This window comes from Amycolatopsis sp. NPDC054798 (genome assembly GCF_053611505.1).
In genome coordinates this window covers 1-113,712 of record NZ_JBSHAM010000002.1, presented here as the reverse complement: position 1 = coordinate 113,712, position 113,712 = coordinate 1, and the positions used below count along the sequence as shown (strand labels likewise).

Sequence of the window (113,712 nt, the reverse complement as noted above, 5' to 3'; positions counted from 1 at the left end):
GAAACGGCCGAGTTCCGGGCAGGCGCCGCCGAGGTCGCTCAGCGTGGTCCTTCGCCGTGCCGGTCGCCGAGTTCCCGCCACGCCGCCAGCGCTCCCTGGCTGAGGTCGAAGGCATCCTGATAGCGGCCGATTTCCCAGTATCCGAAGCTGAGGGTGACGAGCATCCAGCTTTCACCGGCTGGGGTCGCCGGCGCGGCGCGCGGCGGCGAGGCCGGATCCGCTGGTGTGGATCCAGTCCGACCGGTACTTGCGGAGGTAGCACAGGTCGAACAACGCCAGCGGAAGTTTCCAGGCCCTCTCCCGCCTGCCGGAGCCGAACGCATGGTGGCAGGCCTCGGCCAGGTTCGCGCGTTCGGTTTCGAGCCGGCCCAATGCTTCCCCGCGCGAGGTGAAGATTTTCCCCGGCGGGGTGTCCGCCATGCGGAGGTATCGCGGGACGAGCAGGGCGCCGGCGGCGTTGTCCGTGTGCAGGTACCAGTTGCATCCGGGTGATGGCGGACGGTGTTGAGGAGATGGACTGCATCGGCCCGTACGAGGTCTTCTCCGCCGCAGCCATGCACAAGCCCCGCACGACGCCGAGCTTTTTGCCAGTCCAGCAAGAGGATTCGTCGCCTGCGGATACGTGTGCGTAAGCTGCGTCCAGATGGTTCCGGCCCCCAGCTGAAAGCCGGAATCTCGATGACTCGGTCGTGTTCCCTCATTCATGGGGAATTGCTCCGGATCGAGCGGCATGCCGATAGTTGGAATACTTGAGGAAGCAGAAGATGGAAAATCGCCACGTCGTGATCATTCCGATTGAGATCGATGAGGAGAAGGAAGACTCTTATCTCGCCGCATGGCAAGACGCCGCGGAGGTGATGGCGGCGCAGCCCGGTTTCATCCGTACGTACATGTTCCGCACGATCGTTCCGGGGAGCAAATTCTCTCTCGTCAACGTGGCGGAATGGGAGTCCGCCCGGCACTGGGAAGAGGCAATGAATGTCTGCCCGATGATGGGACAGCGGATAGCGGTCGTCCATGCCTCGAACTACGAGGCGATCCGGACGGTCCTGCCCGCGCGGAGCCTGAGTTCCGGCGACGGCCGCATGCCCGCTGACCTGTCTCCTGTTGAGGCGCGTCGCCGCGCCGAGGATGGGCAGCTCACACTGGTCGATGTCCGTGAAGACGATGAATGGGCAGCGCGCCGCCCGGCCGGTGCCGTTCATGCCGCGCTCAGCACATTGCCAGCTTCGCTGTCGGATCTGCCTGACGGCCCGCTGGCCTTCGTCTGCCGCACAGGCGCCCGCAGCGCGCAAGGCGGCGTGCAGGCGATCCGCGCGGGCCGGTCTTCCGTCTACAGCGTGGCGGGCGGCCTTGAGGCGTGGGAAGAAGCGGGGCTTCCGGTCGTCCTTCCCGGGAGTGAAAGCGCTGAGAATGACGGTGATCGCGTCGCAGATGCGGTGCGCGAGGGCTGACGGAAGCAAAACCGGCAGATAACCGCAGTCTTCGGAAAATTCGTTACCGACATTCCAGGCGGTGACCGTTTACGCAATGGTCCAGGAAACGAGGACCGCGGATATCGCGAGCGGTTCGGAGTGGCGCAACGGTTCCGGAGTTCGGCGACGGATTCCCGAAACGGAATTAACCGGGTACGTGCAGGACGGCACGGTGTGGGTGCACTGCGCCGGTGGGATGCGCGCGGCGATCGCCGCTTCTCTCCGGGACTCGGCCGGACGACAGGTCGTCGCCATCGATGACAGTTTCGAGGCGGCCGCCGACGCGGGCCTGAGCCTCACCCGGTCAGTACCGGCCCACCCCCGCTCGCGCGGGGAGAACTGGATCTATCCGGAGGAATTCGAGCACTTCGCCGGACCGCCCTCGCGCGCGGGAGAAAGGATTGACCGCTACGAAGATCGACACCATGGCTGGGCCATTCCTGCCGAATTCTTGTTTGCCGCGTTGAATCTCGCTCAGAGAGTTCCGCCGGGTGCGGGTGCGCCAGATCCGCCACCGCCGGGAGACTGTGGCGGATCCCCGCTTGTCCGTGGGCGGCGGGGATTGTCACGGGTCGTCCCCGGCGGCCGCGCGGGTGGCGAACACCGGCACCGATTCGTGCGTCCCCGGCAGGGTGATCGCCCGCCGGGCCATGCCGTCCTCGGCGGCGACCCGCACCGGCCCCTCCGGCACCAGCCCGCAACGGGGCTTCCGCTGGACCGGCATGACCGGGGGCGACCAGGTGATCGCGGACATCAAGACCGACGTCGCGGAGCTCAACCGGCTGTGCGGCCCACCTGCTGATCCGCGCCGCCGCAGCACCCCGTCAGGTCGCGTTGACGACCTCCTCCACCGCGCTGCTTCCGCTCCCCGGGCGGGACTCCCACTCCCATGACTCGTCCAGCCGCAGACGTCCGTCGGCCAGCACCGTGATGCGGGAGACGCAGTGACCGCTGGAGGTCTCGCCCTCCATGTTGAGCTGGACGTAGCGGAAGTCGAGGCGGTCGCCGTCGACGCTGCCGACGAGGAAGCCGCGACGGACGGAGCCTCCCGCGTAGTCGCCCCAGATCTCGTTGCCGTCCTGGTGATAGGTGAAGGTCGTCTCGGTGCCGACCTCGCCGCCCGCTACCTCCGCGACCGCGCGGAACGGGCGGCTCTCCAGGGAGGGAATCGTCATGAAAGCAGTCCTGTCCTGCCGAGGACTCGGTCGCCTGGGCGCAGTGCCCAGGAAGCGAGAACGCACAGCGCGAAAACCGATGTGTAGGCAACGTGGTACCACACCGAACCGGACACCAGGTGAGAGGCGACGGCACCGGACAAGTTGAAGAACGCGCCTGCGTAGGCCCATTCCTTAAGCCGGGTGAATCCCGGCAGAAGGATCGCCGCGGGCGCCAGCACCTTCCAGAAGCCGAGGATATACAGGAAATATCCGGGGTAGCCCAGGGCCACCATGCCTCCGACGGTTTCCGGGCGATGCATCAGGTCGGCCACCCCACCGCTCAGCAACGCTCCGGTGAAGGTCAGCGAGACCGCCCAGAAAGCGATCGTCGTCGCCTTGCTTCGCGGAACGCCCGGAGACGGATCGGCAGCGGAGTGCGGCACCGGGCAGCGGCGGCTCTCCGGCCGCAGCGCCCAGGAGATCATCGTGATGACGGCGAAGCCGAGCGGGCCGATGCCCGCGCCGACGTCGCCCACGAAGAAATGGGAGGCCGCGGCTCCCGTGTAGACGAAGATCGCGCCCGCGTAGACCCATTCTTTCAGGCGGGGGAAGCGCGGGGCCACCAGGACGAGCGCGCCGGGGATCTTCCACACGCCCAGGAGGACGGCCACGTACCACGGGTAGCCCAGCTGCCTCTCCAGCACGTCACGGACGTAGTCGGTCCGCAGCACGTCCCATACCCCGCCCACCGCCGACTCCAGCGCGACGATCGCCGTGGTCGCCCAGTAGAGGACGCTGCGAACGCGGGAGCCGGTACCGGATTCGAGGACGCGCATCGGCGTGATTGTGTTCGCGCCTTTGGACAAGGCGTACTCCTCTCGAGTCAGACCGGCGGCCGCCCGCCGGTCATGACCATGACTCCCGGGATCCGAAGAATGTGACCGGCTCCGGCTGTCACACATCCGCCGCGCGCCGGGTCATGGAGGCGAGGGAACGGGCTCGGCCGCCGCCCGGGGCCGCCTGCCTCGGCAACCCCCTTTCACCGAACCCGGAGGAATTTGTCCATGAAACTCACCGTCTTCGGCGCCAGCGGCGGCGTCGGCCGGCATCTGCTCGACCAGGCTCTGGCCAAGGGACACGACGTCACGGCCGTGGTACGGAATCCGGCCAAGCTGGACGGGAAACCTGTCCGCGTCGTGCGAGTCGCTGACCTGGCCGCGGCTGAGGTCACGACCCTGCTGCCCGCCGTGGAAGGAGCCGACGCCGTCCTGTCGGCGCTCGGCCCGCCGAACAACGCCGCGGCCGGGGTGGCCTCCAGGGGCGCCAAGGCGATCATCGAGGCGATGCGGGTCGCCAGGATCCGTCGGCTGGTCGTGGTGAGCGCCGCCCCGGTGGGCACCACTCCTTCGCCGGGGCGTCCCCACCCGCCCCGGCACGATCCCGGTGACACGCCGTTCCTGCGCTACCTGGTGTATCCGATCGTCAAAGCCGCGCTCCGTCCGCAGTACCTCGACCTGGCCGTCATGGAGGACGACGTGCGCGACAGCGGCCTGGACTGGACGGTGCTCAGGCCGGTGCAGCTGACCGACAAGCCGGTGACCGGCGCCTACCGGACTGCCGCGGGACAGAACGTGCCGGGCGGACGGTACGTCTCACGCGCCGACGTGGCCCACGCCATGCTCGCGGTGCTCGACCGGCCGGACACGGTCGGACAGGTCATCGGCATGGCCAACTGATCCTCTGCCCACCGACCACAAAGGAGCAACTGTGAACCAACTTCCGATCACCCGTACCGAAAAGCCGGTCGACGAGCCCGTCACCATGATCAACGCCTTCACCGTCGCGGCGGAGGAGTCGGAGACGTTCCTGACGCTGTGGACGGAGACCGCCGAGATCATGGCCCGGCAACCGGGATTCGTCCGGGCGCGGCTGCACCGATCGATGATCGACGACGCCGAGCTGAGGTACGTCAACGTCGCTCACTGGGAGAGCGGGAGGCAGCTCGAAGAGGCGCTGGGCAGGCCCGAATGGCAGGAGAGCGCCGAGCGGCTGCTCAATGACCCTGGCCTGCACATCACCGCGCGGCCCAGCATCTACGAGGTCATCGTCGACCTCCAGCCCGCCTCCTCGTAGTGCCGAGCCGCCTTGTTCCAGCTGTTGCCGGGGATCGGGTCGGCGAGCCGGGCGGCGGCCTCGGCAGACGACAGCGGGATTTTCTCCGCTCCATTGCCTGGGCTTCCGCCCTGATGACGCGCGGCGACGAGAGGTGGCGACAGCACGGTGCCGGTCACATTTCCGCGATCGGTTCTGTCATCTGTTGCAGACGGCACGAGAGGGGCGGCGTCATGGACGAGAAGGACCTGCTGGCCGGGTGGTTCCAGCAGCATCGCGACCATCTGCGGGCGGTGGCCTACCGGCTGCTCGGCTCGTCGAGCGAGGCCGACGACGCGCTGCAGGAGGCATGGCTGCGGCTCAGCCGCGCCGGCGCGGAGGACGTGCGCAACGTGGCCGGCTGGCTCACCACGATCGTCGCACGAGTGGCGCTGAGCATGCTGCGCGAGCGCCGGACGCGCCGCGAGGAGCCGCTGCGCGTCTCCGGTGCGGACCCGGTGGCCGGCGTTGGCGAGGCGGACGACCCCGAGCAGGAGGTGGTCGTCGCCGACTCGGTCGGCCTGGCCCTGCTGGTGGTGCTCGACACGCTCGCGCCCGCGGAACGGATCGCGTTCGTCCTGCACGACATGTTCGCGGTGCCGTTCGGCGAGATCGCGGTGATCGTGAACCGCTCGCCTGCCGCGGCCCGGCAGCTGGCCAGTCGCGCCCGTCGGCGCGTGCAGCACCCGGCGGCCCCGGAAGCCGGGACCGGCCCCGCCAGGCAGCGGGAGATCGTCGCCGCTTTCCGGGCCGCGTCACGGGAAGGCGACTTCGCGGCCCTGCTCGCGCTGCTCGACCCCGACGTGGAGATCAGCGCGGACCGCACAGCCGTGCTCTCCGGCGCGTCGAGGCTGGTGCGCGGGGCGGAAGGCGTGGCCGAGACCTTCGCCGGGCGGGCCCAAGCCGCCGAACTCGCGCTCATCGACGGGGTGCCGGGTCTGGTGTGGGCGCCGGGAGGACGGCCGCGGGTCGTCTTCGACTTCACCGTCGCGAACGACCGGATCACCCACGTCGATCTGCTCGCCGACCCCGAGTACCTGGAGGACGTCGACCTGGTGCTGCTCGGCCCGGCCCGCTGAACAGGCGGCTCCCGGCGCGGAGCCGGGGGCGCTCGACGGCCGGGAGCGAGACGGCCGGTTCGGCGTCGCCAGGAAGCTTCGGCCTGATGGCGGCCGAGCCCGCGCCCGGCGACCGCGTCCGCGGTGACTAGGCCGGTCCCTCGCGTGCGAGCCGCGAACGCCGCGACGGCCGCCCAGCCGCCGTCGACGTGGTCGGTTGCCGCCGCGGCAAAGCGGTCGAACGCCGCTTCACCCTGTTCGAACAATGGCGTGTTCCAGCAATGGCGTGGCCTGGCGACTCGTCACGACAAGCTCGCCAGGCCGCCGATCAGCGGTCGCCCCGCCTGCCGTGGTCGCCTGGACCACGGCATTGCCGGACTCGCCTAGTCCCAGCTGGTGCCGGCCGGGGCCTTGATGATGTTGTTGACCGTGTTGAAGAAATTGCTGGTGGCCATCCAGAGAATCAGCGTCGCGCGCTGCCGCTCGTCGTAGTGCTCGACGAGTTCGTCCCAGACCTCGTCGGGGACGGCGTCGGCGGTCCGGTCGTTCATCCGGGCAGCGGCTTCGGCCAACGCCAGGGCGGCACGTTCGGCGTCGGTGAAGAACGGCGACTGCCGCCAGGCCGCCACCGAGTCCAGCTGATCGTCGGTGACTCCAGACTTCCTGGCCTCGGCGACGTCCGCGTACAGGCAGGCGCTGCCTCCGTTGATCTGACTGCCGCGCATGGCGGCCAGCATCAGCGTGGCCGGCGCGACGACGCCGTCCTCGATGTCTTGCCGCATGGCCTGGAAGAGGGCTTGGATCGCTTGTCCCGCGTCCGGCACCAGGTAGGCGGGGTTGGTCATTCGTGCTTGCATGATTCGTTCCTTTTCGAGAAGTCGGTGATTCGGGAGCGCTCAGGGTGAGGCGCGGATGCCGTGGCCTCACCCCGAGCGAGTCCGTCGGCTACTGCCTCCACTGCTCCGTCGGCGACACGCCCGGCAGCGGTTTTCCGATGAGGGCCAGGGGGATGAAGAAGCAGACCTGGCCGATCGCCATGACGAGCGTGGCGAGCGCCTTCTCGTCGTAGTGTTCGCGCGCCCGCTCGTACAGTGCGTCGGAGACGCGCTCGCCGGTCGGGTTAGCGGTGAGGACGGCCTCCACCAAGGCGAGCGCGATGCGCTCGGCGTCGGTGAAATAGGGGGCGTCCTGCCAGGACGCCACGGCGGTGATGCGCTCCTCTGTTTCGCCGGCCTTGCGGAGGTTGCCGGTGTGGAGGACCGTCAGGTACGTGTTGCCGACGATCTGCCCGGCGCGCAGCTGGAGCAGGCTGACGGTGGCCGCCGGGACGGAGCCGTTGCCGGTCGCCTTGAACAGGGGGCCGGCGATGTCCTTCAGTTCGGGGACGAGCACGGCGGGGTTGGACAGGCGCGACTGGCGGTGCTGCTCGGTGCTGGTCATGGTGGCTGGATTCCTTTCTGAGCGGTATTTCGTTGCTATGACGCGTCCCGCGGGTCGAAGGTGACCGGCAACGGGCGTCATCCGGGGGTGCTGCCGACGGGCTCGGCGCTCCGGCTGACAGGGCGCGGACGCAAGAGCAGGACGGCGGCGAGGACGGCGGCCAGATAGAACGCGCCCGCGCCGAACAGGCCGGCGGTGTAGCCGCTGGTGAGCGCGTCGTGCGGGGGCGTGCCCGGCGGACGGCTCGCGGTAGCGGTGACGGCGATGCCCGCCAGGACGGCCAACCCGAGCGCGCCGCCGATCTGCTGGCTGGTGTTGACCAGGCCGGAGGCGATGCCGGAGTCGCGGGACGCCACGCCCTGGACACCGCCGATGGTCGCGCCGACGAAGCCGATGCCCAGTCCGATGCCTCCGGCGAGCTGGGCGGGCAGCAGCACGAACAGAGGGTTCTGGTCCGAGGTGAGGAGACCGAACCAGCCCATCGCCGCGGCCGCCACCGCCATGCCGGTCGCCAGGACGGTCCGCGTGGAGGCACGGGCCTGCAGCGCGGGCCCGACGACGCCGGAGCCGATGCCGATGCCGACGGCGAACGGCAGATAGGCGAGTCCGGTGACCATGGGGGAGTACTGCTTGACCGTCTGCATGTAGAGGGTGAGGAAGTAGAAGGTGGCCAACTGCCCGGCACCCATCAGCAGCATGACCAGGTTGGCGCCGAGCCGGCCGCGGTCGGCCAGCACGCCTGCCGGCAGCATCGGGCTGCGCGCACTGCGTTGGATGACCAGGAACGCGACGAGCAGCGCCACCGCCGACGCGCCGAAGGCCAGGGCGAGCCCGTCGCCCGCGCCGTGGGACCCGGCCCGGTTGATCGCGTAGACCAGCGAGCCGAGGGCCAAGGTCGCGGTGAGCGCGCCGGGCAGGTCGAGTCCGCCGCGCTCGCGGGTGCCGGGCGCCAGGGCGAACGTGCCGGCCAGGACCAGAAGCGCGATGGGGATGTTGACGAACATGATCCAGCGCCAGCCCAGGTACTCGGTGAGCGCACCGCCCAGGAGCAGTCCGGCGACCGAGCCCAGGCCGCCCATGGCGCCGTACACGCCGAGTGCCTTGTTGCGCCGGGGGCCGGCGGGGAACGTGTCGGCGAGCAGGGACAGCGCGGCCGGGGCGACGATCGCGGCGCCGAGGCCTTGCAGAACGCGGGCGGCGATCAGTGTGCTCGCGTCGCCCGCCAGGCCGCCCAGCAGAGAGGCAGCCAGGAAGACGGTCAGCCCGGCGCGGAACAGCCTGCGCCGGCCGAACAGATCACCGGCCCGGCCGCCCGCCAGCAGCAGGCCGCCGAAGGACAAGGCGTAAGCCGTGAGGACCCAGTCCAGGTCGGCCTCGTCGATGTGCAGGCCGGCCCCGATGACGGGCAGGCCCACGGTCACGATGGTGCCGTCCATCACCATCAGCAGTTGCGCGGCCGCGATCACCAGCAGGGCCAAGCCGGTGCCGCGGGTTTCGGAGTGCGAGGTCATGCGGGCTCCTCAAGAGGCGGTGGCGGCGCGGTGGACCGCGGCGGCCAGCCGGTCGTGTTCGGGGTAGGACCAGCCGAAGCCGAAGCGGCGCCGGGTGTAGCCGAAGGCGATGCCGCTGAGCGGATCGGCGAAGGACTCCGAGCCCGCCGAGCCGTCGTGGCCGAAAGCGTTCGCGGCGAGGAACGGGTAGCGCAGGCCCTTGGCCTGGAAGCCGAGCGCGTAGTTGCCCTGCTCGCCGCGGACCAGGTCGGCGCCGGTGGAGTGCAGCATGGAGAACTCGCCGACGGTGTCCGGCTTGAGCAGCGGCGGACGTCCGTCGATGCCCCATACGGCCGCCGCGTACAGGCCGGCCAGGCCGCGGGCGCTGCCGACCCCGCCGGCCGATGCCTGGCCGCCGGCGCGGACGGCGCGGGTGTTGGCGAAGGCCGTCTGGTCCAGGGGCGGCGTGCTGTTGAGCCCGTACCCGATGCCGAGGATGCTGTGCGGGCCGGGCACGTTCGACCAGAACGCGGCCTCCTGCTCCGCAGTGGCGGTCCACCACTGGATCGGCCGGTAGCGGTGCTCCTCGGCTTCGGGCAGCCCCAGGTAGAGGTCCAGCCCGTACGGGGTGCGGACGCGCTCGTCGTAAACCTGTTGCAGCGACTGGCCGGTCGCCCGCCGGATCACCTCGTTCACCATGGCGAACGAGACGAACCCGCCGTAGCCGTAAGCCGAGCCCGGCTTCCAGTACGGCCGCTGCCCGGCCAGGCGGCGGGCGATCACCGCGTCGTCGGCCAGTTCGGCGGCCGACAGCCCGCCGTCGACGCCGATGACGCCGGAACGGTGGGTCAGCACGTCCCGCAGCGTGATCCCGTCCTTGCCGGCGGCGGCGAACTCCGGCCAGCGCCGGGCCACCGGCTCGTCGAGATCGAGGACTCCCTCCTGCACCAGCAGCGCCGCCACCAGCGTCGAGGCGCCCTTGGTGGAGGAGTAGACGCCGGTCAGCGTTTCGCCGCTCACTTCGTCCCCGGTCCACAGGTCGACCACCCGCCGGCCGCGCACGTAGGCGGTCAGCTGCGCGCCCGCCTGGCTGTCCTGCTCGGCGGCCGCCTCGGCGAACGTTTCGCGCACCTGCTCGAAACCGCCCGCGACCGTTCCGTGGACATCCGTCCTGCTCATCGTCGGCAACCCTTCGTGAATGAGTGTTGGTCGCCGGCATGACGGACGGTCCGGGGGAAAGGTGACCGGTCACGTTTCGCTGGTTTGCCGGGTCAGCTTTCTGACCTGACCGAGACGAGAGGAATGCGCTCGTGACGCCCCATGAGTTCCTGGCCGAGCAGTTCCAGGGGCACCGCCCGCGCCTGCGGGCGGTCGCCTACCGCATGCTCGGCTCGCTGAGCGAGGCCGAGGACGCCGTGCAGGAGGCATGGCTGCGGCTGGCGCGCTGGGACGCGGGGGACATCGACAACCTCGGCGGCTGGCTGACCACCGTGGTCGGCCGGGTGTGCCTGGACATGCTCCGCGCACGCAAGTCCCGGCGCGAGGAGCCGCTGGAGGAGCACCTGCCCGACCCGGTGATCAGCCGTGCGGACGGCGCCGGCCCGGAGCAGGAAGCGCTGCTGGCCGACTCGGTGGGCCTGGCGCTGCTGGTCGTGCTGGAGTCGCTGACTCCCGCCGAACGACTGGCGTTCGTGCTCCACGACATGTTCGGCCTGCCGTTCGAGCAGATCGCGCCCATCGTGGACCGCACCCCCACAGCGGCCAAGAAGCTCGCCAGCCGGGCCCGCCTGCGGGTCCGCGGCGCGACCCCGAACCCCGACCCCGACCTGAGCGTCCAGCGCCGGGTGGTCGACGCCTTCCTCGCCGCGGCCCGAGGCGGCGACCTCGCCGCGCTGGTGTCCGTTCTCAACCCCGACGTGACGCTGCGCGCCGACGGCGGAACGCTCACCGGCGGCATGAAGGTCATCCGAGGCGCCGCGGCCGTGGCGGGACAGCTCGCCACCTTCCAGCGCATGGCCACGAGCGCCACTACCCGCCCGGCGCTCGTCAACGGCCTCGCCGGACTGGTCAACACCCTCGACGACCAGCTGATCTCCGTCATGAGCTTCACCATCTCCGACGGCAGGATCGCCACCATCGACATCCTGTCCGACCCCGATCGCCTCGCCCAGCTCGACCTCACGCGCCTGGAGCCGTGATGCCGCACAGCGGCTCCCTCGCAGCCAGGGGCACGTGAAGAGACAGGTGCCGGGCGAGCTTGACCCTCGCACCGTGTCAGGCAGCACGATGCCGAGCATGTCTGTCCCGTATGTCGGCTCCGGCCCGTACTGCTACGCCAACTCCCTCGCGATGGTCCTGGGCGGCGAGGCGCCGCCCCCGCCCGTGATCGAGGTTGTGACCGGCTCCCCGTACGGAATGCAGCTCATCGGCGGCAGCCTGCCGTTGTTCGACTCGTTCGGCTGGGACCCCGAGATCGGGCTGGACGCGGCGATCGGCCTGCTCGGCTGGGAGTGCGAACGCCTGGACGGCGGGACGACCGCCGCGGCACTCGACCGGCTGCGCCGCGCCTGCCAGGACGGCCCCGTGCTGGCGGGGCCGCTCGAGCTCGGTCTGCTGTCGTACCAACCCGGGGCGGGCAAAGCGGTCGGCGCCGACCACTACCTGGTGGTGCTGGAGGTGAGCGACAGCACCGTGCTCGTACACGACCCGCAGGGCTACCCGTACGCCACGCTCGCGGTCGACGCCTTCGCCGCGGCGTGGCACGGAGAGCTCATTCCTTACCTGGAGCAGCCGTATCGGATGCGCCACCGGTTCACCCAGCGGCAGCGGGTCGGCCCGGAGGAGGCGCTGAGGCGCTCCCTGCCCACCGGACTGGCCTGGCTGGCCGGCCGTACGGACGTGGAGGTCCCGCCCGGAACGGTGGGGCAGGCCGAAGCCGCCGAGCGCACGGCCGTCCTGGCGGAGAAAGGGCTGGATCCCGAGATCAGGACGTTGTGGCAGGCGTTCGCGGTGCGGGTCGGCGCTCGCCGCCTCAACGACCTGGCGGTTTGCCTGGCGTCCCTCGGCCTCGACACCGGCGCGGCCGTCGCCGCGGAACAGGCCCGCATCGTCGGTGGCCTGCAGGCTCCGCTCGTGGCGCGCGACGACCTGACGCTCGCGGCCGGCCTGCGCCGATTGGCTCCGACTTACGAACGGCTGCTTACTGCCCTGATCGCCGACGAGAGGGAGTTCCAGGCCGAGGGCACGCCTTCGGCTCACTAGAAGCCAATATCCGCTGGCGCCTCGCGCATCCGGCCCGGGGTCGGAGCCAGCCGGGCCCGTCAGCTCGTCAAGATCGTCCGGTCCGCGTCCGAGGAGCAGGAGGCAACCAGGAGGGGCGAATGAATCGACCGCGCGGCGCCTGGAACGGAGGGGTCGGCACGTCGGCGGCCTCTCGCCGATCCACTGTCGGCTTCCCGGTATACCCTGCCGTCAGGGTGTGCCCGGAAGTTCCTTTTCGAGGGCCGCGGTCAGCGTGGCGACCTCGGGGCCGGTGACGATGCCGAGGTGGCGGGCCGGGCGTGGCGGGTGGATCGGCACGGCGACGAGGTCCGGATCGAGATCCAGGGCGAGTTCGGGGACGAGCGAGACGTCGACCCGCGCCCGGACCATCGCCTGCGCGAAGCAGCAGTCGGTTGCGGTGCAAGAACTCCGCGGTCTTGGAACAGCCGAGCACCCGCGAGTGCCGTGGGCGGATTCGGCGGGCGCTCTCGCGGAACTGCTGGAAGCCGGGAAGATCCGCACCGCCGGTCTGTCCCATGTGGACAGCGAGCAGATCGTCGAGGCGCACGAGGTGCTGGGGGGAGCGGCTGGTGGCCGTGCAGAACCGCTACTCCCCGGCGGTGCGCGACGCCGAACCCGAGCTGCGGCTGTGCGCGTCGCTCGGGATCGCGTTCCTGCCGTGGAGTCCGTTGGGCGGGCTGGCACGGAGTTCTCTGGCCGGGCTGCAGGCCGCGCTGCCCGCCCCGGCGTTCGCGGCGTTCCACGACATCGCCCGCGAGCGTGGGGTGACCTCGCGGCAGGTCGGGCTGGCCTGGCTGATCAGGCGTTCGCCCGCGGAGCTTTCGCTCAGCGCTGCGGAGCTGGCGCGGCTCGGGTAGTGCGATCAGCACCGTCCACTTGCCCGCGATGCGGTCGAGGACCTCGCGGGCCGGGCACTCGGGAGAGCCGCCCGGATTCCCGGGCACCCGCGGGAAATCCCGTCGCCGCGCGGAAATCGTCCGATCCCCGCGCGGCGACGGGATGCCGAGCCGTGATCGCTCAGGCGCGAACGGTCTTCATCGCCCGGGACCAGGACTCGAGCTGGTCGAACAGGACGACGGCGGCCTCCTCGTGGAGTCCCGCCGGGGTGAACGAGGTGAAGTTTTCGAAATCGGTGTACAGCGAGAAAGACAGTTGCTGGCGGACGTGCGCGATCTGCAGTTCACTCGAAATCGCGCGCAGGTGCTCGATCGCACGGGACCCGCCGAGGGAGCCGTAGGACACGAAGGCGGCGGCCTTGTTGTTCCACTCGCCGTACAGGTAGTCGATCGCGTTCTTCAGCACGCCGGAGGTCGAGTGGTTGTACTCGGGGGTGACGAACACGAAGCCGTCGTAGGAGGCGATCTTCTCGGCCCACGCCTTCGTGTGGTCGTTGGCGTACAGGCCGCGGCTCGGCGGGATGGCCTCGTCGAGGTGCGGCAGCGGGTAGTCGGCGAGGTCGACCAGTTCGTATACGGCCTCGGTCCGGGTCTTGGACTGCTCCAGCACCCAGTCGGCGACCTGTTTGCCGTTGCGGCCGGGACGGGTGCTGCCGACGATGACGGCGATCCGGAGGTCACTCATCGAGCGGGTTCCTTTCGGTGGGGCGCCAGCCCGGGGTGTGGGCCGGCGGCGATCACGTGAAGCTTAGGGTGCGCGCCGCATCCAGTCCTCGTTTGCCTCTCCCCGGCATGGGGATCTCACGTTCTGAGTGCCGCGCGCGTCTGCTGGGCAGGAGAGAGGAAACGCAGATGAGCACACGGCACGTCGTCACCGAGACCAGTCTCGGACCGGTCACTCTGGTCGCCGAGGGCGAGGCGGTCACCGGGCTGTACTTCAGCCGCCACACTCGCCGGCCCTCGCCGGAGGCGTTCGGCCCCGAGGTCGTCGGCTCGGCGGACCCGCTGCTGGCCGAGGCGGACCGGCAGTTGCGCCAGTACCTGGCAGGCCGGCGCCGGGAGTTCGATCTTCCGCTCGCCGCCGAGGGCGACGCGTTCCAGCAGGCAGTGTGGGACATCGTGAAGACCGTCCGCCACGGCGAGACGACCACTTACGGCCGGATCGCGGAGCAACTGGGCGATCGACGTCTCGCGCGGCGGGTGGGGCGAGCGGTGGGCGCGAACCCGCTGTGCGTGTTCGTGCCGTGCCATCGCGTCGTCGGCTCGACCGGAGCCCTCACCGGGTACGCGGGCGGGCTGGAGCGCAAGCAGTCGCTGCTGGAACGCGAGAAACCGGTTCCGGCCAACGCGGGACACTTGTCCTGACCGGCGCTCGCATCCTGGCCACCGCGAACACGTCTTCAGTGGGATGAACATGCACCAGCCCTTCGAGCAAGTAGTCGCCCGGCACGGGGCGACCGTGCTGCGCGTCTGCCGGGTCGTCCTCGGCCCGCACGACGCGGACGACGCGTGGTCGGAGACCTTCCTCTCCGCCCTGCGGGCCTATCCGGACCTGCCGGAAACCGCGAATGTCGAGGCGTGGCTCGTGACGATCGCGCACCGCAAGGCGATCGACGTGCTGCGCGCCGCGAAGAGGAATCCGCTGCCGGTCGAGGAGATCCCCGAGAAGCCGGCGCAAGCGGAGCCCCTTCCCGGCGCGGAGGGCGACGACCTGTGGGCCGCGGTGCGCGGGCTTCCGGACAAGCAACGCCAAGCCATCGCCTACCGCTACGTCGCGGGGCTGTCCCACGCCGAGATCGCCGAGATCCTCGGCGGCACCGTCGAAGCGGCGCGCAGAGCCGCCGCCGACGGGCTCAAGAACCTGAGGAAAAACCGTCCGGGCGCGACCGTGAAAGGAGCATCCTCATGAACGGCATCCGCAACGACGACGACCTGGTCGCGCTGGCGTCGGCGCCCGGGGACGCGGATCTTCTCGACCGGCTCCATCGCCGCCTGGAGCGGGAGGCGGAGCGAGCGGACCTCGTCGACATCGCTTACACCACAGTCGATTCCCCAGTCGGCGGCCTGCTGCTGGCGGCCACGCCGAAGGGGCTGGTCCGCGTGGCGTACGCCAGCGAGGACCACGAGCGGGTGCTGGAGGCGCTCGGCCGGAAACTCAGCCCGCGCATCCTGCGCGCGCCGAAACGGCTGGACGGCGTCGCGCGCGAGATCGACGAGTACTTCGCCAAGGACCGCCGGGCCTTCGACGTCCCCCTCGACCTGTCCCTGTCGCGCGGATTCCGGCGGCTCGTGCAGACCCGGCTGCCCGAAATCGGGTACGGCGAGACGCGCAGCTACCGGGACATGGCCGAACTCGTCGGCAATCCCAAGGCCGTCCGCGCGGTCGGCACCGCCTGCGCGACCAATCCGCTGCCGATCGTCGTTCCGTGCCACCGCGTGCTGCGCTCCGACGGAACGCTCGGCGGGTACGTCGGCGGGGCGGCGGCCAAGACCGCATTGCTGAATCTGGAGGCGGCATGAGTGTTGCGCGGAAGAAGAACGAGGACCGCTGGCGCGACCGGGTCGAGTCCGGGGACTGGGCGGCGATCACCGCCGAGGTCAACGAATACGGCGGCGCGCTGCTGCCGCAACTGCTGGCCCCGAAGGAAACCGAAGAGATCCGGGAGTTGTACCAGCGGGAGGAGTTGTTCCGCAGCACTGTCGACATGGGACGGCACCGGTTCGGCGAAGGCCAGTACCGGTACTTCCACGCGCCCTACCCGGAGCCGATCGAACGGCTCAAACAGGCGCTGTACCCGCGCCTGCTGCCCATCGCCCGCGACTGGTGGGCGAAGCTCGGCCGGCCCGCCCCCTGGCCGGACACCCTCGACGAGTGGCTGCGGATGTGCCATGACGCCGGGCAGACAAAGTCCACCGCGATCCTGTTGCGCTACGCGGAAAAGGACTGGAACGCCCTGCACCGCGACCTGTACGGCGACCTTGTGTTCCCGCTGCAGGTCGTGATCAACCTCAACGAGCCGGGCGTGGACCACACCGGCGGCGAATTCCTGCTGCTGGAACAACGCCCGCGCGCCCAGTCGAGGGGCACGGCGACGCTGCTGCCGCACGGCCACGGCTACCTGTTCACCACCCGCGACCGGCCGGTCAAGTCCGCGCGCGGCTGGTCCGCCGCGCCCGTCCGGCACGGCGTGTCCGCGATCAGGTCGGGCGAACGGCACACCCTCGCGCTGGTATTCCACGACGCGGCGTGAGCTATACGCTGCTCGGCCCGGACGGCCGCCCCTACGAGTCCCCGGCGAAAGGGAAGTGGGGCGGCCACCGCGCTGCGCGGATCTACGGCCGGCTCGACTGCGCCAGCGCGCTGCGCGCGATCGACCGCGGCGGCTACGTCCGGCAGCGGGTGTTCTTCGCCGACGAGACCACGGCGGCCGCGGCCGGTTTCCGCCCGTGCGGGAACTGCTGCAAGGACCGTTACCACAGCTGGAAGACCGCCCGGGAGAACGGCGAACCATGGAATCCCTGACCAGCCCGTTGCTGACCGCGCCCGCCGCGTACGACGCGGACCTGGCCGTCACCGGCGCGGAAGTCGCGGCCATCGTCCGGCTCGCCCGCAGCCGCGGCGCCCGGGACCTCGCGATCGGGTCCGGTCGTACCGCCAACGCCGTCGAGGCCGCGCGCCTGATCGAGTCCGCCTGGGACCGGGCCGGCGGGCGGACCCTCGCGACGGTCGCCTGGCCCGAGACCGCGGCGTCCTGGCTGCGGCCCGCGTCGCGGTTCGCCGCGGCGGAGCCCGACCTGTGGGTGATGACCGGCCCGGCGACCGGCTGGGCGCAGATGACCCGGCGGCTGCTGTGGTCGACCCGCTGGACCCCGGAACGCACTCTGGCGACTGCCGGGATCGGCGATCCGCGCACCCTCGCGCTCGTTGGCCTCGTCCACCTGGACGGCCTGGCCGGGGCCACCGCGGCCGGTGATTCTTGGCTGGTGGCAAGGGAATCCCTCACGCGGGTCGAGAGGCGGGCGCGTGCCGCAGAACTGTCCTGACGAAGACCTCGGCGTCGTCGTGGGGGACGACGGGCTCGCCAGACCCGCATGGGCCGCGGCGAACCCGTTGCTGCGCGACTACTACGACACCGAATGGGGCATGCCCGTCACCGACGAACGAGGTGTCTTCGAACGTGTCAGCCTCGAAGGATTCCAGGCGGGCCTGTCCTGGGCGACGATCCTCCGCAAACGCCCCGCCTTCCGCGAGGCGTTCGACGACTTCGTCCCGGACAAAATCGCCGCCTACACCGAGTCCGATGTGGAGCGCTTGATGGCCGACGCCGGCATCGTGCGCAACCGGCGCAAGATAACGGCGACGATCGGCAACGCCCGGGCCACAATCGCACTGCGCGAGGAGACGGGACTCGCTGATCTGGTGTGGTCGTTCCGGCCCGAGGACACGCCCCGTCCCCGGCGGTTCGCGGACATTCCCGCGCAGTCCGCCGAGTCGGTCGCGCTGTCGAAAGAGCTGCGCCGTCGCGGTTTCGCTTTTGTGGGGCCGACGACGATGTATGCCCTCATGGAGGCGATCGGCATCGTCGACACGCATCTGCTCGGCTCGCACCGGCGGGGGAGTTCGGGAATCTGGCCCGCGTGAGATCTCACGTTTTCTTGCGGCGCGGTGCTTTCCGGACGCCGGGGAGACGGACGCCCGGCGTCGCCGGTCCCTGGCGGACCGGCAGGCCCGCGCCCGCCGGTCGCGGGTTCCGTGCGCCGGGCTGCGGCCGGGGCCGGCCGGTCCAAGCCCAGTTCGGCGGCTCGGCGGCAGAAGAGTGCGTTGACGAACTGTCTGACGCGGACGGACCACAAGGGCGCGAATGCGTCGGTCGGTCCGCGCTTTCTGCGGTGATCGACACGGTTGCGCGATCAGAACACGGCGATGGGGTTGACCGTGACGCCGGTCAGGCCGTGGATGCGCGGCGGGCCGACCGTGAGCAGGAAGCTGTAGCGCTTCAGCTCCGCGCACAGCGCCGCGAGGTCGTCGAGTTGTGAGCCGTCGATCAGCGGCATCGCCATTCTGCCTAGCGCGACGCCGTGCAGCGGGGACGGTCCATCAGGGTCGAGTGCCGGGTAGGCGTCGCCCCGGTCGCCCGTGTAGAGGGCGACGCCGCGACGGTGCATCCAGCGCACCGCGTCGAGGCTGATGCCTGGGGTCGGCCTGCCGGGAAGGAGCGGGTCGGCGGGCCAGCCGAACCGCACCGCCAGCGCGTCGCCCGACTGTACCTCGACGCCTTGCCTGCGCTCGGCGTCTTCGAGGTCGCGCGAGGTCACCGCGTGCCCGGACGGGAGCGGCTCTTCGGCCGCCAGGTCGAGCAGAACCCCTCGCGTGACGATTCCGGCGGCGAAGGCCGTCGTCGAGCCGAAGGTGACGCCCGCGGCCGTCACGACCTCATCCCTCGGCCGGCCGGGGTAGACCTCGTTGCCGGTCGACCAGTGCGCCAGCGCGTCGATGTGCGTCGACTTCGCGTGGTGGTTCGTGACCAGCATCAGATCGGCCGCCACGCCGACCCCGGTGTGGGACATCAGCTGCTGCACGGGAGAGACGTCCACCGTCGTGGGCGCGAACGGGCTGCTGATCATCGGGTTGGGCGTGATCGGCTGCGCCAGCGACGCCCATCGACCGGTCCGCACCGCCGCTGCGGCGTTCGCGCGCACGTCGTCGGTGATGAGGTTGAGCGTGCCGAGTTCGTCGTCGGATCCCCATCGGCCCCAGTTGTCCGGCAGGTCAAGGTCGGTCGGATCGGCCATGCGGGCGGGCCCCTCTCATCGCGATCCGCCGGGACGACGGTCGCCTCGCGCCACCCCGCAGGGGCAGGGCGGTTCCGCGGGTCAAGATCGACGGTACTCCGTCGAGCACGACCAGGATTGCGGCGGACGGTCCCGGAGAACATGGTGGGCATGCCCGGGGACTCTTGGCACGCTCATCGGCAGAAGCGGGCGTTCGCACCAGGAGGAGACTGACGCGCAGGCGCCGTTGTCGAGAACGTGTTCTTATCACGACACCGAGCCGCAACGACCCCGGCAACTGACGGATTCCCGTGCCGCCGCGCCGTTCAACGCGCCGTACTGGCGGTCGAGGCGCGATCAACCTCGCGGCATGACTAGCACGGCCCCGCGGCCTACGAACCTGCTGCGCTCACTGACCGTGCAACTGGCCGTCCACGGGGAATTCCGACTGGCCGCTGACAACGGATGCGGAGAATTCGGCGTCGTCGTCCGGTTTGAGGTGCTTGGCGCGGACGCGTTGGGCTGTGAGGCGCGCTCAACGCAGTTCCCGGGCGACTGGTTGACCTCTAGCTATATCGAGGTTTCAGAATGACGATCATGACATTGTGGATCTGTGCCCGATGCGGCATCGAACAGCCCGGTTCCCCGGAGCCCCCGCATTGCGTGATGGACCGTGGCGAGGTCGGCATCGAGGAGCGCGGCGACCTGGGCCCGCACTCCGGGAGCTGGCGCACCCACGAACAGCTCGCCGCCGAACCGCACACGGTGCGGCAGCGGGACCACGGCCGCGGGGTGCGCAGCCTGCGGCGGGAACCGGTGGTGGGCATCGGGCAGTGGTCGTTTGTCGTGCAGACCGAGCAGGGGAACGTGCTGTGGGATCCGCCGACCTCCATCGAGCCGGACACGCTCGCCGCCGTTCGGGCGCACGGCGAGGTGGTCCTGATCGCGACCAGCCACCCGCACATGTTCGCCGCCCAGGTCAGCTGGAGCCATGCGTTCGGGCGGATTCCGGTGCTGGTGAACGCCGCGGGCCGGGAATGGCTGGGCCGCGCCGACCCCGTGATCGAGTTCTGGACGGAGCACGCCGAGCCGGTGCCCGGCGTCGAGCTGATCCAGGTCGGCGGCCATATGCTGGGCAGCGCGGTCCTGCGCACCCCGGACGGCACGATCCTGTCTGGCGACACCGTCAGCGGCGGGCTGGCGCCGAACTGGGTGTCGTTCCAGCGCAACTTCCCGAAGCACATCCCGCTGTCCGCCGCGGTGGTCCGGCGGATCGTGGACCGGCTGGACGGCTGGTCCTACGACCGGTTGTACACACTCGGCGGGGACACCATCGACGCGGACGCCAAGGACGTCGTGCACCGTTCCGCCGAGGCGCACATCCGTTGGGTCAGCGGCGAATTCGACCACTTGACCTGACAGGATTCGGCTGGAGCGTCTTATTCCTGGAGTGCGGCGGGTGGCAGTCAGCTGCGCGCAGGCTCCGGCTCTCCAGGGAAGTGCCCGCCGCAAATTCACCTAGGAACTCGCGAGCCGGTGCCGACGCGTCGGGAACTTTCGCCGACGAAGCAACGTAAGCCGCTATCTGCCGTCTTATGACACGTGTGGACCCATGGTGGAGCGAAGCATCTCCGAACAGACCTTCCGGGTGCTGATCGCGGTGCGGACGGACCAGGAGCTGTCCGAGGCCCGGGGGCGACTGTGGGTCGGCACCCTCTGACCAGGGCGGACAGCGCGGCCCGGCAGCTGGCCGCAAACGCCGGCAGCATGGTGTCGCGTCCCCCTGCGGCGGAAGGGCGGGCATGATCGGCACCGAGGCTCAGTACCGCGCGCTGGTGCGGCTGCTCCCGGCCTGGTATCGCGCCGAACGCGGCGACGAGATGGTCGGCACCCTGCTCGACTTGCACGGCGAGCGGGCCCGCGGGGCGCTGTGGGGCGAACTGTGGGCGTTGCTCGCACTGGGCGTCCGCACCCGGTTTGCGGCCGGGGCGGCACCCGCGCGAGCGGTCGCGTTCGGAGATCTGGTGCGCCACGCCGCGCTTCTCGGTCTGCTCTGGGACGTGCTCAGATCCGCCAGCAACCTCGGCAGCACGCTCTGGCTCCTCCTCGCGTTCTCCGGCCCCTACCCCGGGAACTTCCGCGCGGCGCTGACGTCTGGTCTGATCACGGACCTCGTCCTGCTGGCGGCCGCGCTGATCCCGCTCGTACTGCTGGTGGACGGATGGCGCCGCACCGCACGGATCGCCGCCGGCGCGATACTGGCGGCGGGCGCGATCTGGTTCCTGGCCAAGCATTCCTTCGACCTCAGCCCCGAACTGGTCGGATACTTCGCTCCGCTGTGGCTTCCGCTGGTGTTGCTGCTGGCGGCTTTCCACGTCGACGCCCCGGCGCCCCCGGCGCGGCCGTGGTGGCTGGCCATCGGCGGAAGCCTGATCCTCGCCCCCGCTCTCGCGCTCAGGTTCGGCCTGCCGGGCGATCCGGAGCAGATCACCGGTTTGTCCCCGCTCGTCTGGCTGTGCGCGCTCGCCGGGGCCGGGTATCTGCTGCTCCGGCACCGCGCTGGCCCACGTCCGGCACGGATGCTGGCGCTGGCGCTGTGCATCGCGCTGGTGGTGGTTCAGAACGTGGTGTGGAAGAACGGGATCATCCCGTTCGGTGCGGCAGTGCTCGCGCAGGTCTGCTGCGCCGGAGCGGTTGTCGTGGTGCTGGCAGTGGTCGGGATCCGTGACTACCGCCGGGGCGTCGTGCAACGCTGATCCTGTTCGGCTTTTCTTCTCCGGAAAGAGATTTCCGGACGTCTCGAAACCCGCTGCCTACGGCAGAGAGCCCGGGAATCGGCCGGTTTCTGCCGGCCGCCGGCGCGCCGGGGGTACAGCAAGGCCGATGTCACCGTGCCCGGGTCCCTGCGGTTGGTCCCGGGGAACCGTGACTTACGGCCGTTCCGGCGGACGCGCCGGGGGAGTTGGCTGTATGCGAAGACGCCCGCCGCGGAGGGGACGGTACGGGACCGTTTCCGCCGTACTGCCCCCGCCGTGCGCGAGCAGGAAACCCCCAGGCGAATCGAGGCGTCCCAGATGTCACGACCATCGAGATCCGCGGCGGCGGTGCTGTCGGCGTTCGTTCTGTCCCTGGCCTTCCCCGCAGGGACCGCGTTCGCGGACCGCACCCCGCCGCCCGCTTCGGCCACTCCTCCGCCCGCCGCGGCCACTGCAGCCGCCCCGACGGCCACGACGACTGCCTCCGCCCCTACTGCCACAGCGCGTCCGACGTCCGAGCCGGACAAGGCGTCCCCGTCGTCCACGACGTCCCGGCCCGCCGCGAAGCCGCCCAAGCCCACCAGTTCTCAAGCTCCGTCGACGACGCCACGCCCGAGCGCCTCCGCTGCCGACTTCGTGGACGTCCGGCTGTCGGTGTGGTTCGACAAGCCCTCCTACACCGCGACGGAGCAGATCACCGTCCATGCCAAGGCGACCAACACCGGAACCGTGACCGCGCGGTCGGTTTCGCTGGTGTCCAGCGGGAATCTTTCGAGCACCTGGTGGTCGCACTTCTCTCCCCTCGGTGTGCCGATCGAGCCGGGACAGGCGGTGGAAGGCTCCGCCGACGGGTACGTGACCACTGCGGCGGGCGCGTTGACCATCACTGTCTCTGCTGTCGTGTCCAGCGATCAGAAGGACGCCGATCCGGCGGACAACACCGTCACTGTCTCCGTTCCGGTCGCGCACCCGGTCGGAAGCTACCGGGGGACCGTTTACGGCGACGCCAACGGCAACGGCGTGCTGGATCGGGGAGAGGCGCTGGCCGGGGCCAAAGTGGACGTCGCCGGCGGCGTGCCGGATCTCAGCTACAGCACGACGACCGACGACAGCGGCCGCTTCGTCTTCTCCGCCCTGCCGGCAGGCAGCTACTGGGCTAGGTTCACCAAGGCCGGGTGGTACGTGCCGGACCAGCGCGTCGAGATCGGCGGGGCTCACGATCCCGACGTGCTGGCCCGCGGAGTGCCCGCAGTCGGCGACCGGCTGGCCGCTTCGATGGCGTTCAACCGCCAGTCGTACCGCAAGAACGAGGTCCCGCACCTGCGGGTGACGCTGGCCAACAACGGCACGGCCCTCCTCACGAACCTGACCGCGTCGTGCTGGGTCAACGGTCAGGGGAAGGTCGCTGCCGGAGACCTGGCCGTGGGCGGGCCGGGAGCAGCCGTCCCCGCCGGAAAGAAGCGCGTTTTCGACCTGACGATCCGGATCACCGGCGAAATGGTTTCCGAGGGCTATCTCCGGGCGTATTGCACGATCGGTGCGCCACCGTATTCCAACGGGTCGGTCGGGGTCAGGGCGACAGCCGCGATTCCCGGCGGCATGGCCCCGGCGATCGCCGGCGGACTGTATGTCTTCCGCGGGAAGAATCCGACTGAACCGCCCTGGGGCGACCCTCTGCCCGGGGTGAAAATCTACCTGCGGAACCAGATCACCGGAGTGATCGCCGCCCGTGCGGTGAGCGGCCGCGGCGGCGGCTTCACCTTCTACCGTGTCCCGGCAGGCGTGTACTCGGTAGGGGTCGTGGGGCCCTGGCAAGTGGTCTATCCCGTCGATTTCGTGGTCCGGGACGGCGTGAACGGGATCGACCCCCTGGATTCCTACGCTCACCAGTGCTTCGTCGTGCCCGGCCCGTACCAGCCTGATCCGGACTCCGGGCCGCCCTCGTCCGGCGCCCGACCCGCACCTGCCCACCCCCGGCCCGCGGCTCCGGCCGCGGCAGCACCGGCAACCACGCCGTCGCACGGCCTGGCCGAGACCGGCGTAGAGGTCACGTGGCTCGCACTGGGTGCGTTCCTCACGACGGTGCTCGGCGCGGCACTCGTGCTTGGCGCGTACCGGCGCCGCTGGCGGTAGCGGCACTCCAGCACGGCGGGGCGCTCGGCGGGCGAAGATTCGACGTCGAGCGCCCTTCGGCCGCTGCTCGATTTCCGGCGGTGCGTATTGCAGCGGAAACCAATGGAGCAGCGGCGCGGTTTACTTCGACCGGGCCTTGCCGGACTGATCGAGAACAAAGTCCTGCGGAACGCCCCTTTCGCGGTCGGCTGGGCCAGGGCGCGCCAGCTTTGAAGCCTTCCGCGAGGCACGGAGGGGTCGGTGGACGCAGTGGTATTCAGGGGTCGTCGCCGATGTCCGGGGCGGCCTGGCCCCGACGCGGGACAGCGCAAACTTCGGGCTAACTTCCTGTCCTGTTTTCCCGTAGTCCGTGCTGAATGCCGCGCACGACGCCGCTAGGCCCATAGTGAGGTAAGGGAACAGAACGAACTCTCAAAATAATATCTTCAAAACTACGCTCACGGCCAACAAGGATGCCAAGGTCCCCACCGCTAGTGCCTGGCCGCTTGACGCATCTTTCAGGGAGCAGCTCCTTGTATGCTTTGCCGGGCGGGGACCGCGGTCCCCGCCCGGCAGCCGCTAGCTATTGTACGGCGATCCTAATTTCTTGGCGTATTTTCCGATTCCGCCGCCGGTCGCGCCGGTTATCGCATCTTTGCCGCAGTCTTTCAGCAGGTTCTCCCTGTCGATAGAGGCGCTGGCCAGTCCGCCGACGCAACCGCCGATAATGCCGCCTGCGAGCGGGCCGACAGGGCTGACTGACAGAATCGCGCCGACAGCAGTGCCGATCAAACCGCCGGGAATCGACCCTTTTCAGCTGTCTCCGGCGGGTCGCTGTTGTTGCCGGGGTCGTTCTGGGCGTAGGCGTAGTGGTTGGCTTCCTGTCCGGTGGGGTCGGGGGTGAGGAATCGGCCCCAGCCGGGGAAGTACCAGCGGTAGCCCAGCAGCATGTCGACACCGTACTGGTATTGGCCGAGGTAATGGAACGGGTTGTCGGCGGCGTTGGGTCCGGTGGCGGTGTTGCCGCCATAGGGCGCGGCGACAAACTGCGCGCAGCGGCGGCGGTGCTGACAATTCCGTGCACTGCCGCGCTGACGGTGGCGGCCTGGTATCTCTCCTCGTAGCTGTGAAATGTCTGCCGCAAGCGGGCCTGGCCACGCGCGGTTCGGGGACCGGTTTTGTGCGACGGTGAACGGAACTGGCGGGCGCGGGCTGGTCAGGTGTCGGCATGGGTTTCGCGAGACGGGCGGTCGGCGGCGAGGAGCGGGTGGCGGTGCGGGTGCGGCACCAGTTCACCCTGGACGAGGCAGTCGGGGTGGTGCTGGCTGCGCGCGCGGCCGGGTGCGATGGTCCGCCGCGCGGCGTAGGGGAGTTGTCGGTGCGGGGTGTGCGCGCGGAGCTAAAACGGGCCGGTTGCGACCGGCGGTTTGCCGGAGGGCGCGCGAGATCGGCGGCGGGAGGATCTGTTGCCGGGAGTCGCCAGGTCGAGCAGGTCCGGGGACAGCTGGTTCGGCTGGGGATGTTTCCCGAGCCAGGTGCGGACGGGGCGAGCGATTACGCGGCGCAGGAGGTCGTCGTCGAGCACCAGTTCACCTTCGCCGAAGCAGTCGCGGCGGTGATGGCGACGAAGCCGATGGTGCGTCCGGCACCCGGCCGGCGCCTTGTGCCGTTGACTGCGCGGGAGGTCCGGACGGCGTTGTGGTGGTCGGCTGAGCACGGTCCCGACGCCGAGCTGGCCGACAGGTGGCGGGCCGAGCCCGCGGACGGGCCGTTGAACCGGCTGGCCGGCTGGGTCGGGGGCGAACTGGTCCGTCTGGGGGTGTTCGCCGGACCGGTTGCCGAGCGTCGGTGATCATCCGCGCTTAGGCTGCTGCGCGGACGACGCGGGACGGGAGCAGGCGTGGAGCGCGGAGCAGGGGGCGGGCGGAAGCGGTCGTTTGTGGACCGGTTGCCGGCGCGGGACAGGGCGGCCCTGGCGGCGATGGGGAGCCCGCAGCGGCTGGGCAAGGGCGTGCCGGTCCTGAGGGTGGGCAAGCCCGGCGACGACGTGGTGCTGCTGGAACGTGGTCACGTGAAAGTGGTGTCGACCGACCACGAGGCGCGTCAGGTCATTCTCGACGTCGGCGGACCTGGCGACCTCTACGGCGAGGCCGCCGTGCTGACCGGCGAGCCCCGGATGGCCGACGTCGTCGCGCTGGACGAGGTGGAGCTGCGGCGGATCGACGCGGAGACATTCCGGCGGTTCCTCCTCGAAAACCCCGCCACCACCTACGAAATCGCGGTCCTGCAGTCCGAGCGGCTGTTCGGCGCGCAGCGCGAACGCACCAACACCCGAACCCCGGACATGGTCGTCCAGATCGCGCGGCGCTTGCTGTACCTGGTCGACGTCTGCGCGAGCAAGCGCGACGGCGGATGGTCGGTGGACGCGCCGCTCACCCAGGAGGAGCAGGCCGCGTTCATCCCGGTCTCCCGCGGCACTCTCGCGAAGGCGCTGAAGCGGCTCCGCCGGGAAAACGTCGTCGTGACCGGACGGCGGTCGCTCACCGTGATCGACATCCGGAAACTCGAAACCCTCGCCGATATGGCCTAGATCACATCAATCCGGACAAGTGATACGCGGTTCTGTGCACCGGTGAACAGAACCGCCGGTCCGGTAGTCGTGAGACTTCTGCCTGTCACCAAATGCAGACAGTGCAGGGGGGAGAACACCGATGACCGCGTCTACGTCCAGTCACTACGCCGCGCGCACCAAGGCGGTCGTCGTGGTCGACATCGTCGGCTCGTCGCGGGCCAGCGACGACCTGCTCGACCCGATGAAAAACGAGATGGAATCCCTGTTCGCCGAGGCGTTGCGCACGGCGGGCCTGTCCTGGGACGAGGCCGGGCACGTGCGGGAGACCGGCGACGGCGTGATGCTCGCCTATCCGGACCATCAGGCCGGGCGGCTCGTCGAGGTCGTGTTCCACCTCGACCACCTGCTGCGCTCGCGCAACCGCTACCACCGGTTCCCGATGCGGGCACGGGTCGCGGTGCACCTCGGGCCGATGGCGGATCATCAGCGCTACCACCGCACTTACATCACGCTGGCCCGGCTGCTCAACTCCGCCGCGTTCGGCGACGTCGTGCGCCACTGGTGCGACACCGACCCAGCGGGGGAACGATTCGGGGCCGCGCTGGTCATGTCCGAGGCGATCTGGCGGGCGGTGGTCGAGCCGTTCACTGTCGCCCTCGTCCCGCCGGCCCGCTGCGCTCCCGTCCGCGTGAGCACTGGCGACTTCGACGGCGACGCCTGGATCCACGTGCCCGGCCTCGACGTTTCCGACACTCTCGGCCGGCTGCGACCCTCGACGGGCATCGTCCTGACTCCTTTGACACCACGAGAATTCGACGGCCGGTTCTTCGAAGCCGACGACTGTCCAGGCCCGCCGGACACCAACGGCCACCGGAACGACGGGCTGGTCCGCGGTGCCTAGATTCCATCGCGGCGCGCGTCCCGTCCTCGGCTACAGCCGCAGCCGCACTGTCGCCCGCGCTCGCGCCCGGCTGCACGGCCGGCACGTCGCGGTTGTCGCGCATCAGGCGGCCACCGCCGGGCTGAGCGTGCACTCCGGCGAACGCTTCTACCTCATCGACCGGAGGCGGCAGACACTGCGCGCGGAGATCGCCCTGCCCGCCGCCAGAACAGAGCGCCGCTGGCTGACCGTGATCGTCGAATGGTGGATCCGCGACCCGTACCTGCTCCTGACGACCGCGCCCAGCGACGCGCCTCGGCAACTGCGCCACGACATCATCCGTGCGGTCATCGCGCTCGCGCGCGTCAGCCCGTCTCAGGAGTTGCTTGCCGTCCGCCGCTTTGTCGAAGACAGCCTCCGCGGCGCGACCGGCAGAACCTCCTCCGGATGCAGCTGGAAACTCGACGCGGTCCGTGCCAACGCAATCCCCGCCGGGCGGGGGTGGAGAACGGACGTCGACGCCTGGTTGCACTGCCACCTTCGCGACCCGTCGTCCGAAGACCCGTCCACCGTTGCTGACAAGGCCGATCGCGGTTCTTGATTTACGGTAATCTCAAGCGCGAGCAGCGTGGGGGCAGGGGGAGCGGGAATGCGAGGCAGCCTGGATGTGCATGGTCTGCTCAAGGACATCTTGCGCTCACCTGATTCTCAGGCCGCTTCGATGGCGGTGAAGCTCGTTCAGGCGGAAGAAGCAGGAATCGACGAAGCGATATTCACGTCGCTGAGGTGCGAAATCCGGTCTGCCAAAGTGCTCGCGCTGGCGTTGCGGGTTCTTGCGGAACGCGATCGCGATCGTGATCCGGCTCCTCTGCTCGACTTCGTCCCGGACGCGCATATCAGGGCTGTCGAAGACGGGCCGGGCGGCACGATCACAAGCGCGGTCTGGGCGCCGATAGCAACCCGATACCAATTCGGTTTCAGCCGACTTCGCCAGCTCGACCCAGTGGGCCAGTACGACATCTGCCTTAGGAAGTATCCCGCTACTGTGCGAATGAAAGCGACAGCAGGCCTGGGTGACTCGGGAGAGGCGAACGCTCTTGATCCCTTGATGAGGGCGTTGAAGGACACTGCCCCATCCGTGCGTTCTCTCGGTGTGGACGCTGTCCGCCGGCTGGGCAACGCGGGATTGCGCGCAACGGTGCGGGAGCATCCGGTCCGGGAGCTGCTGGTCGATCTCCTCCAGAATGACCCTCTTCGCGAAACGCGGATCGCCGCAGCGCGAGCGCTTGGTTCGCTGGGGGAGTTCGAGACACTGCGAGAGCACAGTCCGAAATCGTCCCGCGACCGACGCGAATGGGCGAGAATTCTGCGCGGCGAGATCCCTCCCCTGAAACGGATCTGGCCAGGAGATCTGACGGTCTGACCGGTCCGGCGCTTGCTTTCCCGGACACGCCAGAGCCGCGGCGGACAGGTTGTCCGCCGCGGCTCTGGAGCGGGACCGGTCAGCTGCCGGTCGCGGCGAGGTCTTCCGAAGGGCGGTCCGAAGCGGCGGAAGGGCGGTCCGGGCGGGGGCGGCTGCCCAGCAGACTGTAGGCGGCACCGACCAGCAGACCGCCGCCGACGAGGTTGCCCAGTCCCACGAACAGCAGGTTCCGGCCGAACGCGCCGATCGTCGCGCCCGGCACGCCTTCCATCATTCCGAGCGAGAACGTCGTCATGTTGGCGACCACGTGCTCGAACCCGGAGCTGATGAACGCGAGCAGGCACCAGAAGATCAGCGCCAGCTTGGCGCCGTCGGACTTCGTGCGGGCCGCCATCCACACCGCGAGGCAGACCAGGAAGTTGCACAGCACGCCGCGGAAGAACAGTGCGCTCGCGGACTCCGCGGTCTTCGTCTTGACCAGGCTCGCCAGCAGCGCCGCGCCCGGGCCGGGATGACCGGCGGCGCCGCCGATCGACAGGACCCCGCCCGCGTGCACGAGCCAGGCGAACACGATCGAACCGAGCAGGTTGCCGAGGAACGACACCACGATCACGCTCGCCGCCGCGCCCGCTCCCCGGCGCCGGACCAGCACGCCTTGCACCATGGTCATCATGTTGCCGGTGGACAGTTCCGCGCCGGCGAACACGACCGCGGTCAGCGCGATCCCGAACACCAGGCCCTGCACCGCTTTCGTCCACGGGGACCCCGCGGCGTTGAGCGGTCCGGTCGCCTCCAGCAGAAGCACCACCGCGACGCCGATGAACGCTCCGGCGAGCATCGAGCTCACCAGGTACCTCCCGGGACGGCGCAGTTCGTCGATCTTCCCGTCGGCGACGTCTGCTTGCAGATCGAGGGCGGCGGGCACGGAAATCGGCATGGGAGAAGCCTTCCGGACGAGGTCGGGTACGCGGGGCATTCGATCCTCCGGACTCTGCGTTCCGGTAGCGCGGTGATCAGGATCCGGTATCCGGATGCGCACAGCGGGCGGCGGTCGCGGTGAATTCGCCCATCAGTGCGGCGAGCGGTCCATTTCGGACAGGGCTCAGTCCGGTGCGGAACTGCGCGAGAGCCGGGCCGCGACGGTTCCTCCGGCGATCAGGAGCACTGCCGCGGCGGCGATCCACACCCACGCGGGCAAGTTGTCGTCCGCGGTCGCTTGCGCGGCGGGGGTGGCAGGCGGCGCGGGAGAGGGCGGTGCGGCGCCTGCGCCAGCTTTGGTGAGGGTGAAGGAATAGGAGCCGGAAACCGGATGCCCGTCGGCGGAGACGATCCGGTATTTCACGGTGTACTTTCCGGCCGGGCCGAGCGGTTTCACCGGTGCGGACACCACCGCTCCGGAAGTCGTGGGGGCCGCGGCTTCCCAATGCGTCGTTCCGTCCGGGCCGAGCACTGTCAATTCGGCGAATCCGCTGTCCAGCGGTTCATTGAAGGTGAGCGACACTCGGGCGGGCGCGGAAGCGACGGAGGAGCCGGGCGCCGGTGTGCTCGATTCCAGGAAACTGTGCGCCTCGGCTGTCGAGCCGGTGAAAGCCGCTGCGGAGAGGGCGCAAGCGATTGCGGCGAGGGCGGGCAAGAGGAGCGTGCTTCGGCGCGGGCGGCGAGGAGCGGCGGAGGGCCTTGAGAACGGTCGCATGAACTCCTGCTTCGGGAAGGGGACGAGTTTCGGGTCAGAATGGTGTCGGTGTCTCGTTGTCGGCGGTGATTCGGGCGCGCAACGGTCAGGTTAATAAGTTCTCACTTCGGCCGCGTTCGAATTCACAGCTTGATTTCGGTAAACGGAGGCCAATTTAACGCCCCCGTCATTCTTCGGCGGCCTGCCGAAACGCGCGGTTTGGTTGAGTGCTCACTCGTCGTGCTCCCGGTCGACGGCAGATCCCGGGACCAGGTTCCCCGTCGGGAAGGAAATGCTTGTGGTGGCTTCAGCAGCGCGCCGGGACCAAGCGGTCGCGGCCTGTCTGGCGGGCGCGGTCGTCGTGGTGGTCGGATACGCGTCGGGAATCGGCCTGAAGACGACGGCGGCGACCGGCCCGGCGCCGTCCGAGCAGGCCCCGGCGCAGGCCGCGCCCGCGCCGCAGCAATCCCTGCCGGTCGGCCAGCTGCCTCCGCCGGGTGCCGTGCAGCCGTTGCCGCCGGTGCCCGAGGGAGGTCTCCCGCCGGGCGAGCCGCCGCCGGACGCCGCCCCCGTGACCGGCGCACCGGTCGGAGAAATGCCGATGCCGACAGGGGAAACGCCGCCGCCGGAGATGCCTTCCGAGCCGCCGACCTCCCCGCCGGAAACCCCGCCGCCAGGTACTCCGGCGCCGACGTGCCAGCCGGGTGCGGTCCAGCCGGTGCTCGACACGGTGAGCGGGCTGCCGCTCGTCGGCGGGCTCACTGCCGGCGCCGGGCTGACCGGCCCCACCGGTCTTCTCACGACGCTCATCGGTTCCTGTGCTGCCCCAGCACAACCAGGGGGCGCGCTTCCGTTGCCGTCAGCGGGAAATCTCCCCGCGCCCGCGGCGGCTTCGCTGAACGGAGGCTGATCCGGTGGACCTCGGCTCGGCCAAATTCTGGTATGTCGCCGCCCGCTGCGTGGACTACGCCGGGCTCACCGTGTTCGTCGGAGGACTGTTCTTTCTCGCGCTGTTGTGGCCGGCTGGCGCGGACCGCCGCCGAGCGCGCGCCGCGTTGACGACCGGCTGGATTCTCGGACTGGCCGGGACGGTGGCCGGGCTCGGGTTGCAGGGCGCGTGGGTGGCACAGCGGCCGCCGTCGGAGCTGTTCGATCCGGCCCTGCTCGGCCAAGTGCTCGACAGCCAGTTCGGCCGGATCTGGTTCGCGAAGGCGTTGTTGTGGGTGCTCGGCGGGGTCGTGCTCGCCGACGTGCTGCAGCGCGGCAGCCGGGCCGCGGCGTCGGTGGCGTGGCGGGTCGGCGCGGGAGTGGTCGCCGCCGGGCTGGTGCGCACGACCGGACTGACCGGGCATTCCGCGGAAAGCGCGCATCCGCTGTTGAGCCAGCTCGCGGATTTCGGGCACCTGGCGGGCATCTGCGCGTGGATCGGCGGGCTCGCGATGCTGCTTTTCGGCGTGCTGTCCCACCGTGATCCCGAAGAGCTCGCCCAGGTCGTGCCGCGCTATTCGAAACTCGCGATGGCGTCCGTCCTGGTCGTGATCGCCGCCGGGGCCGTCCTCGCGTTCGAGACGCTCGGCGACGCCGGGCGGGTGTTCACCACCGGCTACGGCCGGATTCTGCTCACGAAACTCGCGGTGCTCGCGGTGGTTCTGCTGTTCGCCCAGGCGAGCAAGAGCTGGGTCGCGCGCCGTCTCGACTTCGCGGTGGTGCTGCGCGGCGACGCCGGCGCGGTCCGTCCCTTCGTCTATTCCGTCGCCGCGGAAGCCACGCTCGTCGTCGTGGTGCTGTTCGCGGCGAGCCTCCTCGTCACCGCCAGTCCCGGCCGGTGAACGTCTCCACCCTGGAAAGGAATCTCCTTGATGGACAACCCGGAACCCACCTCCGCTGCCGCCGGAACGCGGCCGGAAGCCCCGCCCGCGGCGGCTCGCCGGCGCCGGTGGCCGATCGCGGTCGCGGTCGTCGCGCTGGCGGCGGCCCTGGTCAGCCTGACCACGTTGCGCACGGGGCAGCAGACGGCCCCGGTCGCCGCGCCGAGCACGGCCAAGGTCGATCTCGCGGCGCTGGCGAAGCAGAGCCCGCTCGCGGTCCCGCTCTACCAGGGGCTTGCGCAGCAGCAGGGCGGCGCTGCCGCCCCGGCCGCGGCGGGTTCGGCCAAGGCGGTCGAGATGAGCGGGTACAAGTTCTCGCCGGCCGCCTTGACGATCTCCGCCGGGGACACGGTGACGTGGACCAACCACGACACCGCACCGCACAACGTCGTCGTCACCGACGGGCCGGAGAAGTTCACCTCGCCGACCATGCAGACCGGCGGCACCTTCTCGCACACCTTCACCAAGGCAGGCACTTACTCCTACTACTGTTCGATCCACCCCGACATGAAGGCGACCGTGACCGTGCAAGGCGCGGCACCGCCGTCCTCGCCGACTGCGCCGCCGTCGTCCTCGACGACCTCGAGCGCGCCGTCCAGCCCGACGCACTCGATGCCGATGCCTTCGGACCCGCCGCCGGGCGACTGCGTGCCGAAGGGAGTGCTGCAACCGATCCTCGACCACGTCAAGGCGGCGCACCTGGAGGAGTCCCCCGGACAGCAGGTCACCGATCTGCTCGCCCTGGACCAGTACATCAAGACGCACACCGTGTGGCTCGAAAGCGTGCTCAAGCCCGTGCTCGACGGCTCGGCCGGCAAGGTCGTCACCGACACGCTCGCGCCGATCATCGCGCACATCAAGTCCGCGCACCTGGAGGAATCCCCGGGGCAGCAGGTCACCGATCTGCTGGCTCTGGACCAGTACATCAAGACGCACACCGTCTGGCTGGAGAACGTCCTGACGCCGCTGCTGAACCAGGCGTCCTGCTGAGACGTGCCGACCCGGTCCGGGGCGGGCCGCCGCGCCCGCCCCGGATCCCTCGATCCCCGGAGGACTTCGTGCCCACTGACACCCGGCTCCTGCCCGCGCTCGACGCCGATCCCGCTGTTCGCGTCCACCGGATCCGGCCTGACCGGTCCGTGCTGGAACTGACGTTGCGGTTGTGCGGGATTCCGGTGCTGCGCGGCCGGTTGACCGTCCGCCGCGCCACGTTCGACCGCGGCCCGGAAGGCTGCGCGCTCACCGCCGAGATCGACGGTTCCTCGTTCCGCGCCAAGGTTCCTTTCGTGTCCGCACTGGTCACCCGGGAACTGGGCGAGGTGCGGTTCGGCGGGGACGAGATCGTCGAACGGCCGTCGATCGAGTTCGCCGGACGGCTGGACTTCGGCGACTCGGCCCGCGATCTGCTGCTCGGCGGGGAACTCCGCGAGGTGGGCGAAGGCCGCGTGATCCTGTGGCTGAAAGGGACATTGCCGCCGCCTCGCCATCCACTGAGGACAGTGCGGACCGTGCGCCTGCTGACCCGCCGCCCGGTGCACCTCGAATTCGCGGGGGAGTTCGTGCAGTGAAACGCTTCTTCGCTCTCCTGGCGGCTTCTGTCCTGCTCACGCTCGCGGCCCCTCAGGCGCCTTCGGCCGCCGCAGCCACGCAGACCGTGATGATGCAGGACTACGCCTACTCGCCCGCATCGTTGACCGTGCACGTCGGCGACACCGTCACCTGGATCCAGCACGACACCGCACCGCACGACGTGGTCACGACTAGCTCTCCCGTTTCGTTCCGCAGCCCGCAGCTGTCGCAGGGGCAAAGCTGGAGCTACACGTTCCGCGCCGCGGGCACCTACTCTTACTACTGCTCAGTGCATCCGGACATGCGCGCTCAGGTCATCGTCCAGCCCGCTGCCCCCACCCAGCCACCGCCGACGCGCGCTTCGGCACCTGCGCCTGTACCGCGCCCGGTCACCACTCCCAGCCGTACTGCGGTGGCAGTGCCCGTAGCCCCGACCCAGTCCGCTGTCACCAGCACCGTGCCGAGTCAGCCCAGCGCGGCTGCCGCTGCGCCAGCTCCGACTACGGCTGCGACGGTTGCCCAGGCGGCGACAACCAGCCTGAATCCCCAACTCCTCGTCGCCGGTCTCGTGACGGCAGTAGCCATCGGCTGTCTGCTGCTTTTGACGTCGAGGAAGGCGTGACGGCTGACCCCCGACGCGGCGCTGGCCGACCGAAACCCGCCCTCGGCGCGGAGCGCGCCGGGGCAGGGCTCAGCAGGGAATCTCTCCGGTCAGGCCAACGCCCCGGCGGCGGGGACGTCGATGCCGTGGGCGGCTACGACTTCGGCGCTGCCGTCGGCGAGGCGGTAGCGCAGGCCGACGACGGCGGCCCGGCCGTCCGCGACGCGGTCGGCGAGCACGCGCGAGCGGTCCAGCAGCAGGTCGACAGTGTGCTTGACGTGTTCGGCGAGGATTTCGTGCGGTTCGACCCGGCCGGCCGCTCGGGCCGCGAGCACGCTGGGCGTCACCTTCTCGACGACGTCGCGGACGTAGCCCACCGGCGCGAGCCCGTCCTCCAGCGCCGCGCGGGCCGCGCCCACGGCTCCGCACGAGTCGTGGCCGAGGACGACGACGAGCGGGCACTCGAGCAGGTCGACCCCGTATTCGATGCTGCCCAGGACCTCCGAGCCGATCACCTGGCCCGCGGTGCGCACGACGAACAGGTCGCCGAGACCGCGGTCGAAGATGATCTCGGCGGCGAGGCGGGAATCGGAGCATCCGAACAGGACCGCGAACGGGTGCTGGTTCGGCGCGATCGCGGCGCGCCGGGCGGCGTCCTGGTTGGGGTGCTCCGGGGTGCTGGTGAGGAAGCGGTGGTTGCCTGCCATCAACAGGTCGAACGCTTCCTGCGGGGTCTGCGGTGTCGTGTCGGCCATGGCTTCAGCCTAGGCCGCGCGACGCGGTGAACGGTGTTGCGATCGTCTCGTTCGCGGCGGGTTCGACCGGCCGGGTGCCTCAGCCGCGCCCGCGTCCCAGCGCTTCCCGCTTCACGAAGCCGACGACAGCGGTCGCCACGAACAGGATCGCGCCCGCGACGACGAGCCAGAACAGGCCTTTGATCACCACCCCGAGCACGATGCACACCAGCCAGATCACCAGAAGCAGACCGAGCAGTGCCAGCATGGAGTCCTCCTGACCGTCACCGGGAAACTGCCGTTCCCCGGAGGGATACCCAGGCGCGCCCGGACCATGCGCGAGTCCGGGACCTCATTCGCCGGTTCCGGGGGAGTGTCAGCGGAGCGCCGCCGCGGACAAGACAAGTTCGCGGTAGTTGCGCCCCGCCTGCCGCCACGACTCCAGTTCCAGTTTTTCGTTGGCCGCGTGCATCTGCCGGGGATCTCCGGGGCCCCAGATGACGATCGGCGCGCCCGCGACGGACCCGGCCAAGGCCGAAGCGTCGGTGAAGTACGTCGCGGCCGGGGCCGTCGCGTGGCCGGCGAGAGCGTCCGGCAAGCGCGGAGTCCGCACGGCGGGCAGGTCGAGATCCACCTCGGCGCTGATCGCCGGATCGAGCGAAGAAGCCCACGCGATCGCGGGCGCGCCCCCGTCCACGGTGCGCACGTCCAGGGTCAGGACAGCGGATGCGGGAACGATGTTCGTCGCGGTGCCGCCTCCGAACGTGCCGACGTTGACGGTTTCCTCGCCCAAATAGTCCTCAGTGGACAACGGGAGGGAATCGAGCGCGCCCAGTGCCCGGTCGGCGAGCAGCTGGATCGCGTTGCGGCCGAGCTGGGGCGTGGAGCCGTGGGCCGCCTTGCCCGCCGCGGCGAGGCGCAGCCAGGTGGCTCCGCGGTGCCCGAGCGAGACGCGGTTCCGGGTCGCTTCCGGGACCACGACGATCCGCGGCGTCAGGTTCAACGAGGCCGAAGCCTCGGCTGCGCCCCGGCAGCCGATCTCTTCGTCGCTGGTGATGAGGACCTGTGCGGCGGCACCGGCTTCCGCGGCGTTGCGCAACGCTTCCAGCGCGGCGACGAGGCCGCCTTTCATGTCGACGCTGCCGCGGCCGTGCAGGAACTCCTCGTCGACGTCCGCGGAGAACGGGGCGCGTTCCCAGAGGTCGGGGGAGCCGACCGGGACGGTGTCGATGTGGCACACGAAAAGCGGCCCATCGGGCGAACCGGCGCCGAGGAGAACCCACGGCCTCCCGGAAGCGGAGCGTTGCAGCACGCGCACGCCCGCGGTGGCAGTGGCGTAGGAGACGGCCAGCTCTTGCGCGGCGGACTGCGCGGCGCTGTCGCCGGAGGTGGTGTCCTTGCAGACGAGATCGCGCAGCAGCGCGAGGGCTTCGTCGGTCATCCGGAGTGCTCCTGGGTTGATTCGCGGACGACGAGCTGCATGGAGAGCACGTGGTCGGCGGGGGCGTGGCCGGCCGCGAGGCGAGTGATCTCGTCGACCGCTTTGCGGGCCATCTGCTCGGTCGGCTGCGCGACTGTCGTCAGGCGCGGCGAGGTCCATTCGCCGAGGGTGATTCCGTCGCAGCCGATCACCGACAGGTCTCCCGGCACGGCGACCCCGCCGCGCCGCGCCGCTTCGAGCAGGCCGACCGCGGCGATGTCGCTGGCGGCGAACACGGCGGTGGGCTCCGCTCCCGCCCGCGCCATGTGCGCGAAGAAGTTCATGCCGAAAGCCGAGCTGAAGGCGCCGCGCACGATCATCGATTCGTCCGCTTCGACGCCGTGCGCCTCCAGCGCCGCCCGGTAGCCGGCCTCGCGCTGGTCGGCCGTCCGCAGCCCGGCCGGGCCGCCGACGTGGGCGATGCGCCGGTGGCCCTGGGAGATCAGGTGGGTGGTCGCCTGGTAGGCGCCGCCGAAGCTGTTGGCGGTGACGTGCGCGATCCGCGGCCCGGCGGCCTCGACGTACTCGTCGAGGAAAACCACCGGGAAATCGGCGGCAAGGCGGTTCGCGAAGGCCTCGTTGGTGTTGTTCATCCCCAGGTAGATCAGCCCGCCCACGTCCGGCACCCGCGCCAGGCGCTCGACGCTGGCGCGCTCCCGCGACGGCGACGACCCGGTGAGCGCGGTGTACACGTCGATGCCGTCCGCCGCGGCGGCGTCGGCCACCGCGTCCGCCAGCGCGGAGAAATACGGGTTGTCCAGCGACGGGACCGCCAGGCCGAGACTGAGCCCGGTCACCTGTTTCTGCACGGGCGGATGCCCTTCGGCGGACAGCGCGGCGTCGATGCGCCGGGCCGTTTCGGAGGCGACGTTGAGCTCCCCCCGGACGTACCTCGACACCGTCGACACGGCCACTCCGGCCTCTCGGGCCACCTTCGCCAGCGACATCCGGCTCCTCCCCGTTGAGCGTTGACGGCGACTGCAACCGCATCCTATATTGGCGATGTTGCGCTATGTTGCGCAACACACGCTAAACGCTTTCGCCCGAAGGAGTCGTCGATGGTCAAGGTCCTGCTAGCCGGGGAGTCGTGGGTCAGTGCGACGATCGACCACAAGGGATACGACCCGTTCGCGCACACCCAGGTGGAGATCGGGTGCGAGCGGCTGCTGGCGGCGCTGGCGGCGGAAGGGGTCGAGGTGACTCACCTGCGCTCGCACGACGTGGCCGAGAAATTCCCGCAGACGCTGGAAGAACTCGCGCCCTACGACGTCGTGCTGCTGTCCGACGTCGGCTCCAACACCCTGCTGCTGCACCCGGACACGTTCACCCGCGGCCGCCCGGCTCCCAACCGGCTCAAGCTGCTGCGCGAATGGGTCCGCAATGGCGGCGGCCTGATGATGGCCGGCGGCTACCTGAGTTTCCAGGGCTTCGAGGGCAAGGCCAACTACCACCGGACGCCGATCGAGGAGATCCTTCCGGTCGACATCGATCCGTTCGACGACCGCGTCGAAACCCCGGAGGGCGTCCAGGCGCGGGTCGTGCAGCCGGGCCACCCGGTCGTCGCGGGACTCGACCAGGAGTGGCCGATCCTCCTGGGCTACCAGCACACCACGCTGAAGCCGGACGCCGAGCTGCTCGCCACCGTCGAGGGCGACGTGATGCTGGCCGCGCGCCAGGTCGGCAAGGGCCGCACCCTCGCGTTCACCTCGGACATCTCCCCGCACTGGGCTCCGGAGGAGTTCATGAGCTGGAACGGCTACGGCAAGCTCTTCGCGCAGGCGACGACCTGGCTCGCCGGCCGCGAAATCTGAGCCGCGCGCACTCGGGATCAAGGAGGATTCGATGAGTACGTCACCCACCCGCCGCGCGACCTCGGCCGTCGTACTGACGATCGCGACCGTCTTCGCCGGAATGCTCGGCCCGTTGCAGTCGCTCGTGAACGGGCACCTCGGCACCGCGCTCGGCGACGGGCACGCCGCCGCGCTGGTGTCCTTCGGCACCGGCCTGGTGCTGATGCTGATCATCGTGCTGGCGCGCCCCCGGACGCGCACCGCGTTCTTCCGGCTGCCGGGTCAGCTCGTGCGCGGCGACATCCCGCGGTGGAACTTCTTCGCCGGGCTGTGCGGTGCGGTGATCGTGCTCTCCGAAGGCGTGACGGTGGGCTTCCTCGGGGTGGCGATCTTCCAGACCTCGCTGATCTCCGGCATGGTCATCTCCGGCGTGGTGTGCGACCGCCTCGGCATCGGCGTCCCGTTCAAGCAGGCGATGAGCGCGCCGCGCGTCGCCGGGGCGATCCTGGCGATCTGCGCCACCGTGCTGGTGGTTTCCCCGAACTGGTCGGCCCCGCACATGATCGCGCTGGCGATCATGCCGTTCGTCGGCGGCCTGCTCGCCGGCTGGCAGCCCGCGGGCAACTCCGAGATCGGCCTGCTGTCCGGCTCGATGTTCATTTCCATCACCTGGAACTTCCTGATCGGCTTCGTGGCGCTCGGCCTCGTGTACGTGGTGCGGATGGTCGCCGCGGGCGCGCACTTCGCCTTGCCGGGCACGTGGTGGATGTACTTCGGCGGACCGCTCGGCCTCCTGTCGATCGCGCTGATGGCCTTGCTGGTGCGCGGTTTGGGGCTGCTGCTGCTCGGGCTCGCTTCGACCGCGGGCCAGCTGATCGGATCGCTGCTGCTCGAAATCGTCGCTCCCGCAGCGGGTTCCAGCCTGCACCTGGTGACCGTGCTCGGTGCGCTCGTGGCGCTGGCGGCCGCGGCGATCGCGATGATCCCGTCCCGGCACACCGCGGAACCGGCGGTTCTCGCCCAGCCGGCCGAGGTGCGTCGTGGCTGAGGTGCGCGGCGTCCTCGGTCCGGTCGGCGCGGCGGACCTCGGGCTGGTGCTCCCGCACGAGCACCTCTTCAACGACCTGTCCTCGGCGGTCGCCGAACCTTCCTACGCCTCCACCCGGCGGCTGGCCGACGCGGAAGTGGGGCCGGGCTGGCAGTTCCTGCTCCGCCAGGATCCGTACTGCTGCGCCGACAACGTGGCGGTGAAGGACCACGCGAGCGTGGTGCGCGAGGTGACCGCTTTCGCCGCGGCCGGCGGCGGAACGGTCGTCGACGCGACCGGCAGCGCGGCGATCGGCCGGGACCCGCGAGCGCTGGCGGCGGTGGCCGAGGCCACCGGGGTCAACGTCATCATGGGCACCGGTGCGTACCTGGAGAAGTTCGAGGGCGAGCGCATCACCGCGGTCACCGTCGAAGCTCAGACCGAGCACATTCTCGCGGAACTGGACGAGGGTGTCGGCGAGACAGGCATCCGGGCCGGCGTCATCGGCGAGGTCGGCGTCTCCCCGCTTTTCACCGACGGGGAGCGGGCTTCCCTGCGGGCCGCGGCGCTCGCGCAGGCGGCGCGGCCGGGTGTCGGGCTCAACATCCACATGCCGGGCTGGCAGCGGCGCGGGCACGAGGTGCTCGACCTGGTGCTGGAGGAATGCGGTGCGCGGCCGGCGAAAGTGGCGCTGGCGCACAGCGATCCGTCCGGCGACGACCCGGGCTACCAGCGCGAGCTTCTCCAACGCGGCGTGCTGCTGGAGTTCGACATGATCGGTCTCGACATCTCGTTCCCCGGCGAAGGCGTTGCCCCGACGGTTTCCCAGACCGCACGCGCCGTGGCCCGGTGGGTGCACGAGGGCTTCGGGGACCAGATCATGCTGTCGCACGACCTGTTCCTGAAGCAGATGTGGACGCACAACGGCGGGAACGGGCTCGTGTTCGTGCCGACGATCTTCGCCGATCTGCTCGCCGCGGAAGGAGTCGAGGCGGACGCGGTGGCCCGGCTGATGCGGGACGTCCCGGCTCGGTGGCTGACCGCATGAGCCCGGCGGTGGCGGTAGTCGCGTCGCTCAACGTCGACCACATCGTCCAGGCTTCGCGCATCCCGGAGCCGGGGGAGACCCTGATGGGGTTTTCGGCGAGCCGGGAGCTGGGCGGAAAAGGCGGCAACCAAGCGGTCGCCGCCGCCCGGCTCGGCGCGGACGTGGCCGTGATCGGGTGCGTCGGCGACGACGAGGACGGCGACGAGTACCTGGAAGCCCTGCACGCCGAGGGCGCGGACGTGACCCACGTGCGAAGGTCGGCGCTGCCGACCGGTCGCGCCGCGATCACCGTCGACGCGGAGGGCGTCAACTCGATCGTCGTCGTGGCCGGGGCGAACGCCGATATTCCGGCCGCGGCGGCCGAAGCGGCGATCAGCGAACTGCCGGGGCTTCGGGTCGTGGTGGGCCAGCTGGAAGCCGCGGCCGAAGCGACGGAACGCGCTTTCGCGGCGGCTCGCGAGCGTGGCGTGGTGACGGTGCTCAACACCGCGCCCGTCGACGACGCGGCCGGGAAGCTGCTGCCGTTCAGCGATGTGGTGGTGGCGAACGAAATCGAGTTCCGGCAGCTCACCGGCCAGAATCCCTCTGCTGGGGCCAGTTTGCGGCGCGGCAGTGCCGAACTGTTCGCTGCGGGATGCCGGTGGGTGATCGTGACGCTGGGGGCCGAGGGCTGCGCCGTCCTCGACGCGTCGTCGTCCGCGCACGTTCCGGCTGTCGCGGTCCGAGCCGTGGACACCACTGCCGCCGGAGATTCGTTCGTCGGAGCGCTTGCCGCGCGGCTCGCGGAGATTCCCGGTGAGCCGACGACCGCCGAGGTGGTGGCGGCTTGCGGTTTCGCGGCGAAGGTGGCCGCGGTCGTCGTGACGCGGCACGGAGCGCACCCCTCTTTGCCGACTCTGGCCGAGGTGCTCGACGCGTGACCCGGCGGCGGCGTCCTGGCCGGATGCCGCCGCCGCGTCACGCCGCGGTCAGCAGTCGTTCGAGATGTCCCACACCGGGTGCCAGTTCCCGTGGGGCTGGGCGTAGTACGCCTTCGGCGAGGTGGACAGGTAGGTGAGTCCCTTGCCCCAGAACGACGTCGTGTAGTGATGCGTCTGGTTGTTCATCCACGATCCGCCGCTGTTGAAGCCGTCCGGGATCTCGTAGAAATCGCCGCAGGCCGCGTGGGTGAATCCCTTCCCTTCGTAGTTCGCGTACTTCCATCCGCAGAACGCTCCGTACGAACAGAGTTCGTACGGAGTGCGCGGGTCGTTGCCGTTCCTCCCGTCGCCGAACGCGTGCGCGTACTTCTCGCCGGGCAACGGATAAGTGACGACCGAATTGTCGCCCGTGACGATTTGATTGGGCGTGACCTGCCTGCCGTGCAGCTTCGCCAGGTCGCGGTCGATCTCGCCCCGCAGCGCGGCCGTCTGCTGGGCGGTGAACCCGGCGGAACGCAACTGCGCGGCAAAACTCGCCGGCGTCCCGGCGGGAGACGCGTCCGCCGCTGCCGCCGTCGTCGCGACCGCGGCAAGCGAAAGCAATGCCGCCCCCAGTGCCGCGCCGATTCTTCCTCGCATGGAAACCCCTCTTCTTCGGGAAATGTCCAGGAGGCCGCGAACGGCGTATCCCGATAGGCCGGATGCGATGCCTTCGTTCTGCTATTTCCCGGCCCCCTGCCGAGAAACCCATATTCGCGCACCGGAACGCGGGCCGCGATGGTTTAAGCTAAAACTCAAAACAAGGGGGGTTCCGTGCTTCGGCTGCGCTGCACGCCCGAGGATCTTCTGCACGTGTCGATCGCCGAGCATCCGGCTCCGCTCGCCGAGCTGACCTTGGCGATGCAGATGCTGCAGCGCCGGGACCCGGACCCGGCTTTCGCGCCGTGGCGCGAGCGGGTCGCGCGGCGGCTGCCGGCGGAGGGCAGGCCGCTGCTGCAGCTCGTCTCGCCCTCCGGCGCGGGCCCGATGTTCCTCGATCCGCCCAGCCGCACCGTGGAAGAGGGGCTGGACCGCGTGCTGTCCACGCCCCGGGCCGAAGTGCACGCCGAACTTCGGCGGGTGTGCGCGATCGACCGGCCGCTGACCTCCTGGACGAAGCGGCTGGCCGGGCAGGACCGCGACGCGTGGCAGGTGCTGGACCAGGCCATCCGCACCGGCTACCGGAGCGTCCTCGCCGAAAGCTGGCACAGCCTGCGGGCAGGCTTCGACGCCGAGACCGCGTGGCGCGCGAGAATCTTCGCGCGCCAAGGGATCAAGGCCCTGTTCGCCAGCCTCCGGCCGATGTTCCGCTGGAACGGCCTGACCCTCGAAGCGGACTGCTCCCGCGACATCGACCTGGCCCTGCACGGCCACGGTCTGGTCCTGCGGCCCACGCTGCTGTGGTCGGGACACCCGCTGGTGGCGTACTACGCCGACCGGCCGACCACGCTGATCTACCCCGCGCTCACGCCGTTGCCCCTGCTCCGCCCGGCCGAGCCTTCGGACCCGCTGGCCGCACTGCTCGGCACCACTCGCGCGGGGGCGCTGCAGGCCCTGACCGTCGGACGCACGACGACCGGTCTCGCGCGCGAGCTTTCGGTCTCGGTCGCCGCGGCGTCCTTGCACGCCAAGACTTTGCGCGAGGCGGGCCTGATCGTCTCGCACCGGGACGGCAAAGCTGTGTGCCACGAGTGCACTCCGCTCGGGCTCGATCTGCTCGCCGCCAAAACGCTGAGCCGGGCTGCGAATTAGCCGTTTGGTGTATGGGCGACGCGGATCGGTTCGTCGAGCGCTGCCGCGAACCCCTTACGCAGCAGGGAGAGGCCGCCCCGCGCACGGGACGGCCTCTCCCCGGTTCAGGTTCAGCTCACGGTCAGCGCCGTGTCGTCGAGGCAGAAGGACGTCTGCAGGCTCGAGTCCTCGGTGCCGGTGAAGGTCAGCGTCACCGTCTGCCCGGCGAACGCCGACATGTCAACGGTGCGCAGCTGGTATCCGTTCGCCTGGTTCAGGTTCGAGTACGAGGCGAGCGTGGTCGAACCGGCCTTGACGGTCAGCTTGTCGTACGACGTCGAGGCGGTCGTCTCGGCGGTGTCGACGTGCAGGTAGTAGCTCAGCGTGGCGTGGCAGCCGGCGGGGATGCTCACCGACTGCGAGACCGTGTCGGTGTGCGCGCTGCCGTAACCGTTGAGGTAGGCCAGGTAAGTGCCGCTGTGCGGGGCTTCGCCGTTGGACGACGTGCTGATCACTCCGCTGGACGCGGTCCACGGGCTGGTGCCGTTCTCGAAGCCGGGGTTGCCCAGTTTCTGCCCGGTGCAGTTTCCGCCGCCGGTCGGGGCGATCGTCCAGCTGAACGTGGTGGAGCCGGTGGCCCCGGAGGAGTCCTTGGCGGTCGCGGTCACCGAGTACGTGCCCGCGGTGGTCGGAGTGCCGGAGATCAGTCCTCCGGAGCTGATCGACAGCCCGGCGGGCAGGCCGCTCGCGGTCCAGGTGTAGCCGCCGCTGCCGCCGGACGCGGACAGCTGCAGGCTCGCCGCGGTGCCGACGACGCCGTTCTGGTTGCCGGGGTTGGCTGCCGTGACTCCGCCGCTGGGCGTGCCCGGGGTGAACGCCGCGGTGCCGTTGGGGGTGCCGAGACCGGTCGGGCCGTCCCAGCCCGGGCCGGCTTTGCACTGCACCGAGGACGAGCAGCTGCCGTTGCTGCCGGAGGTCACGTCGTTGAGGTTGCCGGTGTGCGAGTAGGGGTAGGCGCCGGGGGTGTCGGACGCGCCGGGCGTGCCGGCGAGGGCGTACACGGACGCGATGATCGGGGCGGACGCGCTGGTTCCGCCGTACACGGCCCAGCCGCTGCCGCCGTAGGTCTGGTACACCGCGACACCGGTCTGCGGGTCGGCCACTGCCGAGACGTCGGCGACCGCGCGCTTGCTGCAAGCGGTCGTCACGTTCTGGAACGACGGCTTGGCCACGTAGCCGGAGCAGCCGCTGCCCGCGCCGCTCCACGCGGTTTCGCCCCAGCCGCGGGCGCTGCTGTTGCGGCTCAGCGAGGTGCCGCCGACCGCGGTCACGTACTGCGACGAGGCCGGGTAGCTGATGCCGTAACCGCTGTCGCCGGTGCTCGCGGTGATCGCGACGCCGGGGTGGTGGAAGTAGCTCGAGTCGGAGGAGGGTTCGGTGCCGTCCTCGCCGCCGCCGTAGCTGTTGGAGACGTATTTCGCGCCCATCGACACGGCGGTGTTCACCGCGGTGCCGAGATCGGCCATGCTCGGCTGGTTCGCTTCGACGAGCAGAATGTGGCAATTCGGGCAGATCGCCGAAACCATGTCGACGTCGAGCGAGATTTCGCCCGCCCAGCCGGAATCGGCGGACGGAAGCGGGCTGGTCTGCCCGTTCTGGTTCACCTTTTTGAAGCAGCCGTTCGCGGTGGTGCAGGCCGGGAGCCCGTAGGTGGAGCGGTAGCTCGCGAGGTCCGATTCAGCGTTCGGGTCGTCGTTGGAGTCGATGATCGCCACGGTGGCCGACGCGCTGCCCGCGGCGGTGAGGTTGTAGGCGGAGCGCAGGTCCGCGGGACCGAACCCGCCGGGCAGCGCGCCCGGGGCGACCATCGCGCGCATGGTGTCGGTCTGGCGTTCGGCGAAACACGTGACCATGCCGGGCTTCGCCTTCTCGGCGCAGACGCGGGCGGTCGGATGCGCCGCGGCGGGCGCGGCCGCGGCGGGCAGTGCCGAGGCGGTCAAGGCCAAGGCCGCGAAACCGGCCATGGCAAGGATTCTTCGAGCTGAACGGGACACGATCCCTCCCAGGGAATTTCCTGCGAACGGCGTCGGGCCATTCGGTGCCCCGTTGTCTACAGTTCGTTCAGCCCTGGCGGTGACGCGCTGGTGCCAGTGGCGCAATGGTGTCGGCCAGCCCGGTGGAGGTGCCTCCGAATGGTTCCCGAAGCAATCGGCCATCTGATGACGCTCGGGCTCAAAGCGGACGAAGCAGAAATCTATCTCGACCTACTTTCGTCGGGACCGGTTCCGCCGGACGAACTGGCCGGGCGGACCGGCCGCGACCCCGGCGAGGTGCGCCGCGTGCTGACGGTGCTCGCCGGGATCGGGCTGGCCGGGCGGGTCGACGGGCCCGGTTCGCCGATGTCCGCGCTGCGCCCGGAGCCGGTGCTGGAGGTGCTGAGCCGCCAGCGCGAGGCCGAACTGGCCGGCGCCCGCGCGGCGATGACGCGCCTGTACGAGGAATGCCGCAGGCGTTCGGCCCGCTACGACGCCGACCCGATGATCGAGGTGGTCAGCGGAACCACTGCCGCCGAACGGGTGCAGCAGCTGGAGCGGTCGGCGCGGGCGGAGGTCCGCGGGCTCGACTCGCCGCCGTACTACGCCGACGCGGACGCCAACGAGATCGAACTGGAGAACCTGGCCCGGGGCGTCCGGTACCGCGCCGTCTACGGCAGGCTCGCGCTGGAACGGCCCGAGTACGTCGCCGAGAACATCCTGCCCTGCGGGAAAAGCGGGGAGGAGGCCCGGGTGCTGCCCGAGGTCCCGGTGAAGCTGCTGATCGTCGACGACTGCGCGGCCCTGTCCGGCGCGGACCGCACCGTGCTGCTGATCCGCTCGTGCGGCCTGTTCGACGCGCTGGCCGGCCTGTTCGACATGTGCTGGCAGGTCGCGCTGCCCCTCGGCCTCGCCGCCGACGCCTCCGGCCCCGAGATCCGGCCCAGCGAACGACGGCTGCTCGGGCTGCTCGCCGCCGGGCTCACCGACGACCAGGTCGCCCGGGTGCTCGGCGTCAGCAGGCGGACGATGTTCCGGTACCTGGAGAACCTGATGGCCCGCACCGGCGCGGCGAACCGGTTCCAACTGGCGCTGCACGCCACTCGCAACGACTGGCTTTCGGTCGATTCCCAGCCCGGCGTCTCGCCGGTGCGGTCGGTGCCGCTGTGAGCCGGGCTTCGCTGAAGCCGTTGCGCCCCAGGGTTTTTCTACACCTGTGCCTGCCTCGCACCGCGCGCTTGCGGACCGAATGCGTGAGCAGCGCTCGGTTCATCTGTCGATACGGTTCACCCTTCACCTTCCGTGAGCGCCGGAAAGGCTTGCCGGACCTCGGCGAACAACAGGCCGTGCCGTCCGTAGCCGAACGCGACCACGGCCGACCAGAGCGCGTCCATGGCCGCTTGCCGCGGGTCCGGCTCGCGGGCGGAGAACAGCGCCGGGAACGCCATCGCTTGCTGGAGGCAGTTGTCGTGCCGTCCGTCCGGCGACGTGGCCGTCGTGCGCGGGACTTGTTCGTCCGTGAGCAGGAGGTCCCAGGCACGCCGGTCGTCGTCGAACGGCGGCGGCAGCGCGTCGCCCCGGTCCATCGCGGCCAGGGCGGGGGCTATCCACTCGACCTCGGTCAGCTGGGCCTCGGCGAACGCGCGCCGGACCGCCCAGCGGGCGATCTGCCGCTGGGTCGCCGGGTCCGTCCGTCCGAGAGCGCCGACCAGGGACGGATCCAGTTTTCCCAAACTCGGCGCGTCGCTTCGAAGCAGCTCGCTGGCCAGGTTTCCGCCCCGCTCGCGGGCCGCCACTGTCACGCGCACCCCCGGGGAGGCTCGGACCTGTCTCGCATGAGAAACGCCCTCGGGTCTCTCTTTCCGTGTCTCAGGAACCAGTCTCTCCCTGGCCGCTCGATGCCAGTAGGCGGCGGTCTCGCTGGTCTGCTTGACCACCCGGTCCGGTTCCGGCGGACCCGGCCAGAACTGGAGCAGGTAGCGGTCCGGTTCGAAAACCTCGCCCTCGGGAATGCCGAGCCGGTGCGCCTCGTCCATTCGCGCTCCGCAGTAGCGGACCCGGTAGCCGACCGCGCCCAGATCGAGCGGCCAGAAGCCGTAACCGCCCCAGGCGAGGAGGGAAACCGCCCCGGTGGGACGGAACGAAACCTCGACGATCTCCTCCCAGGTCTCGTCCGGCGGCGGAGCTTCGTCGTGCAATTCCACGCGGAAGCCGACCTGGCCGGAGTTCAGCCCGGTGACCAGAAAGAGGGCACCGGGGACCGCGGCGCCGCACAGCCCGTTCCGCTGGCCGCTGAAACACCCGGACAGGTCCGGCAACCCTGGCGAGCTCTGGACATAGATCTGCGCGTAGCTCACCGGTGCCTCGCCGCTCATCAGCACTCGCATCGCCGTTCCTCCCCGTTCGGCTGCTGCCGGGGGCATCATCGCGCGGGGCACCGACAAAAACCGGCGCGGCGAAGCGCTAGCTGGAGGACAGCCTGGTCAACCGACGATTTCGCGGACGCTGTCGGCCAGCAGCCGGAGGCAGCCCGGCGACCCGGGGTTGAGGAGCAGGTCAACGCCGTCGTAGTCGTTCAGCAGGCGGAGCAGATCGGCGGGAGCGGCCGGACGCCAGCCCGCGGCGCGGACCCGGCGGCGGTGCGCGGGCGCTGTCGTGACGAGCAGGCACGGGATGTTGTCCGGCGAAGGGGCGACGAGCGGGGATTCGTCGGTGTCGACGGCCACCGCGAAGGCCGATTCGCGGAAGACAGTGGCCAGCTGGTCGAAGTCGGCTTCGCCGCGAGCGGTCAGGCGGAGCACGGCGTCCAGCGGATCGGTGGGGGAGTTTTCCGCTGCCGGTTCGTAGGCGGGGTTGGGCTCGAAGCGGCTGACGGTCCCGTCCTCGCGCGCGAGCCAGCCGCCGACCACGGCCCGCGGCGGCGGGCTCGGGGCTTCGGCGCCGTCGGCTGTCCAGGCCGGGTCGACGAGCAGCACCCACTGGTCATCGGACATCGCCGGTGCCTCCTTCGCGTCCGGTGGAGCGGCTGCCCCGCGAATCTACTGGCTGATCACGCATCGCGGGGACTTCCGCCAGCTCGGCCAGTTCAGCAGCCTGGCGAGCCGACGCTTCGCGTTCCTCCGCCTGGTACCGGCGGATGGCGGCGGCCGTGTGCCAACGGTCCAGCCAGCCCAGGCCGACGACGCTCAACCGGTGGAACCTGCGGGGGCTGCCGGGGGTGTCGCGCATCGCGGCCAGGTCTCGGGCATAAGCGTCGGGATCGGGCTGGTCGCCGATCCGCGTGATTTCCGTAAGCAGCACTGCTCGTCCGCCGGGGGTGTTCAGGATGGCGTCCAAGGCACCGTGCCGGTCCAGGATCTCCACGGCCTCGGCGATTCGGGCGACGTCAGCGCCATCGCGGGTTGCCGCAGCCAGGTCCGAAAGCACTGCGGCGGCGTGCGGTTTGCCCAGCAGGGCGTCGGTCACGCCGTGCAGGTGCAGGACGGCGTGCTGTTCAGTCAAGTCCTGGGGCTGGAGGTCGCCGATAGGGGACAGCGCGGCGAGTTCGCGGGCCGCGGCCCAGATCAGGTCCGGACGTTCGTGCCGGGCGACGTCCTCGGCGAGCGAGGCCGCCGATTCGCCGCGGCCGAGTTCCGCGAGGACCCAGCCGAGCAGTTTGGCGGTGCCGTCCCGGTCACTCAGCGCGATTGGCCCGGTTGGCGGGGACGGGCGGAACCACCAGCGGTGCGTAGCGGTTCGCACCAGTTCTTCGAGCATCAGCTCCCGCGTGCTGCCGCGGAGCAAATAGTCCGCTGTCGGGTGTTCGGCAGCGGACAGCCGGACGGTGACCGCATCGGCGGGACGGTCGGTGCCGCCGGTGCGCAGCTGCTCGGTAAAGGCCCGGGTAGCTGCCGGATCGGTCGTCAACAGCGACGATCCATTAAGGACGGACACATCGGACGGTGCGTAGTGCACCCCCACAGTGCGGCCGTTGTGCGTCCACGGCCGAGGCGTCGCGGGTGCTGGGCCGTCGTCCAGGCCGCGGAACACCTGCGGCGCCGGCGTATCAGTCGACATCTCGACAGCGGGGCCGGCGGGCGGGCGGAAGGAGATCCTGACGCGACCGTCCCCTTCGGACACCCGGATCTTCACCGGGACGCGGTCCAGCACCTCGGCGCCCAGGGCGGCGGCAAGACGTCCGGCCAGTTCGCGGGCCGCGGCGGTGGCGTGCGCTCGGCCGTCCGGGCCGGTCCCGGTGACTTCGATCGGCGAGACCGGGCCGTCTGCGGAACGGAGGGCGGAGATCAAGTTTTCCAGCGGTGCGGGCGAATCCGCGACCAGGACCGCGTCGGCAGTGTGCAGGGTCGCGGCACGCTGGACCTCGCCAAGGTGGTAGTGCACGCGGCTTTCGTCGATGGCCAGCAGCGCGCGGGCAGCGGGCGGCAGCGGGACGTCGTGCACCTTGCCGGTGTAGCTGCTGCGGCCGGTGACTGTGCGGACGAGGGCGGACAGCTCCGGGTCGGCCGCGATGTAGGACAACGCCGCTTGCCACACCAGGTCGGGATTGTCGTGGCGGCGCACTGCGGGCTCGACCGCGGTCAGATGCAGGTCGCCGTCCCGGTTGTACAGGCCGCGCACCAGTGTCTGGATCACGCGCTGGGTCAGTTCCAGCGTCTCGAACCGGTCCGACAGCGGAGCCGGATCGCCCTGCGGCGGCAGGAGCCAGCTGTGGTCGCTGTTCATCCGAACCTCGGTCATGCCCGGCAGTTCGAGTGCGGAGTTCAACCCGATCCGCCGGGCCGTTTCGGTCATCGCGACCGGGCCCGAGCGGTACATCACCGACTGCCGGTGCACCCGGCCCATCGGCGTGGCGAAGAAGTTCTGGCCGAGCGAGTCGACCTCGCGCGGCATCAGGTTCGCTTGCGTCTGCCCGTAATTGTCCCGCAGCTGGTCCAAATAGGCCGCGGCGAACGGATGTCCTTTCGACATGGTGAACGCCGAGTTCGCGATGTTCCCGCCGACGCGGTGCACCGCGTAGCCAGCGTCGGATTCGGCAGCGCGGACGACGTCGTCCAGGCCGTGCACGACGTTGTCGCCGTCGGTGTAGAGGCCGCCGAACCGGTGCATCAGCTCCAGCCGCAGGATGTCGCTCGCCGCCGCGAAACCCGGGCCGGTCTGCTTCGCCAGCTCGGACAGATAGAACTCCTGTGTCCGCATCGGATGCTCGCGGTTGAACACTTCGTCCACATTGACCAGTTGCACCCGGTGCTCTGCCGCCCACTGCAAGAGATCCCGGACGTCGTGCAGCGGATCCGGGCCATCCTCCGGGGCCGCGGTGGTCAGCGCCAGCTCGGTCTGCCAGCGCGGCACGTCGGTCCACAGCACGGGCACGATGCCGTCGCCGAGGCGGTCGGCCGCGTCGCCGAAGTTCCGGCGGAACGTGTGCATGGTGCCGGTGTCCTTGAGCGGGCCGCCGAGCCAGATGGCGTGCATCAGCAGCGGGGTCGAGGTGGTCTTGGCGAGCGGTTCGACGTCGCCGGGTGCCCACGCGGCCAGCTGGTCGTCGGGCCGTTCCTTCTCCAGGGTCCATTCGCGATTGTCGTCCAGGTGCGCGGGATCCAGGTGTTCCCGGCTGAGCTGGTAGCCCTTGGCGAGGTCGAGCAGGTCCAGGAAGCTGATGCCCTGTCCGGCGGTGAGGTCGCGGAAATCGTGCCCGCGCAGGAATTCCGGCGGTTCGGGGGCGCGGTACAGGCCGAACAGGTCCGGTCCCAGCAGCGGCGCGGGCGGCGGGCCGTTGACCGCGGTCTGGCGCAGGTCGGCGACCAGATCTTCGGGTGCGGAGTAGCGGCTTTCCTCCGGTGGCGCGGAATCCGTGCCGATTTGTGCCGGGGGACCGCCGAAGGTGCGGAAATGGCCGCCATCGGTGACGGCGGTGAAACCGTGCGTGGCACCGATGGCTTTCCCGAGTGTGGCCGAATCTCGGCCGAACAACGCGGGTTTGGTCGGCGCGTGCACGGTGGACGGTCCGCCGAGTTCGCTGAGCGCCCGCTGGAAATCGTGGGCCAGGCCGCCCGGCCCGTCGGTCTCGCCGGTGCTGCACGCGATGAGCGTGACTGACGACCGGGATTGGCTCAGCGGGGCGGCTTGCGCCACGATCCGGGCGAACGTATCCCCGTCGACCCGGACCGTCCGGCCGCCGAGGAGGGTTACCTTGACCGACTGCGCGCGGCCGTGCGCGAAGACGAAGAGGGAATCCTTGTCCCACGGTGCCGCGGTTTTCTCGGCCCATTCGCCGAACCGGCGTCCGGACAGTTCCGGTGTGGCCCCGTTGTCGTTGGCCTGCTTGAGAAGCGGGTCGATCCGTTCTGGCGTCGCGCCTTCCGGAAGCGTGCTGACCGTACCCGAGTTGTCGGCGATCCAGTCCCGTTCGACGCCCTCGGTGTGCTCGTTCGCCGGGAGGAAGGAGATGGCGCGGACCCGACCGGAGCTGTCGGTGATCTGGCGGGCCTGGATCTCGGACGGGTCGAAGTCGTAGGGGCGATCCGTGTCGGGGTCCCAACCGGACACTGTCGTGGTGTCGTTCGCCTCGACGGTGCCTTCGCGATGTTGTTCCGGGGTGCTTTCCCGGGTGCTTTCCGGCGGACGCGGCCAGGTGTGCGCGGCGATCTGGCTGTCCGCTTCGGACTTGGCCTGCCACCAGTTCCGCAGGGCTTCGTCGGCCTTCTCCCGGGCCTGCCGGATCCGGTCGTTCGCGTCGTCCTGCCGTGCGGTGTGGTCGGCGTGATTGTTGCGGTAGTCGTCCAGCACGGCCAGGATCTCCGCGGCGCGGTCTTGCGCGGCCTGCCGCTGCTGGACCAGTTCGGCCTGCTGGTTCCGGATTTCCTGGGTCTGCCGTTGCGTGTCCCACGCCTTCGCGACCAGGTCGCTCTGCGCGACAGAACCCGGCTCTTCGGCGAGAGCCAGCGAAAGAAGCTGTTCGTCGAGTTCGTTGAGCCGGGCGATTTCGTCGTTGCCCGCGCGCAGTGCCTGGCCGACCTCGCGCGCCTCGTTCTGCGCGGTCTGGACCGCTTGCCGCATTTGCTGCACCGGATTGCCGTCGGCCGGGAGGTTCAGGCCGCGCGCGCCGTCGGTCGTGGTGCGCACATTGTCGTTTTCGGACAGCCACGCGTCATCGAAATCGCGCTGAGCTTTTTCGAGTTCTTCTTCCGCGGTACGCCAGTTCTCGGCGGCTTCCTTCACCTTGTCCTGTGCCGAAGCGAGCGCCTTCGGCAACGGCTCGCCGAGCGACTGTTCCAGGTCCGTTTCGCTCATCCGCGTCCGCGAAGACTGCGGCACCCGCACCTCGACCGCCGCGGTCTTGCCGTCGACCGTCGCGACGATCCGGTACTCGACGTCGAAGCCGACCAGGCCGGTCCGGCCCTTGTCTTTGCCGACGACGGACCGCTGCGCCGCGGCGGTGCTCGACGTCGGATCGCTCAGGCCCACCGGGTTGCGCACGTCGAGCCCGCCCCAGGAATGCGTGTTCCGGCCCGGGTCGGTGATTCCGCCGTTGCCGAGGTTGCCCAGGTGCTCGCCGGTGACCGTTTCCTTGGCTTCGCCGGTGAAAGTGGACCCGGACTGGTCCGAACGCTCCAGTTTGACCGAATCGCTCAGCCCGGCCAGATCCGGTTTCACCACGCGGGTGTAGATCTTCACCGAGGCGTGGCTGCTGCCGGTCACCGCGGAGGAGTGCAGGTCCGGAGTCGCGAACGGTTTGCCGGCCATGTCCGGGAGATGCGCTTGCAGCGTCTCGTTGGTGATCGAGGACGAGAGCGTGTTGTGCGCGCCGGTGCCAGGCCCGGTGAGGCCGTTGCCCGCGCCGGCCAGCCGCAGTGCGCGGACGGCGGCGGCGCGCACGTCCGCGGCGCCGCGAAGTCCTTCGACGGTCGAAGACTTCGGCAGGGGCCCGAAACCCTCCTGCTGCCAGGCGGCGAGACGGTCCGGAGCGGACTCGGCGGCGGTGAGTTCGGTCGTCTTCGATCCGTACAGTTTGGTGTGGTACTGCTCGTCGCCGGAGATCCGCTGGTCGTCCGCGGACGACCGCGAGGTCACGGTCGCCTCTTGCGAAGCGACCGGGTAGGTGCGGCCGTCCCTGGCGACGACCAGTTCGAACTGGACCTGGTGCCGGTACCTCGCCGAGGGACCGCTGGAGGACGAGGTCAACGCCGTGGTCGTGGTCTTGTTCTCGACCGTCTGATCGGTTTTGGCCCGGGTCCCGGAGGCACCCAGATACGCGCCGTCGTAGCCGCTGACCTTGGGCTGGCTGTCCTGGAACAGGCCGCGGCCGGCGGCGCGCACCTGCCCGCCGTAGGACGAACCGTGCCCGGAATTCTCTTTGTCCGTCCGGGTCGCGTTGACGACGTGATCGACTTCGCTGCCGTCGTGCTTCACGTCGAGGAACTGCGTGTCGAGGATCTTCGCTTTGAGCAGGACCTGGTAATTGTCCGTCCAGAGCACGCCCGGATCCTGCGCCAGCAGGGACACGCCGCCGTCCAGCGCGCTGTCCACAAGGGACGTGACCGCCTCCGGGGACGCGGTGTCGAGCGTCCGCTGGAGGTTGTTCATCGAATCGTCCAGCACCGACTTCGGCAGCAGCTTGCCGCCGAGCTTGCCCAGCTGCTGCCGGGCGTCCTGCACCAGCTTCGTGAGGTTGGGCGCGTCCTCCAGCACCGCCGACCCGAGCGAACTGGATTTGCCGCCGACCAAGGGTGGAGCCGAAAGCTTGCCCGGAGCCGGGGTGCGCGGCTCGACCGGCGGCAGCAGCCCTTCCGCGCGAGCCTCGTCCTCGCTCATCGCCACGAAGACCGAACCCGGGAGATGGACGTCCGCTCCCGCTCGCGAGATCGACCCGTTGACCAGGCCTTCCTGGCGGCTTTCCGCGATCAGCCGGACCTTCGTGTCGTATTGGACCAGCACGGTGCGACTGTCCGAAGAGGACCGGTTGGTGTGGTCGACGCTCGCGGTGATCTCGTGGGACGAACCGGAGCTGCGCTGCCACGGACTCCATTTCGCGGTGCCGAACAGCTGGCCCTGGCCGTGCGTGTCGTTGCCGGTCGGCCGCACGGTGAGGCCGAGCTGGACGTTGGCCTCGACGGATTGTTTGTGCGTGCCTTCGTAACCGGCCTTCGAGCCGCCGGAGTACGTCCGGTCGCCGCCGCCGGTTTCCGAGACCGCGACGAGCTTCGGATTGCTCAGCGAAATGCCCATGCCGAGGCCGCCCACCCGGTCGGCCACCCGGCGTTCGTAACGGAATCCGTTCGCCGTTCCGCCCTGCTTCAGCAGCTTCGGTGTCAAGCCGCGGAAGTTTTCCGGCGAGAACATCCGGTCCACGCGGGCGCGCGCTTCGCTGCCGGACAGACCGAGTACCGCGTCACCGCCGGCGGCGCGCTGGAGCTGACGCAACGCCTCGTCCCGCAGGGCTTCGGTGTTGGCGAACGCTTCCACGTGCAGAAACTTCGGTGTCGTCTGATTCTGCTGCTGGGTAAGCAGGTCGTCGATGCTGGGGGTTTCGTGAGGAGTCATCGAGACGACGCCCGGTTTCCCCGGCTTGAATTCGGACGGGTCCTTCGTCAGCGCGGCGCCGTCGTTGATCCACAAATCGACTTTTCCGGAGATCGGCGGCAGATCCGGGTCGCCGGTCTTGGCCACAGTGGACACCTTCGGCGTGACCCGGAACGGCGAGCCGGGCGTCAGCCGCCGCACCCACGGCCGCTGGCGGGTGTAGCTGGTGATCTCGACCTCGAACTCGACGTCGTGTTCGAACACCTGCGAATCCGGGCTGCCGCCCTTGCCGGTCGTCGTGGTCACCGTCGGGCCGCCGGAGTTCTTCCACGTCCGGGTGTCCGAATACTGCAGCGGGCTCACGGTCGGGCTGATGCCGAGGCTGGCGACCGCCGTGGCGCCCGGAACGATCACCCGGCCCTCGACGCCGACCGACCAGCCTCGCTCGGTGGTGGTCGCGCTGGTCAGCGACGGGCTCGTTTCGTTGCTATTCTTGACCGAACGGCCGTCCGCCTGGCCGAGGTGACGGCCTGGCCCTGGCTTCGCCTTGACGGTGATATTGAGGTACTCGTCGGTGAACAGCCCGCGCCGCTTCAGTTGCGCTGAAACGCCTTGCGTGAACAGACTGTCCATTTTGCCCCGCAGCGAGGCGACCGAGAACGTCGAGGTGATCTTGCGCAGGTTGGCGAACCGGTCGGCGACGTCGCGGCTGGAGCCTTGGTTGTCGCTCTGGAATTTGTCCCAGCGGGGCAGGAACTTGTCCGCGCCGGGCAGGTTCCGCAGCGCGTTCTCGATCTGCGGCTGGACCCTGGTCGCCGGTTCGAACGATCCTGGCCGGGCCGTGCCCGCCGCCATGGCCGCGGCGAGATACGGCGGTTCGTAACGCGCGCCGACGTGCTTGAACTTCGCCGGGGTGTTCTTCGGGACCGGAAGACCCTGGGCTTTCGCCTCGGGCAAGCCCATCCGCGTGTACGAAGTGGCTTGGATGGTCGTCTTTTCCCCGGAGGAGGTGGTGACGTCGAGATCGACAGTCACCTTGTACAGGCCGATGTCGCCCTTCGCGTTCACTGTGGACTTGTTGGTGAAGCTGGTGCCGCTGGTGGACTGTTGGTTGACCTTCCGGGAATAGCTGCCGCTGACCCCGCCGACGCCGCCGACCGCGCCGGGCACATAGGATCCGCCGCCGAAAATCGCGTTCACCTCCCCGCCGTACTTGGAGGAGACGGTGGTGCTGCCGCCGTTCACCGCGGAATCGTTGAATCGCAGTTCGCTGTCGCCGGGGATGGTGCCCAGATACTCGACGTGCGTCGGCCGTGCGGTCAGTTGCACGGCATCGCGGTGCGCGCCGTGCGGGCTGAGCAGGTCGTTCGACACCACCGGGCTGCCTTGCATCGCGGTGCCGAGCACGCTGCGCACGCCGCCGCGGCTGAGGAATTCCCGCAGCGAGGTGCGTCCCGGAGCACCGAATTTCGTCACCGACGGATGCAGGTTTTTGCTTACCTTCTCGAACAGCGCGTTCTCGTCGAAGTCGACCGCCTCGGGGGAGAGGAACTCGATCTTCTTGGCCCAGCCGGGTTCCGGCTCCGCCGGCCCGGCGGTCTTTTCCTGGTTGAGGTTGGTCAGGTCGGTGGAGAGGATCAGTCCGACTTGGCCGTCCACTGTGGAACCGACCAGGCCGCCGGTTTCGGTGCGTACGGTGATCCGGTAGGTCACCGGTGCGTCGGCGCGTTGCATGTCGCCCGCGGTGCGGATCACGCGCTGGTCCGTGCCGGTGGTGGTGCCGGTGTGCTCCGCGGACGGGCTGGCGAGCTGCGCGGTGCCGCCGACGGAGGCGTACGGGCCGGCCGGGAACAACCCGAAGTACGAGGTGCCGACGACGTTCGCGGTGGTGTCGGTGTTCGGGTTCGCGTGGGTGGTCTTGACCTCGTTCTTGACGTCGCCGATGGTCGGCTGGGGCAGCTTTGTGATCTGGTCGGCGTTGACGGAACTGAAGTCCGGCTCCGCGGTGACGTGCACCTCGTACCATTTCTCGCCCGCCCGCACCATCGACTTGCGGCCGTCGCCCATGAAGGACTCGAACTCGGGGCCGGACAAGGATTCGGTGATCGCGTCGATCCCGTGCGTCCGCGGCGGGTTCTCCTGTTTCGGGTTCAGGCGGTGGATCAGGTTTTCGATGCTGGTTCCGACGTCCTTGGCACCGCGGACATCGACCGGGACGACGGAGCCGAGCGCTTTGCCGTCGCGGACGAACTCGGGCAGCCGCTCGGAGAGGGGACGGTTGTCGGGCGTCTCTTCGGTTTGCTCGTCGGCGACGAGGACGGCGTCGTTCTGGTTGTGTTCGGGCGCTTTGATGGGGGTGTGCAGGCTCGGTTTGCCGTCCGGTTCGGGCTCTGAACGGTGGTCGTCCTGGTGTGGTGGCGGGTTCGGCGCCGGGGCGTCGCCGAGGTGGTGGTCGCGGATGTTCGCGGTGTTGGACACCTGCTCGAGCTGGTCGAGGTTGCCCGGGGTGAGCCGCGAATCGTGCCACGCGTGCGGGCCCATCACACCGGGCTGGTCCCCGCGGTTGAACAGCATCTCGTCGTTCTTGTAGCCGTCGCCGAGACCGAGGAAGTGCATCAGCTCGTGCGTGACACCGAAGGCCGAGTCGTGCACGTCCCAGTTGAGCTGGTTCGTGTCCGGGGTTTCCGGGTCCACAGTGGAATCGTGGAGATTCACCGGGATCCGCCGGTTCGGGTCGGCCTGCCAGCTGGTGTCGTCCGGGTGGATGTCGTCGGCGACGCGGACGTCGAGCCGGACGTGCAGCTGGTCGCCGCCGGGCAGCCGGGAGGTCTGGTTGACCCACTCGTCGAGGTGGTCCCGCAGGTCCTGGACGAACTGTTCCCGCTGCTCAGGCGACACGGAGCCGGAGTGCGAGGTGAGGTCGATCGGGATGGTGTGCTCGCGCACCCACTGGCCCGGCGCGATCTCGAACCGGCGCACGTCGAACCGGATGTGCGCCATCGCACCGGCGAGCTGCCCGCCCTTGAGCCCCGCGCGGTTCCCGGCGAACTGCTCGGCGATCTTCTTGATCGGGTCGAACCGCTCCGAGGAGAACCTCGTGACCGGCGCTCCGTCGCGACGTCCGTTCCAGTCCTGGGGCCCCGGAAGCGTTTTCGCCCGGTCCGGCTTCGGTTCCGGCTTCGCGGGACCGGTGTTGCGGGGCGCGGCGGCAGGAGTCTGCGTGTTCTGCGGACGGCTGCCGCTGAGGTTGTCGACGAGGGCTTGGCGGGTGGCGAGGGTCAGGCCGGCGAGCTTCTTGCCGTCCTCGACGTTCTCCTTCATGCCCTTGACCAGCGAAGCACGCTCGTTCTTGGGCAGGTTCGCGATGACGTCGGAGAACACCTCTGGCCGGTTCGGCGTCGGCCCGCTCGCCGTGATCCCGTGGAACGCGGCTTTCGCGGCGATCTTCGCCAGATTCGGGTCGAGGGTCGTGTGGTTGCCGAGGTAATGGCCGATCTGGTCGGACCAGGTTGTCTCGTTGGCATGGCTCTGGGTGAGCGCGGTGATGCCGTTGGGGTCGGTGCCGAGTTTGCTGGCGATGCGCGAGCCGTCGGTCTGGATGGCGAGGTCGGCGGTGAATTTCGCGATCGCGGTCGGGTGATCGCTGTATTGCCAGCTCGGATTGCGCTGTGCCAGGACCGAATCGGCGAGGCCCTGGCCTTCTTTGGCCCCGTAATCGAAATTGCCGGTGTTCGGGTTCTTGGTGCCGAAAGTAGCGTCGTTCTCGAGTTTGTTGCCCGGCATCCGGACGAAGGTGTTCGGCTCCGGGAAATAGACCGCCCGGGAATCGACTCCGGCGAGCGCCTGCCGGACGTCGAGATCCAGCTGCGCGGCCCGGTTGGCGAGGTCCCCGTCGTCCGGGCGGACGTGATAACCCCCGCTGATCAGCTCGGGCGGGCCCTCGGGGTTCTGCTGCACCGCGGTGTCGGCCGCGTCGAAAAGCGGGCCGGTGCGGGTGGTGAGGGAATGGACGTCGGCGTCTCCGGTGTGCAGGTAGACCTCGTTGTCGCCGCCGGCTTCGCGGATTTGCGCGGTGAGCCTTTCGGTGACCGGGTTGCGGGCGATCGTTTCGCGGATGCCGCCGTAGGGGATGGTCTTCTGGTCGATGACCGGGTTGCTGGGGTGTTTCCAGGTGAATCCGATGATCGCCACCGGGAAACGGTTGTCCCAGGTGTTCTGGAATTGCTGGATTTTCTGGTTGATGGCTTGTTCTGAGCCTGGGGTGCCGTTGACTCCGATGACCAGGGCGAAGCGTCCGTCGGAGGAGTTCCCGCTGAAGCCGGTGGAGTACTTCTCGGCGATAGTTTGGAGGTTGTCGTCCGGAGTGGCGGCGACGGTGGCTACCACGCCGATGCTGTTCTGGTTGTTTTCGTTGCGGGCGCCGAGGTCGCCGATGATCCCGGTTTCGTGGACGACGGTGTATTTGAAGTTCTTGTGGTGCTGGGCGAAGTCGGCTTTGCCGCCGGTGACCGGGGGGTGCTTGCCGACGTTCGGTCCTGGGCCGGTGTTCGGGGCGGGGGTTGGTTTTTTCGGGGCCGCGACGGGGGTGTGGAGGGTGCGGGTTGCCGGTTTTTTCGGCGCGGCTACGGGGGTGTGGAGGGTGCGGTTCGGGGGCGGGGCGGTGTTGTCGCCGGGGCGTGGGGCCGGGGTGGGGGTGGTGCTGATCGGCTTCGCCGGAGTGGGGGCGGGTGTTCGGTCGTTCTTGGGCGAGGCGGGGTTGCCCGCGGTTGGCCCGGGGGCGGGTTTCGGACTGGCGGCGGGGGACGGGCTGGGGTTCGACGTCGGGCTCGGGCCGGACTTGGCCGAAAGGTTCCGGTTCGAGCCGGGGGCACTGTTGAGGTTTGGGCCTGGCTTCGGGTTCGGGCCGTCAGCAGGGGGGTGGGCGGCTTGGTCCTGGGCCGGGCCGGTTTCCGGGTTCGGGCTGGCGGCTGGGGTAGTGGCCGGGTTGGGCTTGATGGCCGGGCTCGAGTTGGCGGCGGGGTTGGTGGTCGGGCTGGCGGCTGGGCTCGGGATGGTGCTCTGGTCGGGACTTGGACCGTCCGTCGTCGGGCTGGGACTGGCGGGTGCGGTGAGAGGGGTGTTCGAGGCGTGCGACGGGGTCGGTGCGGGGCCGTCGACGGTGGTTTTCGGGGCGGGGCCCGGGGTGGAGTCGATGCCTTTGACGCTGGCCGACGTCGGCGGCGGTACCGGTTTGGACTCCGGGGTGGCGGCCGGGTTCGTCGAGGCAGAGGTGTTCGGGTTCGGGCTGGGGGTGGTGGCGGGGCCGGTGGTCGTCGGGGGCTGGTTGGTGTTCGGGGTGCGGACGGAGTCGGGAGGCGGGGTGGTCCCGGGGGTCGCGTTCGGGCCGGGCGACGGGTTCGGGGAGATGGTGCCGTTCGTCGCGGATGCTGGGTTGGACGGGTTCGGGGCGGTGGGCTGGCTCGTCGGGTTCGAGGAGACGTTGACCGGGCCGGGGTGGGTTGCGGGGTGTGCGCTCTGGTTGCCGTTGAAGCCGGGGAGGCCGGTGTCGTGCTGCGGGGTGGGTGCGTGGTTGCCGCTGGTCGCGAGGGGGTCGCCGGGTGGAGTGAGGGGCTGGACGTTCGGGTTGGCGGGGATGGAACTGGTTGGTGGGGTTGCGGTTTTGACGGCGTCCGGCGTTGACGGTGCTGGGGTCGCGTTTTGCGGCCTGACGGTGTCGGGCGGGGCGGAGGTTTCGGTCTTGACGGAGTTCGGTGTGGACGGGGGCGGGGCAGTGTGGTCGGTGCCTTGGGTGGCGGGGCCCGGGTGGGGATTCGTTCCGGGGGCAGGGTTGGAGTTCGTGCCCGGCTGGGGCGTGGGGCCGGAGCCTGGGTTGGCTTGGGGATTCGTGGCCGGGTTGGCTCCCTGATTGCCGGTGACGGCGCCGGGGTTGGCACTTTGGTTGCTGGTGGCTGGCGGGATCGAGTTCTGAACGCCGGGCGGGTTGGCGGTCCCGGGCTGGTTCGCGGTGCCGGGATTGGCTGCGGGGTTGTGCGAATCGGTGGCTGGGGCGTTGTGGTTGGCGCTGTCGGCTTGGCTGGTCTGGTGATCGGAGTTGCCAGCGGGGGTGTTGTTGCTGGCGGAGGTGGCGTCGTGGGGTGAGTCGTTGCTGACGGGCGTGTTCGGGTTGCCTGCGGGGGCGGAGGGGTTCGCCGAGGTCGGGCTGCCCGCGGAGTTGCTGTCTGGGGAGTTGGCGCCGCCGGTTGACTGCGGGTTGTTCGCGGGGGCGGGACTGTTCGCCGAACTTGAGTTGTTTGCGGGGTTTTGGTCGCCGGTGGGGGTGCTGCCGCTCGTCGAGTGCGAGCCGGTCGCGGAGCCGGGGCTGGTGGTCGCGTCGGGGCCGCTCGCGGAGTTCGGTCCGGAGGCGGAGTTGGAGCCGTTGGCTGAGGGGGAGTTGCTTGCGGAGTTCGGGCCGCTGGTTGAGGGGGAGTTGCTCGCGGAGTTCGGACTGCCGGTTGAGGAGCTGCCGTTCGTCGAGCCGTCGGGGGAGTTCGAGCCGCCCGTCGAGGTGGGGTTGCCCGTCGAGGGGGAGCTGCCCGGTGAAGAGGAGTTGCCGGTCGAGTTGTTCGCCGGGGGCTGGTTGCCCGGGGCGGTGGAGTTGCTGCCGGGCGAGTGGGAGTTGGTCTGGCCGTCGCGGGGTGGGGCATTCGTGCCGGACCCGCCGGAGTCATGGGAGCCACCAGAGCCGCTGGAGCCATCGGGACCGGCGCCGCTGGACCCATTGGGGCCGCCGGATCCATGGGAACCGCCAGCGCCGCCGGAGCTACCAGGACCACTGACGCCGCCGGAGCCGCCAGTGCCGTTGGAGCCACCAGAGCCACTGGAACCATGGGGGCCAACGCCGCCGGACCCACCAGAGCCGCTGGAACCGCCGGACCCGCCAACTCCGCCGGAGCCGCCGACGCCATCAGAACCACCGGAACCACGGGACCCGCCAGGCGCATCAGGCCCGTTGACCGGATCCACCTTGATGTTCCCATTCCCGCCGCCCCCGCCGGGATCGTTCGGACCCCGCCCCTCACCGCCGCCGTCCTTCCCGCCGCCGGTGAGTTTGTCGTGCAGGTTCTGGCCCGCGTGGTGCGCGCCGTGCGTGGCGGCACCGCTCAGCCCGCCGTTCAGCGCGCCCCATCCCAGGCTGTCCAGATCACCGCCGAAGAGCCCGGCCCCGGACAGGCCGACGACCACCTCGGTCGCCGCTTCCACCCCGGCCGCGCCGAAGACGTTGTGGCCCCACTTTCCCAAACCGCTGTGCGCGCCCGCCGCGAACGCGCCGCCGATCGCGCCCAGCGCGGCGTTCTGGCCGATCTGTTTCCAGTCGAAGCCGTCCCGGTTCCCCTGCGCGATCTGGATGAACTCGGCCAGCATTTCCTCGGCCGCCTCTTCCGCGGCTTCCTGCGCGGCCTCTCGCGCGACCCTCGACAGCAGGCTCATCAGCCGCGACATCAGCGAGCGTTCGATCTGCATCACCGCGGTCCGCCCGGCGGCCCAGATCCCGGGGATCAGCGGGGCGGTGAACGGGTTCGTCATCGCCCAGATCAGATCCGCGGCGGTCACGGCGATGGAGATGAGAATGCCGTACTTGGCGTTCTCCACATTCAGCGCGTATTCGCGCAGGGCGGCGGCCTGCTGCTGGGCCCGGTAGGAGAAACCGGCGCCCATGGTGCTGAGTTTGTTGGCGTAGTCGGCGAAATTGGTCGCGACGTCGCCGCCGACGTTGGCGACCACTTGTTCCGCCAACTGGCTGAAACCGGTGCCGGCGGCGGAAATCTGCTGCGCGACCTCGTCCCATTCGGCGGCCAGTTCGCGGGCCTTGTCCTCGTCGCCCTGCGGCCAGGCGTCGCCCGCGATGATGTAGAACACCCAGTTCAGGCTGGGGTCCACCATGAGGCTCATCGCGGGGTCACCTCCTTGCGCAGAGCAGGAAAGAATCAGGAAACGGGTTCTTCCGGGATGACAGGAGGCTCGGCGGGGATCGATTTCGTCGGAGCCCAGCCAGCGGTTTCGCCCTTCACCGCGGGCACCCAGACCTCCCGCGGCCGCGTCGGGGCGGTGACCTCGCCCTCGGGGGTCTCCATCCTGTCCTCGATCGCATGAGCCGGTTCTTCCGAGCGGACGAAGACTGTCGACTCGGTCGGCTGCAGCGGGGTCACGACCTTGTGCTGAACCGCACCGCGCACGGGACGCTCAACCGCCATGCGCCGCAACCGCTGCGGCTCCTCGCCCGGCTTCGACGGCAGGGGTTCTTCGCCGCGGTCCGGGATCCGCGCCCGGATGCTCTTGGCCGCGGTCCAGCCGCCGCCGTCCTCGGCTTCGGGGTCTTTGCCGAGCAGTTTGCCCTGCATGCGCACACCGCGCCGGTATTCGGTCGGCGGCTCGGTGCCGCCGGGATCGGCCTTGTGGATCTTTCCGTTCAAGTCGGTGAAGTTCTTGAACAGGGCGTTCGACCCGTCGTAGGCGCCCTGGTCGGCTTCGCGGAACGACGTGGCCATGTCGGCGATCGCGTCGCGGGTCGCTTCCACCGCCAGCGCCCAGGCGTTGATGCCGTTGTAGATCTCGGCCGCCGACTGGATGTGCGTTTTGGAGAACTCGTTGCCGTTCTTGTCGTTCCCGGCCGCGTCCTGGATCCGGCCGGGGTTCGCCAGGCTCTGCACCCGCTGGGCCAGCGTGCGCAGTTCGGCGCTCTTGCCGTCGAAGCCGTCGCGGCCGCCGTCCAATCCGTCGGCGTCGACGAAAAACTGGTCGGTCACGGCAGGGTCCCTTCGTCGAATCCCGGCACTCGCGCCGAGAACAGGGCGTTGACATCCACTTTTCCGCTCATCAGATCGTGCGCGGAGATGCCCGGCGGCAGCATCGGGGCCATCAGCTCCGCAGCCGCGGCGACGGATTTCTGCCGGGCGGCGGAGACGGTCTGCACGATCACCGAGGCCAGTTCCGCCGGGGCCATCCGCTTGTAGGCGCTGGTGGGGAAGGAAAGTTCGGTCAGTTCGCCGGTGCGGCCGACGGTCGCGGTCACCTCGCGGCGGGCGGAAGTGACGGTGCTGGCGGCGGTTTCGACGTCGCGGCGGGTTTGGTCGAAGTGGTCGCGCTGGTGCTGGTAGGCGGCCATCGCGTCCTCGAGCATTTTTTCGTGGTGCGAACTCATGGTCTTCCTCCCGGGGTCAGCCGACCGAAGCCAGGCCTGGGCCGAGGGCCAGGGCGCCGGTGTCGGGCGGGCGGATGCCGCGCAGGTCGGCGGCGGCGAGCGTGCGGGACGCGGCGGCGGCCGAGAGCGTGCGGGCGAGTTCGTGCGCGGCGTAGGCGGTGTGGTCGGAGGCTGCGGAAAGCTCGTGCGCGAGTGCGTCACGGACGTCGTCGGGCACCTCGTGGCCGCGCCGCACCAGCAAGCGCACGGCGATCTCGGCGAGTTCGTCCACTGTGTACTCGCCGAGTTGCCAGCCGTAGGGCAAAGCGTCGCGCAGGGTGGGCAGTTGGGCGAGCAGTTCGCCGACGCGGTTGCTTTCGCCGGTGAACACCACGACCGGATCGGCTGGCCGCCGGGCGATCATTTCGGACAGGGCTTCCAGCGCTTCGATGCCGGGCGTGTGCGGCGAAGTGTCCCAGTCTCCGTCCAGGTCGACGACCAGGGTGCCGCCGGACGCGTCCTCCACCGCGGCTCGCACCAGGTGTTCGGCTTGGCCCGGCCATTGCGGCGACAGCTCGTCGGCGAGGTTGCGGCGCACCAGCTGTCCCATCGGGGCCATGCCGAATTCGGAAAGGATCTGCGCGTACAGCTTCGCGTACTCCGATCGTCCGGTGCCGCGTTTGCCGCTGATCACCAGGTTCGCCTGGTGTCCGAGCGGCTGCCGTTCGTGGGTGAGCCTGCCGAGTTTGAGCAGCAGCCGTTCGGCGTTCTCCCGCACCGGTTTCTGGCCGACCAGGCCGCTGAGGCGTTTCCAGCCCGTGCTGGCCGAAACCGCGGCGGCCGGATCGGCGGCGACCGAAACCGCCGGCTTCGCCGCGGAAGGCAGTTGCGCCAGCTCCGCCTGCAGATCGTCGGCGGTGAGGCGGTTCAGTTCGATGTCCTTGGACGGCGGGTGCAGGGCGAGCCGCGACGCCTGGTTGTTCACCATCGCCTCGAACAGCTTGCGCGCGACGCGGCCGTTGCCGAACGTCGAGTTCTTCGGCACCCGCTCGAAATACTCGCGCAGCGCGGCCAGCGCGTCGTCGGTCATTTCGTAGTAGTGCTTGCGGGTCAGTCCGGTGGTGATGGTGACCAGCTCGTCGACGCTGTAGTTCGGGAATTCGATGGTGCGGGTGAACCGCGACGCGAGGCCGGGGTTCGACTGCAGGAACTGCTCCATCTGCTCGGAGTAGCCCGCGACGATCACCACCAGCGAATCGCGCTGGTCCTCCATGATCTTCATCAGCGCGTCGATGGCCTCCTGCCCGAAGTCCGGGCCGGACCCGCCGGTCGGCGCGCTCAGCGTGTACGCCTCGTCGATGAACAGCACCCCGCCGACGGCCTTCTCCACGACCTCGGTGGTCTTGATCGCGGTGGACCCGATGTACTGCCCGACCAGGTCCTGGCGGGCCACCTCGATCATGTGCCCCTTGGACAGGATGCCGAGTTCGGCGAGCACCGTGCCGTACAGCCGGGCGACGGTGGTCTTGCCGGTGCCGGGCGGGCCCGCGAACACCAGGTGCCGCGACATCGGCGGCATCGGCAGCCCCATCCGCTCGCGCATCTGGGACATCTTGATCAGGTTGATCAGGCCGGTGACTTCCTTCTTCACCCCGGCGAGCCCGACCAGCGCCTCCAGGTCGCCGAGCGGGCCTTCGAGCACCTCGCCCGCCGCCTCGCTCACGGTCTGCTCGGCCGCCGCGAAGCCGGCGGGCGGACCGGCGGGCACCGGCTCGGCGGACCGGGCGGAATCGGTGAGCAGATTGTCCACATCCGCGTGCTCGCCGCTCACGAGTTCGCCCGAGGCGTCGTTGACCACGCAGTCGCGGATGCTGACCGGCTCGGTGGTTTCGACGTGGAAGCCGTCCTCGCCCGCGCCGAGGATCTCGCATTCGGTGAACGATGCCCGAGCCGCGACGTACACGCCGTTTCCGCGCGCATTGCGCACCCGGCAGCGGGAAGCGGTCAGCGCCGAACCCGCGGCGACGGTGATGCCGTCCACTGTGGAATCGATGATCTCGCAGTCCTGCAAGGAAATGTCCGCGGGGCCGGAAATGTGCAGGCCGCCGCCGCGCACCTGCACGGACTTCGCCGAGGACGGCGCGCTGGCGGCGAACGAGACCGCTTTGCCCGCCGACGAATCGACCCGCAGGTCGCTCGCCGTCAACCGGGCATCCTCGGTGACCTGCACCCCGATTTCCCTGCCAGTGTCGATGGAAGCGTCGGCTAAGTCCAAAGCGGACTGTCCGGAGAGGACGATCCCGACGCCGCTGTCCGGCGTCATCCGCAGCCCGCCGACAGTAACCGCGGATTCGGCGCTAACCGACATCGCGGTGTGTGTCGAGCCCCGCACGGTTGCACGTTCGAACCGGGGCCGTGCCTGGTCGTCGACCAGGATCGTGACCGGTGATCCCTCAAAGGTGCAGTCCACGAACTGCGGAGCCGACGTCCCGGTGGCCTGCACCGCGTTCGCGCCAGCCCCGGCGAACACGCACTCGCGCAGCAGCGGTTCGGCGGACGCGGCGATGTGCGCGGCCTGCATGGGCGCCGACCGGAACTGCGACGACGCTACGGAAACCCGGCCCTTGCTGGTCACGTACAGGTCGACGTTCGCGCTGTCCCGCACGGTCAGCCCGGTGATCGTCGCGCGCCCCTGCTGTTCCACGACCATCGCCGGTTTCTGCGCGCCGACGATCTCGCACTGCTCGACAATCGCGACCGCTTCGCCGTTGACGCACACCCCGTTGCCCGCCGCGCCCCGCACCACACAGCGGCGCAGGACCACCGAACCGGTCTCGGCCACCACCACCCCGGACGACGCGGCCTCGACGATCTCAGTGTCCTCAATGGCCGATTGCACCGGCGAGGCGATCACGACCCCCGCGCCGCCGGTGCTGGTCACCGTGCAGCCCCGCAGCGCGAGCGAACCCTCCAGCCGGGCCAGCAGCGTCGCCCACGAAGCCCCGGACACCCGGCAGCCGTCCAGCGCCGCTTCGCCGCGGACCACGTCCACCGTGACCAGCTGGTCGTCGACGCCGGTCAGGACGAACCCGCTCAGCTGCACCGCTTCGGCGTTCGCGACGAGCACGCTCCCGGTGTCCGCCACGATTTCCACGGTGCCCGCGCCCTGTTCGGCCACCAGCGACACCATCCGGTCCACCACGAGGTTTTCCTCGTACCGGCCCGGATGCACGCTGATCGTCGCCCCCGGCTGCGCCTGCGCCAGCGCCGCGCCGATGGTGCCGAACGCACCCGGCCGGTCGCCGCCGACCACGAGCAGCTGTCGGTTCATCGTCTCCGCCTCTCCCTGCTCAGGCCAGGCCGGGGAGCGCCCCGAACCGCTCCGCCGCCTGCTCGTCCATCACGGTCCGGACCAGGTCCTCGCCCGCTTCCGCCCACGTCCGCACGGTCTGCCGGAGCGAGTTCGAAGCCAGCTCGTCCAGCGACGCCCGGTCTCCGGCGACCCGGCCGGTCTCGTCGATCTCGCTCGCGGTCAGCTCCCGCAGCAGCACCGCGCCGCGCGCGCCCGCGGCCGGTTCGCGCGTTTCCAGCACCTTGAAACTGGTCCCCGGCACGAACAGCACCCGGTTCTCGACGCCGCCCTCGGCCGGTTCCAGCAATTTGGTGCGCCGTCCGGTGATCGACCACACCAGCACGTCCGTTTCGCCGTCTACAGTGGACGACGGGTGCGTCAGTGCGTTGAGGAAACCCCATTCGGTGAGCACTTTCCGCCCGTCCAGCAGCGGCCACGCCGAAGGCGGCAGCTCGGTGGCGAAGGTGGCCGGACCGCGGTGCGAGGGCAGCCGGCTCAGACCGGCGACGACGCACCGGGCGACCGGCACGTGCGGACCGTTCGCGCCGCGTCGCAGGCCCGCGTCGATCGTCGAACCCTTGGGGGACAGGTAAAGCTGCACGGCCACGGCGTCGGTCAGCACCTCCGCTGAGGACGACGTCGACAGCACGCCTTGGAATCCCGGGTGCTCGGACAGGATCCGCGCGACAGTGTTCGACATCAGGCCGTATTCCGCGCCGAGCGATTTGCGCAGCCATTGGCGTTCCTTGTCCGCGCCGCGTTTGGGCAGCAGCGCGGTCGCTTCCGCACCAGGGGTTTCCTGGAAGCGCAGCTCTGCCGGAGCTTTCGCCGGTTTCGGAGCGGGCTCCGGCTTGTCCGAAGCGGACACCGTTGTGGACACCGGAGCGGACACCGAGGCGGCCGTCGGAGCGGACGAAGTCGGCAGCTTCTCCGCAACCGGGATCGCGGGTTTGGCGACGGGCGGTTCGACGGGCTTCGCCGGGGCGACGTCAGCGGGAGCGAGGTGCGTGATCGGCTTCGCCGCCGGAGGCGCGGCGGAGACCTTGGCCAGGGGAGCGGCCGGAGGTTCCGGCTTCGCGGGCGCGGCAACCGGACTAGGCGCAGCGATCGCCCCAGGAACGTCCGTCGGCGCAGCGATTCCCAACGCTGCCGGAGCGGCGGGCAGGTACGCCACCGGAGGAGCCTCGGCCACGACCGGCGCCGGATGCCCGGACTCGATCGCGTCCAGCGCCCGGGCCACCACTCGCGGCCGGGCACGCTCGGCCAGCAACGCGGCCGCGGGCAGCACCCGGCTCATCCGGCGAGTCTGCTCGTCCAGCCGCGCCAGCAGATCCTCAGCCAGCAAACGCATCCGCGACGCCGAGCCCTCGTCGGCCGCGTCGAAGGTGAGGTTGTGCACCGCGGCGTCGAGAGTGATCTCGCGGACCGCGGCGGACGAAGGACCGTCCTGCGGCGGACGCACCAGCAGACCGGACTGCACGACCTCGACCACCGCGTCCGGCGAGTACCAGTACACCGCGGGAGCGACCTGGTCGAGCCCGTGAATCGGCGGGCGGTGGGAAAGCAGCTCCGGCAAGGGCGTTTCGTCGCCCGAGCGCGGTTCGTAGCCGAGTTCGGTGGTGAACGGACGCCACCCGAACCGTCCGTCGTACAGCACGGTCCGCAGGGTCGGCAGCTGCGGCGAACCGACCGGCACGCCCGCGTAGAACGCGACCGGCTTGCCGAGCAGATCCGCCAGCGCCTGGCCGATCGTGGCCTCGCCGGGCACCGACATCGGCCCGTACTGCACGAACCGCGCCTTGGCCCGGACCTTCTCCGGCAGCTGCACCCACAGCCGGGCCGCGTCGTCCAGCGCCAGCGGCGGGCAGCCGGGGCAGCCCAGCACGATCGTCATGGTGTCGTGCTGCGCGGGCATCCGGGAGATCAGCGCCGTGCGGTGGTGCCGCTGGGGAGCGTCGAACCCGACCGGACGGACCCACAGTCCGCCCGGCAGCGGTTCGGCGACGCCGCGCGAACTCGTCGGAGTCAGCTCGGCGGCGATCCCGGAATCCCAAGCCGGGCGCGGGAACCGCTTCGCCTCCCAGGTCGGCGGGCGGCCCGGCCGGAAGCGGACCCAGCCGCCTCCGCGTCCGGCGTGGACGAACAGCGCGCCGCCCGCGCTCGGGATCACCGAACCGTCCGGCGCGAGCACCGGGCGGTTGATCCGTTCGGCCAGCCATTGCCCGGCCAGCGCGGTGGTCTCGCGCGAACGGCCGCCGATCACCAGCCGCACCCCGCGGCGGCGCCGGGGCAGCGCCTTGGCCACCGATTCCCACATCGAGATCGGGGAATCCACCGGCAGGTCGACGACCACCAGATCGTGGTCGGGATCGGCGGCGACGCCGAGCGCGAGCGACTGCGCCTCGCCGGTCATCCCCTCCGCGAGGTGCACCACCAGCGCGTTGCCCACGGTCTTCTTTTCGAGCGCGGCGCCCGAATCGCCACGCCGGATCAGCGAGAGTTCCATGGCTGCCCTCCTTCCGCTCAGGCGCGAACGACACGGGCGGCGGGCGCCGCCCCGCCGGTGTGGTGCGCGATCAGCCCGTACACGAAGAACCCGACCGCGATCAGCAGTCCGAGGACGAGCCCGACCAGCAGGCCGACCCAGGCGCGCCGGGCGGGCACGTCGAGGTGGCTCGCGTCGCCGAGCACCAGCGCCGAGGTCATTCGCCCGATCAGGAACGAATACGCCTCGACGTGGTCCTTCTGCGTCTGCACCATGGCGGCTCTCCTTCCCTTATTCGGTGAGGCCGACGGCCCACGCGTAGACGCCGAACAGCTGCAGCAGGACCGGGATCATCGCCACCGCGCTCAGCGTTTCCAGCCAGTTCGCCAGATGTCCCCAGATCGGCAGCAGCCGGCGCGGCGGCGGGCGCAGCATCGCCAGCAGGAGCAGGAAGAACACCAGGCACAACCCGGCGAGACAAGCGCCTCGCCACGGCGTGGGCAGCGGCTGGATCAGCGACAGCCCGAGCAGCACCAGGCCGATCGCGCCAGCAGCGGCGAGCGGGATTCGCTGCCACGCGCCCAGCAGCGCCCGCGAACGCATCAGCACCGCTGCCGACACCAACCCGCCGAGGATGGCCGGGAACAGCCCGTGGCCGACCAGGAACGGGAAACAGCCGACGAAAACCGCTGTGGCGGCGAGGCAGGCGATGGTGAGGTAGCCGTCGGCGTACCCGGTCTGGTGCACCATCTGCGCGGCTGGCATCGGCTCGATGTCGTATTGCAGTTCGCCGGCCGAACGCGGCAGCTGCGGACCGCGGATGCGGGCGAACCGGATGCCGATCCGCGGCGCGAACACCATCAGCCCGACCAGCACGAACGACACCAGCCCGGCCGCCTGTTCGGTGGTGAACCCGGCGCCGAGGTGCAGCCACAGCGAGAGCGCCCCGGCCAGTCCGGTCGCGACGACCGCGCCGAACGGCACGAACGGGATGGCGTGCGACCACGCGGCCCGTCCGCCGAGCACGATGCCGCCGGCCAGCGCGAAGGCGAGGCAGCCGGTCAAGATCGGCGCGCCCTGGAGGTCGAACGCCGGAGCGAGCCCGTCCACCGCCACCGCGCCCGCGAGGAACGCGAACGCGCAGCCGCCGAGCCCGAGCAACGTCAGCAGCGCCTTGTCCTCCGAGCGCACCCCGGTCGCCACGGCCGCGACGAGCAGCCCGAGCGACACCACGCCGCCGCCGATCGCGGTCAGCCCGGCCGAACCCGGGTAGAGCAGCACCTTGGCGAGCACCACGAGCGAGAAGATCGCGAACCCGAGGAACAGACCGCGATTGAACTCCGGCCGCCAGCGGCCGGGATGCCGGCTCACCGCAGTGGCCATCCCGTCCGCGATGTCGTCGAAATCCAGCTCCGGCAACGGATCCGCGCGAGGGCGCAGGTGGAATTCCTCGCCCTCCTTCCAGTCCAGCGACTCCGGCGTGCCCGAAGCGTCCAGGGGCTCCTCGCCGAGCCGCTGCAACACCCAGGCGTCGCCGAGGTCCTCGCGGCCGCCGGTGTGCTCCAGCAGCACCGGCAGCAGGCTGGTCAACGGGACGGACATCGGCACCGCCAGATCCGCCCGGCCCTGCGGCCCGTACACGGTGATCCGGCACAGTTCGCCGGTCGACGCGGTCATCGCACGCCCCTTTCGGTCGTCGCGAGCGGGGACCAGCCCTCGCCGGTCCGTTCTTCCTCCGCGATCGCGGTCTGCACGAGCTTCACGCCCCGGCGGGTGACCAGCTGCGCGCGCCCGGAAGGCAGCTGGCGCGGCGCGGCCTCGCCGAGGAATTTGCCCTCCTCCTTGGGGTAGGAGAACACCACGCCCGGGCTGCCGAGTTCCCAGATCCGGCGGACCACCGAATCGCTCAGCGCGCGCATCGCACCCGAGGTGCTGCGGCTGAGGATCAGGTGGAAGCCGATGTAGGAACCCTGCGACAGCAACGACAACAGCGGTTCCAGCGGCGAGCCCATGCCGCTGGTGAGCAGCTGGTAGTCGTCGACCACGAAGAACAGCCGCGGGCCGGTCCACCAGTCGCGGCGCTTGAGCCGGTCCGCGGTGATGGTCTGGTCCGGTACCCGCGGAGTGAGCGACACGCTGGCTTGCTGCGCCAGTTCCTGCAGCGCCTCCGTGGTGGTCGCGTACCCGACGCGGTATGCCTCGGGCACTTCGACGTCCAGCTGGCGGCTCGGGTCGGCCAGCACGATCTTCGCCTCGCTCGGCGAGTAACGCGCCAGCACCGAACGCAGCACGACCCGCAGCAGGTTGGTCTTGCCGGTTTCGTTGTCTCCGAAGGCAAGCAGGTGCGGGGTCGCCGCGAAATCGTGCCACACCGGCAGCAGCCGCTGCTCGTCCTGGCCGAGGGCGACCCGCAGGTCGCCGTCCGGCGGGGGAAGCTGCGCCATCGGCAGTTTCGCGGGCAGCAGCCGCACCGACGGCGCCGGGGCTCCCGGCCAGAACAGATGGACCTCTTCGGCGACCGCCTTGGCCGCCGCGGCGAGGTCGTCGGTGTTGCCGCTGCCGTCCATCCGCGGCAGCCCGGCGAGGAAGTGCAAGCCGTCCGGGGTCAGGCCGCGGCCCGGCTGGTTCGGCACCGTTTTCGCTTTGCGCGAGCCGATTTCCGACTCCATCGGGTCGCCGAGGCGCAGTTCGAACCGGGTCTGCAGCAGGTCGCGCAGATACGGGCGGATCTCCGACCAGCGGGTCGCGCCGATCACCACGTGCACCCCGAAGGACAGCCCGCGCGAGGCCAGCTCGCCGATCTTCTGCTCCAGGTCGCTGTAGTCGTTCTTGAGGCTGTACCAGCCGTCGACCACCAGGAACACGTCGCCGAACGGATCCTCGACCTGGCCGCTGCGGCGCAACGCGCGGTAGGCGTCCATGGATTCGATGCCGTGCTCGGAGAACAGCGTTTCGCGGCCCTCCATGACCTGCGAGATCTCCTCGATGGTCCGCACGACGCGGTCGCGTTCGAGCCGGGTGGCGACCGAACCGACGTGCGGCAGCCCGGACAGCGACATGATCCCGCCGCCGCCGAAGTCCAGCCCGTAGAACTGGACCTCCCGCGGGGTGTGCGTCATCGCCAGCGCCAGCACGAGGGTGCGCAGCAGGGTCGACTTGCCGGTCTTGGGCCCGCCGACCACCGCGACGTGCCCGGCCGCCGAGGACAGGTCCGCCGTCAGCAGCTCGCGGACCTGCTCGAACGGCCGGTCGATCATCCCCATCGGCACCCGGAGCCTGCCCCAGTGCGCCGGGTCCTGCACCGCCATGCCGCGCACCGGGTCCGGCGTGACGCTCGGCAGCAGCGAGTCCAGGCTCGGCGATTCGGCCAGCGGCGGCAGCCACACCTGGCGCGCCGCCGGGCCCGCGCCGGTCAGCCGGTCGATGAACGCGTCGGCGAGCGTCGGCCCGCCCGGCACGGCCGCCTCCAGAGCGTCCACATCGGACTGCTTCTCGGCCGGTTCCGGTTCGTCGTCGCGGATGATCAGCTTCGCCGGATGGGCCTCGGTGCGGAACGGGACGACCTCCCGGCTGGCTCGCGCCGCCGCCACCGCGGAGTTCTCGCCGTTGCCCGCGGGAACCGGACCGGAGACGTAAGCGGCCTTGAACCGCACCAGGTTCGTGGTGTCGATCTTCAGGTAGCCGTTGCCCGGTTCCGGCGGCAGCTCGTAGGCGCTGCCCGCGCCGATCACACTGCGGGACTCCATCGAGGAGAAGGTGCGCAGCGCGATCCGGTAGGACAGGTGGCCCTCGACGCGGTGGATGCGGCCTTCGTCGAGCCGCTGCGAGGCGAGCAGCAGGTGCACGCCGAGGCTTCGGCCCAGCCGTCCGACGGAGACGAACAGCTCCATGAACTCCGGCTTCGCGCTCAGCAGTTCGGAGAACTCGTCCACCACCAGGAACAGCGTCGGCATCGGAGCCAGCTGCTCGCCGGCCGCGCGCGCCTTTTCGTATTCGTACAGCGACGGGTAGCCGCTCGCGCGCAGTTGTTCCTGCCGCCGCACCATTTCGCCGTTGAGCGAGTCCTGCATGCGGTCGACCAGCGGCAGTTCGTCGGCGAGGTTGGTGATCGTCGCCGAGGTGTGCGGCAGCCGGTCCATGCCGAGGAACGTCGCGCCGCCCTTGAAGTCGACGAGCACGAAGTTGAGGATCTCGGACGAATGCGTCGCGGCCAGCCCGAGCACGAGCGTCCGCAGCAGCTCCGACTTGCCCGACCCGGTCGCGCCGATCAGCATCCCGTGCGGGCCCATTCCGCCCTGCGCGGATTCCTTCAGGTCCAGCTCGACGATCTCGCCGTCCTCGGTCACGCCGATCGGCACCGACATCCGGGCCCGCTGCGCCGCCCGCGGCCGCCACTGCGCCGGGACGTCGAAGGTGTGCACGTCCTTGATGCCCAGCAGCGCGGTCAGCCCGAAGTCGCTTTCCAGCGGCTGGTCGGCTATTTCGAGGGTGCCGCTGGTCCGCTTGGGCGCGAGCAGCCGGGCCAGTCCCTCGACCTGGGTCACCGACAGCTCGTCCCGCGTCGCCGACCCCACGCCGCTGCCCGCCGGGAACTCGACCAGACCGTCCTTTGTGGTCAGCCGGAGCACCTTGGGACCGCCGGGGAGCGCTCCGGTGACGTCCAGCAGGACCACGTTGCGCAGGCCCGCGCCGACCAGCCGCGACGACTCCGGGATCGTCGCCAGATGCGCCACGATCACCACGAACGGCTCGGTCGTCGTCGGCCCGACGGTCTTGTCGTGGTCGTCCCGATCGGCGACGTCCGGGCCGAGGAGGTCCATCAGCTCGTCGTGGTCGGCGGCGAGCAGCCGCAGCGGGCCTGCCGCGTCGCGCAGGGTCGGATGGTTGTTGTGCGGCAGCCACTTCACCCAGTCCCACTGCGCCTGCGCGGCTTCGGTGGTGAGCACCGCGAGCCGCAGTTCGTCCGGCGAGTGGAAGGCGACCAGCTGCGCGAGCATCGCCCGGACCAGCCCGACGGCCGCTTCCGGATCGCCGTCGAACTCGACGCTGGTGAAGCTCCGCAGCCCCACCGCGGTCGGGATCCCGGACAGCGTGCGGTAGGTCTCGGTGAACCGGCGCAGCGAGATCGCCGACAGCGGTTCGAGGTCCTCGATCGGCTTGGTCACCGGCGGCACCAGCTCCAGCGCCGACTGCTGCGTGCCCAGCCCGATCCGCACCCGCGCGAAGTCCTCGTGGCTGATCCGGCGTTCCCACAGCCGCGGCCCCATCGCGAGCGACCACAGCGAATCCGGCGCCGGGTTGTTCCAGGCCACCGCGAGCCGCTGGTCCTCCGCGGTCGACCGGGCCCGCTCCCGGACCTGGCCGATGTAGCGCAGGTAGTCCCGCCGCTCGGCCTGCATCTTGCGCTTGCGCTCGGCGGCGGCGCGCGACAGCTGCCCGAGGCTCATCGCGATCATCGACACGCCCATGCCGCCGCCGATCACGTAGGTGAACGGCGAACTGCCCGCGACCCCGGAGAACGCCAGCACCATCACCAGCGAGCCGATGGCCATCGGCAGCATCATCAGCAGCGAGTTGAAATCGCGCGCCGCCGGTTCCGCCATGACTGGCGGTTCCTGCAGTTCCTCTTGCCCGTCGGGCATTTCCGGGCCCGCTGCGCGCGGGCCCCGCTTCACGGTTTCCGTGCTCATTCGAGGACCCCCGGAGTGCTGCGCTGGGCAGGCTTGCCCCAGGCCGAATCGTCCTGCCGGAGCAGGTCGGCCATGGTGCGTTCCTCTTCTTCCTCGGGCTCTTCTTCTGCGGTGTCCGCTTCGGGCTCCAGCGGTTCCGGAGCGTCGCCGCAGGTGGGCAGCTCGTCGGGGACGATCTCGGCGGGGCCGCCGCGGACTCGCTGGTAGGTGCCGAGCGCGGGGGTCTCGTCGGGGCGCCACGGTTCGTCGCTGCGCTGGACGAAATCGGTGGTGATTTCCTGCGCCCGGTCGTCTGCCGGGGCGGCGACCGGCAGGAGAGCGGGCAGGAATTCGGCGGTGCCGACGTCCCAGGCCGAGGTGTCCTCGGTGTCGAGGGGCTGGACCACGGCGATTCGGACGAGGTCGCCTTCGTCGGCGGGGGTCGCGGTGCCCCAGCCGGTGTTCGCCGGGGCGGTGCGCGATTCGGTCCGGTCTGGGCGCTGCGGTTTCGGCGGAGAATCCACAGTGGACCAGGGAGCGATTTCGGCGGGTGGGGTTTCTCCTTGTGTGGCGGGGTTTTCGACGCCGATCGGTGCGGTGGCTGTCCAGGGTTGTTGGATGTCGCCGAGGAGTTCGGCCGAGTCGGGTCGTTCGGCGGCGGGCGTGTTTGCCGTGCTGCCCGCGCTGTTCGGCGGGACGATCGGCATGCCTGGCGTCTGCGCCCAGCTGGCGGTTTCGGCGGGTGGGGTTTCGCCTTGTGCGCTGGGGTTTCCGATGCCGGCCGGTGTGCTGGCCGTCCAGGGTTGCTGGACGTCGCCGAGGAGTCCGGCTGAGTCGGGTCGTTCGGCGGTGGGTGTGTTCATTCCGCCACCGGCTCCGCCCGGTGGGACCATGGGCATGCCGGGGCTTTGAGTCTCCGGGTTCTTCGCAGGGGACCACTCGGTTGACGTGCTCGGTGGGGTTTCGCCTTGTGCGCTGGGGTTTCCGATCCCGGCCGGTGTGCTGGCCGTCCAGGGTTGCTGGACGTCGCCGAGCAGTCCGGCCGAGTCGGGTCGTTCGGCGGCAGGCGTGTTCATTCCGCCACCGGCTCCGCCCGGCGGGACCATCGGCATGCCGGAGCCTTGAGGTTGCGGGCTCTTCGCCGGAGGAGCCCAGTCCGCCGATTCGCTCGGCGGCGTCTCGCCGAACGCACTCGGGTCGCCGATGCCAACGGGCAGGTCGGCCGTCCACGGCTCCTGGACGTTGCCGAGCAGCCCAGCCGAATCCGGCCGTTCCGCAGCGGGCGTGTTCAGCCCGCTGCCGCCGCCCATGCCGCCCGGCGGCACCATCGGCGGCGTGCCCGAAACCGGGAGCTGCTGCTGCTCGTGGTGCTGGTTGCCGACGGGATCCGGCAGCTTCGGCAGCTCGCTCTCGCCGAGTCCCTTCACTCCCGGCCCGACCGGCTCCCCGCCGCCGGGACCGCTGACACCGGGACCGACTGGTTCCCCACTGCCCAGACCGCCGCCGACTCCCGGACCGCCGACTCCCGCAGGCGGCGGGGCCCATTCAGCCGAGTGCAGCGGCGGCGTTTCGCCCTGCGAATCAGGGTTGCCGATGCCTTCGGGAAGAGGGCTCTGCCAAGGTTTCTTGATATTGCCAAGCAATCCAGAGGAGTCCGGCCGTTCGGCGGCAGGCGTGTTCAGCCCGCTGCCGCCGCCCATGCCGCCCGGCGGCACCATCGGCGGCGTCCCGGCACCCGGGAGCTGCTGCTGCTCGTGATTCTGGTTTCCGACCGGATCGGGCATCTTCGGCAGATCGCTCTCGCCGAGCCCCTTGATCGCGCCAGGGCCGCTGTCGCCGAGCCCGCCGGGACCGTCGCCGATCCCGTTGAGACCCTTGATCGCGCCCGGGCCGTCGCCGGTCCCGCCGCCCGCGGCGGGAGGCGGGGCCCACTTGGCCGAGTGCAACGGCGGCGTTTCTCCTTGCGATTCGGGATTGCCGATGCCGTCCGGGGGAGGGCTCAGCCACGGTTGCTTGATGTTCCCGAGCAATCCGGAGGAATCCGGTCGTTCGGCGGAAGGCGTGTTCAGCCCGCCGCCTCCGCCCATGCCGCCCGGCGGCATCATCGGGATGCCGCTGCCGCCCGGCGTCTGGTTGCCCGGCGGGGTGCTCAGGCCCGGCGGCAGATGCGCCGGGTTGAGCGCGTTGTTCGCCAGGCTGCCGCCGGAATCGCCCGGGGGCGGCGGAATCGACGCCGGATTGACGTGCCCGGACCCGCCCGGATTGCCGGAACTTCCCGGAGCCGGAGGGATCGACGGCGGGTTCACGTGCCCGGACCCGCCGGTGCTGCCCGGCGGCGGCGGGATCGACGGCGACTTGAGGTTGTTCCCGACCGCCGAATCACCCGGAGGCGGGGACACCTGCTTGGTGTTCCCGCCCGGCGTGTCGCCCGGCGGCGGGGGAATGACCGGCGGCTTGACCGACGGATTCTGCGCACCCGGCGGCTTCTGCAGATTCGGCGGCTTCACGGTGTTCCCGCCGGGACCGTTGATGCCGGCGGGCGGCGGCGGAATGGCCGCAGCGTTCAGCGGAGGCGGCGTGCCGTTGCCCCCGGGGCCCTTGAGGTCGCCCGGCGGCGGCTGCACGACGGCGTTCTTCAGCGGCGGCGGCACGTTGTTCCCGCCAGGACCGTTGACGCCGTTGGGCGGAGGCGGAATCACCGCCTTGTTCACCGGCGGCGGCGCGCCATTGCCTCCGCCGCCACCGCCTGGCGGCGGGGAAACGGGCGGCGGTTTCGGGGCAGGCGGCGGCTGCGTCACCGGAGGCGGCGGCGGAGAAGCGGGCGGCGGGGGAGGAGTCACCGGCGGCGGAGGCGGCGGCGGTGTAGGCGGAGGCGGAGGAGTCGGCGGGGGCGGGGGAGGCTTGGGCGTGTTGCCGTCGCCGCCTCCCGGCGTCGGCGGCGGGGTGGTCTTGCCCGCGTTGACATGCACGCTGTTGTACTTCTGCGCGAGCTGGCCGGCCACCTTGCGCATGTCGTTGGTCATCATCTCGACGGCTTCGGGGAACTGCGAGATGTACGCGCGCCCGTCGTCGAGGTGGTATTTGCTGCCCTGGGCGAGGACCTGGCTGGCGTAATAGCTGTCGATGTAGCGGATCGTGTCCTGCGCCCATTTGAGATAGGCCGCGGAATTGACGAGGTTGGCCGGCACGTTGTTCGACCCGCCGCCGTCGCCGATCCGGTCCGCCAGATCGGAGAACTTGTTCCCCAGCGTGGTCATCATGGCCTTGAACTTCGTCGCGGCTTCGCCCTTCCACGGACCGTCGGGTCCGGCGAGGGCGGCGGTCTGGTCCTGAATGGACTGAGCGACCATCGCGAGGTTCTGCTGCGTCTCCTGAAACACCCCGGCCGCGTCCTGAAGCGACTGCCAGTTGACGTTGCCGTAGGCCTTGTCCCGGTTGTCCTGGCCGCCCGACAGCGAACCGCCGCCGAGGACCGCCGCTTCGATCTGCTTCCACGTCAGGCCGTCGAAATCCTTCGACGGGTCACCAGTGGTGTTCTGGTTGCCGGTCTGCGTGGTGTCCGGCCAGACCCCGTTGTCGTCCGAGGTGAACCCGTGGGTGTTGTTGTCGTCCGCCATCTTCCCTCGATCGCTTCGAACCCGGAGAGACCGCCGCCCGTCCGGTCAGGGTTTCTGACCGGAGCCGGTGATGTGGCCGCTGACTGTGTTGAAATACTGGTTGTAGTCGTCAGCGGACATCTTGTTGACCTCGTCGGCGTTGTCGTACGCCTTCGAGGCCTTGTTCACCGCGTCCGCCACCTCGTCGAGCGCTTTGCAGAGGTCGTGGATCGCGGTGCGGGTGGTGTCCCGCAGCTCGTTCGTGCCCTGGATCGGCTTGACGATCTTGTTCTGCGCCGTCAGGAACACGCCGGGCTTGAGCTGGATGCCGTCGAGTTTCGCCGGCAGGTCCTTCAGCGGCCCGTCCGCGAGCGCCTGCATGTTCTTCGCGAACGTGCGCATCGCCTCGGTGTTGACCGCGGTGACGCCCTTGCCCGGATGCTCGGAACCGCCCGGCACCGGCGGCGGCTTGCCGACCGTGCCCGGCGGGATCCACTCGTTCTTCACGTCCGGCGGCGTCTGGTCGCCCGGGCTGTGGAACTTCCCGTCGTCGGACGTGGTCTGATGCTTGTCCGACGTGTCGTTGTGCATGCCGTAATCGGTGTCGCCCAACGAAACCATGGCCGGTCACCTCCTTTCAGGTCAGTCGTCGCGCAGCAACGGCCTCAGTTCGCGGCGAAGCGCTTGGCGTTGGTGCCCTCGGTGTTCGAGGTGCCTTCGTTGATGTTGGCGAGGGTCTGCGCGGCGGCGTCGAGCGCCTGCGGCAGCGTCAGCGCCGCCTGGTGGCAGTAGTTGTAGGTCTCGTGGAACATGTCCGCCGCGACACCGGTCCAGTTTTCGCGCTGGCCCTCGATGACCGCCTTCATCTGGTCCAGCAGCTCGGTGATCTGGTTGGACTGCTGCTTCGCCTGCCCGACGGTGTCCTGCATGGTCGCGAAGCTGATCTGGAACTGGCCCAAAGCCATGGGAGGAGTCCTTTCGTGGGAGGGAAGGGATCAGAAGCCCTGCAGGCCGCCGCCGCCGATGACCGTGGCGGCGTTGTTGGCGGTGGAGGTGTTGTCCGAGTCCCGGCTGTCGTACTCGCTCGCCGAGGTCTGCACGTTCTGCGCGAGCTCGTCCAGCTTCTGCACGATCTTGCGGACCGTCTGGTCGAACTGGCCCATGGCCGTGTTGAACACGTTCGCCGAGTCCGACCGCCAGGTGCCGAACAGCGTCTGCATGGTGCCGTCGACCTTCTGGTTCACGCCGGTGATGTTCTGCCCGGTGTCGCTGATCGTCTGCGCGCCCTTGCGCATGACGCTGGTGTCGACGCGGGCGCCGTCCTGCGAAGCCATGCTTTCTCCTCTGGTCGGGTTCTCCGGATATGACGGACTGGCATGCCAGGCCGCCGACGTCGCCGCGGATGCCCTTCGTTCGGCCGATACGACAGAGCACGGGGGAGACTGCGGACTTACGGTAAGCGCCGGTCTACGGGTTGTCGCCGCGTTGTTCCCTTCTGGACACCAGTGCGCGGACGCCGGGGCAAGCGGCTCCTCCACCTGGGGGTGCTGAGCTGCGGCAACGCTTTTCGCCGGAAGCGGTTACGCATCATTGCCCGTTCAGGCAGCGCTGGTGCCCGGGTTCGCGCTTCGAGGTGTGGTCGCGGCGGCGGCCGGGTAAGTCCGGTGGCGAACAGATCTTCGGCGGAGGTCGCGCATGGTCGAGCGGTCCATTGTGGATGGACCGGTCCGGTGGAGGGGGCCGGACCAGCTGTCCGTGAGGGGAACCCTGAGGGAATCAGATTCCCTCAGGGTTCCCCTCACGGACTTTTCGCGCACTCAGTACTTGAGCGTGAAGGCGAAGTCGCCGGAGAGCTTGCCGCTCAACCGGACTCCCGACACCACCTTCCCTTCGGCGAGCAGCCGCAGCACCTCGGCCCGCGACAGGCCGCAGCCCTCGGCGATCAGCCGCGCAGGCCGGACCGGGATCCGCGCCGCGAAACCGACCGAGACGTCGATCGCGTCGCGGTCGAGGTGGTCCGAACCGCCGGTGTCGAGCCGCCAGGCGGCGTCCCAGTCGAGCGCGACGCGGTTGCGCCGTTGCAGGACCGGGTCCTGGAGGAGTTCGGCGGCGAGGACGGGATCGTTGTGGTGCAAGCGATCCAGCAGTTCCGGCCGGACCGAGCGCACTCTCGTCCGTTCGAACACGGTGAGTTTCGCCGTTTCCCCGCAGCCGGTGCAGAGCACCAGGAGCCAGGCGTCGACGAGTTTGTGGTTGGCGTTGACCCGGAACTTGCCGTCCGGCCGGAAAAGCCCGGACGCGCACGTATGGCAGCGCCGCCGGACGAGCGGCAGGCGAGTGGGCAGGACTGTCCAGTTGTAGAGCACAGGAGTACACCGATTCCAGTGAGAATTCCGCAGCACGAAGAAGCGCGGCGCTCGAACGCGGCGCGCGACGAAGTCAGAGCTTGGGATGCCTCACGCGATGTACAACGGCACGTCCTTGCCTGGCCGACACTGGTCGGGGGAGAGTAGCCGCGGGCGAGGGCGCGGCTCCACTGGTTTTCCCGGTCAGGCGTCGAGATAGGCGAGCACGGCCCGGACCCGCCGGTGGTCGCCGGTCCCGGCGGGCAGCCCGAGCCGGGCGAAGATGTTGCCCACGTGCTTGTTCACCGAGGTTTCCGCGATGAACAGCTTCTCGGCGATCGCGCCGTTGCCGAGGCCCTCGGCCATCAGCGCGAGCACCTCGCGTTCGCGGGGGCTGAGCACGTCGAGCGCGTTCGCGGTGAGCCGGCGCGCCATCAGCTGCGAGACGACCTCGGGGTCCATCGCCGTGCCGCCCGCGGCGACCCGGTCCATGGCCTCCCGGAACTCCTCGATCCGGCCGACGCGGTCCTTCAGCAGGTAGCCCACCCCGGCCGCGCCGTTGGCCAGCAGCTCGGCCGCGTAGGTGTGCTCGACGTACTGCGACAGCATCAGCACCGGCAGGCCCGGGATCCGCTCGCGGGCGGCGGCGGCCGCGCGCAGCCCTTCGTCGGTGAAGCCCGGCGGCAGCCGGACGTCCAGCACGGCGATGTCGGGCCGGTGCTCCAGCAACGCGGGCAGCACTTCCGGCCCCCGCTCCAGCACCGCGCACACCTCGTGGCCGACCGTGGACAGCATCAGCGCGAGGCCTTCCCGGATGAAGGCGTTGTCGTCGGCGATCACGACGCGCACGGCAGCTCCGCCCGCAGCACCGTCGGACCGCCTTCGGGGCTGCTCAGCTCGGTGCTGCCGTCGAAAGCCGCGACGCGCCTCCGGATCCCGGCCAGCCCGGTGCCGAAGTTCTCCGCGGCTCCGCCCTTCCCGTTGTCCCGCACAGTGATCCCGATCCTCTCCCGCTCGACCGCGAGCGTAATCCACGCCCGGTCGGCCCCGCTGTGCTTGGCGATGTTCGTCAGCGCCTCGGCGATCACGAAGTAGGCCGCCGCCTCCACCGCGGCCGGGGCGTGCCCGGAGCCCGAGACCTCGACTTCGACCGGGACAGTGCTGCTCGCCGCGAGCGCGCGCACAGCGCCGGGCAAGCCGCGGTCGGCGAGCAGCGGAGGGTAGATCCCGCGGACGATCGTGCGCAGCGAAGCCAGCGAATGCTCGGTCAGCTCCTGCGCGTCGCCGACCAGGGCGAGCGCCTTGTCCGGCTGGTGCTGCAGGGCGTGCTTGAGCAAGCCGAGCCGGAGCGAGACGGCGACGAGCCCGGCCTGGGTCCCGTCGTGCAGGTCCCGTTCGATCCGCCGCAGTTCCGCGCCGTGCGCTTCGAGAGCCTCGGCCCGGCTGACCGTCAGTTGTTCGATCCGGCGGGCCTGCCTGCTGCCGCGAGGCGGACGGAGCAATGCCCTGGAGAGCATCGCGTGCCCGCGAGCGAGCAGCGGCGTCAGGAGGACCAGTCCGACGGCGTATCCCAGGCCGACGCCGGTCGCGCCGAACGCCTGAGCCCAGCTGGTGACCGGCCGGAACGTGAGATGCGCGGCGGGCGGGAGGAAGGTCCACCAGAGCGGCGCGGTGCCCCAGCAGAGCGCGCCGGACAGCAGGCTCAGCCCGAGGAAGCACAACGGCGTGCCGAGCACCGTGCCGGCGGCGAGGAACGCCAGGTCCTTCCAGACCGCGCGGTCTTTGAGAACCCCGAAGGGCGAGGACGCCGGGGTGTACTTTTCGCCGACCGGCGTGCCCAGCAGCCGTTCGACCCGTTTCCGTTGCGCGCGGGCGAACCCGCGCAGCAACGGGACGAGCAAGACCAGCAACGGCAGCCCGATCCCGGCCAGGCTCAGCAGCAGGCTGCCCGCGGCCAGCCAGAGGAGCAGCAGGCCGCCGAGCCCGGCCGCGGCTCCGACCGCGAGGTACCGGAAGGAAACGCCGAACCCGCCGAGGTAGTCCCGGACGCCGAACCGGGGGTACCGCCGGTCCGCGGCCATCCGTCCCCTCCGGAGATTCGCTCGGCAGGTGCAGTTTTCTGCACCTGGGATCTGCAGGATACGTGCTGTCCGGCCGGGTTCCCGCTCCGTAGCGTCCGGGACGGCACGAGCACCGCACCCGGAGGACGAAGTGAGACGCGAGAAACAGCAGCATCCGGAGCCGGACCCGGGCGGAGCCCCGCCGGACGACGTGGTTTCGCTGCGGGCGGTGCGCAAAACCTACGGTTCCGGCGCGGGCCAGGTGACCGCGCTGCGCGACCTGACCGTCCGGTTCGGCCGGGGGTCGTTCACCGCGGTGATGGGCCCGTCGGGAGCGGGCAAGAGCACCTTCCTGCACTGCGCGGCCGGGCTCGACCGGCCGAGCGGCGGAACGGTGCTGCTCGGCGGCACGGACCTGGCCGGACTGGACGAAACCGGGCTGACCGTGCTGCGTCGCGAGCGGGTCGGGTTCGTCTTCCAGGCCTACAACCTGCTGGCGTCGCTGACCGTCGCGGACAACATCTCGCTCCCGATGCGGATGGCCGGGCTGGTTCCGGACCGGGACTGGCTGGACGAGGTCGTGCGGCGCGTCGGGCTGGCCGGACGGCTGGACCGGCGCCCGGCCCAGCTGTCCGGCGGGCAGCAGCAGCGGGTGGCGATCGCTCGTGCGCTCGCGCCGCGGCCCGAGGTGGTCTTCGCCGACGAGCCGACCGGCGCCCTCGACACCCGGACCGGCCGCCAGGTGCTCGAACTGCTGCGGCAGCTCGTGGACGAGACCGGCCAGACGGTGGTCATGGTGACGCACGATCCGGTGGCCGCGTCCTGCGCGCACCGCGTGGTTTTCCTCGCCGACGGCGCGTTCGCCGGCGAGATGGCCGACCCCGCCCCGGACCGCGTGGCGGAGCGGATGACCACGCTCGGGGAGTGGTGAGCGGTGTTCGAACTGGCGCTCAAAACATTGCGCGGGCGCGCTTCCGGATTCGCCGGCGCGTTCGTCGCTCTGCTCGGCGCGGCCATGCTGGTCACCGCGTTCGGGATCCTCCTGCAGTCCGGGACGGAAGCCGGGGCGCCGCCGCAGCGGTATGCCGGGGTCCCGGTGGTCGTCGGCGGCGCGAAATCGTTCGAGGTGCGGGAAAACGGCAAGACGAAGTCGAAGGCGCTCAAGGAACCGGCTCCGCTGGCTCGCGAGACCGTGCGGGCGATCGCCGCGACCGAGGGCGTCGGCTCGGCGGTGCCGGACGTGAGCTTCCCCGCGGTGCTGGCGGACGGCGGCGAAACACCGTCCGGGCATCCGTGGGCGAGCGCCCGGCTGGGCCCGTTCGAACTCATCGGCGGCCGCGAACCGCAGCGGCCGGGCGAGGTGGTGCTGGACGCCGGGCTGGCCGCGAAAGCCGGTCTCGGCCCGGGATCCGCGGTGCGGATCCAGACGACCGAAGCCGCGGCCGAATACCGTGTCTCGGGCGTGGCGAAACTGTCCGGTGCGGACGGAGAACTCCGTGCTCCCGTCGTGTTCTTCGCCGACGCGGAAGCGCACGACCTGGCCGGGCGCGGCGATCGCGTCGACGCCGTCGGGGTGTTTCCCCGGCCTGGCGCCGATCCCGGCGACCTGGCCGACCGGCTGTCCGAGCGGCTCGGCGACCACGCGGAAGTGACCGCAGGCGACGACCGGAGCCGGATCGAGAACCCCGACGTGGCCTCGGCGCGCGGCGCTTTGCAGGAGATCGCGGGTTCGCTCGGCGGCACCGTGCTCCTGATCGCGATTCTGGTCGTGGCGAGCACTCTCGCGTTGAGCGTCCACCAGCGCCGCCGCGAGCTGGCCGTGCTGCGCGCGATCGCGGCCACTCCGCGGCAGATCTGGAAAATGCTCGCCGCGGAAGCCTTGGTGCTGTCGGCCGTGGCGTCGGCGATCGGGTGCCTGCCCGGCATCCTCGCCGCGCAGCTGCTGCGTGGCGCGCTCGTCCTGATCGGCGTCGTGCCGAGCGATTTCTCTTTCTCCGTCGGCGTTTTGCCGATGCTCGTGGCAGTGCTCGCCGGGGTGGCGACGGCACAGATCGCGACGTTCGCGGTGGCGTGGAAAGCCGGGTCGGTGCGACCGGTGGAAGCGTTGAGCGACGCCGCGGCCGAGCAGCCGGGAATCAGCGGCCGCCGTCGCGCTCTCGGTCTTCTCTTGCTGCTGCTCGGTTTGGCGGCTTCGCTGCTTCCGGTGTTTTTCTCCGGGGTCTTCGCCGTGGCGGGAGCGGGCAGCGGCGGACTGGCGATGATCATCGCGATCCTGGTGCTGGCGCCGCCGATGGCGGCGTTCGCGACGCGGTTGCTGGCCACCCCGATCACGCGGCGGTTCAAGGAATACGGGTTTCTCGCCGCCGCCAACACGCGAGCGAACGCGCGCCGGCTGGCCGCCGGGATCGGGCCGCTGGTGCTGGCGATCGGGTTCGCCTGCGTGCAGTTGTTCATCCCCGCGACCCTCGGCGCCGCGGCCGCCGACCAGGCCGACGAGGGAATCACCGCGCAGTACACGCTCACCGGCGCGGCAGGCGGGCTTCCGGACGCCGCGGTCCGGGACGCGGCCGCACTGCCCGGCGCGGAGGCCGCGACGGGCGTGACGCGGGTGCAGGTGTTCGCCTCGGCGAAGGTGCTCGATTCGCCGGAGATCTTCGAATTTCCCGCCCAGGGCGTCACCGTCGGCAACGCGGCCAAGACGATGGATCTTGGTGTCTCGTCGGGAAACCTCGCCGATCTAGCGCCGGGAAAGGTCGCCGTGAGCGCCAATGCGGCGAGCACCCTCGGCGTCGGCATCGGCGACCAGATCAAGCTCAATTTCCCGGACGGCTTCGCGGCGACCCCGTCCGTAGTCGCGATCTACCGGCGGGGCATGGGTTTCGGCGACGTCACCCTGGCGCACGAGGACGTGTTCGCGCACAGCGCCCGGCAGCTGGACCAGCAGGTCCTCGTCCGGGCCGGCCCGGGGACAGATCTGGCGAGCCTGTCCGCGAAGTACCCGGGGCTGACCGTGTCCGCCAAGGCCGGTCTGTCCGAAGAACAACGCGACGCCGCGACCGCTTCCGTGCTGAGCAGCGCGTTGCCGCTGGTGCTGGTCTTCGCCTACATCGCGCTCGCGGTGGCGAACACGCTCGTGATGACCACGCTCGCCCGGACTCGGGAGTTCGCGCTGCTGCGCCTGGTCGGGATGACCCGGGACCAGGTGCTGAAGGTGCTGCGGATCGAAGCGTTGACGGTGGTGCTGATCGCGGTCGCGGCGGGTTCGGCGGTGCCGCTGGTTCCGCTGGCCACGGTCAGCCTCGGCCTCACCGGATCGCCGATCCCGAGCATTCCGCCGTTGCTGTATCTCGGGATCGTCGCCGCGACCGCGCTGGTGGGGGCGGCGTCGGTGCTGGTGCCGGCGAAGTTCGCGCTGCGCGCCCGGCCGGTGGACGCGATCGGGATGCGCGAGTAGCCCGCGTCAGTCCGGCTCCGGCGCGCTGGTGTACTCGACGTACAGCGGACCGGCGACCACCACGCGGCCCGTCAGCGTTCGCGGGCTCCCAGAAGATCAGCGCGGCGGACTGCCCGCCGTGGCTTCCGCCGCGCACGACGCGGTAGTTCAGTGGCCGGAAGCCGCCGCCCAGGTCACGACCCTGGAACTCGCGCAGTTTGCTCGCCGGGACGTACACCAGCTCCCGCATGCGATTCATCCTGGCGGGCCCGGTCAGCGTCAGCCGACCACGGCGAGTTCCTCCGGTTCCGCCGCCGCGGCCTGCCGGGCGTAGCGGCGCGCCATCGCCGCGCACACGATCAACTGGATCTGGTGGAACAGCATCAGCGGCAGCACGATCAGCCCGACCTCGGCGTGCCCGAACAGCACGGTCGCCATCGGCAGGCCGCTCGCGAGGCTCTTCTTCGAACCGCAGAACATGATCGTGATCCGGTCCGCGCGGTCGAAGCCGAGCAGCCGCGCGCCGCCGCTGGTCGCCCCGAGCACCGCCGCCAGCAGGACGCAGCAGACCGCGAAGAGCGCGAGCAGCGGGCCGAGGTCCAGCTGGTGCCAGATGCCTTCGGTCATCCCCTCGCTGAACGCGGTGTACACCACCAGCAGGATCGAACCGCGGTCGACGATCTTGAGCGGCGCGGAATGCCGCTGCACCCACCCGCCGATCCAGCGGCGCGCCAGCTGCCCGGCCACGAACGGCACCAGCAGCTGCAGCACGATGTCGAGCACCGCCGAACCGCTCACGCCCGGGCCGTCGGTGGCCAGCAGCAGCGCGACGAGCAGCGGCGTCAGCACGATGCCGAGCAGGTTGGACAGCGACGCGCTGCAGATCGCCGCCGCGACGTTGCCCTTGGCGATCGAGGTGAACGCGATCGACGACTGCACGGTGGACGGCAGCAGGCACAGGAACAGCACGCCGGTGTACAGCGGCGACGTCAGCAGCCCGGGGGAGAGGAACGACGTGGCGAGCCCCAGCAGCGGGAAAAGCACGAAAGTGGCGCAGAGCACGGTGACGTGCAACCGCCAGTGCCGCATCCCCTCGACCGCTTCCTGACTGGAAAGCCTTGCGCCGTAAAGGAAAAACAGCAGGCCGACCGCGATCTTGGTCGCCGCGCCGAATCCGGTCGCGACCGCGCCGGACGCCGGCAGCAGCGAGGCGATGCCTACGGTGACGAGGATCAGGGCGATGAACGGGTCGATCCGCAGCTTGGCGAGCAAGGCCGAGAAGGGGCGGGCGAACGAAGCGAGCACGGTGGATCTCCTTTCCCGGCCATTCTCCCGCCGCCGGCGGTCATTCGGAACCCCGATGACCGTACTGACTGTTATTGTAAAATCCGATAAGATGGGTCGCATGCTGGATCCGCGGTTGTGCCGTTCTTTCCTTGCTGTGGCGGAAACTCGCAGCTTCACGGCGGCAGCGAGGCGGCTGGGGGTGGGGCAGCCCACGGTCAGCCAGCACATCCGGCGGCTCGAGTCCGAGGCGGGCGGGCTGCTGTTCGCCCGGGACACGCACGCGGTCGAGCTGACCGCGCGCGGGCAGGCGATGCTCGGTTTCGCCCAGACCATTGTGGACACCGAGGAGCGCGCGGCCCGGCATTTCCGCGGGGCGCAGGTGCGCGGCCGGGTCCGGTTCGGGGTGTCGGAGGACTTCGCGCTCGGCGAGCTGCCGGAAATCCTGCGGCGGCTGCGGGAAAGCCATCCGCTGGTGGACGTCGAACTGCACGTGGAACTGTCCGATGTGCTCGCCAGGCGGATCGCCGACGGGCGGCTCGACCTGGTGCTCGGCAAACGCCGCCCGGGCGCGGCGGGACCGGGACGGCTGCTGCGCCGCGAACCGCTGGTGTGGATCGGCTCGGCGGCGACGGAACTCGCGCCCGGCCAGCCGGTGCCGCTCGTGCAGTACCCGATGCCGTCGGTCACCCGCCAGCTCGCGGTGGAAGCGCTGGAGCGCGCGGGCCTGGAATGGCGGGCGGCCTGCCAGACCTCCAGCCTGACCGGCTTGCGCGCGGCGGCGGCCGCCGGGCTCGGGATCACGGTGCACGCGCGGAGCCTGGTGCCCTCGGACCTGGTCGAACTGCCCGCCGAGCTGGGGCTTCCGGACCCGGGCGACGTGGATTTCCTCCTGCTGTCGAGGGACGGCAGCGAGGGGCCGGTGGCGACGCTGGCGGAGTTCGTCGTGGCGCGGATCGGGTCAGCGCCGCCGTCGTTCGAGGGCTGAGCGGAGCCGCAGCAGCGCCCGGTGCTGGGCGACGCGGACCGCGCCCGGCGTGGAGCTGACGGCCTCGGCCGCCTCCTCAGCCGACAACCCGACCACCACACGGAGCAACACGATTTCCCGCTGTCGCTCCGGCAGCAACTGCAGCAACCGAGCCAGATACCGGTTCAGCTCGGCCCGCAGCGCGCGTTCCTCCGGCCCGTCGGTGAGATCGACCGTCTCCGGCAGCTCGGCCACTGTGTCGGTCCGGTTGCGTGCGTGCGCCCGGTGCGCGTCAGCCACCTTGTGCTGCGCGATCCCGTAAACGAAAGCGAGAAACGGCCGCCCCTGATGGCGATATCCCGGCAGTGCGGTCAGCAACGCCAGACAGACCTCCTGCGCCACGTCGTCCGCCGAGGAATATGCGTCGGCACCGCCCAGCCGGGCCCGGCAATAGCGCACGATCAGCGGCTGGACCGCGGCGAGCAGCTCCTGCGCTGCCTCCGGATCGCCGTCGACCGCGGCGCGCACCGGGCCGTCGAAGCCGAACCGGCCGGCCGGGACCCGCGGCGCGGCCAAGGCGGTCGCCTCGGTTTTCACCCGGGTCAAAGCCTCTTCGACGTCGAGTGCCGAGCGCAGCGCGCCGACCAGCGCGCTTTCGGCTTCGCGCAGTGCGGTCATCAGGGCCTCCTCGCGCCCGGCGAGGCCGAGCCGGTGCTTCAGCCGTTCCCGGGCGTGCCGCAGGTTCGAGCGGACGGTGGTGGCGGCCATGCCGAGCGCCGAGGCGATCGCGGCGGGCGAGAACCCGTCGAGCGACCAGGCCAGCACTGTGCGCTGGGTCTCCGGCAAGGCCGCGAGCAGTTCGACCTCCCGCGCGTGCCGCTCCACGGCCGCGGCCAGCCGGTCGCCCGGCGGATCCGCGGCCGGGACGCCGCCGTCGAACCACGTCTGCTCGGCGGCGAGCCGGACGGCGGTCAGCCGCACCGCCACGCGCGGGTCGCCCGGCGGCGGCCACGTCCCGGTTTCCTGGACGAACGCCTCCACCGCCACCTCGCGCGCGGCGCCCGGCCCGAGCCCGCCCGCGCACAGGAACGCCACGAGGCGAGGGAAATCACCGCGAAAGAAACCGTCGAACCCCGCCACGCGCACCCCCTCCCGAACCCGCACTTGTCGAACAGGTGCGGTGACGCGCCCGTGGGATGTAACGATCCGGTCACGGAAATGTGGTTAAGGGCGGGACTCCCGGGTACCTGAGACGGACGGGCTGTTCGCCCGGCAACGCGACGGAAGGGGAAACGGTGTGCGGAAAAGGAAAACCCGGACTCTCCGAAGCGGCGCGCGGCCGGGCGCGGGGGCCGTAGCACGTCCCGGCCGCAACCGCGTCCGCGATGTGAGCTGAATCGAAATTCCCCGCGCGGGCGGCGAGAGGTGGTAACTTGGAAAGCCGGTCGTCCGCCGGGTCCTTCGCGGCCCGGGGCGGTTCGGCCGAAAAGCCCACCGAACACCCTCCGAAGGCATGGCGTGCCCGTGCGCGCGGAGAAGTCGGTTGACCACGGTTCGACAATGAGGACAGGAGGTGAAAAGCAACAATGGAACTCACGGCCACCAGCTGGCTCGCCCGCGCGGCGTGCCAGGACGAGGACCCGGAACTGTTCTTCCCGATTTCCGACATGGGTCCGGGGGCGCAGCAGGTCGCGAAGGCCAAGGCGGTCTGCGCGCGATGCCCGGTCCGCGCGGAATGCCTTTCCTATGCTCTCGACAACGGTCTCGGCAACGGGATCTTCGGGGGAACCACCGAGCTGGAGCGCCGGAAGCTGGTGCGAACCGGCTCCGCCGCCGCACAGCATCGAGTCGCCTGACCGCGAGCCGGTGACCATTTCCCGGCGGCGAGGGCGTCAGTTTCCCCACCACGACCGGCACCAAGCCCGGAACTCGGTGGTTGCGCCCCGGCGGCGATCGCACACCAGCGATCGCGGCCGGGGCGTTTTTTATTCTTCGAACGTTTCGGCGAGTCCGTAGGGCGTCAATGCAGCGGTTTCGAACGCGGCCATCGCCGTGACCAGTCCGTTTCGGACGGTGAGCACACAGACGCCGAAAGCGCGATAAACCGATTCGCCGGGCCCGCGCAGATATCCGGCGACCGCGGGCTGGCGGTTCGCCCGCACCGGCACCATCCGGAAACTGCCCCGGTAGTACGGCGACCCCGGATCGAAACTCGGCCCGAGCGCGCCGAGAATCCGGTCGCGGCTGTCGAACCACAACGAGTACGGCGGCATCACCGCACGCGCGTCCTCGCTCAGCACCGCCGCCACCGCCTGCACGTCCGCCGATTCGTAGGCGGCGATGAATTTCCGCAGCAGCTCTGCTTCCTCCGCGGTCGTGCTGTCCGGTGCGGACCATTCGGCGCGCCGGGCGGGCAGCCGGGCGCGCAAGGTTTCCCTGCCCCGCTGCAATGCGCTGTTCGCCGAGGCCACCGACGTGCCCAGCAGTTCGGCAGTGTCCTTTGCGGACCAATCGAGCACGTCGCGCAGGATCAGCGCGGCGCGCTGCCTCGGCGGGAGCAACTGGATGGTGGCGAGGAACGCCAGTTCGATGGTTTCCCGTTCGACGACCGCGGCGCCGGTGTCGTCCGGTGCCGCGGGGTCGAGCAGCAGATCGGGAAACGGGCTGAGCCACGGCACGTCGAGCGCGGAGATTTCGCCGACCGGGTCGCCCGCCGGGCCCAGTTCGTCCGGCAGCGCCCGGCGTGGCCGCCGCGCGAGAGCATCGAGGCAGACGTTCGTGGCGATCCGGTACAGCCACGTCCGTACGCTCGCCCGCCCGGCGAAGCCGCCGCGGCCTTTCCAGGCCCGGAGAAACGCCTCCTGCGTGAGGTCTTCGGCCTCCTCGAACGAGCCGCTCATCCGGTAGCAGTGCACGCGGATCTCGCGCCGGTGCCGTTCGAGCAGGGCGCTGAACTCCTCGTCGCTGGTCACCCGGGCAACGGTAGCTCGTGAGTGCTGATGCCGGTTCTAACCGGCATCAGCACTCACGAGAACTCAGACCGCCTCGTCCGCCAGCCTTTCCAGCCCGCTCTTCGTCTTGAGCGGCAAGTGCTTCAGGAACGCGACCGCGACCACCACGAGCAGCGCGATCGGCGCGCTGATCAAGAACAGATCGCTGGTCGCGACGCCGTAAGCCTCCCGGATCACCGCCACGACCGGCGCGGGCAGCTGCGCCAGGTCCGGCACCTTCCCGCCGCCGCCGGACGCGACCGGGCCGAGCCCGTCGGAGATGAGCGTGCCGACCCGGCTGGCCAGCACCGCGCCGAGCGCGCTCACGCCGATCGAGCCGCCGAGGCTGCGGAAGAACGACAGTGTCGAGGTCGCCGCGCCGAGGTCCTGTGCGGGCACGTCGTTCTGCGTCACCAGCACCAGGTTCTGGTTCAGCATGCCCACGCCGACGCCGAGCACCAGCATGAACAGGCTCAGCTCCAGCAGCGAAGTGTGCGCGTCGATCAGCCCGAGCAGGCCGAGCCCCGCCGCCATCAGCACCGCGCCGGCCACCAGGAACGGCTTCCACCGGCCGGTGCGGCTGATCAGCTGGCCGGACACGGTGGACGACACGAGCAGCCCGAAGATCATCGGCAGGCTCATCAGCCCGGCCACCGTCGGCGTTTTGCCGAGCGCCAGCTGGAAATACTGGGACAGGAAGACCGTGCCGCCGAACATCGCGACGCCGACCAGGAAGCTCGCGACCGTGGCCAGCGTGACCGTGCGGTTGCGGAACAGCCTCAGCGGCACGACCGGCTCGCGCACCTTGGACTCCACCCACACCGCGGCCACCAGCACGAGCACGCCGGCGGGCACGAGCACCGCGGTCTGCCAGGAACCCCATTCGAAGGTCGAACCGGCCAGCGACGACCACACCAGCAGCGTCGAGACGCCGAGCATGATCAGGAACGCGCCGAGGTAGTCGACGTGCACTTCCCGGCGCAGCGTCGGCAGGTCCAAAGTGCGCTGCAGCAACAGGATCGCGGCGAGGGCGAACGGCACGCCGAGGAAGAAGCACCAGCGCCAGCCGAGCCACGAGGTGTCCACGAGCACGCCGCCGATCAGCGGCCCGGCCACGGTGCCGACGGCGAAGACCGCGCCGAAGACGCCGGAGAACTTGCCCAGTTCGCGCGGCGAAACGATGGCCGCCATGATCACCTGGGCGAGCGCGGTGAGCCCGCCGCCGCCGATGCCCTGCGCGATCCGGCTGAGGATCAGCACGTCGATGTTCTGCGCGAGCCCGGCCACCAGCGAGCCCACGACGAACAGCCCGAGCGACAGCTGGATCAGCAGTTTCTTGTTGTACAGATCGGAAAGCTTGCCCCAGAGCGGGACGGTCGCGGTCATCGCGAGCAGTTCGGTGGTGACGACCCAGGTGTAGGACGCCTGGGTGCCGCCCAGTTCGGACACGATCCGCGGCAGGGCGTTCGCGACCACAGTGGACGCGAGGATGGCGACGAAAATGCCCATCATCAGGCCGGACATCGCCTGCAGCACTTGACGGCGGCTCATCGCCGCGGGTGCGGGCGGTTCCGCGGTGGACAGGGACATGACAGTCCTTTCCGGACTAGAAGCGGTCAGGGAATGCCTCGTGCGGAGGCGGTCAGCGCGGGTCGGGCAGACCGGCGGCGGCAGCGGCGGCGGCCTCGTCGAAGATCTCGAGCAGCGGCTGGGCCCCGTCGCGGGCGGCCCATCTGCTGAGCGAGGTGTTGAGCACCGCCGCTGCCGTCGCCAGCAGCAGCGACGGGAACAGGTCGTTCTCCGCGTCGGCGCCGGAGCGCTCGGCGATCGCCGCGATCATCGGCTCGTGCGAGCCGTAGCTGAGGGTCGTGGCCCGGACGAGCAGCGACGGATCGCCGTGGATGATGCGCAGCCGGGTCAGCCATTCGCCGCGGTCCCGCTCGATCTCGGCGAGTTCTTCCCGGACGGTCGCGATGAACGCGGGGAAGGAGCCGAGCCCGGCCGGCTGCGCGAGGAACCGGGCGATCGTCCGTTCGGCCCGCTCCGCGTGGTCGGCGTACGCGAGCACCACCGCGTCCTCTTTGGCCGCGAAGTAGTTGAAGAACGTCCGCGCGGACACGCCGGCCTCGGCGGCGATGTCGTCGACCGTGACCTGGTCCAGACCACGTTCGTCGATCAGCCGGAGCGCGGCGAGCGCGATGGTGCGGTGGGTTTCGAGCTTCTTGCGCTCGCGGAGTCCGGGAGGAGGCATGGGGCCAGCGTAACTGGATCTTGCAGAGTCTGCAAAGTTGCAGTTTGTGAAACGGAGCACCTCGTGCCGGGCCGCTACGGCTTGGCGCGCCCGGAAGCGACCGCGACCTTGCTGGCGTTGATCATCTCGGTGACGATGCGCCGCCCGCCGATGTCCAGCATGTGCTGGGCGATGACCCGTTTGCGTTCGTCCTCGTCGGTCGCCCGGTCCGCGCAGGCGCTGCTGACCGCCTTGAGGTGCTTTTCTTTCTCGCGTTCGGTGAAGCGGTCCGCGCTGCGGATGTAGTTGCAGGTGAACCTCTCGATTTCGGCCAGCTGGAGCAGCACGATCTTCGGCATGACCACGGTCGTCAGCCACGCGGACTGGGCCACGGCTCCGTGGTCGTCCAGCGCCTCGTCGATGATCTTGCGGAGCCGTCCGTAGCGCTGCCCCAGTCCCAGCGCGCTGTGCTCCTTGCCGGACTTCCGCGTCGCGAGCTGCACGCGGAGCAGGACCGGGCCGCCCAGCCCGGCCGCGATCCCGCCGCCCAGCCCGCCGGACCAGGTCCCGGAGCGGTCGAGCAGCGGCAGCACGAGCACGAACGCCACCAGCGTGGCCAGCAGGTCGAGCCCGACGCGGGCGGCCAGCCAGCCGAGGATCCCCGATCTGCGGTAGGCCAGCGGTTTGGTCAGCGACGAGTTCAGCTCGATCACGGTCACGGCGGCCGACAGCGAACCCGCCGACAGGAACCCGGGCATCGTGGCGGTCATTCGCCGCCTCCGATGAGCGAATCGGCGACCTGCTTGCGGTAGCGGACGCCGGATCCCGGCCCGTGCTCGTCGCGTTCCGTCTCGAGCAGTCCCAGCCCCAGAAGGCGTTTGACCGAGTTCCTCGCGCGGCTCGGCGGCAACGCGGTCGCGCTGCACAGCTGCGCCAGGTCCAGCGCCACGCCCTGCTTGGTGCGCCGGAGGATCTGGATTTCGTCCGCGTGGAGCAGCAGGTTCAGGATTTCGCGATTTTCCGCGGGGCCGCCGGGTTCCCCGCGGGCGTGGACGGCCTGTTTGGCGGCCTCCTCGCGCAACTGGGTCAAGGCCCGCGAACTCTTCGCCATGACTTCCCGTTCGCGGCGGCGCACCGCCAGGCGAGAGATGATCACTCCGAGGATCGCTGCGAGCGAACTCAGCAACGCGCTCGCGGCGGAAACCCACGCATTCACCATCAGGCCGCCCTCCTCCGTCGAACGTTCATCACAGGTCGCGGCGCGCCCGCTGCGCGTTACACGCACGGCAGGGCGCCTCGCGCCGGGCCCGGAACGGAATGGCAGACTCGCCCACTGTGAGCGGAACGGTGCTGGTGCTGGGCGGACGCAGCGAAATCGGAACGGCGGTGGCCATCCGGCTGGCGCGCGGCGGGGCGCGGAAGTTCGTGCTGGCCGCGCGGCCGGGCGCGGAGCTGAGCGAGCAGACCGCCGCCCTGCGCGAGGCCGGGGCCGAAACCGTGGCGACCGAGGACTTCGACGCCGACGACCTCTCCGCGCATCGCCCGCTGCTCGACCGCGTCGTCGCCGAGCACGGTCCGCTTGAGACAGTCGTGCTGGCTTTCGGCATCCTCGGCGACCAGGCCCGCGCGGAGACCGACGCGGCGCACGCCACCGCGATCGTGCACACCGATTACGTCGCTCAGGTGTCGGTGCTCACTCACACGGCGGAACTGTTGCGCGCCCAGGGCTCCGGAAACCTGGTCGTCTTCTCGTCGGTCGCCGGGATTCGCGTGCGGCGGGCGAACTACGTGTACGGCTCGGCGAAAGCGGGGCTCGACGGGTTCGCTTCCGGGCTTTCGGACGCGTTGCACGGCACCGGCGTGCACCTGCTGCTGGTCCGCCCGGGCTTCGTGATCGGCCGGATGACCGAAGGAATGTCTCCCGCTCCGTTCTCCAGCACCGCCGATCAGGTCGCCGACGCGACCGTGGCCGCCCTGCGCCGCCGCCGCGAAGCGGTGTGGGTGCCGGGAGTGTTGCGCTTGGTGTTCGCGGCGATGCGGTTCGTGCCGCGCGCGGTGTGGCGGCGGATGCCGCGCTGAACTCCCTGTGCCCGAAGGGGTACCGGCTGTCGCGGCGCGCTCGGCCGAACGGGCAGCATCACATCTTCGCGACAGGTTTCTCAGGCTATTCCCAGCTAACGCGGTGATCCTCGGACGCGGGGGTCGAAATCCGTCCCCGGGGAAGCGAGGAACCGGCCGTGCTGATCACGTCCCGGGGCCGCCGGATCGGCGGCCGTGCGGTGCTCGGGGTGGTGTCCACCGTGGTGCTGGGCGTCACCGGATTCGCGTGGTCGCAACTGCACCGGCTCGACGCCAATCTGGTCACCGCCGACGTCATCGCGCCTTCCGCGCAGGTCCCGGACGCCCCGGCGGGCGAACCGCTCGCGGTTGCGCAGAACATCCTGTTGGTAGGTCTCGACTCCCGTACCGGACCGGACGGGAAACCGTTGCCGCAGAACGTGCTCGACGCGTTGCACGCGGGCGGCGGGGACGACGGCGGCAACACCACCGACACGATGATCGTGGTGCACGTCCCGGTCGGCGGCGCGGCGGCCACCGCGATCTCGATCCCGCGCGATTCCTATGTGGACATTCCGGGGTACGGCAAGCACAAGATCAATTCGGCGTACAGCCGCGCTCGCGCCGATCAGCGGGGAAAGCTCGCACAGCAAGGAATGAGCGGGCCGGAGCTGGAGGTGGCCGCGGACGCGGCCGGGGCGAAGTCGGCGATCGCGGCGGTGGAGAAGCTCACCGGGCTCACCGTCAATCACTACGCCGCGGTCAATCTCGCCGGGTTCGCCGCGCTGAGCGAGGCGGTCGGCGGGGTGCAGGTGTGCCTGAAAGCGCCGGTGCACGATTCGTTCTCCGGAGCGGAGTTCCCCGCCGGAGTGCAGACCATTTCGGGAACTCAGGCGCTTGCCTTCGTCCGGCAGCGGCACGGCCTGCCGAACAGCGATCTGGACCGGATCGCGCGGCAGCAGGCGTTCATGTCGGCGATGGCGAAGACCGTCCTCGGCTCCGGCACGCTGACCGATCCGTCGCGGCTTTCGTCTCTTGTGGACGCTTTGCAAGGTTCGGTCGTTCTCGACCAGGGCTGGGACCTGCTGAGCTTCGCCCAGCAGCTGCACGGCCTCAGCTCGGGCGCGATCGCGTTCGGCACGATTCCGGTGCAAAGCCTGTCGCTGGCCACCCCGTCCGACGGGGACGCGGTCAAAGTGGACCCGGCGCAGGTGAAGGAATTCGTGCGGGCACAGATCAGCTCGCCGGACGTCGCGGCGTCCGGGGGAACGGCTGACCCGGGCACGGTCCACCCGTCGTCGAGCCGCGGCATGGTGCGGCCGATCGCGGAGACCACGACGCCGACGCCGCCCGCCGGCTCTCCGGCGCAGCCGAAAATGACGACGGCCAGCGGGTGCGTGAACTAGTCCCGGCGCCCGATCAGGTGGTTCCGCCGCCGCGTAAGCCCAGGCAGCCGGGCCGGACGTTGATCTTGGCCGTTGCCCGGGCGGGCCGGGCGCAGTAACGTCAGGCACCGACCGAGTCCATGGGGGCGGCTGGTGACGGTGGCTTTCGGCTTGCTCGGCCGGGTCACGACGGAGATCGACGGGCGACCGGCCGAGATCGGCCATGCGCGCCAGCGGCTCGTGCTCGCCGCGCTGCTGGTCGACGCCAACCGCACGCTCGCGCCCGGCCAGCTCATCGACCGCGTCTGGGGCGAGGCGGCCCCGGCCGGCGCGATCAAGACGCTGCGCAGTTACCTCGCCCGGTTGCGCACGGCGCTGGCCTGCGCCCCGGCGGAGATCGAACGCGGGTCCGGCGGCTACCGGCTGGTCGTCGAGGACGAGCAGGCCATCGACCTCCGCCAGTTCGCCGCCCTGGTCGCCAAGGCGCGCACCGCCGCCGACCGCGCGACCGCCGCCGGCCATTACGCGCGGGCGCTCGGGCTGTGGCGCGGCGAGGCACTGGCCGGAATGGACTCGAACTGGGCGGAAGAAGTCCGCAACCACCTCGCCCAGCAGCGCGCCGCGGCCGAACGCGACCACGCGGACCTGGCCCTGCACCTGGGCAAGCACGCCGAGCTGCTGCCCGAACTGCTGACCGCCGCCCAGCACCAGCCGCTGGACGAGCGCCTGGCCGGGCAGGTGATGCTGGCGCTGTACCGGACCGGCAGGCAGAGCGAAGCGCTGGAGCATTACCGGCGGCTGCGCCGGCACCTCGCCGCCGAACTGGGCACCGGGCCCGGCACCGCGCTCGAACAGCTGCACCACCGGATCCTGGCGAACGACCCGCGGCTGTCCGGACCGGGAACCGGCGAACCCGCCCCGAGCCCGCGGCCGGTCGTCCCGCGCCAGCTGCCCGCGCCGCCCGCGTGGTTCACCGGCCGCGACGCCGAGCTGACGGCACTGACGACAACGTTCGCCGCCGCGCGCGAGGCGGGCACGGTCGGCATCGCCGCGCTGAGCGGGGCGGGCGGCATCGGGAAAACGGCACTGGCACTGCACTGGGCGCACGGCAACGCCGCGGACTTCCCGGACGGGCAGCTTTACGCGAACCTGCGCGGTTTCGAGGCGGACGCGACACCGGTGTCGTGGACGTCGGTGCTGCACGGATTCCTCCACGCACTGGGCGTCCCCGGCGACGCACTGCCCGCCGATGTCGACGCTCAAGTCGCGCTGTACCGCAGCACGATCGCGGGCAAGCGGATCCTCGTCGTCCTCGACAACGCCCGCGACACCGCGCAGGTCGCGCCGTTCCTGCCTGGCGACCCGGCCTGCACCGTGCTCGTGACGAGCCGCGACCGGCTGGCCGGGCTGGTCGCTTCGCACGGCGCGCATCCGCTGCGGCTCGACGTGCTGCCGCCGCCGGCGGCTCGGGCGCTGCTGCGGAAACGAGTCGGCGAGCGCAGGCTGGAGGAAGACTCCGCGGCGGCCGCGAAACTGTTGCGGCGCTGCGCCGGATTCCCGCTGGCGCTGAGCATTCTCGCCGGCCGCCTCGCCGCTCAACCGACGCTTTCGCTGGCCTCTCTTGCCGACGCGCTGTCCGGCATCACCGCCCGGCTGGCCGCCTTCGACGACGGCGAGCCCGGTGCGAGTCTCCCGGCGGTGCTTTCCTGGTCGTTCACCGCGCTGACCGAACAGCAGGCGCGGGTGGCCGAACTGCTGGGACAGGCGCCGGGCCCGGACATCGCGGCGCCCGCCGCCGCCAACCTGTGCGATCTCCCTCCCGCCGAAACCGACTCGGTTCTTCGTGCGCTGGAACGGGTTTCGCTGATCCAGGACGCCGGTTCCGGCCGCTACCGGATGCACGACCTGGTCCGGCTCTACGCCGCCGGCCGGACCGCGCCGGACCCGGCCGCACAGCGCAGGCTGCTCGACTTCTACACCGGCACCGCACTGGCCGGGAACAAGGTGCTGCATCCGCACGGCGTGCTGGTCAAGACCGGAGCACCCGAGCCGGGCGGGCATCCGCATCCGCACCCGCTGCGCGACCGGGCGGCCGTGCTCGCCTGGTTCGACGCCGAGCACGCCAATCTGCTCGCCGCCCAGCGGTCGGCCGCCGAACACGGCCTGCAGCACACCGTGTGGCAGCTGGCCTGGGCGCTGACCGCCTACCACCACAGACGGGCCCGCCTGCACGACGACCTCGCCGTCTGCCGGGCCGCGGCGGACGCGGCGGGCCGGCTGACCGAGAGCGCGGTCCAAGTGGTGACGAACCGGCGGCTCGGCCTGGCGTGCGCGCGCGTCGGCAGACACGACGAGGCCGAATCCTGCCTGCACCGGGCCTTGCGGCTCGCCGAGCGCGCGGGCGACGTCTCCGCGCAGGCCATCATCGAGCACAATCTCGCGCAGGCGTGGGAGCTTCGCGGATGCGACCGGCGCGCGCTGGAGCACGCTGTCCGGGCGCTGCAGCGTTTCGAAGCGCTGGACAACCCGGTGTGGCACGCGCAGGCGCTCAACGGCGTCGGCTGGTATCTCACGCGCCTCGGCGAACACGACCAGGCCCGCGTGCACTGCGAGAAGGCATTGGCCCTCTACCGGGAACAGGGCCACGTCGGGGCCGCGGACGCGTTGGACAGCCTCGGCCACATCGCCCACCACACCGGCCGGTACCCCGACGCGCTGGACCGTTATCACGAGGCGCTGGTGGTGTACCGGGACGCGGGCAACACTTACATGGAAGCCGATACCCTGGACCACCTCGGCCACACCTACGCCGCGCTGGGCGAGCCCGGGCAGGCGCGGGAAGTCTGGAGCCGCGCCCGCGAGCTGTACCGCGCGCAGGGCCGCACCGGGCTGGCCGACGGCTTGACGGAGCTGATGCGAGCCCCGGCGCGGGTCCGCTGAGCAGCAGGCAACGTTTGTTCAATCTTTGTTCAACCCTCTCCGGTTAGCGTCGCCGCGGTCAGGAATTCGCGGTTTCGGACGCGGGGGAGCGGCCGCCGCGCGATTCCTTCGTTTCTGGCGTGCCGGGCGCGAGCGCGGCCCGCCATCGGGGAAAGGAAGAACCATGAAAAAGCTGCTCACGGCCGCGTCCGCGGTCGCTGCCGCAGTGACGCTGGCGGTGCCGCTGACCGCGAGCGCGGCCCCGGCGAGCCCGCAGGGCTGGGTGTACTACCACTGCACCAACAGCTACGACTGCGTCCTGCCGTTCAGCGCGCCGGTCGGGGGCCAGCTGACCTACAGCGTCCAGGTCAGCGGCGGGGTGAGCCAGCCGGTCGCGGTGTCGCTCGACGTCACCGTGCAGGACCCCGGCAACTGCCACCCGACCGTCTACCCCGACGGCCAGTACCGCAGTTTCACCTGCCACGACGAGCAGATCGGCGGGAAAATGGTGCTTCGCGCGTACGCCGGCGGCACTCACGATTACGAACTCGGCGTTTTCCTCTGAGGGGGGCGAAATCATGAGCACCGCTTTCGATCTCGACCCGCAGGTGCGGGGGAGCAACTGGGCGGAGTATTTGCGCGCGGGCTCGGCCGCGCTGCCCGCGATGACGCCGTTCGTGACGGAATCGGGCATGTGCAGCGCGACCGACGGCTACGGCTGCGACCAGTCGCTGTGCCACTGCGAAACCCACCAGGGCTGCGGGCCGACGTTCTCGTGCACGACGCAGACCTGCGACGGCACGACCGGCCAGCCCTGCGCCTGCTGACCGGGTGAGGTGATGCGAGACCGGGACGTCCTGTTCGGCAGCGGGCTGGCGCCCCGGTCCGAAACGGCCGGTGCGGGCGGCCGGACGCCGATCCGGCGGCTGCCCGCGCTGGTCGGGCGCACCGCGGCGCTGGCGTGGCCAGCCGACCGCGGTGCGTTCGGCGCGCTCGTGACCGCTCAGGTGCTCGCCGGGGCGGCGACGGCGGCCGCACTGTTCACCGCGCAACGGTTGATGGCGGCGGTCGTCGCGGGGACGCCGTCGGCGTTCGTGCTGCCAGTGGCTGTGCTCGTCGCCGCGGCGGCGGTGCGCGGGCTGGGCCAGGCGGTGGCGACCGCGGCCGGCGGCCGGCTGGGTCCGAAGGTTTCCCGTGCGGCGCAAGAGAAACTGCTCGCCGCGGTCGCCGGGGCCGAACTGCTGGCGGTCGAGGACTCGGAGTTCCAGAACCTGGTCGCGTCGGCGCGGCGAGGGGCGGATTCGGCGCAGCGCATCGTCGAGCGGGCGGTCGGGCTGAACGGCGTGCTGCTGGCGATGACGGCGGCCGCGGCCGCGCTGGCGGCGTTCAGCCCGCTTCTGCTCCCGGTGCTGGCGCTGGTCGTCCTCGCGCACGTGTGGGGAGCCGGGCGCACCGCCGGGTCCCGGTTCGCCTCCGCCACCCGGCGGACCGAGCACACCCGGCAGCTGGACCAGCTCGCCATGCTGCTGACCAACCGGTCCAGCGCCGAGGAGGTCCGGGCCAACCGGCTCGGCGGGTTCCTGCTGCGGCATTACCGGCGGCTGGCACTGGACGCCGAGCGGGAGCAGGCGCGGCTGGCCAAACGGGAAGCCGGAACCCAAGTGCTGACCGGCGCCATTGCCGGTTTCCTCGGGTTTCTGGGGTACGGCGCGCTGGCCTTGCTGGTGCTCGCCGGACGGCTGCCGCTCGCGTCGGCCGCTGCGGCGGCGATCGCGATCCGGGCGAGTTCGGCCAGCGCCGGTGCGCTGGTGCTGTATCTGCGGCAGGTGTACGAGGAGAGTCTTTACTTCCAGCGCTGGGAAGAAGCGTGCGGGCAAGCCGCGCGAGAGGCGATGGCGACTGGTGCGCGCACTCCAGCCGCGAACGGCGAGATCGTCGCGAAGGGGCTGCGATTCTGCTACCCCGGACGCGACGAACCCGCGCTCGACGGAGTCGACTTGTGTCTCCGGCCGGGCGAGGTGGTCGCTTTGGTGGGAGAGAACGGCTCGGGAAAGTCCACTGTGGCCAAAGCGCTCGCCGGGCTGTACCCGCCGGCCGGCGGTTCGCTGTGCTGGGCCGGAGTTCCGTACGCCCAGCTGGACCGGGCGCAGCTCGCCGACCGGGTCGCGGTGCTTTCGCAGAGCTTCGTGCAGTGGCCGTTCACCGCGAGGATGAACGTCGGCGTCGGCCGGGTCTCGCGCGAACCCGCGCCGGATTCGCTGGCCGCCGCGGCGGGCGAAACCGGCGCGGCGCAGGTGATCGACCGGCTCGCGCACGGCTGGGACACGCTGCTGGCCAGGGAGTTCTGGGGCGGGGTGAACCTCTCCGGCGGCCAGTGGCAGCGCATCGCACTGGCCAGGACGTGGTTCCGCGACGCGCCGGTGCTGATCGTGGACGAGCCGACGGCCGCGCTCGACCCGGCGGCCGAGATCGGCGTCTTCGACCGGATCGGCGGGCTCGCCCGCGCCGGGCGCACGGTCGTGCTGATCACCCACCGGCTCGCCTCGGTCGCCGCGGCCGACCGGATTTACGTGCTGCACCAAGGAAAAGTCGTCGAGCAGGGCACGCATTCCGAACTGCTCGCGGCGGGCGGCCGGTACGCGTCGCAGTACCTGCTGCAGGCCGAGCAGTTCGGCGCTACGGAAAAGAGCGGACAGTCATGACTGAAGACCGCGGCTTCGGCCACCCCGCGCACGCCATCGCCCGGCTGACCAGCCTGTCCACTTCGGACAGCCTGCCGCGCGTGCCGGATTCACTGGACTCGGAAGCCGAGCTGCGCCGGTTCCTCTCCGAGGTGGCCGGGCATCCGGTGCTGTTCGAGGCGATCGCCGTCTCCAGCACCGGATTGGCCGACGCGGTACGGAAAATCGCGTCCGGCGATCCCGGCGTCCCGCTCAAACGACTGCGCCGGGTGGCGCTTTCGGCCGCCCGCTACCGCACCCGCATCGTCCACCGCCCGACGCCGTTCGGCCTGCTCGCCGGGGTCGCCGAAGTCCGCTTCGCCGACACCGCCAAGGCGCGGATCGGCACCGCGCACCGCAAACGCGTCCGGGCGGACCTCGAATGGCTCACCGGTGTGCTCGACTCCTGCGAACCGGACGCGCTGGCCAAGCTCCGCGTGGTCGCGAACGACCTGTGCTTCCGCCGGGGCGACCGCCTGATCCTCCCGTTCTGCCGCGCGGACGGCGAAAAACCGGGCGCGGACGACCGCGAGCAGACGGTGCGGCACACCGCGGCGGTCCGGGCCGCACTGGCCGCGGCTGCCCGGCCGGTGCCGTTCGCCGAGGTCGCCGACCGGCTCGGCAGCGAGTTCCCCGAGGCCGGGCCGGAAACCGTGCACGGCATGCTCGCCGAGCTGGTCCGCATGGGATTCCTGCTGACCGGCCTGCGCCCGCCCTCCGGCGCCGACGATCCGCTGCACCACGTGCTCGACGTCCTCGGCGGGCACGACGACCTCCGCCCGATCTCGCGGCTGCTGGAGGACTACGAGTCCGCGCCGTTCGGCACCGGTTCCGAGCAGTGGGAGACCGCAGTCGCGCGCATGCGGAAGCTGCACGTCAACGAGCGGCCGGTCAAGGTCGACCTCGGCATCGACGCCGACCTCGTGCTGCCCGCCGCGGTTCCCGAAGAACTCGCCCGCGCGGCCGATGCCGCCTGGCGCTCGCTTCCGGCGACGTTCGCGCCGATCCACCGCCTCGCCGAATTCCACGCCGAGTTCGTCGGGCGGTACGGCTACGACGCGATCGTGCCGATCCAGGAACTGCTCGACCCGCACCGCGGCCTCGGCGCGCCGGCCGGCTACCTCCAGCCGCCCGCGCCGCACCGCGGTCCCGAGCGGCCGAGGACTCAGGACGAACGGCGCGACCAGGTGCTGTTCGACCTCGTCCAGCGCACGAGCGGCCGGGAGATCGTCCTCGACGAGGACGTCGTCTCCCGGTTGTCCGGGCACCGCGAGCCGCCGTCCTGCCCGATCGAGGCTTGTGTGCAGGTGCTGGCGGAGTCCGAGGAATCCTTGCGGGAAGGCGATTTCGGACTGGCCGTGATGCCGCTGAGCTACACGCTCCCCGGCGGGATGTTCGGCCGGTTCCTGCCGCTGCTGCCCGGGCTGCGCGACGTGGTCGCCGAATCGGGTGCGGCCCGGCCCGGCGCGGTGCCCGCGCAGCTGACCAGCGTCCTGACCCGGTCGCGGTTCGCCAACGTCGCCCAGGTCCCGTCGCTGACCGAACGCAAACTGGCCGTCGGGGTCTTCGCCGACCGGCCGGCCGAGGAAGGGCTCGCCGACCTGGCGGTCACCGCGGACGGGGACCGGCTGGCGGTGCTCAGCCTGCGCACTGGCGAGGAACTGGTGCCGGTGCTGTTCCACGGGCTGAACCCGACGATCAGCATGCCGAACGCGGTGCGCCTGCTGGTCGACATCGGCGAGTACCAGTCCCCGCCGTGGCCGTTGTGGCATTGGGGAGCGGCGGGGCAGCTGCCGTACCTGCCGCGGGTCCGGTTCGGCCGGACCGCGCTGTCGCCCGCGAGGTGGCGGCCGGACGCGGCGCTGCTGGACAAGACCGTGTCGTGGCGCGAGTGGTCCGAATCGCTGCGGCGCTGGCGCGACACCCGGCGCGTCCCGGACCTGGTCGAGGCCACCCGGACTGATCACCGGCTGCGGCTGGACCTCAGTTCCGAACTGGACCGCAGGCAGCTTTTCGACGAACTGCGCAAGGAACCCGGCACAGTGCTGCAGGAAGAACCGTTCGACGGTGCCTTCGGTTCGGGCTGGACGGGCGGCCATGCCACGGAGATCGTCGTCCCGCTCCGGCCGAAGACTCCGCCTCGTCCGGCGCGGCCACAGTGGACGGCCGAGCGGCTAGCCGTGGCCTCAGCCCGCTTTCAGCGCGACGACTGGCTCTCGGTCAAGCTGTACGCCGAACCGTCCGCACACGAGGAATTGCTGGCGGACCACGTTCCGGCGCTGGTCTCGGCGGTAGGCGCGGATCGGTGGTTCTTCTTGCGCTACCAAGACCCGCGCTCCCATTTGCGGCTGCGGTTCCACGGCGACGCGCTGCCCGAGGTCCGGGCGTGGACCGAACGCCTGATCGCCGCCGGGCTGGCTCGCGAGTCCATTGTAGACACCTACCGGCCCGAGGTCAGCCGTTACGGGGGACCGGAGGCGATCTCCTTCGCCGAGGCGGTTTTCCACGCTGATTCGGAAGCCGTGCTGGCACAGCTGAACACTGGGCTTCCCCTGGATCTGCTGGTCGCGGCGAACTGCCTCGACCTGGCCAGCAGGCTCCACGGCGACGGCTGGGAGGACTGGCTGCTCACCGCCTACCCGAAGGACCGCTCGCACGCCGCGTTCCAGTCGCGTCGAAAGGAAGCGGTGCGGCTGCTTTCGCCTTGGGACGGCTGGCCGGATCTGCCCCGCGAAGTTGTCGAAGCCTGGGAACGGCGGGCTCCGCATCTCGAACGCTACGGCGAGGTCCTGCGCGAGCTGGCCGAGCGCGGGGCGATCGAATCACCGTCGGCGGCTTTCCGCGCGGTGCTGCACATGCATCACAACCGGCTGGCGGGAATCAGCCCGGCAGCCGAACGCAATTGCTGCGCGATCGCCCGCGGCGTCGCGCAAGCCCGTGCCGACCGGGAGCGGAACAGATGAACACGGAGCAGATGAACGCGAAATCGACGAACGCGAAATCAACGAACACGGTCGAGGCGATCGCCCGCACGCTGAGTTCTCCGGACGATGTCGTCGCCGTCACCGACGCGCCCGGCAACCGGATGTCCGCGCCGGGCGGCGACCGGTCGCCGTGGGTTCCGCTGTCCCTTTCGGACGGTTACCCGGCCATCGCGCTGCTGTTCGCCGAACTCGCCGCCGAGGACCCGTCGTACGAGCCGCTCGCGCACGAGTACCTGGCGCGGGCCATGGACGCCGGGCCCACCGCGGAGCCCGGCCTCTTCCGGGGGCCGGTCGCGCTGGCCTTCGCCGCGCACAACGCCGCCGTCGGTTCCGGGCGCTACCCGGTCCTTCTGTCCGCATTGGACGAAGCGGTCAGCGCGTCCGCGAAGGAGTACGCGAACCACGTGGTGCAGGGCCTGCGTCAGCTGGGCGTGGTCGGGTCCTGGCGCTACGACGTCATCTCCGGGATCACCGGGATCGGCCGCTACCTGCTCGCCCGAGGCGAGGAAGACGGGCTGCGCGCGGTGCTTTCCGCGCTGGTCGAGATCGCGGTGTCCGACGACGACGGCGACCGGCCGGGCTGGTGGGTGCTGCACGACGTGAGCCACGGGCCGAAGCAGGTGTCCGAACACCTGAATTTCGGGGTGGCGCACGGCATCGGCGGCCCGCTCGCCTTGCTCGCGCTCGCCTGGACGGCCGGGGTCCGGGTCGACCGGCACGACGAGGCGATCGCCGCCGTCGTCGGGCTGCTGACCCGGTGGCGCGCGGCCGACCAGGCCGGACCGTACTGGCCGAACTGGCTGGACGACCTCGACGGCGAGCCCCCGGCCGCCCGGATCCGCGACGTCTGGTGCTACGGCTCCGCCGGCTTGGCCAGGGCGCTCTGCCTGGCCGGGCGGGCGCTGGGCTCGGCCGAGTGGATCGCGGAAGCCAACGCGGCGTTCCGCGCGGTCCTGGCGACCGAAGGCGGGGCGATCCACGACTTCTCGCTCTGCCACGGCTGGGCGGGTCTGCTGCAGATCACCACCCGGATGGCCTGCGACACCGGTGCCCCCGGCTACTGGGCCGCGGCGGACGCGATGGCGGAGCGGATCTCCGCGGCGTTCGATCCGGACAAGCCCTTCGGGTACCACCTGGACCATCCGTCCGCGCGCCTAGGACCGGATCGTCCCGGTTTTCTCGACGGTGCCGCCGGAATCGCGCTCGCGCTGCACTGTCACGCGCGGCGGGCGGCTCCGCGCACGGAGTGGGACGCGGCGCTGCTGCTCGCTTAGCTGTGCTGGGCCAGCGGCAGCGTGATCGTGAACGCGGCCCCGCCTTCGGGGGCCGGACCGGCCGTCAGCGTCCCGCCCATCCGCGTCACCAGCCCGTGCGCCAGCGCCAATCCGATGCCGGAGCCGACCGGACGGCTGTCGCGGTAGCGGGCGTTGAGCACGCCGCGTTCAAACGCCACCGGGTAGTCCTCCGGCGAGAGTCCCGGGCCGCCGTCGCGGACCGACAGGTGCGCGTGACCGTCCGCGACCGCCAGCGCGAACACCATCGGCGCGCCAGCGGGCGTGACGCGCAAAGCGTTCTCCGCCAAGCCGTCCACGACCTGGTGCAGCCGCCGGGCGTCGGCGGTGACCATGACGGTTCCCGGGGGAGACTGCACGGTCAGCGGGACCTCCGAGCGGGCGCAGCGCAGCTGCCACACCTCCGCACAGTCCCGGACCAGCGCGGCGAGGTCGAGCGCGGCGAGGTCGAGCTGGAATTCGTCGGCACCGAGGCGAGCGAGTTCCAGCAGATCGGACACGAGCCGTTCCAGGCGTTGCGCTTCGCGGTGGATCGTCTCCCCGGCGCGGCGGGCGTCCGGGCCCTCGGCGACTCCGTCGGCGATCGCCTCGGCGAAACCGGTCACCGCGGTCAGCGGGGTGCGAAGTTCGTGCGACACCGACAGCAGGAATTCCCGTTGCCGGGCTTCGCTGTGGGCCAGTGCGTCGGCGAGTTCGTTCAGCGAGCCCGCGACTTGCGCGACCTCCGCCGGACCTTCGACCGGCACCCGGACGTCGCGCCGTCCCGCGCTGAGGCTGCCCGCGGCGGCGGCCGCGCGGCGGAGCGGGCGGCCGAGCAATCGCCCGGAAACGTATCCGGCGACGGCGGCGACCAAGAGCCCGATGCCCAGTGCCAGCAGGATGTTGCGCACCAGCGCGTGCTGCGTCGCCTCGGCGCTGCGCACCGGCTGCACGAGCGCGAACGCGGCTTGCGGGCCGACCGGGCGCACTTCCACGAGGTAGTCGACCCCGCCGATCGCGACCCGCGCCGAACGGTCCTTTCCGGACGTCAGCCCGGCTCGTTCCGCCGCGCGCACCGCGGCCGCCTGTCCGGAATTCTGGCCGTTGACCCGGTGCACGACAACCTCGATGCCCTGCCCCCGCACGACGGCGGCCACCTTGCCGATCGCGAGCCGGTTGCCGATGCCGGTCCCGTCGAGCTGCCCGGCGACGACGTCGGCCTGGTCCCGCAACGACTGCTGCAGCACCGAATCGGCGGTATTGCGGACCAGCCTGGACGCGACCAGCCCGGCCACGAGCACCGCGATCCCGGCGACCGCCAGGCACACCACGGTGATCCGGAGCGCGAGCGTGCCTTTCATCCGGCGTCCGCCGCGTAGCCGATGCCCCGGACTGTCCGAATTGGACTGTCTGCGCCGAGTTTCGCCCGCAGTTGCGCGACATGCACGTCCACTGTGCGGGTACCGGCCGCGGCGGCGTAGCCCCAGACCGCGCTGAGCAGCTGGTCGCGCGACAGGACTTGACCGGGGTGTCGCAGCAGGTAGGCGAGCAGATCGAATTCGGTGGAGGTGAGCGTGACCTCCGCCTGCCCCGCCCAGGCCCGGCGCCCCGGCACGTCGACGCGCACGCCGCCGCAAGCCAGCGTCGTGGCCGGGCTGCCGGACGCGCGGCGCAGCACAGTGCGCACGCGAGCGGCGAGTTCGCGGGGGCTGAACGGTTTGGTGAGGTAGTCGTCCGCGCCGATTTCGAGGCCCAGCAAGCGGTCCAGCTCGTCGTCGCGGGCGGTCACGAACAGCACCGGCGTCCAGTCGCCCGCCGCGCGCAGCGCCCGGCAGATCTCGATTCCGTCCATTCCGGACAGTCCGATGTCGAGCACCACGGCGACCGGCCGCAACCGGCGGATCGCCGCGAGCGCCTTCGCGCCGTCCGGCTCGACCTCGACCCCGAACCCGTCGCGCCGCAGGTAGAGCGCGGCGAGTTCGGCGATCGCGGTCTCGTCCTCCACGACGAGGACGAGACCGCGGCCAGCTGACCCCATGCGGGCTCCCGTTCCTCCGGCCGGCTACGTCGGGGGAAACGGTACGCGCGTCACCGCGAGCCGTCGCCCGCCATGTCGGACTGGATGGAGTCCAGCGTGGACTGGATGCTGCTCAGATCGCCGTCCGGCGCCGCCCCCGACGACGGCGCCGGACTGTCGTCGCACGCCACGCAGCCGAGCCCGACGACGGCGGCCGCGGCGGCGATCGCGATCAGCCGCTTCACTTGGGCGCCTGGCAGTGCGCGGCGGCGAACGCGTCGAGCTGCTTCGTCGCATTCGTCAGCTCGCCGATCCGGCTCTGCCGCTTGTCCGCGCGCTTCTGCAGCCGGTCGGCCTGCTCGTTGTGCCCCTTTGTACGGGCGTCGTTCGCGCGTGCCTTGAGGTTCGCGACCGATCCGGCGACCTCCGGCCCGCCGTTGATCCGGTTGGTCAGGTTCTGGGCCTGTTTGCGCAGTTTCGGCACCCAGGCCGTGCACATCTGCTGCACCTCCTGCGGGCTCAGCGTGACCGGGGCCGGAGCCGGGGCTGGGGTGTCCGCGCTGGCGATCGGCGCGGCCACGAGCAGTCCGGCCGCGATCCCGCAGCCCGCCAGTGCCAGCCGCCTCGTTCCTCGCATCGTTGTCGTCCTCCCGTGTCGGTGTTCCGGGGACCACCGTCGCGCGCGGGTGTACGAGGGGTGTGGGACGGATGTTCGGGTTCGGTAAAGCCTGCTGGCTCCGGGGAGTGTTACTCTCTTGCGGAGAGTGAGGAGGCCGCCGTGCTGGGAAATCCGTACGACCGCGACTGCCCGACGCGCCAGCTGCTCGACCGGATCGGCGACCAGTGGACGGTGCTGATCGTCGGCGCGCTGACGGACGGCCCGCTGCGGTTCACCGAGATCGGCAAGCGCGTCGAGGGAATCTCGCAGAAGGTCCTGACGCAAACGCTGCGCAGCCTGGTCCGCGACGGCATCCTCGTCCGCACCGCGTATCCGGTGATCCCGCCGAAGGTCGAGTACGAGCTGACCCAGCTGGGCCGCAATCTGGCCGAACCGCTGGAACTGCTGGACCGCTGGGCGCGCCGGAACATGGACCAGGTGACGGCCGCCCGCGCGGCTTACGACGCGGAGAACGCCGCCACCGCCTCGTGAGCGGCGGCCGCGTTTCCATCGGTCCGTCACTTGGTCGCCCAGGGGCGCCAGCTTTCTCATCGCATGCCGTTACGCTGCTTTACGATCTGTAGTCGGCAGGAATCGGGCGGTGCAGATGGCCGGGCGGGAATCGGACGGTGCCGACCGTTCAGGCGAGGGGCGGACCGGCGAAGCACGGAACCCCGCCGAGGTAGACCCGCCTTGAGAAGGCTTGACCGGCGCCGACCTGCACGCCGCGTGCATGAAAGCGGCGCAGGGCGGGGATCGGCGCGCTATGACGAAGCTTGTCGACGAGCTGACGCCGCTCGTGTGGCATGTCGCGCGCGCCAACGGGCTGGATCGGCAAGTGGCCGAGGACGTCGTGCAGACGGTGTGGCTCGCCTTGTTCAGCCAGCTCGCGAAGCTGCGCGATCCGCGCGCGCTCGCTGCGTGGCTGATCACCACGACTCGCCGTGAGGCGACCCGTCCCTACGGCAGGCGTGCGCAGCCGGTGCCGTTGTCGGACGAGGTGGCCGCGACGCTGGAGAGCGATCATCCCGCGCCTGAGGAGGAAGCCGTCCGCGCCGACCGGGACCGCCGGGTCTGGCGCGCCTTCCTCCGGCTGCCCGCACGCTGCTCCGGTGATCTCGTCCTGGACGCAACGGTGCACGCTCGGGACGAAGCTCAAGTCGTCCCGCGACTCGCTGGCGAATCTGGAAGCGCTGTCCTGCGACGAGGACGACGGTGCCAAGCTCATTGAGGAAGCCGTGACCGCTTCCCGCCGGAGACCGGAATCAACCCTCACGAGGGCTGTCGAAGCACATTCGTCAACGCATGCGCTTCCTTGAGCAGCAACGCCCCCAGCTCGCCCCGCCGCTCCGCCCGGAACCGGGACTCCACCCCGGTCAGCGTCAACGCCCACGCGGGCTCCCCGCTCGGCGCGAACACCGCCGCCGCCATTCCCCAGCTTCCCTCGACCACCAGCCCGGGGTTGGTCGAATACCCGTCCTCCCGCGTCCGCGCGATCCGGGCCCGCACGTCCTCCGCCCGGTGCGCCGGCCCCCACTCGGCCGTCAGATCCACTGTGGACAGATACTCCTCGACCTCCCGGTCCGGCAGCATCGACAGCACCACCAGCCCCGCCGACACCACGCCCAGCGGGAACCGCGCGCCCTCGTACAGCACGAACGACCGGATCGGGAAGTCGCCGTCCTCGCGCAGCAGGCAGACTGTCTCGTTGCCGCGGCGAGCGGAGAAGAACGCGCTCTCCCCGGTGGCTACGGCCAGCCGGTGGACGCTCGCGCGCGCCTGCTGCGTGACGTCGTAGCGCGGGGCCGCGGCCTCGCCCAGCAGGTACAGCTCCGGGCCCAGGTACCAGCGGCCGCTCTGCCGGTCGCGGTCGACGTAGCCCTCGGCGGCCAGCGATGCGAGCAGCCGGTGCACCGTCGGGCGGGCCAGGCCGCACCGGCGCGCCAGCTGAGAGGTCGACGCTCCGTCGCGGTAGGTGGACAATGCGCGCAGGACCGCGGACACCCGTCCGACGACGTGGTCAGGAGGCGAGGAGGGCACGGAAGAAGAGGGTACGTCCGCTCAGTGGACGCTTCGGGTGCGGGTGTTCGGTGCGCGAGAGGTTTGCCGGGGATCCCGGCGTGTCGGTTGACCCGTTTCGCCTGCGCTGGGTTGTATGCGGGGACTGACCACTCACCGAACGAAGTGGAGAGGATGCCGTGCCGACGAAGTACCGCAGCGCCGCGGAGGCCCTCGACGGGCTGCTCGAGGACGGGCTGACGATCGCGGTCGGGGGCTTCGGCCTCACCGGGAACCCGAACGACCTCATCGAGGCGGTCCGGGACTCGGGCGTGCGCGATCTGACGATCGTCTCGAACAACATGGGAGTCGACGGGGCCGGGCTCGGCATTCTGCTCGACAACCGCCAGGTCCGCCGGGTCGTGGCGTCGTATGTGGGCGAGAACAAGCTGTTCGCGCAGCAGTACCTCGACGGGACCGTCGAGGTGGAGTTCACGCCGCAGGGGACGCTCGCCGAGCGGATGCGGGCCGGCGGCGCGGGGATCCCGGCGTTCTACACCAAGTCCGGGGTCGGCACGCCGATCGCCGAGGGCAAGCCGCATGCCGAGTTCGACGGGGTCACCTACGTGCAGGAGCGCGGGATCGTCGCCGACCTATCGCTGGTGCACGCGTACGTCGCGGATCCTGCCGGGAACCTGATCTACCGGTACGCCTCGCGGAACTTCAACCCGCTCGTCGCGACCTGCGGGAAGGTGACGATCGCCGAGGCCGAGCAGGTTTCGGACGAGTATTTGGATCCGGAACGGATCACCACGCCGGGGATCTACGTGCAGCGGCTGATCCAGGCTACGGAGCGGGAAAAGCAGATCGAGAAGCGGACCGTGCGCGTGCGCGAGGAGGCGTCGGCGTGAGCTGGAGTCGGGACGAAATGGCCGCGATCGGGGCTCGCGAGCTGCGGGACGGCGATTATGTGAACCTCGGGATCGGGATTCCCACTCAGGTGGCGAATCACATTCCGGACGGCGTGCAGGTGACGTTGCACAGCGAGAACGGGATTCTCGGGCTGGGGCCGTTCCCTTGGGAAGGGGAAGAGGACCCGGACCTGGTGAATGCTGGGAAGCAGACTGTTACGTTGCAGCCCGGGGCGAGTTTGTTCGATTCCGCGGAGTCGTTCGCGATGATTCGCGGCGGGCATATCGATCTGGCGTTGCTCGGGGCGTTGCAGGTGGGGGCCAATGGGGATTTGGCCAACTGGACTGTGCCGGGGGCGTTGGTCAAGGGGATGGGCGGGGCGATGGATCTCGTCGCCGGGGCTCGCCGGGTGGTGATCATTACTGATCACAATGCCAAGGACGGGACGCCGAAGATCGTGGAGAAGTGCACGTTGCCGTTGACTGGGGCCGCGGTGGTGAATCGGATCATCACCAATTTGGCGGTGCTGGATGTTACTGAGGACGGGTTGAAGCTGGTGGAGTTGGCGCCTGGGGTTTCTCTGGAAGAGGTGCGGGAGAAGACTGGGGCGCCGGTCGCGGAGTAGCGGCGGGCGGCTCGTCGCCTGGCGGCGACATTGCGCCTCGGTGAGTTGGGGGCACCCCGAAGCCCATTGTGATGACGGACGGCGGGTGCTTGTCAAGGCGGG

The 113,712-nt window shown here is 70.4% G+C and carries 100 protein-coding genes and 1 pseudogene (1 of these 101 only partly in view); 49 read left to right on the top strand and 52 right to left on the bottom strand.

Annotated features, from left to right (window positions below):
- The 3 genes in view from ACWGIC_RS02040 to ACWGIC_RS02030 are tightly spaced (at most 7 nt apart) and all read right to left on the bottom strand, a layout consistent with a single transcriptional unit that may run on beyond the window.
- Positions 1-81, bottom strand: the 5' end (the start) of a protein-coding gene (locus tag ACWGIC_RS02040; protein WP_452074023.1) for a tetratricopeptide repeat protein. It extends 312 nt beyond the left edge of the window; 81 of the gene's 393 nt are visible here — the first part of the coding sequence; its start codon is at positions 79-81; the stop codon falls past the left edge of the window.
- A complete protein-coding gene (locus ACWGIC_RS02035) occupies positions 39-164 on the bottom strand; it encodes a hypothetical protein (RefSeq protein WP_452074022.1) in 126 nt (41 codons plus the stop codon). The genes ACWGIC_RS02040 and ACWGIC_RS02035 overlap by 43 nt, the downstream gene beginning before the upstream one ends.
- A 7-nt stretch (positions 165-171) precedes the next feature.
- On the bottom strand, positions 172-420 hold the full coding sequence (locus ACWGIC_RS02030; RefSeq protein WP_452074021.1) for a hypothetical protein: 249 nt from the start codon (positions 418-420) through the stop codon (positions 172-174).
- 344 nt (positions 421-764) lie between these two features.
- On the opposite strand from ACWGIC_RS02030, the gene ACWGIC_RS02025 reads away from it, so the two are divergent.
- Positions 765-1,454, top strand: coding sequence for a rhodanese-like domain-containing protein (locus tag ACWGIC_RS02025; protein ID WP_452074020.1), 690 nt, complete (start codon positions 765-767; stop codon positions 1,452-1,454).
- Positions 1,455-2,040: 586 nt separating this feature from the next.
- Here the strand turns inward: ACWGIC_RS02025 and ACWGIC_RS02020 are convergent.
- The 3 genes from ACWGIC_RS02020 to ACWGIC_RS02010 all read right to left on the bottom strand — a co-directional run bounded on the left by ACWGIC_RS02020 (position 2,041) and on the right by ACWGIC_RS02010 (position 3,468).
- Entirely contained in the window at positions 2,041-2,229 is a 189-nt protein-coding gene (locus tag ACWGIC_RS02020; RefSeq protein ID WP_452074019.1) for a hypothetical protein, read from the bottom strand.
- 70 nt (positions 2,230-2,299) lie between these two features.
- Positions 2,300-2,650: a hypothetical protein gene (locus tag ACWGIC_RS02015; protein WP_452074018.1), complete on the bottom strand. Its 351-nt coding sequence runs from the start codon at positions 2,648-2,650 to the stop codon at positions 2,300-2,302.
- Positions 2,647-3,468 carry a DoxX family protein gene (locus tag ACWGIC_RS02010; protein WP_452074017.1) on the bottom strand — a complete coding sequence of 274 codons (822 nt, stop codon included), beginning with the start codon at positions 3,466-3,468 and terminating at the stop codon, positions 2,647-2,649. The genes ACWGIC_RS02015 and ACWGIC_RS02010 overlap by 4 nt, the downstream gene beginning before the upstream one ends.
- A 228-nt stretch (positions 3,469-3,696) precedes the next feature.
- Here ACWGIC_RS02010 and ACWGIC_RS02005 point away from each other — a divergent pair, with 228 nt between their 5' ends.
- The 3 genes from ACWGIC_RS02005 (at position 3,697) to ACWGIC_RS01995 (ending at position 5,862) form a co-directional block, all read left to right on the top strand.
- The gene (locus ACWGIC_RS02005) at positions 3,697-4,368 is read left to right on the top strand and encodes an NAD(P)-dependent oxidoreductase (RefSeq protein ID WP_452074016.1); all 672 of its coding nucleotides are present in this window, start codon (positions 3,697-3,699) and stop codon (positions 4,366-4,368) included.
- A gap of 31 nt (positions 4,369-4,399) precedes the next feature.
- Complete coding sequence (locus tag ACWGIC_RS02000; RefSeq protein ID WP_452074015.1) at positions 4,400-4,765, top strand: antibiotic biosynthesis monooxygenase family protein; 366 nt, start codon at positions 4,400-4,402, stop codon at positions 4,763-4,765.
- Positions 4,766-4,977: 212 nt separating this feature from the next.
- Complete coding sequence (locus ACWGIC_RS01995; protein WP_452074014.1) at positions 4,978-5,862, top strand: sigma-70 family RNA polymerase sigma factor; 885 nt, start codon at positions 4,978-4,980, stop codon at positions 5,860-5,862.
- A gap of 362 nt (positions 5,863-6,224) precedes the next feature.
- Here the strand turns inward: ACWGIC_RS01995 and ACWGIC_RS01990 are convergent, their stop codons facing one another.
- From ACWGIC_RS01990 to ACWGIC_RS01975, 4 genes are all read right to left on the bottom strand, one after another.
- Positions 6,225-6,698 carry a carboxymuconolactone decarboxylase family protein gene (locus ACWGIC_RS01990; protein WP_452074013.1) on the bottom strand — a complete coding sequence of 158 codons (474 nt, stop codon included), beginning with the start codon at positions 6,696-6,698 and terminating at the stop codon, positions 6,225-6,227.
- Positions 6,699-6,786: 88 nt separating this feature from the next.
- A complete protein-coding gene (locus ACWGIC_RS01985; protein WP_452074012.1) occupies positions 6,787-7,281 on the bottom strand; it encodes a carboxymuconolactone decarboxylase family protein in 495 nt (164 codons plus the stop codon).
- A gap of 77 nt (positions 7,282-7,358) precedes the next feature.
- Positions 7,359-8,792: an MFS transporter gene (locus ACWGIC_RS01980; RefSeq protein WP_452074011.1), complete on the bottom strand. Its 1,434-nt coding sequence runs from the start codon at positions 8,790-8,792 to the stop codon at positions 7,359-7,361.
- 9 nt (positions 8,793-8,801) lie between these two features.
- Positions 8,802-9,950 carry a serine hydrolase domain-containing protein gene (locus tag ACWGIC_RS01975; RefSeq protein ID WP_452074010.1) on the bottom strand — a complete coding sequence of 383 codons (1,149 nt, stop codon included), beginning with the start codon at positions 9,948-9,950 and terminating at the stop codon, positions 8,802-8,804.
- Positions 9,951-10,081: 131 nt separating this feature from the next.
- On the opposite strand from ACWGIC_RS01975, the gene sigJ reads away from it, so the two are divergent.
- Together sigJ and ACWGIC_RS01965 are read left to right on the top strand one after the other, a co-directional pair.
- Entirely contained in the window at positions 10,082-10,969 is an 888-nt protein-coding gene (gene sigJ, locus ACWGIC_RS01970; RefSeq protein WP_452074009.1) for an RNA polymerase sigma factor SigJ, read from the top strand.
- Positions 10,970-11,066: 97 nt separating this feature from the next.
- Positions 11,067-12,032 (top strand): hypothetical protein, encoded by a 966-nt coding sequence (locus ACWGIC_RS01965; RefSeq protein ID WP_452074008.1) that lies wholly within the window; start codon positions 11,067-11,069, stop codon positions 12,030-12,032.
- Between the two features lie 210 nt (positions 12,033-12,242).
- Here the strand turns inward: ACWGIC_RS01965 and ACWGIC_RS01960 are convergent, their stop codons facing one another.
- Complete coding sequence (locus ACWGIC_RS01960; protein ID WP_452074007.1) at positions 12,243-12,422, bottom strand: hypothetical protein; 180 nt, start codon at positions 12,420-12,422, stop codon at positions 12,243-12,245.
- Positions 12,423-12,622: 200 nt separating this feature from the next.
- Between ACWGIC_RS01960 and ACWGIC_RS01955 the strand changes: the two genes are divergently transcribed.
- Positions 12,623-12,910, top strand: coding sequence for an aldo/keto reductase (locus tag ACWGIC_RS01955; RefSeq protein WP_452074006.1), 288 nt, complete (start codon positions 12,623-12,625; stop codon positions 12,908-12,910).
- Positions 12,911-13,070: 160 nt separating this feature from the next.
- Here the strand turns inward: ACWGIC_RS01955 and ACWGIC_RS01950 are convergent, their stop codons facing one another.
- Entirely contained in the window at positions 13,071-13,634 is a 564-nt protein-coding gene (locus tag ACWGIC_RS01950) for an NADPH-dependent FMN reductase (protein ID WP_452074005.1), read from the bottom strand.
- Between the two features lie 167 nt (positions 13,635-13,801).
- Here ACWGIC_RS01950 and ACWGIC_RS01945 point away from each other — a divergent pair, with 167 nt between their 5' ends.
- From ACWGIC_RS01945 to ACWGIC_RS01915, 7 genes are read left to right on the top strand one after another with little or no spacing between them, the layout of a single operon-like run.
- Positions 13,802-14,314 (top strand): methylated-DNA--[protein]-cysteine S-methyltransferase, encoded by a 513-nt coding sequence (locus tag ACWGIC_RS01945; protein ID WP_452074004.1) that lies wholly within the window; start codon positions 13,802-13,804, stop codon positions 14,312-14,314.
- Positions 14,315-14,363: 49 nt separating this feature from the next.
- Complete coding sequence (locus ACWGIC_RS01940; protein WP_452074003.1) at positions 14,364-14,858, top strand: RNA polymerase sigma factor; 495 nt, start codon at positions 14,364-14,366, stop codon at positions 14,856-14,858.
- A complete protein-coding gene (locus tag ACWGIC_RS01935) occupies positions 14,855-15,469 on the top strand; it encodes a methylated-DNA--[protein]-cysteine S-methyltransferase (protein WP_452074002.1) in 615 nt (204 codons plus the stop codon). The genes ACWGIC_RS01940 and ACWGIC_RS01935 overlap by 4 nt, the downstream gene beginning before the upstream one ends.
- Positions 15,466-16,200: a 2OG-Fe(II) oxygenase gene (locus ACWGIC_RS01930; protein ID WP_452074001.1), complete on the top strand. Its 735-nt coding sequence runs from the start codon at positions 15,466-15,468 to the stop codon at positions 16,198-16,200. Before ACWGIC_RS01935 ends, ACWGIC_RS01930 begins: the two co-directional genes overlap by 4 nt.
- Complete coding sequence (locus tag ACWGIC_RS01925; protein ID WP_452074000.1) at positions 16,197-16,472, top strand: Ada metal-binding domain-containing protein; 276 nt, start codon at positions 16,197-16,199, stop codon at positions 16,470-16,472. Before ACWGIC_RS01930 ends, ACWGIC_RS01925 begins: the two co-directional genes overlap by 4 nt.
- Positions 16,460-16,993, top strand: coding sequence for a hypothetical protein (locus ACWGIC_RS01920; protein WP_452073999.1), 534 nt, complete (start codon positions 16,460-16,462; stop codon positions 16,991-16,993). The genes ACWGIC_RS01925 and ACWGIC_RS01920 overlap by 13 nt, the downstream gene beginning before the upstream one ends.
- Entirely contained in the window at positions 16,974-17,591 is a 618-nt protein-coding gene (locus tag ACWGIC_RS01915) for a DNA-3-methyladenine glycosylase I (protein ID WP_452073998.1), read from the top strand. Before ACWGIC_RS01920 ends, ACWGIC_RS01915 begins: the two co-directional genes overlap by 20 nt.
- Before the next feature lie 269 nt (positions 17,592-17,860).
- Here the strand turns inward: ACWGIC_RS01915 and ACWGIC_RS01910 are convergent, their stop codons facing one another.
- Complete coding sequence (locus ACWGIC_RS01910; protein WP_452073997.1) at positions 17,861-18,742, bottom strand: cyclase family protein; 882 nt, start codon at positions 18,740-18,742, stop codon at positions 17,861-17,863.
- A 567-nt stretch (positions 18,743-19,309) separates the two neighbouring features.
- Between ACWGIC_RS01910 and ACWGIC_RS01905 the strand changes: the two genes are divergently transcribed.
- From ACWGIC_RS01905 to ACWGIC_RS01895, 3 genes are all read left to right on the top strand, one after another.
- The gene (locus ACWGIC_RS01905) at positions 19,310-20,140 is read left to right on the top strand and encodes a hydrolase (protein ID WP_452073996.1); all 831 of its coding nucleotides are present in this window, start codon (positions 19,310-19,312) and stop codon (positions 20,138-20,140) included.
- Positions 20,141-20,523: 383 nt separating this feature from the next.
- Positions 20,524-21,477: a hypothetical protein gene (locus ACWGIC_RS01900; RefSeq protein WP_452073995.1), complete on the top strand. Its 954-nt coding sequence runs from the start codon at positions 20,524-20,526 to the stop codon at positions 21,475-21,477.
- A 318-nt stretch (positions 21,478-21,795) separates the two neighbouring features.
- Positions 21,796-23,610 (top strand): carboxypeptidase regulatory-like domain-containing protein, encoded by a 1,815-nt coding sequence (locus ACWGIC_RS01895; RefSeq protein WP_452073994.1) that lies wholly within the window; start codon positions 21,796-21,798, stop codon positions 23,608-23,610.
- Between the two features lie 558 nt (positions 23,611-24,168).
- Here ACWGIC_RS01895 and ACWGIC_RS01890 read toward each other — a convergent pair.
- Together ACWGIC_RS01890 and ACWGIC_RS01885 are read right to left on the bottom strand one after the other, a co-directional pair.
- Positions 24,169-24,381: a hypothetical protein gene (locus ACWGIC_RS01890; RefSeq protein WP_452073993.1), complete on the bottom strand. Its 213-nt coding sequence runs from the start codon at positions 24,379-24,381 to the stop codon at positions 24,169-24,171.
- Positions 24,378-24,701, bottom strand: a complete 324-nt coding sequence (locus ACWGIC_RS01885; protein WP_452074189.1) for an RHS repeat-associated core domain-containing protein — start codon at positions 24,699-24,701, stop codon at positions 24,378-24,380. The genes ACWGIC_RS01890 and ACWGIC_RS01885 overlap by 4 nt, the downstream gene beginning before the upstream one ends.
- A 116-nt stretch (positions 24,702-24,817) precedes the next feature.
- On the opposite strand from ACWGIC_RS01885, the gene ACWGIC_RS01880 reads away from it, so the two are divergent.
- From ACWGIC_RS01880 to ACWGIC_RS01860, 5 genes are all read left to right on the top strand, one after another.
- Positions 24,818-25,441, top strand: a complete 624-nt coding sequence (locus ACWGIC_RS01880; RefSeq protein WP_452073992.1) for a hypothetical protein — start codon at positions 24,818-24,820, stop codon at positions 25,439-25,441.
- A 129-nt stretch (positions 25,442-25,570) separates the two neighbouring features.
- On the top strand, positions 25,571-26,179 hold the full coding sequence (locus ACWGIC_RS01875; protein ID WP_452073991.1) for a Crp/Fnr family transcriptional regulator: 609 nt from the start codon (positions 25,571-25,573) through the stop codon (positions 26,177-26,179).
- A gap of 121 nt (positions 26,180-26,300) precedes the next feature.
- Entirely contained in the window at positions 26,301-27,062 is a 762-nt protein-coding gene (locus ACWGIC_RS01870; protein ID WP_452073990.1) for a hypothetical protein, read from the top strand.
- Positions 27,055-27,642: a hypothetical protein gene (locus ACWGIC_RS01865; RefSeq protein WP_452073989.1), complete on the top strand. Its 588-nt coding sequence runs from the start codon at positions 27,055-27,057 to the stop codon at positions 27,640-27,642. The genes ACWGIC_RS01870 and ACWGIC_RS01865 overlap by 8 nt, the downstream gene beginning before the upstream one ends.
- 48 nt (positions 27,643-27,690) lie before the next feature.
- Entirely contained in the window at positions 27,691-28,464 is a 774-nt protein-coding gene (locus ACWGIC_RS01860) for a HEAT repeat domain-containing protein (RefSeq protein ID WP_452073988.1), read from the top strand.
- 79 nt (positions 28,465-28,543) lie between these two features.
- On the opposite strand, the gene ACWGIC_RS01855 is transcribed toward ACWGIC_RS01860, so the two are convergent.
- Together ACWGIC_RS01855 and ACWGIC_RS01850 are read right to left on the bottom strand one after the other, a co-directional pair.
- A complete protein-coding gene (locus ACWGIC_RS01855) occupies positions 28,544-29,401 on the bottom strand; it encodes a formate/nitrite transporter family protein (protein ID WP_452073987.1) in 858 nt (285 codons plus the stop codon).
- Between the two features lie 165 nt (positions 29,402-29,566).
- The gene (locus tag ACWGIC_RS01850; RefSeq protein WP_452073986.1) at positions 29,567-30,097 is read right to left on the bottom strand and encodes a copper resistance CopC family protein; all 531 of its coding nucleotides are present in this window, start codon (positions 30,095-30,097) and stop codon (positions 29,567-29,569) included.
- 331 nt (positions 30,098-30,428) lie between these two features.
- Between ACWGIC_RS01850 and ACWGIC_RS01845 the strand changes: the two genes are divergently transcribed.
- From ACWGIC_RS01845 to ACWGIC_RS01825, 5 genes are all read left to right on the top strand, one after another.
- Positions 30,429-31,046, top strand: coding sequence for a hypothetical protein (locus ACWGIC_RS01845; protein WP_452073985.1), 618 nt, complete (start codon positions 30,429-30,431; stop codon positions 31,044-31,046).
- 4 nt (positions 31,047-31,050) lie between these two features.
- Complete coding sequence (locus tag ACWGIC_RS01840; protein ID WP_452073984.1) at positions 31,051-31,965, top strand: copper resistance D family protein; 915 nt, start codon at positions 31,051-31,053, stop codon at positions 31,963-31,965.
- A 30-nt stretch (positions 31,966-31,995) separates the two neighbouring features.
- Complete coding sequence (locus tag ACWGIC_RS01835; protein ID WP_452073983.1) at positions 31,996-32,994, top strand: cupredoxin domain-containing protein; 999 nt, start codon at positions 31,996-31,998, stop codon at positions 32,992-32,994.
- A 68-nt stretch (positions 32,995-33,062) separates the two neighbouring features.
- Positions 33,063-33,572 (top strand): hypothetical protein, encoded by a 510-nt coding sequence (locus ACWGIC_RS01830; RefSeq protein ID WP_452073982.1) that lies wholly within the window; start codon positions 33,063-33,065, stop codon positions 33,570-33,572.
- Positions 33,569-34,195, top strand: a complete 627-nt coding sequence (locus ACWGIC_RS01825; RefSeq protein WP_452073981.1) for a cupredoxin domain-containing protein — start codon at positions 33,569-33,571, stop codon at positions 34,193-34,195. The genes ACWGIC_RS01830 and ACWGIC_RS01825 overlap by 4 nt, the downstream gene beginning before the upstream one ends.
- 89 nt (positions 34,196-34,284) lie before the next feature.
- On the opposite strand, the gene ACWGIC_RS01820 is transcribed toward ACWGIC_RS01825, so the two are convergent.
- From ACWGIC_RS01820 to ACWGIC_RS01805, 4 genes are all read right to left on the bottom strand, one after another.
- Positions 34,285-34,929, bottom strand: coding sequence for a carbonic anhydrase (locus tag ACWGIC_RS01820; RefSeq protein ID WP_452073980.1), 645 nt, complete (start codon positions 34,927-34,929; stop codon positions 34,285-34,287).
- Between the two features lie 79 nt (positions 34,930-35,008).
- On the bottom strand, positions 35,009-35,176 hold the full coding sequence (locus ACWGIC_RS01815) for a hypothetical protein (RefSeq protein WP_452073979.1): 168 nt from the start codon (positions 35,174-35,176) through the stop codon (positions 35,009-35,011).
- Positions 35,177-35,284: 108 nt separating this feature from the next.
- Entirely contained in the window at positions 35,285-36,349 is a 1,065-nt protein-coding gene (locus tag ACWGIC_RS01810; protein WP_452073978.1) for a M20 family metallopeptidase, read from the bottom strand.
- Entirely contained in the window at positions 36,346-37,335 is a 990-nt protein-coding gene (locus tag ACWGIC_RS01805; RefSeq protein ID WP_452073977.1) for a LacI family DNA-binding transcriptional regulator, read from the bottom strand. Before ACWGIC_RS01805 ends, ACWGIC_RS01810 begins: the two co-directional genes overlap by 4 nt.
- Before the next feature lie 111 nt (positions 37,336-37,446).
- On the opposite strand from ACWGIC_RS01805, the gene ACWGIC_RS01800 reads away from it, so the two are divergent.
- From ACWGIC_RS01800 to ACWGIC_RS01785, 4 genes are read left to right on the top strand one after another with little or no spacing between them, the layout of a single operon-like run.
- Positions 37,447-38,199, top strand: coding sequence for a glutamine amidotransferase (locus ACWGIC_RS01800; protein ID WP_452073976.1), 753 nt, complete (start codon positions 37,447-37,449; stop codon positions 38,197-38,199).
- A 31-nt stretch (positions 38,200-38,230) separates the two neighbouring features.
- Positions 38,231-39,226 (top strand): DMT family transporter, encoded by a 996-nt coding sequence (locus tag ACWGIC_RS01795; RefSeq protein WP_452073975.1) that lies wholly within the window; start codon positions 38,231-38,233, stop codon positions 39,224-39,226.
- Positions 39,219-40,253 (top strand): phosphotriesterase family protein, encoded by a 1,035-nt coding sequence (locus tag ACWGIC_RS01790; protein ID WP_452073974.1) that lies wholly within the window; start codon positions 39,219-39,221, stop codon positions 40,251-40,253. Before ACWGIC_RS01795 ends, ACWGIC_RS01790 begins: the two co-directional genes overlap by 8 nt.
- Positions 40,250-41,173, top strand: coding sequence for a ribokinase (locus ACWGIC_RS01785; protein ID WP_452073973.1), 924 nt, complete (start codon positions 40,250-40,252; stop codon positions 41,171-41,173). The genes ACWGIC_RS01790 and ACWGIC_RS01785 overlap by 4 nt, the downstream gene beginning before the upstream one ends.
- A 48-nt stretch (positions 41,174-41,221) precedes the next feature.
- Here ACWGIC_RS01785 and ACWGIC_RS01780 read toward each other — a convergent pair whose 3' ends face one another.
- Positions 41,222-41,812, bottom strand: coding sequence for a hypothetical protein (locus ACWGIC_RS01780; protein ID WP_452073972.1), 591 nt, complete (start codon positions 41,810-41,812; stop codon positions 41,222-41,224).
- A gap of 174 nt (positions 41,813-41,986) precedes the next feature.
- Between ACWGIC_RS01780 and ACWGIC_RS01775 the strand changes: the two genes are divergently transcribed.
- Entirely contained in the window at positions 41,987-42,964 is a 978-nt protein-coding gene (locus ACWGIC_RS01775) for an ArsR/SmtB family transcription factor (RefSeq protein ID WP_452073971.1), read from the top strand.
- A 110-nt stretch (positions 42,965-43,074) separates the two neighbouring features.
- On the opposite strand, the gene ACWGIC_RS01770 is transcribed toward ACWGIC_RS01775, so the two are convergent.
- Positions 43,075-44,967, bottom strand: a complete 1,893-nt coding sequence (locus tag ACWGIC_RS01770) for a putative Ig domain-containing protein (RefSeq protein ID WP_452073970.1) — start codon at positions 44,965-44,967, stop codon at positions 43,075-43,077.
- Positions 44,968-45,135: 168 nt separating this feature from the next.
- On the opposite strand from ACWGIC_RS01770, the gene ACWGIC_RS01765 reads away from it, so the two are divergent.
- Positions 45,136-46,146 (top strand): helix-turn-helix domain-containing protein, encoded by a 1,011-nt coding sequence (locus tag ACWGIC_RS01765; protein ID WP_452073969.1) that lies wholly within the window; start codon positions 45,136-45,138, stop codon positions 46,144-46,146.
- Positions 46,147-46,262: 116 nt separating this feature from the next.
- Here the strand turns inward: ACWGIC_RS01765 and ACWGIC_RS01760 are convergent, their stop codons facing one another.
- The 17 genes from ACWGIC_RS01760 to ACWGIC_RS01680 all read right to left on the bottom strand — a co-directional run bounded on the left by ACWGIC_RS01760 (position 46,263) and on the right by ACWGIC_RS01680 (position 83,180).
- Positions 46,263-47,363 carry a hypothetical protein gene (locus ACWGIC_RS01760; protein ID WP_452073968.1) on the bottom strand — a complete coding sequence of 367 codons (1,101 nt, stop codon included), beginning with the start codon at positions 47,361-47,363 and terminating at the stop codon, positions 46,263-46,265.
- A gap of 96 nt (positions 47,364-47,459) precedes the next feature.
- Positions 47,460-47,969, bottom strand: coding sequence for a type VII secretion system-associated protein (locus tag ACWGIC_RS01755; protein ID WP_452073967.1), 510 nt, complete (start codon positions 47,967-47,969; stop codon positions 47,460-47,462).
- The gene (locus ACWGIC_RS01750; RefSeq protein WP_452073966.1) at positions 47,959-62,424 is read right to left on the bottom strand and encodes a WXG100-like domain-containing protein; all 14,466 of its coding nucleotides are present in this window, start codon (positions 62,422-62,424) and stop codon (positions 47,959-47,961) included. Before ACWGIC_RS01750 ends, ACWGIC_RS01755 begins: the two co-directional genes overlap by 11 nt.
- Before the next feature lie 35 nt (positions 62,425-62,459).
- Positions 62,460-63,278 (bottom strand): hypothetical protein, encoded by an 819-nt coding sequence (locus tag ACWGIC_RS01745; RefSeq protein ID WP_452073965.1) that lies wholly within the window; start codon positions 63,276-63,278, stop codon positions 62,460-62,462.
- Positions 63,275-63,673, bottom strand: a complete 399-nt coding sequence (locus ACWGIC_RS01740; protein ID WP_452073964.1) for a YbaB/EbfC family nucleoid-associated protein — start codon at positions 63,671-63,673, stop codon at positions 63,275-63,277. The genes ACWGIC_RS01745 and ACWGIC_RS01740 overlap by 4 nt, the downstream gene beginning before the upstream one ends.
- A gap of 16 nt (positions 63,674-63,689) precedes the next feature.
- Positions 63,690-66,983: a right-handed parallel beta-helix repeat-containing protein gene (locus tag ACWGIC_RS01735; protein WP_452073963.1), complete on the bottom strand. Its 3,294-nt coding sequence runs from the start codon at positions 66,981-66,983 to the stop codon at positions 63,690-63,692.
- Positions 66,984-67,002: 19 nt separating this feature from the next.
- Positions 67,003-69,510 carry a hypothetical protein gene (locus ACWGIC_RS01730; RefSeq protein ID WP_452073962.1) on the bottom strand — a complete coding sequence of 836 codons (2,508 nt, stop codon included), beginning with the start codon at positions 69,508-69,510 and terminating at the stop codon, positions 67,003-67,005.
- Positions 69,511-69,527: 17 nt separating this feature from the next.
- Complete coding sequence (locus ACWGIC_RS01725) at positions 69,528-69,764, bottom strand: type VII secretion protein EccB (protein ID WP_452073961.1); 237 nt, start codon at positions 69,762-69,764, stop codon at positions 69,528-69,530.
- Positions 69,765-69,780: 16 nt separating this feature from the next.
- On the bottom strand, positions 69,781-71,166 hold the full coding sequence (gene eccD / locus ACWGIC_RS01720) for a type VII secretion integral membrane protein EccD (RefSeq protein WP_452073960.1): 1,386 nt from the start codon (positions 71,164-71,166) through the stop codon (positions 69,781-69,783).
- Entirely contained in the window at positions 71,163-75,179 is a 4,017-nt protein-coding gene (eccCa, locus tag ACWGIC_RS01715; protein ID WP_452073959.1) for a type VII secretion protein EccCa, read from the bottom strand. The genes eccD and eccCa overlap by 4 nt, the downstream gene beginning before the upstream one ends.
- Positions 75,176-78,775, bottom strand: a complete 3,600-nt coding sequence (locus ACWGIC_RS01710) for a hypothetical protein (protein WP_452073958.1) — start codon at positions 78,773-78,775, stop codon at positions 75,176-75,178. Before ACWGIC_RS01710 ends, eccCa begins: the two co-directional genes overlap by 4 nt.
- A gap of 45 nt (positions 78,776-78,820) precedes the next feature.
- The gene (locus ACWGIC_RS01705) at positions 78,821-79,375 is read right to left on the bottom strand and encodes a WXG100 family type VII secretion target (RefSeq protein WP_452073957.1); all 555 of its coding nucleotides are present in this window, start codon (positions 79,373-79,375) and stop codon (positions 78,821-78,823) included.
- A 44-nt stretch (positions 79,376-79,419) separates the two neighbouring features.
- Complete coding sequence (locus ACWGIC_RS01700) at positions 79,420-79,719, bottom strand: WXG100 family type VII secretion target (protein ID WP_452073956.1); 300 nt, start codon at positions 79,717-79,719, stop codon at positions 79,420-79,422.
- Between the two features lie 30 nt (positions 79,720-79,749).
- Positions 79,750-80,088, bottom strand: a complete 339-nt coding sequence (locus ACWGIC_RS01695; protein ID WP_452073955.1) for a WXG100 family type VII secretion target — start codon at positions 80,086-80,088, stop codon at positions 79,750-79,752.
- 483 nt (positions 80,089-80,571) lie between these two features.
- The gene (locus ACWGIC_RS01690) at positions 80,572-81,120 is read right to left on the bottom strand and encodes a DUF1062 domain-containing protein (protein ID WP_452073954.1); all 549 of its coding nucleotides are present in this window, start codon (positions 81,118-81,120) and stop codon (positions 80,572-80,574) included.
- 183 nt (positions 81,121-81,303) lie between these two features.
- Complete coding sequence (locus ACWGIC_RS01685) at positions 81,304-81,948, bottom strand: LuxR C-terminal-related transcriptional regulator (protein ID WP_452073953.1); 645 nt, start codon at positions 81,946-81,948, stop codon at positions 81,304-81,306.
- Positions 81,936-83,180: a sensor histidine kinase gene (locus ACWGIC_RS01680; protein WP_452073952.1), complete on the bottom strand. Its 1,245-nt coding sequence runs from the start codon at positions 83,178-83,180 to the stop codon at positions 81,936-81,938. Before ACWGIC_RS01680 ends, ACWGIC_RS01685 begins: the two co-directional genes overlap by 13 nt.
- A gap of 190 nt (positions 83,181-83,370) precedes the next feature.
- Here ACWGIC_RS01680 and ACWGIC_RS01675 point away from each other — a divergent pair, with 190 nt between their 5' ends.
- A complete protein-coding gene (locus ACWGIC_RS01675) occupies positions 83,371-84,090 on the top strand; it encodes an ABC transporter ATP-binding protein (RefSeq protein ID WP_452074188.1) in 720 nt (239 codons plus the stop codon).
- 3 nt (positions 84,091-84,093) lie between these two features.
- Positions 84,094-86,613 (top strand): ABC transporter permease, encoded by a 2,520-nt coding sequence (locus tag ACWGIC_RS01670; protein ID WP_452073951.1) that lies wholly within the window; start codon positions 84,094-84,096, stop codon positions 86,611-86,613.
- A 258-nt stretch (positions 86,614-86,871) separates the two neighbouring features.
- On the opposite strand, the gene ACWGIC_RS01665 is transcribed toward ACWGIC_RS01670, so the two are convergent.
- The gene (locus ACWGIC_RS01665; protein ID WP_452073950.1) at positions 86,872-87,897 is read right to left on the bottom strand and encodes a bile acid:sodium symporter family protein; all 1,026 of its coding nucleotides are present in this window, start codon (positions 87,895-87,897) and stop codon (positions 86,872-86,874) included.
- A gap of 100 nt (positions 87,898-87,997) precedes the next feature.
- Between ACWGIC_RS01665 and ACWGIC_RS01660 the strand changes: the two genes are divergently transcribed.
- Positions 87,998-88,864 (top strand): LysR substrate-binding domain-containing protein, encoded by an 867-nt coding sequence (locus ACWGIC_RS01660; RefSeq protein WP_452074187.1) that lies wholly within the window; start codon positions 87,998-88,000, stop codon positions 88,862-88,864.
- On the opposite strand, the gene shbA is transcribed toward ACWGIC_RS01660, so the two are convergent.
- Complete coding sequence (shbA, locus tag ACWGIC_RS01655; RefSeq protein WP_452073949.1) at positions 88,838-89,983, bottom strand: RNA polymerase sigma factor ShbA; 1,146 nt, start codon at positions 89,981-89,983, stop codon at positions 88,838-88,840. The genes ACWGIC_RS01660 and shbA overlap by 27 nt on opposite strands.
- 446 nt (positions 89,984-90,429) lie before the next feature.
- On the opposite strand from shbA, the gene ACWGIC_RS01650 reads away from it, so the two are divergent.
- Complete coding sequence (locus ACWGIC_RS01650) at positions 90,430-90,699, top strand: WhiB family transcriptional regulator (protein ID WP_020660750.1); 270 nt, start codon at positions 90,430-90,432, stop codon at positions 90,697-90,699.
- 129 nt (positions 90,700-90,828) lie between these two features.
- Here ACWGIC_RS01650 and ACWGIC_RS01645 read toward each other — a convergent pair.
- The 5 genes and pseudogenes from ACWGIC_RS01645 to ACWGIC_RS01625 all read right to left on the bottom strand — a co-directional run.
- Positions 90,829-91,827, bottom strand: a pseudogene (locus ACWGIC_RS01645) (RNA polymerase subunit sigma-70); the annotation flags it as partial.
- Positions 91,828-91,878: 51 nt separating this feature from the next.
- Positions 91,879-93,423, bottom strand: a complete 1,545-nt coding sequence (locus tag ACWGIC_RS01640; protein WP_452073948.1) for an MDR family MFS transporter — start codon at positions 93,421-93,423, stop codon at positions 91,879-91,881.
- Positions 93,424-93,475: 52 nt separating this feature from the next.
- On the bottom strand, positions 93,476-94,084 hold the full coding sequence (locus ACWGIC_RS01635) for a TetR/AcrR family transcriptional regulator (protein ID WP_452073947.1): 609 nt from the start codon (positions 94,082-94,084) through the stop codon (positions 93,476-93,478).
- 74 nt (positions 94,085-94,158) lie between these two features.
- Positions 94,159-94,833 (bottom strand): hypothetical protein, encoded by a 675-nt coding sequence (locus ACWGIC_RS01630; RefSeq protein WP_452073946.1) that lies wholly within the window; start codon positions 94,831-94,833, stop codon positions 94,159-94,161.
- A complete protein-coding gene (locus ACWGIC_RS01625; RefSeq protein WP_452073945.1) occupies positions 94,830-95,282 on the bottom strand; it encodes a hypothetical protein in 453 nt (150 codons plus the stop codon). Before ACWGIC_RS01625 ends, ACWGIC_RS01630 begins: the two co-directional genes overlap by 4 nt.
- A 116-nt stretch (positions 95,283-95,398) precedes the next feature.
- Between ACWGIC_RS01625 and ACWGIC_RS01620 the strand changes: the two genes are divergently transcribed.
- From ACWGIC_RS01620 to ACWGIC_RS01585, 8 genes are all read left to right on the top strand, one after another.
- Positions 95,399-96,142, top strand: coding sequence for an SDR family NAD(P)-dependent oxidoreductase (locus ACWGIC_RS01620; RefSeq protein WP_452073944.1), 744 nt, complete (start codon positions 95,399-95,401; stop codon positions 96,140-96,142).
- Between the two features lie 158 nt (positions 96,143-96,300).
- Positions 96,301-97,527, top strand: a complete 1,227-nt coding sequence (locus ACWGIC_RS01615; protein ID WP_452073943.1) for an LCP family protein — start codon at positions 96,301-96,303, stop codon at positions 97,525-97,527.
- 132 nt (positions 97,528-97,659) lie between these two features.
- Positions 97,660-100,446, top strand: a complete 2,787-nt coding sequence (locus ACWGIC_RS01610; RefSeq protein ID WP_452073942.1) for an AfsR/SARP family transcriptional regulator — start codon at positions 97,660-97,662, stop codon at positions 100,444-100,446.
- A gap of 163 nt (positions 100,447-100,609) precedes the next feature.
- Complete coding sequence (locus tag ACWGIC_RS01605; RefSeq protein ID WP_452073941.1) at positions 100,610-100,990, top strand: hypothetical protein; 381 nt, start codon at positions 100,610-100,612, stop codon at positions 100,988-100,990.
- Positions 100,991-101,003: 13 nt separating this feature from the next.
- Positions 101,004-101,252 (top strand): hypothetical protein, encoded by a 249-nt coding sequence (locus tag ACWGIC_RS01600; RefSeq protein ID WP_452073940.1) that lies wholly within the window; start codon positions 101,004-101,006, stop codon positions 101,250-101,252.
- 12 nt (positions 101,253-101,264) lie between these two features.
- The gene (locus tag ACWGIC_RS01595) at positions 101,265-103,127 is read left to right on the top strand and encodes an ATP-binding cassette domain-containing protein (protein WP_452073939.1); all 1,863 of its coding nucleotides are present in this window, start codon (positions 101,265-101,267) and stop codon (positions 103,125-103,127) included.
- A complete protein-coding gene (locus ACWGIC_RS01590) occupies positions 103,124-106,108 on the top strand; it encodes a lantibiotic dehydratase (protein ID WP_452073938.1) in 2,985 nt (994 codons plus the stop codon). The genes ACWGIC_RS01595 and ACWGIC_RS01590 overlap by 4 nt, the downstream gene beginning before the upstream one ends.
- Positions 106,105-107,403 carry a lanthionine synthetase C family protein gene (locus ACWGIC_RS01585; protein ID WP_452073937.1) on the top strand — a complete coding sequence of 433 codons (1,299 nt, stop codon included), beginning with the start codon at positions 106,105-106,107 and terminating at the stop codon, positions 107,401-107,403. The genes ACWGIC_RS01590 and ACWGIC_RS01585 overlap by 4 nt, the downstream gene beginning before the upstream one ends.
- Here the strand turns inward: ACWGIC_RS01585 and ACWGIC_RS01580 are convergent.
- The 4 genes from ACWGIC_RS01580 to ACWGIC_RS01565 are packed head-to-tail and all read right to left on the bottom strand — an operon-like array spanning position 107,400 to position 110,054.
- On the bottom strand, positions 107,400-108,761 hold the full coding sequence (locus tag ACWGIC_RS01580; protein WP_452073936.1) for a sensor histidine kinase: 1,362 nt from the start codon (positions 108,759-108,761) through the stop codon (positions 107,400-107,402). The two genes, ACWGIC_RS01585 and ACWGIC_RS01580, sit on opposite strands and share 4 nt — an antisense overlap.
- Positions 108,758-109,438, bottom strand: a complete 681-nt coding sequence (locus ACWGIC_RS01575; RefSeq protein WP_452073935.1) for a winged helix-turn-helix domain-containing protein — start codon at positions 109,436-109,438, stop codon at positions 108,758-108,760. The genes ACWGIC_RS01580 and ACWGIC_RS01575 overlap by 4 nt, the downstream gene beginning before the upstream one ends.
- A 50-nt stretch (positions 109,439-109,488) precedes the next feature.
- Positions 109,489-109,662 (bottom strand): hypothetical protein, encoded by a 174-nt coding sequence (locus ACWGIC_RS01570; protein WP_452073934.1) that lies wholly within the window; start codon positions 109,660-109,662, stop codon positions 109,489-109,491.
- On the bottom strand, positions 109,659-110,054 hold the full coding sequence (locus ACWGIC_RS01565) for a hypothetical protein (protein ID WP_452073933.1): 396 nt from the start codon (positions 110,052-110,054) through the stop codon (positions 109,659-109,661). The genes ACWGIC_RS01570 and ACWGIC_RS01565 overlap by 4 nt, the downstream gene beginning before the upstream one ends.
- 141 nt (positions 110,055-110,195) lie before the next feature.
- On the opposite strand from ACWGIC_RS01565, the gene ACWGIC_RS01560 reads away from it, so the two are divergent.
- Entirely contained in the window at positions 110,196-110,567 is a 372-nt protein-coding gene (locus ACWGIC_RS01560) for a winged helix-turn-helix transcriptional regulator (RefSeq protein ID WP_452073932.1), read from the top strand.
- Between the two features lie 211 nt (positions 110,568-110,778).
- Complete coding sequence (locus ACWGIC_RS01555) at positions 110,779-111,306, top strand: RNA polymerase sigma factor (protein WP_452073931.1); 528 nt, start codon at positions 110,779-110,781, stop codon at positions 111,304-111,306.
- Positions 111,307-111,347: 41 nt separating this feature from the next.
- Here ACWGIC_RS01555 and ACWGIC_RS01550 read toward each other — a convergent pair whose 3' ends face one another.
- Complete coding sequence (locus ACWGIC_RS01550; protein WP_452073930.1) at positions 111,348-112,115, bottom strand: IclR family transcriptional regulator; 768 nt, start codon at positions 112,113-112,115, stop codon at positions 111,348-111,350.
- 158 nt (positions 112,116-112,273) lie between these two features.
- Between ACWGIC_RS01550 and ACWGIC_RS01545 the strand changes: the two genes are divergently transcribed.
- Both ACWGIC_RS01545 and ACWGIC_RS01540 read left to right on the top strand, forming a co-directional pair.
- Positions 112,274-112,984 (top strand): CoA transferase subunit A, encoded by a 711-nt coding sequence (locus tag ACWGIC_RS01545; protein WP_452073929.1) that lies wholly within the window; start codon positions 112,274-112,276, stop codon positions 112,982-112,984.
- Positions 112,981-113,610: a CoA transferase subunit B gene (locus ACWGIC_RS01540; RefSeq protein WP_452073928.1), complete on the top strand. Its 630-nt coding sequence runs from the start codon at positions 112,981-112,983 to the stop codon at positions 113,608-113,610. The genes ACWGIC_RS01545 and ACWGIC_RS01540 overlap by 4 nt, the downstream gene beginning before the upstream one ends.
- Positions 113,611-113,712 lie beyond the last annotated feature (102 nt).

Coding starts and splice junctions, on each gene's coding strand:
- ACWGIC_RS02035 (WP_452074022.1), bottom strand. CDS start 164: ATGCTCGTCACCCTCAGCTTCGGATACTGGGAAATCGGCCGCTATCAG.
- ACWGIC_RS02030 (WP_452074021.1), bottom strand. CDS start 420: ATGGCGGACACCCCGCCGGGGAAAATCTTCACCTCGCGCGGGGAAGCA.
- ACWGIC_RS02025 (WP_452074020.1), top strand. CDS start 765: ATGGAAAATCGCCACGTCGTGATCATTCCGATTGAGATCGATGAGGAG.
- ACWGIC_RS02020 (WP_452074019.1), bottom strand. CDS start 2,229: ATGTCCGCGATCACCTGGTCGCCCCCGGTCATGCCGGTCCAGCGGAAG.
- ACWGIC_RS02015 (WP_452074018.1), bottom strand. CDS start 2,650: ATGACGATTCCCTCCCTGGAGAGCCGCCCGTTCCGCGCGGTCGCGGAG.
- ACWGIC_RS02010 (WP_452074017.1), bottom strand. CDS start 3,468: ATGCGCGTCCTCGAATCCGGTACCGGCTCCCGCGTTCGCAGCGTCCTC.
- ACWGIC_RS02005 (WP_452074016.1), top strand. CDS start 3,697: ATGAAACTCACCGTCTTCGGCGCCAGCGGCGGCGTCGGCCGGCATCTG.
- ACWGIC_RS01995 (WP_452074014.1), top strand. CDS start 4,978: ATGGACGAGAAGGACCTGCTGGCCGGGTGGTTCCAGCAGCATCGCGAC.
- ACWGIC_RS01990 (WP_452074013.1), bottom strand. CDS start 6,698: ATGCAAGCACGAATGACCAACCCCGCCTACCTGGTGCCGGACGCGGGA.
- ACWGIC_RS01985 (WP_452074012.1), bottom strand. CDS start 7,281: ATGACCAGCACCGAGCAGCACCGCCAGTCGCGCCTGTCCAACCCCGCC.
- ACWGIC_RS01980 (WP_452074011.1), bottom strand. CDS start 8,792: ATGACCTCGCACTCCGAAACCCGCGGCACCGGCTTGGCCCTGCTGGTG.
- ACWGIC_RS01975 (WP_452074010.1), bottom strand. CDS start 9,950: ATGAGCAGGACGGATGTCCACGGAACGGTCGCGGGCGGTTTCGAGCAG.
- ACWGIC_RS01965 (WP_452074008.1), top strand. CDS start 11,067: ATGTCTGTCCCGTATGTCGGCTCCGGCCCGTACTGCTACGCCAACTCC.
- ACWGIC_RS01960 (WP_452074007.1), bottom strand. CDS start 12,422: ATGGTCCGGGCGCGGGTCGACGTCTCGCTCGTCCCCGAACTCGCCCTG.
- ACWGIC_RS01950 (WP_452074005.1), bottom strand. CDS start 13,634: ATGAGTGACCTCCGGATCGCCGTCATCGTCGGCAGCACCCGTCCCGGC.
- ACWGIC_RS01945 (WP_452074004.1), top strand. CDS start 13,802: ATGAGCACACGGCACGTCGTCACCGAGACCAGTCTCGGACCGGTCACT.
- ACWGIC_RS01940 (WP_452074003.1), top strand. CDS start 14,364: ATGCACCAGCCCTTCGAGCAAGTAGTCGCCCGGCACGGGGCGACCGTG.
- ACWGIC_RS01935 (WP_452074002.1), top strand. CDS start 14,855: ATGAACGGCATCCGCAACGACGACGACCTGGTCGCGCTGGCGTCGGCG.
- ACWGIC_RS01930 (WP_452074001.1), top strand. CDS start 15,466: ATGAGTGTTGCGCGGAAGAAGAACGAGGACCGCTGGCGCGACCGGGTC.
- ACWGIC_RS01920 (WP_452073999.1), top strand. CDS start 16,460: ATGGAATCCCTGACCAGCCCGTTGCTGACCGCGCCCGCCGCGTACGAC.
- ACWGIC_RS01910 (WP_452073997.1), bottom strand. CDS start 18,742: ATGGCCGATCCGACCGACCTTGACCTGCCGGACAACTGGGGCCGATGG.
- ACWGIC_RS01905 (WP_452073996.1), top strand. CDS start 19,310: ATGACGATCATGACATTGTGGATCTGTGCCCGATGCGGCATCGAACAG.
- ACWGIC_RS01900 (WP_452073995.1), top strand. CDS start 20,524: ATGATCGGCACCGAGGCTCAGTACCGCGCGCTGGTGCGGCTGCTCCCG.
- ACWGIC_RS01895 (WP_452073994.1), top strand. CDS start 21,796: ATGTCACGACCATCGAGATCCGCGGCGGCGGTGCTGTCGGCGTTCGTT.
- ACWGIC_RS01880 (WP_452073992.1), top strand. CDS start 24,818: ATGGGTTTCGCGAGACGGGCGGTCGGCGGCGAGGAGCGGGTGGCGGTG.
- ACWGIC_RS01875 (WP_452073991.1), top strand. CDS start 25,571: ATGGGGAGCCCGCAGCGGCTGGGCAAGGGCGTGCCGGTCCTGAGGGTG.
- ACWGIC_RS01870 (WP_452073990.1), top strand. CDS start 26,301: ATGACCGCGTCTACGTCCAGTCACTACGCCGCGCGCACCAAGGCGGTC.
- ACWGIC_RS01860 (WP_452073988.1), top strand. CDS start 27,691: ATGCGAGGCAGCCTGGATGTGCATGGTCTGCTCAAGGACATCTTGCGC.
- ACWGIC_RS01855 (WP_452073987.1), bottom strand. CDS start 29,401: ATGCCGATTTCCGTGCCCGCCGCCCTCGATCTGCAAGCAGACGTCGCC.
- ACWGIC_RS01845 (WP_452073985.1), top strand. CDS start 30,429: ATGCTTGTGGTGGCTTCAGCAGCGCGCCGGGACCAAGCGGTCGCGGCC.
- ACWGIC_RS01835 (WP_452073983.1), top strand. CDS start 31,996: ATGGACAACCCGGAACCCACCTCCGCTGCCGCCGGAACGCGGCCGGAA.
- ACWGIC_RS01820 (WP_452073980.1), bottom strand. CDS start 34,929: ATGGCCGACACGACACCGCAGACCCCGCAGGAAGCGTTCGACCTGTTG.
- ACWGIC_RS01815 (WP_452073979.1), bottom strand. CDS start 35,176: ATGCTGGCACTGCTCGGTCTGCTTCTGGTGATCTGGCTGGTGTGCATC.
- ACWGIC_RS01810 (WP_452073978.1), bottom strand. CDS start 36,349: ATGACCGACGAAGCCCTCGCGCTGCTGCGCGATCTCGTCTGCAAGGAC.
- ACWGIC_RS01805 (WP_452073977.1), bottom strand. CDS start 37,335: ATGTCGCTGGCGAAGGTGGCCCGAGAGGCCGGAGTGGCCGTGTCGACG.
- ACWGIC_RS01800 (WP_452073976.1), top strand. CDS start 37,447: ATGGTCAAGGTCCTGCTAGCCGGGGAGTCGTGGGTCAGTGCGACGATC.
- ACWGIC_RS01795 (WP_452073975.1), top strand. CDS start 38,231: ATGAGTACGTCACCCACCCGCCGCGCGACCTCGGCCGTCGTACTGACG.
- ACWGIC_RS01785 (WP_452073973.1), top strand. CDS start 40,250: ATGAGCCCGGCGGTGGCGGTAGTCGCGTCGCTCAACGTCGACCACATC.
- ACWGIC_RS01780 (WP_452073972.1), bottom strand. CDS start 41,812: ATGCGAGGAAGAATCGGCGCGGCACTGGGGGCGGCATTGCTTTCGCTT.
- ACWGIC_RS01770 (WP_452073970.1), bottom strand. CDS start 44,967: ATGGCCGGTTTCGCGGCCTTGGCCTTGACCGCCTCGGCACTGCCCGCC.
- ACWGIC_RS01765 (WP_452073969.1), top strand. CDS start 45,136: ATGGTTCCCGAAGCAATCGGCCATCTGATGACGCTCGGGCTCAAAGCG.
- ACWGIC_RS01760 (WP_452073968.1), bottom strand. CDS start 47,363: ATGCGAGTGCTGATGAGCGGCGAGGCACCGGTGAGCTACGCGCAGATC.
- ACWGIC_RS01755 (WP_452073967.1), bottom strand. CDS start 47,969: ATGTCCGATGACCAGTGGGTGCTGCTCGTCGACCCGGCCTGGACAGCC.
- ACWGIC_RS01750 (WP_452073966.1), bottom strand. CDS start 62,424: ATGAGCCTCATGGTGGACCCCAGCCTGAACTGGGTGTTCTACATCATC.
- ACWGIC_RS01740 (WP_452073964.1), bottom strand. CDS start 63,673: ATGAGTTCGCACCACGAAAAAATGCTCGAGGACGCGATGGCCGCCTAC.
- ACWGIC_RS01735 (WP_452073963.1), bottom strand. CDS start 66,983: ATGAACCGACAGCTGCTCGTGGTCGGCGGCGACCGGCCGGGTGCGTTC.
- ACWGIC_RS01730 (WP_452073962.1), bottom strand. CDS start 69,510: ATGGAACTCTCGCTGATCCGGCGTGGCGATTCGGGCGCCGCGCTCGAA.
- ACWGIC_RS01725 (WP_452073961.1), bottom strand. CDS start 69,764: ATGGTGCAGACGCAGAAGGACCACGTCGAGGCGTATTCGTTCCTGATC.
- eccD (WP_452073960.1), bottom strand. CDS start 71,166: ATGACCGCGTCGACCGGCGAACTGTGCCGGATCACCGTGTACGGGCCG.
- eccCa (WP_452073959.1), bottom strand. CDS start 75,179: ATGAGCACGGAAACCGTGAAGCGGGGCCCGCGCGCAGCGGGCCCGGAA.
- ACWGIC_RS01710 (WP_452073958.1), bottom strand. CDS start 78,775: ATGGCGGACGACAACAACACCCACGGGTTCACCTCGGACGACAACGGG.
- ACWGIC_RS01705 (WP_452073957.1), bottom strand. CDS start 79,375: ATGGTTTCGTTGGGCGACACCGATTACGGCATGCACAACGACACGTCG.
- ACWGIC_RS01700 (WP_452073956.1), bottom strand. CDS start 79,719: ATGGCTTTGGGCCAGTTCCAGATCAGCTTCGCGACCATGCAGGACACC.
- ACWGIC_RS01695 (WP_452073955.1), bottom strand. CDS start 80,088: ATGGCTTCGCAGGACGGCGCCCGCGTCGACACCAGCGTCATGCGCAAG.
- ACWGIC_RS01680 (WP_452073952.1), bottom strand. CDS start 83,180: ATGGCCGCGGACCGGCGGTACCCCCGGTTCGGCGTCCGGGACTACCTC.
- ACWGIC_RS01660 (WP_452074187.1), top strand. CDS start 87,998: ATGCTGGATCCGCGGTTGTGCCGTTCTTTCCTTGCTGTGGCGGAAACT.
- ACWGIC_RS01650 (WP_020660750.1), top strand. CDS start 90,430: ATGGAACTCACGGCCACCAGCTGGCTCGCCCGCGCGGCGTGCCAGGAC.
- ACWGIC_RS01640 (WP_452073948.1), bottom strand. CDS start 93,423: ATGTCCCTGTCCACCGCGGAACCGCCCGCACCCGCGGCGATGAGCCGC.
- ACWGIC_RS01635 (WP_452073947.1), bottom strand. CDS start 94,084: ATGCCTCCTCCCGGACTCCGCGAGCGCAAGAAGCTCGAAACCCACCGC.
- ACWGIC_RS01630 (WP_452073946.1), bottom strand. CDS start 94,833: ATGACCGCCACGATGCCCGGGTTCCTGTCGGCGGGTTCGCTGTCGGCC.
- ACWGIC_RS01625 (WP_452073945.1), bottom strand. CDS start 95,282: ATGGTGAATGCGTGGGTTTCCGCCGCGAGCGCGTTGCTGAGTTCGCTC.
- ACWGIC_RS01605 (WP_452073941.1), top strand. CDS start 100,610: ATGAAAAAGCTGCTCACGGCCGCGTCCGCGGTCGCTGCCGCAGTGACG.
- ACWGIC_RS01600 (WP_452073940.1), top strand. CDS start 101,004: ATGAGCACCGCTTTCGATCTCGACCCGCAGGTGCGGGGGAGCAACTGG.
- ACWGIC_RS01595 (WP_452073939.1), top strand. CDS start 101,265: ATGCGAGACCGGGACGTCCTGTTCGGCAGCGGGCTGGCGCCCCGGTCC.
- ACWGIC_RS01590 (WP_452073938.1), top strand. CDS start 103,124: ATGACTGAAGACCGCGGCTTCGGCCACCCCGCGCACGCCATCGCCCGG.
- ACWGIC_RS01585 (WP_452073937.1), top strand. CDS start 106,105: ATGAACACGGAGCAGATGAACGCGAAATCGACGAACGCGAAATCAACG.
- ACWGIC_RS01580 (WP_452073936.1), bottom strand. CDS start 108,761: ATGAAAGGCACGCTCGCGCTCCGGATCACCGTGGTGTGCCTGGCGGTC.
- ACWGIC_RS01575 (WP_452073935.1), bottom strand. CDS start 109,438: ATGGGGTCAGCTGGCCGCGGTCTCGTCCTCGTCGTGGAGGACGAGACC.
- ACWGIC_RS01565 (WP_452073933.1), bottom strand. CDS start 110,054: ATGCGAGGAACGAGGCGGCTGGCACTGGCGGGCTGCGGGATCGCGGCC.